Source organism: Bacillus sp. KICET-3 (assembly GCF_033261025.1).
Classification (GTDB): Bacteria; Bacillota; Bacilli; order Bacillales; family Bacillaceae; genus Bacillus; species Bacillus sonorensis.
This window is the reverse complement of record NZ_CP137345.1, coordinates 230,686-346,028: the sequence shown is the minus strand read 5'-3', so window position 1 is coordinate 346,028 and position 115,343 is coordinate 230,686. Positions and strand designations below refer to the sequence as shown.

Annotated in this window: 111 protein-coding genes, 8 pseudogenes and 1 other annotated feature (2 of these 120 only partly in view); of the genes and pseudogenes, 43 read left to right on the top strand and 76 right to left on the bottom strand. The window is 43.7% G+C overall.

Annotation, left to right across the window (positions count from 1 at the left end; translation table 11 throughout):
* The 3 genes from R5H20_RS01905 to R5H20_RS01895 form a co-directional block, all read right to left on the bottom strand.
* A protein-coding gene (locus tag R5H20_RS01905; RefSeq protein WP_254726482.1) for a class I SAM-dependent methyltransferase crosses the window boundary here: on the bottom strand, positions 1-1,343 show its 5' portion. 553 nt of this gene lie to the left of the window's left edge; only the first 1,343 of its 1,896 coding nucleotides appear in the window; the start codon lies at positions 1,341-1,343; the stop codon falls past the left edge of the window.
* A 264-nt stretch (positions 1,344-1,607) separates the two neighbouring features.
* On the bottom strand, positions 1,608-2,348 hold the full coding sequence (locus tag R5H20_RS01900; protein WP_006640095.1) for an SDR family NAD(P)-dependent oxidoreductase: 741 nt from the start codon (positions 2,346-2,348) through the stop codon (positions 1,608-1,610).
* Position 2,349: 1 nt separating this feature from the next.
* A complete protein-coding gene (locus tag R5H20_RS01895; protein ID WP_006640094.1) occupies positions 2,350-2,751 on the bottom strand; it encodes a tautomerase family protein in 402 nt (133 codons plus the stop codon).
* Between the two features lie 118 nt (positions 2,752-2,869).
* Between R5H20_RS01895 and R5H20_RS01890 the strand changes: the two genes are divergently transcribed.
* Positions 2,870-3,772 carry a LysR family transcriptional regulator gene (locus R5H20_RS01890; RefSeq protein ID WP_006640093.1) on the top strand — a complete coding sequence of 301 codons (903 nt, stop codon included), beginning with the start codon at positions 2,870-2,872 and terminating at the stop codon, positions 3,770-3,772.
* Between the two features lie 341 nt (positions 3,773-4,113).
* Here the strand turns inward: R5H20_RS01890 and R5H20_RS01885 are convergent, their stop codons facing one another.
* Entirely contained in the window at positions 4,114-5,178 is a 1,065-nt protein-coding gene (locus tag R5H20_RS01885) for a YecA family protein (protein WP_006640092.1), read from the bottom strand.
* Between the two features lie 241 nt (positions 5,179-5,419).
* On the opposite strand from R5H20_RS01885, the gene R5H20_RS01880 reads away from it, so the two are divergent.
* Positions 5,420-5,803, top strand: coding sequence for an RDD family protein (locus tag R5H20_RS01880; RefSeq protein WP_006640091.1), 384 nt, complete (start codon positions 5,420-5,422; stop codon positions 5,801-5,803).
* Positions 5,804-5,805: 2 nt separating this feature from the next.
* On the opposite strand, the gene R5H20_RS01875 is transcribed toward R5H20_RS01880, so the two are convergent.
* The 9 genes from R5H20_RS01875 to R5H20_RS01835 form a co-directional block, all read right to left on the bottom strand.
* The gene (locus tag R5H20_RS01875) at positions 5,806-6,753 is read right to left on the bottom strand and encodes a DMT family transporter (protein ID WP_006640090.1); all 948 of its coding nucleotides are present in this window, start codon (positions 6,751-6,753) and stop codon (positions 5,806-5,808) included.
* 16 nt (positions 6,754-6,769) lie between these two features.
* Positions 6,770-6,931, bottom strand: a complete 162-nt coding sequence (locus R5H20_RS01870; protein ID WP_006640089.1) for an RtpA protein — start codon at positions 6,929-6,931, stop codon at positions 6,770-6,772.
* Between the two features lie 100 nt (positions 6,932-7,031).
* Positions 7,032-7,290: a binding site (T-box leader), on the bottom strand.
* Between the two features lie 438 nt (positions 7,291-7,728).
* Positions 7,729-7,779, bottom strand: coding sequence for a hypothetical protein (locus R5H20_RS01865; protein WP_236836451.1), 51 nt, complete (start codon positions 7,777-7,779; stop codon positions 7,729-7,731).
* 263 nt (positions 7,780-8,042) lie between these two features.
* Positions 8,043-8,798: a MerR family transcriptional regulator gene (locus R5H20_RS01860; RefSeq protein ID WP_006640087.1), complete on the bottom strand. Its 756-nt coding sequence runs from the start codon at positions 8,796-8,798 to the stop codon at positions 8,043-8,045.
* Positions 8,799-8,908: 110 nt separating this feature from the next.
* Entirely contained in the window at positions 8,909-9,232 is a 324-nt protein-coding gene (locus tag R5H20_RS01855; protein WP_006640086.1) for a hypothetical protein, read from the bottom strand.
* Positions 9,225-10,046 carry a DUF4885 family protein gene (locus tag R5H20_RS01850; RefSeq protein ID WP_006640085.1) on the bottom strand — a complete coding sequence of 274 codons (822 nt, stop codon included), beginning with the start codon at positions 10,044-10,046 and terminating at the stop codon, positions 9,225-9,227. Before R5H20_RS01850 ends, R5H20_RS01855 begins: the two co-directional genes overlap by 8 nt.
* A gap of 55 nt (positions 10,047-10,101) precedes the next feature.
* Complete coding sequence (locus tag R5H20_RS01845; RefSeq protein ID WP_006640084.1) at positions 10,102-10,302, bottom strand: hypothetical protein; 201 nt, start codon at positions 10,300-10,302, stop codon at positions 10,102-10,104.
* A 219-nt stretch (positions 10,303-10,521) separates the two neighbouring features.
* Complete coding sequence (locus tag R5H20_RS01840; protein WP_006640083.1) at positions 10,522-11,763, bottom strand: serpin family protein; 1,242 nt, start codon at positions 11,761-11,763, stop codon at positions 10,522-10,524.
* Between the two features lie 106 nt (positions 11,764-11,869).
* A complete protein-coding gene (locus R5H20_RS01835; protein WP_006640082.1) occupies positions 11,870-13,381 on the bottom strand; it encodes a class I adenylate-forming enzyme family protein in 1,512 nt (503 codons plus the stop codon).
* A gap of 271 nt (positions 13,382-13,652) precedes the next feature.
* On the opposite strand from R5H20_RS01835, the gene R5H20_RS01830 reads away from it, so the two are divergent.
* Positions 13,653-14,090, top strand: a complete 438-nt coding sequence (locus tag R5H20_RS01830) for a MarR family winged helix-turn-helix transcriptional regulator (protein ID WP_006640081.1) — start codon at positions 13,653-13,655, stop codon at positions 14,088-14,090.
* Between the two features lie 139 nt (positions 14,091-14,229).
* On the opposite strand, the gene R5H20_RS01825 is transcribed toward R5H20_RS01830, so the two are convergent.
* On the bottom strand, positions 14,230-15,138 hold the full coding sequence (locus R5H20_RS01825; RefSeq protein ID WP_006640080.1) for a macrolide 2'-phosphotransferase: 909 nt from the start codon (positions 15,136-15,138) through the stop codon (positions 14,230-14,232).
* A 367-nt stretch (positions 15,139-15,505) separates the two neighbouring features.
* Between R5H20_RS01825 and R5H20_RS01820 the strand changes: the two genes are divergently transcribed.
* A complete protein-coding gene (locus tag R5H20_RS01820) occupies positions 15,506-16,162 on the top strand; it encodes a pentapeptide repeat-containing protein (protein ID WP_006640079.1) in 657 nt (218 codons plus the stop codon).
* Positions 16,163-16,306: 144 nt separating this feature from the next.
* Here R5H20_RS01820 and R5H20_RS01815 read toward each other — a convergent pair whose 3' ends face one another.
* The 19 genes from R5H20_RS01815 to R5H20_RS01725 all read right to left on the bottom strand — a co-directional run bounded on the left by R5H20_RS01815 (position 16,307) and on the right by R5H20_RS01725 (position 37,080).
* Positions 16,307-17,488 carry a DUF4885 family protein gene (locus tag R5H20_RS01815; RefSeq protein WP_006640078.1) on the bottom strand — a complete coding sequence of 394 codons (1,182 nt, stop codon included), beginning with the start codon at positions 17,486-17,488 and terminating at the stop codon, positions 16,307-16,309.
* Positions 17,489-17,617: 129 nt separating this feature from the next.
* Entirely contained in the window at positions 17,618-18,688 is a 1,071-nt protein-coding gene (locus tag R5H20_RS01810; protein WP_006640077.1) for a DUF3900 domain-containing protein, read from the bottom strand.
* A gap of 137 nt (positions 18,689-18,825) precedes the next feature.
* On the bottom strand, positions 18,826-19,524 hold the full coding sequence (locus R5H20_RS01805) for an ABC transporter permease (RefSeq protein ID WP_006640076.1): 699 nt from the start codon (positions 19,522-19,524) through the stop codon (positions 18,826-18,828).
* Positions 19,525-19,539: 15 nt separating this feature from the next.
* Entirely contained in the window at positions 19,540-20,223 is a 684-nt protein-coding gene (locus R5H20_RS01800) for an ABC transporter permease (RefSeq protein ID WP_006640075.1), read from the bottom strand.
* A gap of 14 nt (positions 20,224-20,237) precedes the next feature.
* Positions 20,238-21,161, bottom strand: a complete 924-nt coding sequence (locus R5H20_RS01795; protein ID WP_006640074.1) for an ABC transporter ATP-binding protein — start codon at positions 21,159-21,161, stop codon at positions 20,238-20,240.
* A 95-nt stretch (positions 21,162-21,256) separates the two neighbouring features.
* Positions 21,257-22,192 carry a HAMP domain-containing histidine kinase gene (locus tag R5H20_RS01790; protein ID WP_006640073.1) on the bottom strand — a complete coding sequence of 312 codons (936 nt, stop codon included), beginning with the start codon at positions 22,190-22,192 and terminating at the stop codon, positions 21,257-21,259.
* Between the two features lies 1 nt (position 22,193).
* Complete coding sequence (locus R5H20_RS01785) at positions 22,194-22,874, bottom strand: response regulator transcription factor (RefSeq protein WP_087962547.1); 681 nt, start codon at positions 22,872-22,874, stop codon at positions 22,194-22,196.
* Between the two features lie 254 nt (positions 22,875-23,128).
* Positions 23,129-23,479, bottom strand: a complete 351-nt coding sequence (locus R5H20_RS01780) for a hypothetical protein (RefSeq protein WP_006640071.1) — start codon at positions 23,477-23,479, stop codon at positions 23,129-23,131.
* A gap of 15 nt (positions 23,480-23,494) precedes the next feature.
* Positions 23,495-25,417 (bottom strand): DUF6792 domain-containing protein, encoded by a 1,923-nt coding sequence (locus tag R5H20_RS01775; protein ID WP_006640070.1) that lies wholly within the window; start codon positions 25,415-25,417, stop codon positions 23,495-23,497.
* 1 nt (position 25,418) lies between these two features.
* Positions 25,419-26,129 carry a hypothetical protein gene (locus tag R5H20_RS01770; RefSeq protein ID WP_034326570.1) on the bottom strand — a complete coding sequence of 237 codons (711 nt, stop codon included), beginning with the start codon at positions 26,127-26,129 and terminating at the stop codon, positions 25,419-25,421.
* Between the two features lie 312 nt (positions 26,130-26,441).
* Positions 26,442-27,968, bottom strand: a complete 1,527-nt coding sequence (garD, locus tag R5H20_RS01765) for a galactarate dehydratase (RefSeq protein ID WP_006640068.1) — start codon at positions 27,966-27,968, stop codon at positions 26,442-26,444.
* Between the two features lie 87 nt (positions 27,969-28,055).
* Positions 28,056-28,757 carry a FadR/GntR family transcriptional regulator gene (locus tag R5H20_RS01760; protein WP_269154408.1) on the bottom strand — a complete coding sequence of 234 codons (702 nt, stop codon included), beginning with the start codon at positions 28,755-28,757 and terminating at the stop codon, positions 28,056-28,058.
* A 106-nt stretch (positions 28,758-28,863) separates the two neighbouring features.
* Positions 28,864-30,231: a glucarate dehydratase gene (gudD, locus tag R5H20_RS01755; protein ID WP_006640066.1), complete on the bottom strand. Its 1,368-nt coding sequence runs from the start codon at positions 30,229-30,231 to the stop codon at positions 28,864-28,866.
* A gap of 37 nt (positions 30,232-30,268) precedes the next feature.
* The gene (locus tag R5H20_RS01750; RefSeq protein WP_006640065.1) at positions 30,269-31,645 is read right to left on the bottom strand and encodes an MFS transporter; all 1,377 of its coding nucleotides are present in this window, start codon (positions 31,643-31,645) and stop codon (positions 30,269-30,271) included.
* 40 nt (positions 31,646-31,685) lie between these two features.
* Complete coding sequence (gucD, locus tag R5H20_RS01745) at positions 31,686-33,152, bottom strand: alpha-ketoglutaric semialdehyde dehydrogenase GucD (protein WP_006640064.1); 1,467 nt, start codon at positions 33,150-33,152, stop codon at positions 31,686-31,688.
* Between the two features lie 20 nt (positions 33,153-33,172).
* The gene (gene kdgD / locus R5H20_RS01740) at positions 33,173-34,099 is read right to left on the bottom strand and encodes a 5-dehydro-4-deoxyglucarate dehydratase (protein ID WP_006640063.1); all 927 of its coding nucleotides are present in this window, start codon (positions 34,097-34,099) and stop codon (positions 33,173-33,175) included.
* Positions 34,100-34,289: 190 nt separating this feature from the next.
* The gene (gene tatC / locus R5H20_RS01735; protein ID WP_006640062.1) at positions 34,290-35,024 is read right to left on the bottom strand and encodes a twin-arginine translocase subunit TatC; all 735 of its coding nucleotides are present in this window, start codon (positions 35,022-35,024) and stop codon (positions 34,290-34,292) included.
* A gap of 70 nt (positions 35,025-35,094) precedes the next feature.
* Positions 35,095-35,307, bottom strand: a complete 213-nt coding sequence (locus R5H20_RS01730; RefSeq protein WP_006640061.1) for a twin-arginine translocase TatA/TatE family subunit — start codon at positions 35,305-35,307, stop codon at positions 35,095-35,097.
* A gap of 21 nt (positions 35,308-35,328) precedes the next feature.
* Positions 35,329-37,080 (bottom strand): alkaline phosphatase D family protein, encoded by a 1,752-nt coding sequence (locus R5H20_RS01725; RefSeq protein ID WP_006640060.1) that lies wholly within the window; start codon positions 37,078-37,080, stop codon positions 35,329-35,331.
* A gap of 374 nt (positions 37,081-37,454) precedes the next feature.
* Here R5H20_RS01725 and R5H20_RS01720 point away from each other — a divergent pair, with 374 nt between their 5' ends.
* Positions 37,455-37,982, top strand: coding sequence for a GNAT family N-acetyltransferase (locus R5H20_RS01720; protein ID WP_006640059.1), 528 nt, complete (start codon positions 37,455-37,457; stop codon positions 37,980-37,982).
* Between the two features lie 49 nt (positions 37,983-38,031).
* Here R5H20_RS01720 and R5H20_RS01715 read toward each other — a convergent pair whose 3' ends face one another.
* Positions 38,032-38,967, bottom strand: a complete 936-nt coding sequence (locus tag R5H20_RS01715; protein ID WP_006640058.1) for a response regulator — start codon at positions 38,965-38,967, stop codon at positions 38,032-38,034.
* 7 nt (positions 38,968-38,974) lie between these two features.
* A complete protein-coding gene (locus tag R5H20_RS01710; protein WP_040348742.1) occupies positions 38,975-40,306 on the bottom strand; it encodes an ATP-binding protein in 1,332 nt (443 codons plus the stop codon).
* A 355-nt stretch (positions 40,307-40,661) separates the two neighbouring features.
* Between R5H20_RS01710 and R5H20_RS01705 the strand changes: the two genes are divergently transcribed.
* Both R5H20_RS01705 and R5H20_RS01700 read left to right on the top strand, forming a co-directional pair.
* Positions 40,662-41,645, top strand: coding sequence for a glutaminase (locus R5H20_RS01705; RefSeq protein ID WP_006640056.1), 984 nt, complete (start codon positions 40,662-40,664; stop codon positions 41,643-41,645).
* Between the two features lie 25 nt (positions 41,646-41,670).
* Positions 41,671-43,107, top strand: coding sequence for an alanine/glycine:cation symporter family protein (locus tag R5H20_RS01700; protein WP_006640055.1), 1,437 nt, complete (start codon positions 41,671-41,673; stop codon positions 43,105-43,107).
* A 350-nt stretch (positions 43,108-43,457) separates the two neighbouring features.
* On the opposite strand, the gene R5H20_RS01695 is transcribed toward R5H20_RS01700, so the two are convergent.
* Both R5H20_RS01695 and R5H20_RS01690 read right to left on the bottom strand, forming a co-directional pair.
* The gene (locus tag R5H20_RS01695) at positions 43,458-43,850 is read right to left on the bottom strand and encodes a hypothetical protein (protein ID WP_006640054.1); all 393 of its coding nucleotides are present in this window, start codon (positions 43,848-43,850) and stop codon (positions 43,458-43,460) included.
* A 146-nt stretch (positions 43,851-43,996) separates the two neighbouring features.
* Positions 43,997-44,684, bottom strand: a pseudogene (locus R5H20_RS01690) (VWA domain-containing protein).
* A 75-nt stretch (positions 44,685-44,759) separates the two neighbouring features.
* On the opposite strand from R5H20_RS01690, the gene R5H20_RS01685 reads away from it, so the two are divergent.
* Positions 44,760-45,152 (top strand): ribosomal maturation YjgA family protein, encoded by a 393-nt coding sequence (locus R5H20_RS01685; protein ID WP_029419460.1) that lies wholly within the window; start codon positions 44,760-44,762, stop codon positions 45,150-45,152.
* Between the two features lie 85 nt (positions 45,153-45,237).
* Positions 45,238-45,582, top strand: coding sequence for a hypothetical protein (locus R5H20_RS01680; protein ID WP_141231098.1), 345 nt, complete (start codon positions 45,238-45,240; stop codon positions 45,580-45,582).
* On the opposite strand, the gene R5H20_RS01675 is transcribed toward R5H20_RS01680, so the two are convergent.
* The 6 genes from R5H20_RS01675 to R5H20_RS01650 form a co-directional block, all read right to left on the bottom strand.
* Positions 45,572-46,951, bottom strand: a complete 1,380-nt coding sequence (locus R5H20_RS01675) for an amino acid permease (protein ID WP_006640051.1) — start codon at positions 46,949-46,951, stop codon at positions 45,572-45,574. The genes R5H20_RS01680 and R5H20_RS01675 overlap by 11 nt on opposite strands.
* Positions 46,952-47,225: 274 nt before the next feature.
* Entirely contained in the window at positions 47,226-47,993 is a 768-nt protein-coding gene (locus R5H20_RS01670; protein WP_006640050.1) for a MerR family transcriptional regulator, read from the bottom strand.
* A 78-nt stretch (positions 47,994-48,071) separates the two neighbouring features.
* Positions 48,072-48,425 (bottom strand): VOC family protein, encoded by a 354-nt coding sequence (locus R5H20_RS01665; protein ID WP_224254510.1) that lies wholly within the window; start codon positions 48,423-48,425, stop codon positions 48,072-48,074.
* A gap of 88 nt (positions 48,426-48,513) precedes the next feature.
* Positions 48,514-49,914 (bottom strand): PTS transporter subunit EIIC, encoded by a 1,401-nt coding sequence (locus R5H20_RS01660; protein ID WP_006640048.1) that lies wholly within the window; start codon positions 49,912-49,914, stop codon positions 48,514-48,516.
* Between the two features lie 14 nt (positions 49,915-49,928).
* Positions 49,929-50,666 (bottom strand): chitin disaccharide deacetylase, encoded by a 738-nt coding sequence (chbG, locus tag R5H20_RS01655; protein WP_006640047.1) that lies wholly within the window; start codon positions 50,664-50,666, stop codon positions 49,929-49,931.
* A 161-nt stretch (positions 50,667-50,827) separates the two neighbouring features.
* Positions 50,828-51,553, bottom strand: a complete 726-nt coding sequence (locus tag R5H20_RS01650; RefSeq protein ID WP_006640046.1) for a transcriptional regulator GamR — start codon at positions 51,551-51,553, stop codon at positions 50,828-50,830.
* Positions 51,554-51,763: 210 nt separating this feature from the next.
* Between R5H20_RS01650 and nagB the strand changes: the two genes are divergently transcribed.
* The 3 genes and pseudogenes from nagB to R5H20_RS01635 all read left to right on the top strand — a co-directional run bounded on the left by nagB (position 51,764) and on the right by R5H20_RS01635 (position 53,321).
* The gene (nagB, locus tag R5H20_RS01645) at positions 51,764-52,507 is read left to right on the top strand and encodes a glucosamine-6-phosphate deaminase (protein WP_224254448.1); all 744 of its coding nucleotides are present in this window, start codon (positions 51,764-51,766) and stop codon (positions 52,505-52,507) included.
* Between the two features lie 60 nt (positions 52,508-52,567).
* Positions 52,568-52,818, top strand: a pseudogene (locus R5H20_RS01640) (PTS transporter subunit EIIC); the annotation flags it as partial.
* Between the two features lie 119 nt (positions 52,819-52,937).
* Positions 52,938-53,321: a DUF2512 family protein gene (locus R5H20_RS01635; protein ID WP_029419466.1), complete on the top strand. Its 384-nt coding sequence runs from the start codon at positions 52,938-52,940 to the stop codon at positions 53,319-53,321.
* Between the two features lie 51 nt (positions 53,322-53,372).
* Here R5H20_RS01635 and R5H20_RS01630 read toward each other — a convergent pair whose 3' ends face one another.
* Positions 53,373-54,266 (bottom strand): Vgb family protein, encoded by an 894-nt coding sequence (locus R5H20_RS01630; RefSeq protein ID WP_006640042.1) that lies wholly within the window; start codon positions 54,264-54,266, stop codon positions 53,373-53,375.
* A 331-nt stretch (positions 54,267-54,597) separates the two neighbouring features.
* Here R5H20_RS01630 and R5H20_RS01625 point away from each other — a divergent pair, with 331 nt between their 5' ends.
* Complete coding sequence (locus R5H20_RS01625) at positions 54,598-55,386, top strand: sulfotransferase family 2 domain-containing protein (protein ID WP_006640041.1); 789 nt, start codon at positions 54,598-54,600, stop codon at positions 55,384-55,386.
* Positions 55,387-55,540: 154 nt separating this feature from the next.
* Positions 55,541-56,296: a SurA N-terminal domain-containing protein gene (locus R5H20_RS01620; RefSeq protein WP_006640040.1), complete on the top strand. Its 756-nt coding sequence runs from the start codon at positions 55,541-55,543 to the stop codon at positions 56,294-56,296.
* A gap of 34 nt (positions 56,297-56,330) precedes the next feature.
* Here the strand turns inward: R5H20_RS01620 and R5H20_RS01615 are convergent, their stop codons facing one another.
* From R5H20_RS01615 to R5H20_RS01605, 3 genes are all read right to left on the bottom strand, one after another.
* On the bottom strand, positions 56,331-57,407 hold the full coding sequence (locus R5H20_RS01615; protein ID WP_006640039.1) for an iron-containing alcohol dehydrogenase family protein: 1,077 nt from the start codon (positions 57,405-57,407) through the stop codon (positions 56,331-56,333).
* Positions 57,408-57,471: 64 nt separating this feature from the next.
* Positions 57,472-58,542 (bottom strand): saccharopine dehydrogenase NADP-binding domain-containing protein, encoded by a 1,071-nt coding sequence (locus tag R5H20_RS01610; protein WP_006640038.1) that lies wholly within the window; start codon positions 58,540-58,542, stop codon positions 57,472-57,474.
* Positions 58,536-59,222, bottom strand: coding sequence for a class I SAM-dependent methyltransferase (locus tag R5H20_RS01605; protein WP_006640037.1), 687 nt, complete (start codon positions 59,220-59,222; stop codon positions 58,536-58,538). The genes R5H20_RS01610 and R5H20_RS01605 overlap by 7 nt, the downstream gene beginning before the upstream one ends.
* A gap of 109 nt (positions 59,223-59,331) precedes the next feature.
* Between R5H20_RS01605 and R5H20_RS01600 the strand changes: the two genes are divergently transcribed.
* The 7 genes and pseudogenes from R5H20_RS01600 (at position 59,332) to R5H20_RS01570 (ending at position 66,429) form a co-directional block, all read left to right on the top strand.
* The gene (locus R5H20_RS01600) at positions 59,332-60,378 is read left to right on the top strand and encodes a helix-turn-helix transcriptional regulator (RefSeq protein WP_006640036.1); all 1,047 of its coding nucleotides are present in this window, start codon (positions 59,332-59,334) and stop codon (positions 60,376-60,378) included.
* Positions 60,379-60,920: 542 nt separating this feature from the next.
* Positions 60,921-61,757 carry an AraC family ligand binding domain-containing protein gene (locus R5H20_RS01595; RefSeq protein WP_006640035.1) on the top strand — a complete coding sequence of 279 codons (837 nt, stop codon included), beginning with the start codon at positions 60,921-60,923 and terminating at the stop codon, positions 61,755-61,757.
* Positions 61,754-62,689, top strand: a complete 936-nt coding sequence (locus R5H20_RS01590) for a DMT family transporter (protein WP_006640034.1) — start codon at positions 61,754-61,756, stop codon at positions 62,687-62,689. The genes R5H20_RS01595 and R5H20_RS01590 overlap by 4 nt, the downstream gene beginning before the upstream one ends.
* A pseudogene (locus tag R5H20_RS01585) lies at positions 62,686-63,078 on the top strand (DUF2000 domain-containing protein). The gene R5H20_RS01590 and the pseudogene R5H20_RS01585 overlap by 4 nt, the downstream one beginning before the upstream one ends.
* A gap of 104 nt (positions 63,079-63,182) precedes the next feature.
* Positions 63,183-65,384 carry a glycoside hydrolase domain-containing protein gene (locus tag R5H20_RS01580; protein ID WP_006640032.1) on the top strand — a complete coding sequence of 734 codons (2,202 nt, stop codon included), beginning with the start codon at positions 63,183-63,185 and terminating at the stop codon, positions 65,382-65,384.
* A gap of 95 nt (positions 65,385-65,479) precedes the next feature.
* On the top strand, positions 65,480-65,947 hold the full coding sequence (locus R5H20_RS01575) for a hypothetical protein (protein ID WP_006640031.1): 468 nt from the start codon (positions 65,480-65,482) through the stop codon (positions 65,945-65,947).
* A 35-nt stretch (positions 65,948-65,982) separates the two neighbouring features.
* Positions 65,983-66,429, top strand: coding sequence for a hypothetical protein (locus tag R5H20_RS01570; protein WP_006640030.1), 447 nt, complete (start codon positions 65,983-65,985; stop codon positions 66,427-66,429).
* A gap of 470 nt (positions 66,430-66,899) precedes the next feature.
* Here the strand turns inward: R5H20_RS01570 and R5H20_RS01565 are convergent, their stop codons facing one another.
* Together R5H20_RS01565 and R5H20_RS01560 are read right to left on the bottom strand one after the other, a co-directional pair.
* Complete coding sequence (locus R5H20_RS01565; protein WP_006640028.1) at positions 66,900-67,160, bottom strand: YiaA/YiaB family inner membrane protein; 261 nt, start codon at positions 67,158-67,160, stop codon at positions 66,900-66,902.
* Between the two features lie 163 nt (positions 67,161-67,323).
* Positions 67,324-68,958 (bottom strand): Na/Pi cotransporter family protein, encoded by a 1,635-nt coding sequence (locus R5H20_RS01560; protein WP_006640027.1) that lies wholly within the window; start codon positions 68,956-68,958, stop codon positions 67,324-67,326.
* 314 nt (positions 68,959-69,272) lie between these two features.
* Between R5H20_RS01560 and R5H20_RS01555 the strand changes: the two genes are divergently transcribed.
* The 3 genes from R5H20_RS01555 (at position 69,273) to R5H20_RS01545 (ending at position 71,626) form a co-directional block, all read left to right on the top strand.
* Positions 69,273-69,776 carry a DUF1648 domain-containing protein gene (locus R5H20_RS01555; protein WP_006640026.1) on the top strand — a complete coding sequence of 168 codons (504 nt, stop codon included), beginning with the start codon at positions 69,273-69,275 and terminating at the stop codon, positions 69,774-69,776.
* Positions 69,777-70,122: 346 nt separating this feature from the next.
* Positions 70,123-70,860 (top strand): sulfite exporter TauE/SafE family protein, encoded by a 738-nt coding sequence (locus R5H20_RS01550; protein ID WP_006640025.1) that lies wholly within the window; start codon positions 70,123-70,125, stop codon positions 70,858-70,860.
* Between the two features lie 103 nt (positions 70,861-70,963).
* Entirely contained in the window at positions 70,964-71,626 is a 663-nt protein-coding gene (locus tag R5H20_RS01545) for a GntR family transcriptional regulator (RefSeq protein WP_006640024.1), read from the top strand.
* Between the two features lie 34 nt (positions 71,627-71,660).
* Here the strand turns inward: R5H20_RS01545 and R5H20_RS01540 are convergent, their stop codons facing one another.
* Complete coding sequence (locus tag R5H20_RS01540; RefSeq protein ID WP_006640023.1) at positions 71,661-72,278, bottom strand: nitroreductase family protein; 618 nt, start codon at positions 72,276-72,278, stop codon at positions 71,661-71,663.
* Between the two features lie 134 nt (positions 72,279-72,412).
* Between R5H20_RS01540 and R5H20_RS01535 the strand changes: the two genes are divergently transcribed.
* Together R5H20_RS01535 and R5H20_RS01530 are read left to right on the top strand one after the other, a co-directional pair.
* Positions 72,413-72,952, top strand: a complete 540-nt coding sequence (locus tag R5H20_RS01535) for a GNAT family N-acetyltransferase (protein ID WP_006640022.1) — start codon at positions 72,413-72,415, stop codon at positions 72,950-72,952.
* A 70-nt stretch (positions 72,953-73,022) separates the two neighbouring features.
* Positions 73,023-73,790, top strand: a complete 768-nt coding sequence (locus R5H20_RS01530; protein WP_155011495.1) for a class I SAM-dependent methyltransferase — start codon at positions 73,023-73,025, stop codon at positions 73,788-73,790.
* Between the two features lie 29 nt (positions 73,791-73,819).
* Here R5H20_RS01530 and R5H20_RS01525 read toward each other — a convergent pair whose 3' ends face one another.
* On the bottom strand, positions 73,820-73,975 hold the full coding sequence (locus tag R5H20_RS01525; protein ID WP_006640020.1) for a hypothetical protein: 156 nt from the start codon (positions 73,973-73,975) through the stop codon (positions 73,820-73,822).
* A gap of 46 nt (positions 73,976-74,021) precedes the next feature.
* Positions 74,022-74,549 (bottom strand): hypothetical protein, encoded by a 528-nt coding sequence (locus R5H20_RS01520; RefSeq protein WP_006640019.1) that lies wholly within the window; start codon positions 74,547-74,549, stop codon positions 74,022-74,024.
* A gap of 406 nt (positions 74,550-74,955) precedes the next feature.
* On the opposite strand from R5H20_RS01520, the gene R5H20_RS01515 reads away from it, so the two are divergent.
* Together R5H20_RS01515 and R5H20_RS01510 are read left to right on the top strand one after the other, a co-directional pair.
* A complete protein-coding gene (locus tag R5H20_RS01515) occupies positions 74,956-75,270 on the top strand; it encodes a DUF6944 family repetitive protein (RefSeq protein ID WP_006640018.1) in 315 nt (104 codons plus the stop codon).
* Positions 75,271-75,441: 171 nt separating this feature from the next.
* On the top strand, positions 75,442-76,455 hold the full coding sequence (locus tag R5H20_RS01510) for a zinc-dependent alcohol dehydrogenase family protein (RefSeq protein ID WP_051056706.1): 1,014 nt from the start codon (positions 75,442-75,444) through the stop codon (positions 76,453-76,455).
* 539 nt (positions 76,456-76,994) lie between these two features.
* Here R5H20_RS01510 and R5H20_RS01505 read toward each other — a convergent pair.
* Positions 76,995-78,218: an MFS transporter gene (locus R5H20_RS01505; protein WP_006640015.1), complete on the bottom strand. Its 1,224-nt coding sequence runs from the start codon at positions 78,216-78,218 to the stop codon at positions 76,995-76,997.
* 306 nt (positions 78,219-78,524) lie between these two features.
* On the opposite strand from R5H20_RS01505, the gene R5H20_RS01500 reads away from it, so the two are divergent.
* Positions 78,525-79,409 carry a carboxylesterase gene (locus R5H20_RS01500; RefSeq protein WP_006640014.1) on the top strand — a complete coding sequence of 295 codons (885 nt, stop codon included), beginning with the start codon at positions 78,525-78,527 and terminating at the stop codon, positions 79,407-79,409.
* Positions 79,410-79,504: 95 nt separating this feature from the next.
* Here R5H20_RS01500 and R5H20_RS01495 read toward each other — a convergent pair whose 3' ends face one another.
* Complete coding sequence (locus tag R5H20_RS01495) at positions 79,505-79,840, bottom strand: winged helix-turn-helix transcriptional regulator (protein WP_051056704.1); 336 nt, start codon at positions 79,838-79,840, stop codon at positions 79,505-79,507.
* Positions 79,841-80,162: 322 nt separating this feature from the next.
* Here R5H20_RS01495 and R5H20_RS01485 point away from each other — a divergent pair, with 322 nt between their 5' ends.
* A complete protein-coding gene (locus R5H20_RS01485; RefSeq protein WP_224254507.1) occupies positions 80,163-80,324 on the top strand; it encodes a DUF255 domain-containing protein in 162 nt (53 codons plus the stop codon).
* A 100-nt stretch (positions 80,325-80,424) separates the two neighbouring features.
* Here R5H20_RS01485 and R5H20_RS01480 read toward each other — a convergent pair.
* Positions 80,425-81,385 (bottom strand): annotated as a pseudogene (locus tag R5H20_RS01480) (DMT family transporter).
* A gap of 113 nt (positions 81,386-81,498) precedes the next feature.
* Here R5H20_RS01480 and R5H20_RS01475 point away from each other — a divergent pair.
* The gene (locus tag R5H20_RS01475; RefSeq protein WP_029419481.1) at positions 81,499-82,380 is read left to right on the top strand and encodes an AraC family transcriptional regulator; all 882 of its coding nucleotides are present in this window, start codon (positions 81,499-81,501) and stop codon (positions 82,378-82,380) included.
* 153 nt (positions 82,381-82,533) lie between these two features.
* Here R5H20_RS01475 and R5H20_RS01470 read toward each other — a convergent pair whose 3' ends face one another.
* Positions 82,534-82,842, bottom strand: coding sequence for a hypothetical protein (locus R5H20_RS01470; RefSeq protein WP_006640010.1), 309 nt, complete (start codon positions 82,840-82,842; stop codon positions 82,534-82,536).
* Positions 82,843-83,010: 168 nt separating this feature from the next.
* On the opposite strand from R5H20_RS01470, the pseudogene R5H20_RS01465 reads away from it, so the two are divergent.
* Positions 83,011-83,189, top strand: a pseudogene (locus R5H20_RS01465) (DUF255 domain-containing protein); the annotation flags it as partial.
* A gap of 296 nt (positions 83,190-83,485) precedes the next feature.
* Here the strand turns inward: R5H20_RS01465 and R5H20_RS01460 are convergent.
* On the bottom strand, positions 83,486-83,935 hold the full coding sequence (locus tag R5H20_RS01460) for an AraC family transcriptional regulator (protein WP_006640009.1): 450 nt from the start codon (positions 83,933-83,935) through the stop codon (positions 83,486-83,488).
* 229 nt (positions 83,936-84,164) lie between these two features.
* Here R5H20_RS01460 and R5H20_RS01455 point away from each other — a divergent pair.
* Both R5H20_RS01455 and R5H20_RS01450 read left to right on the top strand, forming a co-directional pair.
* Positions 84,165-84,341 (top strand): annotated as a pseudogene (locus tag R5H20_RS01455) (DUF255 domain-containing protein); the annotation flags it as partial.
* Between the two features lie 374 nt (positions 84,342-84,715).
* Entirely contained in the window at positions 84,716-86,143 is a 1,428-nt protein-coding gene (locus R5H20_RS01450) for a serine hydrolase domain-containing protein (protein WP_006640007.1), read from the top strand.
* A 1,107-nt stretch (positions 86,144-87,250) separates the two neighbouring features.
* On the opposite strand, the gene R5H20_RS01445 is transcribed toward R5H20_RS01450, so the two are convergent.
* A complete protein-coding gene (locus R5H20_RS01445) occupies positions 87,251-87,448 on the bottom strand; it encodes a hypothetical protein (protein ID WP_006640006.1) in 198 nt (65 codons plus the stop codon).
* 132 nt (positions 87,449-87,580) lie between these two features.
* On the opposite strand from R5H20_RS01445, the gene R5H20_RS01440 reads away from it, so the two are divergent.
* Entirely contained in the window at positions 87,581-89,464 is a 1,884-nt protein-coding gene (locus tag R5H20_RS01440) for a thioredoxin domain-containing protein (protein WP_006640005.1), read from the top strand.
* 64 nt (positions 89,465-89,528) lie between these two features.
* Positions 89,529-89,804, top strand: coding sequence for a hypothetical protein (locus R5H20_RS01435; protein WP_006640004.1), 276 nt, complete (start codon positions 89,529-89,531; stop codon positions 89,802-89,804).
* 36 nt (positions 89,805-89,840) lie between these two features.
* Here R5H20_RS01435 and R5H20_RS01430 read toward each other — a convergent pair.
* The 4 genes and pseudogenes from R5H20_RS01430 to R5H20_RS01415 all read right to left on the bottom strand — a co-directional run bounded on the left by R5H20_RS01430 (position 89,841) and on the right by R5H20_RS01415 (position 91,623).
* Positions 89,841-90,199, bottom strand: a pseudogene (locus tag R5H20_RS01430) (VOC family protein).
* 88 nt (positions 90,200-90,287) lie between these two features.
* The gene (locus tag R5H20_RS01425; RefSeq protein WP_006640002.1) at positions 90,288-90,479 is read right to left on the bottom strand and encodes a YbxH family protein; all 192 of its coding nucleotides are present in this window, start codon (positions 90,477-90,479) and stop codon (positions 90,288-90,290) included.
* Between the two features lie 17 nt (positions 90,480-90,496).
* Positions 90,497-90,745 carry a sigma-G-dependent sporulation-specific acid-soluble spore protein CsgA gene (locus R5H20_RS01420; protein ID WP_006640001.1) on the bottom strand — a complete coding sequence of 83 codons (249 nt, stop codon included), beginning with the start codon at positions 90,743-90,745 and terminating at the stop codon, positions 90,497-90,499.
* Positions 90,746-90,909: 164 nt separating this feature from the next.
* On the bottom strand, positions 90,910-91,623 hold the full coding sequence (locus R5H20_RS01415) for a TioE family transcriptional regulator (protein ID WP_006640000.1): 714 nt from the start codon (positions 91,621-91,623) through the stop codon (positions 90,910-90,912).
* Between the two features lie 197 nt (positions 91,624-91,820).
* Between R5H20_RS01415 and R5H20_RS01410 the strand changes: the two genes are divergently transcribed.
* Complete coding sequence (locus R5H20_RS01410) at positions 91,821-92,222, top strand: GNAT family N-acetyltransferase (RefSeq protein WP_006639999.1); 402 nt, start codon at positions 91,821-91,823, stop codon at positions 92,220-92,222.
* Between the two features lie 64 nt (positions 92,223-92,286).
* Here R5H20_RS01410 and R5H20_RS01405 read toward each other — a convergent pair whose 3' ends face one another.
* The 6 genes and pseudogenes from R5H20_RS01405 to R5H20_RS01380 all read right to left on the bottom strand — a co-directional run bounded on the left by R5H20_RS01405 (position 92,287) and on the right by R5H20_RS01380 (position 98,662).
* Entirely contained in the window at positions 92,287-93,657 is a 1,371-nt protein-coding gene (locus R5H20_RS01405; protein ID WP_006639998.1) for an amino acid permease, read from the bottom strand.
* Between the two features lie 295 nt (positions 93,658-93,952).
* Positions 93,953-94,675: a YjjG family noncanonical pyrimidine nucleotidase gene (locus tag R5H20_RS01400; RefSeq protein ID WP_006639997.1), complete on the bottom strand. Its 723-nt coding sequence runs from the start codon at positions 94,673-94,675 to the stop codon at positions 93,953-93,955.
* A 19-nt stretch (positions 94,676-94,694) separates the two neighbouring features.
* Positions 94,695-95,640: pseudogene (locus tag R5H20_RS01395) on the bottom strand (aminoglycoside phosphotransferase family protein).
* A gap of 72 nt (positions 95,641-95,712) precedes the next feature.
* Positions 95,713-96,582, bottom strand: a complete 870-nt coding sequence (locus R5H20_RS01390) for an aminoglycoside 6-adenylyltransferase (RefSeq protein ID WP_006639996.1) — start codon at positions 96,580-96,582, stop codon at positions 95,713-95,715.
* A gap of 109 nt (positions 96,583-96,691) precedes the next feature.
* Positions 96,692-97,213 (bottom strand): SRPBCC family protein, encoded by a 522-nt coding sequence (locus R5H20_RS01385; protein ID WP_006639995.1) that lies wholly within the window; start codon positions 97,211-97,213, stop codon positions 96,692-96,694.
* A 309-nt stretch (positions 97,214-97,522) separates the two neighbouring features.
* Positions 97,523-98,662, bottom strand: coding sequence for an erythromycin esterase family protein (locus R5H20_RS01380; protein WP_006639994.1), 1,140 nt, complete (start codon positions 98,660-98,662; stop codon positions 97,523-97,525).
* Between the two features lie 802 nt (positions 98,663-99,464).
* On the opposite strand from R5H20_RS01380, the gene R5H20_RS01375 reads away from it, so the two are divergent.
* Positions 99,465-100,334 (top strand): hypothetical protein, encoded by an 870-nt coding sequence (locus R5H20_RS01375; RefSeq protein WP_006639993.1) that lies wholly within the window; start codon positions 99,465-99,467, stop codon positions 100,332-100,334.
* Positions 100,335-100,581: 247 nt separating this feature from the next.
* On the opposite strand, the gene R5H20_RS01370 is transcribed toward R5H20_RS01375, so the two are convergent.
* A complete protein-coding gene (locus R5H20_RS01370) occupies positions 100,582-101,229 on the bottom strand; it encodes a DsbA family oxidoreductase (RefSeq protein ID WP_006639992.1) in 648 nt (215 codons plus the stop codon).
* Positions 101,230-101,372: 143 nt separating this feature from the next.
* Here R5H20_RS01370 and R5H20_RS01365 point away from each other — a divergent pair, with 143 nt between their 5' ends.
* From R5H20_RS01365 to R5H20_RS01345, 5 genes are all read left to right on the top strand, one after another.
* A complete protein-coding gene (locus R5H20_RS01365; protein ID WP_006639991.1) occupies positions 101,373-101,936 on the top strand; it encodes a MarR family winged helix-turn-helix transcriptional regulator in 564 nt (187 codons plus the stop codon).
* Positions 101,933-102,871, top strand: a complete 939-nt coding sequence (locus R5H20_RS01360; protein ID WP_006639990.1) for an ABC transporter ATP-binding protein — start codon at positions 101,933-101,935, stop codon at positions 102,869-102,871. The genes R5H20_RS01365 and R5H20_RS01360 overlap by 4 nt, the downstream gene beginning before the upstream one ends.
* Before the next feature lie 11 nt (positions 102,872-102,882).
* The gene (locus tag R5H20_RS01355; RefSeq protein ID WP_006639989.1) at positions 102,883-103,629 is read left to right on the top strand and encodes an ABC transporter permease; all 747 of its coding nucleotides are present in this window, start codon (positions 102,883-102,885) and stop codon (positions 103,627-103,629) included.
* Complete coding sequence (locus tag R5H20_RS01350; protein ID WP_006639988.1) at positions 103,623-104,609, top strand: ABC transporter permease; 987 nt, start codon at positions 103,623-103,625, stop codon at positions 104,607-104,609. The genes R5H20_RS01355 and R5H20_RS01350 overlap by 7 nt, the downstream gene beginning before the upstream one ends.
* Before the next feature lie 187 nt (positions 104,610-104,796).
* Positions 104,797-106,536: an ABC transporter ATP-binding protein gene (locus R5H20_RS01345; RefSeq protein ID WP_006639987.1), complete on the top strand. Its 1,740-nt coding sequence runs from the start codon at positions 104,797-104,799 to the stop codon at positions 106,534-106,536.
* A gap of 117 nt (positions 106,537-106,653) precedes the next feature.
* On the opposite strand, the gene R5H20_RS01340 is transcribed toward R5H20_RS01345, so the two are convergent.
* The 7 genes from R5H20_RS01340 to R5H20_RS01310 form a co-directional block, all read right to left on the bottom strand.
* Complete coding sequence (locus tag R5H20_RS01340; RefSeq protein WP_006639986.1) at positions 106,654-108,009, bottom strand: sensor histidine kinase; 1,356 nt, start codon at positions 108,007-108,009, stop codon at positions 106,654-106,656.
* Positions 108,000-108,668, bottom strand: a complete 669-nt coding sequence (locus R5H20_RS01335; RefSeq protein ID WP_006639985.1) for a response regulator transcription factor — start codon at positions 108,666-108,668, stop codon at positions 108,000-108,002. Before R5H20_RS01335 ends, R5H20_RS01340 begins: the two co-directional genes overlap by 10 nt.
* A gap of 13 nt (positions 108,669-108,681) precedes the next feature.
* Positions 108,682-109,449 carry a lantibiotic immunity ABC transporter MutG family permease subunit gene (locus R5H20_RS01330; RefSeq protein WP_006639984.1) on the bottom strand — a complete coding sequence of 256 codons (768 nt, stop codon included), beginning with the start codon at positions 109,447-109,449 and terminating at the stop codon, positions 108,682-108,684.
* Positions 109,449-110,207 (bottom strand): lantibiotic immunity ABC transporter MutE/EpiE family permease subunit, encoded by a 759-nt coding sequence (locus R5H20_RS01325; RefSeq protein WP_006639983.1) that lies wholly within the window; start codon positions 110,205-110,207, stop codon positions 109,449-109,451. Before R5H20_RS01325 ends, R5H20_RS01330 begins: the two co-directional genes overlap by 1 nt.
* 11 nt (positions 110,208-110,218) lie before the next feature.
* Complete coding sequence (locus R5H20_RS01320; RefSeq protein WP_006639982.1) at positions 110,219-110,923, bottom strand: lantibiotic protection ABC transporter ATP-binding protein; 705 nt, start codon at positions 110,921-110,923, stop codon at positions 110,219-110,221.
* A gap of 125 nt (positions 110,924-111,048) precedes the next feature.
* Entirely contained in the window at positions 111,049-114,126 is a 3,078-nt protein-coding gene (locus R5H20_RS01315) for a lantibiotic dehydratase (protein WP_006639981.1), read from the bottom strand.
* A gap of 22 nt (positions 114,127-114,148) precedes the next feature.
* Positions 114,149-115,343: the 3' portion of a lanthionine synthetase C family protein gene (locus R5H20_RS01310; RefSeq protein WP_006639980.1), read on the bottom strand. 119 nt of this gene lie beyond the right edge of the window; 1,195 of the gene's 1,314 nt are visible here — the last part of the coding sequence; its start codon lies beyond the right edge, outside the window; the stop codon is at positions 114,149-114,151.

The following is a 115,343-nucleotide window of genomic DNA, read 5'->3' as shown; positions in this document are numbered from 1 at the left end:
GAAAACACGATCGTATCGACGCTTTCTTTCTCAATGTACTCCGGCAGGTCCAAAGCATCGGCCTGCTTGACCTTCCATGGTTTATGCTCCCGCACCTTCCTTTTTTGAAGCTCTTCAATGACATTGACAGACAGATCAATCCCGATGACTTCCGCTTCAGGATGATGCTCCGTCAGCAAATCCAGCATCACGCCCCCGCCCGCGCCGATATCAAGCATGTTCTTCCCGACGGCATATTCGGCAATTTTCTTTTTATAGTCTTCCGCGCCATTCATATCTGTCAAATAGGCCTGTTCATTTTGAAGGCGGTCAAATGAATCTTTCCGAAACTCAAAAAAGTCGTAAAGCAGAACGATCGCCCTTTCATATAACGGCGATTTCTCCGCTTCCTGACAAAACTCGATCAGCTTCAGCCCGGCCTTTGAAAACGAAAAGGTGACTCCTATGATTTCCGAAGCCGCATCAAACGGCTGAACGGACAGGGATACATGTTCATTAACAGCTGCTCCGTCATGAAGCAAATCTGTGATCGATACTTCTTTTAAATAGGCTTCAATAATCCGTTTCTTATAGATATTCGTATGCCGCACACCTTGATAATCTCGGTACATATCCCTCATCAGCGGTTCGAAGCTGATGTGTCTGACGGATAAAGGATTGACAGAGCGCCGGATCAGCAAAAAGATTTTGACAAACTCTTCAAAGCTGAAGGAGGAAAGCGCAGACTCCACATACCAAAAGTCTGCCTTGCCAAAGAAACGCACGAGCTCTTCTTCTGCTGAATGTTCCTTGAGATACCGGTCATAAAGTCTGCTGTCTTCCCCCATTTCAATGGCTTGCCGCCGCAGCTTTTTCAGTCTTTCTGCAAACGGCCATTCTTGTTGGCGCTCACCTTCGGAAATCTGTTTCACGACCTGCTTGACGTCCTGTTCGACCGATTCCCAAAGCCCGGCCGATACGCCTGCTATAATACATTTATTCAGCTGGTACAGCACCCGCTTGATATCGATGTCAACCGCATTGGCTGCCTCTATCCAATCCATCAGGGGCGCGAATTGCCGGTATCTCGACTCCCCGCGAATATACTGACCGACGAGGCCATGCGTTGCAATCAGCAGATAGATGAGTTCCTCGGTATCCTGCCGTTCGGCCATAAACGTCCGGCTGCGATTGGCGTAAATTTGGGCGGAGCCGATATTATGGATCGCCAGCTGAAACCCTTTCTCACGCCATTCCCGCCTTTTATGAGGCTGTCCGCATTTTGCTGTCTCACTCCAAATAAGGACTTCCTCAATGATATCTTGTTCCTTCTCAGGGATATCGGCTTGCTCCAATATGCGCAAAGTGTTTTCAACATAGATTTGAAGGCATTTTTTCCAGTGAAGGAATACGCTCCAAATTTACATTTCACTCCTCAGTCAAAAACAGGTATCTTAGCCATTCCGCATGCCGCAAAACATGCCGATCCCCATTTTTCAGCTTCTCGATTGTCTCTAAAGATTGCAGACGTCTCATGTACCCTTCCCTCTTTTTCTATATGTATATGAACCATCATAAGGCAAATCGAATCATATAGAAATAGGACAAAATACACGATAAAAGGATATTTATAACGTTTGTCCGCAGTCTGCCGTTATGATCTGCCCTGTAACCGCCTCCTGCTCCAAAACCGCGCAGATCAGGCTGGCGATATCTTCAGGGGTTGCGATCCTCTCCAAAGGCAGATGACGGCTGAGCTGCTTCATTTTGTCTTCCTTGCCTTCCCACCATCTCGTCGCAACCGCGCCGGGCGCGATACTTGAAACCGTAATATCGGGAGCAAGCGCATGCGCCAACGATTTCGTCAGACCGTGCACCGCCGCTTTAGATACAGCATATGGAAGTGAAGACCCGGAACCCGTCAGTCCGGCGATACTGCCGACGTTCACGATCGCACCCCGTCCGCTCTTCTTCATCAAAGGAGCAGCCGCCCTGGCACAGTAGAACATCCCTTTGACATTCACGGCATAAAGCTCATCCCAGGCCTCATCGTCCGCGGCCTCCAAGTCGTCAAGCGGAATGTGCCGGGTGATGCTCGCATTATTTACAAGCAAATCGACGGTTCCGAACTCCCGTACCGCTGTTTCAAACATGTTCTCAACTTCGTTCGCCCGGGAAACGTCGGCTTTAATGGCGATTGCCCGTCCTCCGGTTTGCTGAATCATGCGCACCGTTTCCTCAGCTTCCGCTTCCGAACGTGAATAGTTCACCGCAACCGCCGCCCCGCGCTTTGCCAATTCAAGCGATACTGCCCGTCCGATTCCGGTGCCTCCCCCTGTTACGAGAGCCGCTTTATGTTGAATGTCCATTTTACTCCGCCCCTTCTCCAGTTGTTGATGCAAGCTGTGCTATGCCATTTCCAAACGACCAGTTTTCTTCCGTATTCTCGGTCACAATGATCATGACGTCCTCCATTCGAACGCCTGACCCGCGGTGCAGGCGTTCTGCGATGCGTCGATACAATGCTGTTTTTTCTTGGGTCCGCCTTTGTTTCATTGTGATTTGAATATAAATCAGATCTTTCGTTCGATTGATGTTCATATAGCCCGGATCGAAGAGAAATTCTTCTTCATCGTGCTGTGTAATGACTTGGAAGTAGTCGTCTTCCGGCACATCGATCGTCTCTGTCATCGCCTGATGAACAGAGCGGCTGATCGTTCGAAGCTCTTCCTTTGTTCTGCCCTTCAGAAGATCAATTCGGACATACGGCATGTGATCATCCCTCCTTTTGTTTGATTTATAGTATATATTGCTTTTGTGGTTTAGTATAATTGAATCATTTGAACGATTTGTTCAATTTTATTGAACCTCATATCGGAGGGATTTGAACATGGATCTGAAAGCAGTAAAGACGTTTCATAAAATCGTAACTTGCAAAAGCTTCAATCGTGCGGCGGAAGAGCTGAATTATGCGCAGTCCACCGTCACGATGCAAATTCAAAAACTTGAAGCAGACCTTGGAATCCGCCTGCTGGAAAGGGGAAAAACATTCAGGCTGACCGAAGCCGGAAGACTGTTTTATGAACAAAGCAAACATATTGTCAAAGATATCGAACACCTGCAAAACAATATGTCGGACCTCCTGCTCGGCGAAGCCGGAAATATTCGCTTAGGGGCCTTAGAACCAATCGCAAGCCGCCGATTGCCCGAAATTTTGGGAGAATTTTTAGCAGAACATCCAAAGATCCGGATATCCGTCGAAATCGGAAACTCGGCGCCGCTCGCCGAACGGCTTTTGCAAGGGGAGCTCGACCTCGCCATCTGCTCGACGCCGGCAATCGGAACAGACCTTTATTTTGAACCGCTTTTTGCGGAAGAGCTGACAGTGCTCATGCCCGAAGGACACCCTGCGGCAGAATATGAGCGCGTCAGCTTGAAGGATCTCAGAGAGCATCGCCTGCTCATCACGGCTCACAACTGTACCTATCGGAAAAAAATCGAAATCGCCTTTCAGGAATTGCCCGGGAACCAAATGAACACAATGGAAATCGGCAGCATGACCGCATTGAAGAGCTATGTAGCCGCAGGACTCGGAATCGCCCTCGTTCCAAAAAGCATTGCCTCCTCGCTCCCTTCCGGAACAATAGTCCGCGACCTGAGCGACAGTCCGATCTCCATCAGTTTCGGCATCATCTGCAAAACGTCGGCATTTCCTCTGAAACACGCGGCGGCCAAGCTCTATCATTGTTTAAAGGAAAAACTTCAAGGACAAAGAAAGGACCTTCCGAATTGATCCGGAAGGCCCTTCCCAAACTTACGCTTTATTTAGCGGAATCGTCATGTGCACTTGTCCGCCCCCCGTTTCCGCATTCCTGATGGCCAGATCGCCTTGATGCAGTTTTGCGACATTCAGAGCAAACGTAAGACCGATTCCTAATGTCCGTTGGATGTCCTGCTTTTATCCTCCATGTTTCCAACAGGATGCTTCCCATGCCTTTTTCTCTCCCCGTTTTTGATGTTCCACCGATTCGGAGCGGCGGTGTCGTTTGATATTGTAAGATGCTTTTATCAAGATTTCATCAAGACGGGAAAACGCAAAAAACCTTCCGAAACATCTCGGAAGGTTTTTTGGTGTCATGAAGGCATCAGTTCAAGATGATGGTCAAGGTCATCTTTTAATGCGGCTTCGATATCTTTAAACCGGTTCGATACCGTTGAAGCGCTGACGCCGTATTTTTTCGCAAGCTTCGCCTGGGAGACCGCTTTTTCAGATTTGGATATCGTGTTGATGAAATACTCCAATGCGGCGGCGAATGCTTCGGTTTTTTTGATGCTCGGGGCCTTTTTGGCGCAATACGATTTCCAAACGCCGAGCGCCCAAGAAACAAATGTTTCCGGATGTCCCGCATCAAGCATTCCTTTCTCAAGGACGCGTGCGGTTTCTCTTTCCATATCATTGGCCCATTCGATCTCTACGGAAGTGTTTGCAGAAGAGGCTTCATCTTTTTGGCAGAGCTTCATTAAAAGATGATGGAAATCTTCCCTCATCAGCCTTTCTGCCGTTCCGCCCTCGCTTGTAAAGCGTTCGAGCGCTTCCGCTACCTTGCTTTTGATGGTGTCCGCCATCTTCTTCGGATAGATCGTAAATTGCAGAAAGAATTCCGTATGTCCGCCGACTTGAATCGGAAAGCCGAGCACATATTCGCCGATAAACGGTCCTTCTCTCTTCACATTCATGTTGATGGTGATGTCTTCGTTTGCAACCGCATCTTCAAAACGAACCGATCCATTTGCAATATCTTTGACCTGCAGCAAGGCCGGCGCCATATTGTTCCATGATTGAACGGCTTCTTTCGTTTGGGATCTGAGGATGGAGCCGCCCTTTTTGCGCAGATAATCCTCAAAAATCGTCAATCCGCCGTCTGCCAGCGGTTGGGTAAATACGCCCCACACGCCTAAATTAAAGACGCATATTTTTTGCGCAGACTCCTCTAAATCTGATAGAAAAGAATATTGATTGAGAAATTGATCGATCGTTTGTTTATGTTCTGTAAACGCAAATTCCATGACATCTTTTTGAATCTGTTTCAGCTCTTGCACCACAACGGACGGAACATCCGCCTTCGGATTGCCGCAGCACTTTTTATATTTAAGCCCGCTGCCGCAAGGGCAAGGCATGTTTCTCTTTACTTTTCCCACGATTAAACCTCCGTATCATATACTACAACTTTATTATTTTATCAAAACTTTGAAGAGGGGGGAAATCGATAATGAAAATGGGTATGAATTAGCGTAATAGTAAAATTTTTCAACGAACATGAACATCCGTTGAAAAATAGGATAAACATCCCATTTAAAAGCAGAAAAAATAACTATAAAATGGTTTATGTTGTTTGTTTCCCACCCCTTTATACTATACATGGAAAGGACGTTAAACACATTGCAATATGCAGGTTTTTGGGTCCGGGCAGGGGCGCTGCTGACCGACTGTGTGATTACGGTTGGTTTACATCTCTCATCTGCCCTGATATTTGGAGGGGGCTCCCCAGGTGTTCTATGTACAGCGGTGCTCGTTTACCTTTTCTATCCGCTGTTCATGCCGTTGACAAATCTTCAAGGCACGATTGGAAAAGCCGTTTTCAGAATTCGCATTGTTTCTAGTGAGAATGGCCAGCCGATAACTTTTCGACAGGCTGTCATCCGCTACTTCGCCGCATGGGTGCATATCATTTCAAGGCTGTTTTACCTGACAGTCGCTTTTTCAGAAAAGAAACAAGCCGTACATGACTTCGCAGCCAAGACGTATGTCATCAAAAAAACGTAGATTTACCGCTTACGCTTTCGATATTCTAATAGACTGATGACAAACAGCACAAGAAAACATCCCAGCCACTGAACAAGGCTTAAACGTTCGTTTAAAAACAATACCCCCAAGAAAATGGTGATCACCGGCCCGGCTATTGAAATCAAAGCCCCTCGTTCCGCTCCTATGCGCTTGATGCCTTCAAGCATAAATATAAAAGGAACAACCGTCGTTGCCACCGCAATGATGATAAATAAACCGTACATCTGGGCATCGTAGGAAAAAAGGTTAACCGGCTGCTCTCCGGCTGCTTGAATCGCCGTATACACGGCGATTGCCAAGCTTGCCGCCGACAGTCCATATGCATTCATTCGGATGCTGCCGATTTCGTGGACAAGCCGTCCTGATACGACCAAATAAACGGCATAAAAAATGGCAGACAGGATAATCAACACAGCTCCCGTCATATTCGCTTTTACCGCATGTAAATCCCAGCCGCCAACGGCCAAAAACAGCCCGCCGCCCACAAGGAAAACGGCGCCAAGATGTCGGATCGGCATCCTCTTTCTGTTCAACAAAGCAGACAGGATCAGCACGAAAATCGGATAGCTCATCACCAGCATCCGCTCGACAATCGCCGAGACATAATGAAGGCCGATGAAATCAAACAAGGGTGACAGGAAAAAGCAGAGCAGCCCCGCAGTGCAGGCTTTGATGACATCCTTATGTTTCGGTTTGGGCTTTGAACGATAGATCATAAAAATCCCCCAAAACATTGGCGCCGCAATCAATTGCCGATACAATAAAACCGCCTCCGGAGCCGCCCCTTGTTCATAAGCCCATTTCACAAGAATGGATTTTGACGCAAAAGACATCGTTCCACATACGATAAAACATATGCCGGCAGCCGCCTGAAGGCTGCCACGCAAATCCCCGCTCTGCTCAACTGTACTCTTCTCAGCTCGTTTCATATCCCACAATCATCCTTTATTCATCAATATGCTTTTTGATAAAATGAAGCAATGTATTTCCCTGCGCCGTCAAAATGACGCCTTTCCCCGAACATTTTGGACAATGAAGCCCGTCTTCTTTGCCGCTGCCTTTGCAATGCGGACAAGGAATTTCCAAGTCGTCTGTTGCAATCACCATCTGGTCCACCTCCATTCATACTATCATCTCTATCGGCCGCACCGGCCAGCCTTCCTCCATGGCCGTCACCTCCTTAAAGAATGCAAAAAAACCCTCGCCACAAAAGGACGAGGGTCTCGCGGTACCACCTTTTTTAATCGCAAATACGATTCGCTCACAAACATACGGAAAGGGATCACCCTTTCGATATGTTTCTCTTGATAACGGAGAGAACATCCCGGCGCCGCCTACTGACGGAATCCGTTCAGCGGAGCGATTCAGAAGCCCATTCGGCATCAGGGGGTCATCGGTTCACACCAGCCACCGACTCTCTTAAAACCCCTCGCTGACACGTACTTGCTCTTCCTCCATATCGTTTGACCGTTCATAATTTGTAAAATATATTACTCTGAAAATGGATTTGTGTCAATCAGCGTTTTCTGTTCGTTTTTTGACGGACTGCAAATCGGCTCGTAATTTAACTTGAATGCCGGCTCCGCCAAAATTGCGGGACTTGAACGTTGGAAGTGGCGTACCTTTATTGAATGAGCTCATCATGCATGATGAGTTGCTTTTGCTGGCTCAAATTAGTAATATAAATGTATGGAATAACATATTTTCATCAGTCGACATAGAAAGAAATACAGTATCGCTGCCACATGTAAAAGTATTTCTTCTTTAAGAAATGCATACAATAAAAAAGACCCGACTGCGCCAACAGTCGAGTCATCATACACAAAGCGGCCCGTCAAGGGGCTTGCTCAGATAGCTCTAACGCAGACACTATCCCTTTCACTTGCCAAGGCTTAAGGGAGTGTCTATTTTTCTTTCTTAGACAACACGGCAATCAGCATGCCGAAAGCCATCATTATAGAGATTGTTTCATATGTTGTCATGATGCATCACCCCCTTTCAAATGGGGATGAGCAAGAAACTCCCTCAAGCGAGCATATAGCTTTGTGTACAAAGAATATTTTACCATAACACTTCAAATGCCGAGAGACCTTTCCATCTCCAAAAACAAAATATTGAGGCTGAATGCAGGAACTAAAAAAACCTTATCGCTGCGCAAAAAAGTCGCCCCAAAGGAGAGCGACTTTTTTGGTCATGCTTTTTGAAAAAGCACCAGCCGTTATGATTTCTTATTCCGGTCTGCAAACACCGTCATGGCGTCGCACATGAACTTCGCCAAGCCGGTGCCGTATTGATCGATGTTTTTCGTAAAGCGTTCGTCATCGACATACATTTGCCCGATGCATTTGAAAGCCTCAAGCGAAAAGTGGTGGCCTGAATTTTGGTTTAAAAAATCATACCATTCTTGAATGGCCGCCTGTGCCTCATCTGAGTCAGGCTCGCCTTTTCGCAGGGCGGCGATTTTTCTGTAAATGTTGTTAAATTGCTGTTCCACCGCTTTTCTTTCATCTTCAGACATGGCGGCGTAATGAGCCTTCGTTTTGTCGATGGCCTCATCTCCCCAGCGTTCACGCGCTTCCTCCTCGTAAGGGTTTTGGCTGAAATCGAAGCCTGCAAATTTTTCTTCATTCGTCATGTCGATTTCTCCTTTCGTAAATTGTATCGTCTTATCGATTGTCTCGATCATTTGATCCAGCCTTCTGCGTTTTTCCAGCAGCATTTTTCTGTGCATCTGCAACGCTTCATTACGGTCAAATGAAGGGCTCTCGAGAATGTTCCTAATTTTTTTCAAAGGGAAGTCGAGCTCTCTAAAAAATAAGATCTGCTGCAGCTTTTCCAGATCGTCATCTGAATATAGCCGATAGCCTGATTCGGTCGTCTCCGATGGAGTCAAAAGTCCGATATCATCATAATGATGCAGTGTGCGCACACTGATGCCGACCAAATCGGCAACTTCTTTCACCTTCATTTTCATGAATGTCGCCTCCCTTTGATATTGACTATAAAGTATCACGCAACGTGAGAGTCAATGCGGATTTTTAAATTTTTTTGCACAAAAAAAGCAAGCCTCGGCCTGCTTTACGTTTAATCCCTTATACTTGCTACTTGAAGCTTCTGTTTTATTTTTTCCATCATTTCAAAATAATTTTCCTTCAAGCTGCCGTTCGGACGGGAAAGAAAGTGCATCTCATCTTCATCCCGGTATGTTCTGGCGGTAAATAGCTCGGTCCCTTTTTCATCAAAGCAAGTGAGAATGATAAAATCGTAATAATACTCGAACAAACCTGTAGCCCCATCGTATTCACCACAGTCAATTTGCCGGTATTTTTTCAGCAAATACGTGTCATCATGAATCTGCCATACCCATTCCTCACATTCAAATGGCTCGTTATAGATGACGTTAGACATTTTGGATGGCATTCCTTAAAAACGGATCATCCAGCCATTCGTCTATCTGGCCTGTTGAAAATCCTTTCGAGACATTCAGGTCAATCAGCGTCCCGCCTGAATAGCCGAACGAAGCGGATCTATCCGCGATTGTATCAGGTCCTTTTTTCAAGACGTTCTTTAATTTGACCAGCATATTGCCAAAGCTTTTCTCCAAATCGCTTTTCGGGTCGGCGGCCGCTTGAATGACTTGTTCAAGTTTCTCATTTCCGCCGATGATGTCACCCGCTTCATTCAAACTGACATCCGCCAGCGTCAGCCCGGCCATCGTTTTTAAAAACTCATTGACATGCCATTTTTCGTAAGCGACTTTGTCTATTGGCTTTCCATTCTGTTCACCGACATAATCCGAATGGCTTAACAGCCGCGCTCCCAGCTGTTCTACCCCATTCAGCGCCTTTTCTATTTGTGCTCTTTTTTGATCGTCAAAAGTCCCTTCAACTGTAATGTGATTTTTGCCATCGACATGAATCTGCATGCTTTCATTTTCCGCAAGGGTAATGCCGTTTTCTCTGAGGGCTTTTTCGATCCGGCTGTTTAAACGCTGTCTGTTTACATATAGATGATAAATTTCAAACTGTACGCCATTCATCTGCGATTTTAAAGATGGTCCGTTTTTTTGCGCTTGTTCAGCCTGCTTGCTGATGGTCAGCGTGTCTTTTTTTGCGGCGGCTTGGGTCTCAGACCTATTAGTTTTTGCCGGCTGTTTGTGTGAAACTGCATCCATCAGCTTTTCAGTATAAAGCGCAAGTTTTACCTTGTCTCTAATATTCATGGGAGCTCCTTTCGTCGATTATGCGCTTTTATTTTTTATATCGGTCAACACGAATCTAAATTTTACCACCCATATGTTTGATCATACCGGCAGCTGTCTTCAACCGCGGTGATTTCCAAGTTGAACTGCCCCAAGCGAGGGAGTAGCATCTGACATTCCATGTCGTTTTGACCGGGAGCGCCAGTTCCGGTTTGAGATCCGGAAACAATGTCCCGCCCGAAACCGTTTTATGCCAGACTCCCTCTTCTTTGTTCAACACCTCTCTAAAGGTATGGCCGAGACGTTTGCCAGTTTCACCGCAGCCGTTGGAGAAACGGTTTCTTTTCCAGGGCTGGATATCGATGATGGAGACAGATTAGCCGTATACGTGCCGCTTTTCATTCTGTCGATGAACTCAAAGGCTGTAATCCCCGGCCATCAAATGAACCGTTGTTAGAAAGCACAGCCGCAATGTACTTTCCTGTTTCCGCACTGCTTATCCTTCCACAGGCTTCGCCACACTGCCTAAAAACAAAATCATTCCGGTTTTTTCATCAAACACCGCGAAATAAAACGGATGATCGACGGTCATTGTCACATCGGGAACGGCGCCTGATTCAACAATCTCGACCTTCGTAGCCGCGGCAGCTTCAGTGCCTGCCTCATCCACTTTGATAAACGTATGATGCTTGACCTCCTTTATGTATCCGGCCGGATCACCGGCAAACATATTTGAAAAATCCGCCTGGTGAAATACCGTTTTCAGCCCGAGCTGCTTCAGGGGATCGTTAAGCACATATTCCGCATCAATAGAGAAACGGGGAAGCTTCAATTCCACCTGTTTCATTTCCCAGCGCGCTTGCGATTCGCGCCAATTTTCATATGTCCATTCCTTCAGCAATGATTGAAGGTTTTCTGTTTTTTTCGGAAGAAACACAGCCAGGGCCAGGCCGTCGTCTTTGTACGGCAGCTTCACAGCTTGGAATCGCTTTGTTTCCTGATAAGAAAAGCGGTTTGTCTGCGTCATCATGGGATGGTCTTTTTTGGAGCCGTCCGCCGCATAAAACGGGTGAGGAGCGGTCAATTTTTCGTCAAACGGTTGCTTCCAGTATTCTTTAAAAAAGACGGCATTGATGATGTAAGCGATAGTATCAGGTGGTACTCTGTCGATGATTTGATCGATATGCCCTCCAGTCTTTTTCGCCGTCCAGGCGTTTACCTCATCTGCCGCCAGTTGGGGATCTTTGTTCAGCTGATAAGCGTCTCCAAGGCCTGCGATCTTGTCTGTAAAACCTTTCTTGAGCTCCGGCTTCGACCATATGGAGTTGGCGGCGGAAAATTCGCCGTGCGGCAGCGTTTTGTACGATTGGATCAAGGATCTTGACGATTGGTTTATCGACGTGATGTCCATCTGCTCGATAGATAAAGCATGGAGAATCTCTTTCCGGCTGTCCCCGGCAGCTCCATTGGCCGTCATGAGCAAAGCCTGCTGCACGCTGTATGGAGAGATGAACATATTTTGAGAACCCCCGGCTTTTTTCATCATTTCATGAAACAAATCAAGAGCGAATTGCTGTTCAGCCGCGGCAAAAGACGGTTCAACATCCGGCGATGACCGCTGTTCGGGTGATTCTTTTGATTGTTGAAGAGACGGCTCCGGCTCTGTTTCCCCTCCGCAGCCCGCCATGATGAAAAGCACGCTCATAACGATTGCCAGAGTTTTCGGTTTACCTATCATGTTTTCCGCACCTCCTATTGTGTTAGTGGGTTCGCCGATTGAAAACGTTACACAAAAAAGCGACCGGCTCTCAACGCCGATCGCTTTATTTTTTCGTGACATGAGATCACTGCTCTTTCAGAGCCAGCTCCCGCAATTCCTTTTTGACGATTTTGCCGAGTCTGTTTTTTGGAAGGCTGCCGGCAAACACGATTTCCGGGATTTTATAATCTGCTAGACGCTCTTTGCAGAAATCGATGATATCCTGTTCAGACAGAGAGGAGCTCTCGTTTTTCACGACATATGCCCGCGGCGCCTCCCCGTACGTCTCATCGGGAACGCCGATAACGGCCGACTCCACTACGCCAGGGACCTGATCGATAATCTCTTCCACCTGGTCAGGGTATATATTATCCCCGCCGTATACAATCACATCTTTATAACGGCCTGTAATATATAAAAAGCCGTCTTCATCAAGCTTGCCCGAGTCGCCCATGTTAAACCAGCCATCCTTCAGCACCTTTTCCGTGGCCGACGGATTTTGATAATACCCTTCAAACACATACGGGCTCTTGATGACGACTTCTCCGATTTCACCCGCCGGCAGCTCTTGACGCGTGTCCGGATCTACGATTTTGACGCTGACGTGCGGAATCGGTTTACCGGCGGAATTGACTTTATCCCAGCCCATGTCCGGCCGCCAGACGCTGACGGTCCAGGCTTCTGTGCTTCCGTAGCCCTGCACCATTTGGATGCCGTGTTCTTTATACTCTTTTATCAGCCGCGCCGGAACCTTCGTCCCGCCTGAAACAAGGCTGATGATCGATGACAGGTCAAACGGCCGCCTCTTCATTTCCTCCAGCATATAGGTGTATACAGACGGAAACGCCATCATCATGTGAATCTGTTTTGCTTCGATTTCCCGCAAAATCTCAACCGGCTCCGGATCCCATAAGAAGTAGAGTGCGACCCCTTCAAATGCGCCTTGAAATACATGATTCAGCGAGCTCATATGATACAGCGGATGACTTGCGAGAAAACGGGTTCCTTTCAGCCGTTTCCCTTTTACCTTCATATCTGTCAAATAAGCAGCCAGACTGCCGTGGTTGACCATGCAGCCTTTCGGATTTCCGGTCGTACCGGAGGTGAACAGCATCAAAGCCAAGTCGTGTTCTGTCACCTGCTTTGCCTCAACCTCTGAAGGCCTGTCTTTCAGGAGGCTTTCAAACTGTTCGGTCGTGTCCATTCCGGCGCCTGCTTCAATCAGGCGGCAAAGTGCGAGGTGTTGACGAAGGGGCGACAATATATCGGCAAACTCCCGGTCATAAAACATCACCTTAGGCTGGGATTTGTTTAAAATCCCTTTCAACTCATAGGACGTCAGCTGCCAGCTTAGCGGAACGGCAGTCGCGCCGATCGTTAATGATGCCAGCAAAATAACGGGGAAATGGTGGGTGTTTTTACATAAGATCGCAATATGATCTCCCTTTTGAACACCCTCTTCCAGCAGATAATGCGCCAATTGGTTCACCCGGTCACGATATTCCTTAAACGTAAACGTTCGGTTTCCTCCTGATAATGCTTCCAATTCATCAGAGCTTTCCATATAATCATGGATTAATTGCTGAAGTGTACCCAAAATATTCATCTCCACATTTTCATTGTTTCTCACAAAACCCGGTTAGATTATGTGACGTACAAACAATTCTAAAACAAAAAATATCCATTGTAAAACCATTTCAATATGGAATTATTCTGTTTATGAATTGATAACAAAAGTAAGTATTTTGGATGATCAAAACGTTTTTTGAAGCGCTCTGACTTATGATAAAATTGACCTATGTTTTTATCGATCAGTGAAATTTGATTCTGATCCCCTTTCACATGATGTCGGAAATGAGGAAACCTTCATGAAGCACCATAGGCTCGAAGCGAATCTATTGGATCATGCCCTGACAAAATATTTGCGTTATTCAAAGAAATTGGACGAAGAAACACTTCCCATGAACGTCACAAGCGTTAAAGGGTTTATTTTGCGTATCATTTACAGACATGAAACATGTACGGTCAAGGACATTCTGCAGGAAGTATCTCTATCTCCATCAGCAACAACAAATGCACTGAATCATTTGGAAGAAGAAGGACTTGTCATCAGGTCAAGAAACAATGACGACCGCCGCACCGTCTGGCTTGAGCTTTCACAGGATGGGAAGCGGATCGCTGCGCAAATGGTAGAAAACCGCCAGTCATTGATTGACAAGATGTTCGACAAACTGCCAAAAGAGGAAAAAGCGGCTTTTTTCTCTTTAATTGAAAAGGTTTTTCTGTCATCCTTTCAGCGTGATTGAAAACTCTTGCAGTCTAGGAAGGCCGAGCATCGGAGCGGAGCGAATGTTGAATTCGTGAGCACCGACGCGCAGGCCTGACAACGAATGCGAGGGTTTGCCGACACGCTGAGCTGTCGATTAGATCGACAGCTCTTTTTTATTATTTCAATCCGAGCGCTTCCAGCGCCATGTCCATATGCTCTTTTTGCTTTGTTGTAAGGGCAAACAAGGCGATCTCTATCCCGTAGGCGGCCTGCATTTCGGTTATATGCTTTTTCATTCCCGGCCAGACGCGTCCGCCCGCCTCTTCATAGCAGCCGATGAGCCGCGCTGTTTCAGCTTCACCTAAAATCGTCTGAAACAGGAGGAAATCTTTAGCCGGGTCGGCGACCTTTGCTTCCGTCCAATCGAGCAGACCTGTAACCTGATGATCTGAATCAATCAAAATGTGGGGCGGATGAAGATCGCCATGAATAAACGCGGTATGCTCCGGCCAGCACGAATCATCCGCCAGCCATTTTTGCCACCTCTCCCACAGTGTGTCGCTAATCCCCAGCTCCTCTTTGATCCGCTTCATCTCCTCCGCTTTTGTTTGGCGCAGGTCCTGCGGTCTCATCACCTGCACACCGGCTTCCTCCGCCGCGTCATGATCGATTCCGTGGAGAGCCGCCAGTGTTTGAGCAAGCGAGCGGACAAATGCTTCTGACGGCGGCTGATGATTCATATTCCATACATAATTTCTGATCTCCATATCGATGACGGCGGCCGGAACACCGGCGAGCTTTGGATACGCAATCAATTCCGGTTCATTGATCCGCCAATCCGGCACAGCGGCCTGAAGTCGGGTTTGAAGCAGCTTCAGCACCCTTCCCTCGGCCGCTGCCCTTTTGATGACATCGCTGCGCCTCGGCCTTCTCAGCACCCAGCACCTTCCAGTTTCGTCATCTGCAAAAACGACTTGAAAATCCATGCCGGACTCATCGAGCTCGGCTCTGGCAGGGTTCAGGCGAAGGCCGTGCTTCTCCGCCAGGTTCAGCACCTTTTTCACGCGCTCATTTGCATTTGTCATATTTGATGTTCTCCTTTCCATTAAAAAACACAGGTCATCTGCCTGTGCTGTTTTACTAAACGGAAAAGAGACATTTCATTTTTAAAGACGCCAAAAAGAGGCGTCCGAATTGCGCCTCTCCCTTCTTTTATTGCATATAAGGGTTCCCTGAAAACAGGCGGACCAATCCCGATTACTCTGCGCACAGGCAGAGACTTTGTTCACTATTTAATTAGCGGTGACAAAGTTCAATCGGAATCTGATGTATGCCATAAAGGAATCCCTCCGTTCTGTAAAGTTAGGTTTATTTTAACAGGTCGGCTCACCCTGCACAACCAAAAATGTTAATATATAATGGAAAACCACCCGTAAAAAGGAGGGTGTTGAAATGAAAGCCGAGAAAATGCCTCATATCAAGCCTCCCAAAATCCCGGACGGGCTTGAGCCGCTCCTGGTGCACGATGAAATCACCGATGACAAGCATTTTTATGGAGGCATAGCAACAAATGCCGCCGTTTGCGGCCAATCTTTTGAAAAGCTTGAATTTGAGAAAGTCATCTTCAAAAACACAACATTCCAGCAAGCCGCATTCCGCAATTTGCAATTGACAGACGTGATTTTCGATTCATGCGATCTGTCCAATGCCGATTTCAGCGGCGCCATTATTCACCGGACAGAAATGAGAAACTGCAAGCTGCTTGGCATCAATCTCTCAGACTCCGCCCTTCGACACGTTTTAATTGCCGAATGCCTCGCCAATTACGCTTCATTCGGCTTTTCAAACGTCAAACACGTTCATTTTCAGCATTGTTCTCTGCAGAATGCCGATTTTTACGAGATTCAGCTGAAGGATTTATACTTCTCGACATGCGATCTGAATGAGTCTAATTTTTCAGGCGCCGAATTAAACGGGCTGGATGTAAGCAGCTGCTCTTTTGGCCATCTCACGGTTTCACTGGAAAAGCTCGGCGGCTGCATCGTCTCAACCGAACAGGCCATCGGCTTCGCCAAAGCGCTCGGTCTGGTTGTGAAGGATGGGAACTAGGAGACTGCAATCTGCGTCAAGAAGAAATGCGGGAAATTCCCGCGGGTTCGTCTCAAACAAGAACTGCTCCTTTGATTTGAGCGATTGCGGGCATCCACAAACGCTACAACAAGAAAATAAGCCGTCCGATCAGGAACAGCTTATCTAATAATTGATGCCTGCTTGACGCTTCCATTTTTCAATCCACTCTGTATCTCCTGTCCCGTAACTCTTCTTCTGGCCTATATCCCTCAAAGACCCATTGCTGTAATCAATGGATAAAATGAATTCCGAAACGGAATCATAGCCGGCTTTCGCAAGCCTGCCAAGCTCTGAACCAAAATGGGCAAGCGCATCATGAGCTGTCTTTTGCTGCACAGGATCCTTCTCCAGCTCTTCTTTATAGACCTCTAATAAATCACGGCCGTCAGGCGTGACAAACCGGCCGTCGACGACTTCCAAATCCTTGAGGTGGTACCCTGTCACTTCATACATCTCACGGACTGTCTGATATTTTTGATACGCATCTTTTGAATATTGGGCCGAATCACTGCTCAAGCTTTTCATGATATGCAAAAACAGTTCTTTGCTGTTTTCGCCCGATTCCAGCAAACTCTCGAGTTGATGGATAAGCTCCTTATCGTCCGTTCCGCTCACTTTTACCTTGTAATCAATCGGTGTTATCGTGAACGTAAGCGTCGTATTCTCGGGAATTTTAATTTGATGGCGGTTCAACAAGACTTGAAGCTGCTGGTTGACCTGATTCCGTTGAAATACCTTTTCATTCTCCGATTCTATGTCTCCATTAAAAGTCGTATCGCGAAACGCGGCATCCTGCATGTTATAGTTTTGCGCTTTTCCTTTGAACAGCCATTCTGTTTCATTGTCGTATGCGGCTTGTCTTTCTGCCGCCGTTAAATCGCTTCTAAAATAAGGGGATTTTGAATTTTTATATTTATCTTTTATATAACCTAAAGGGTCGGATTTCGTTTTATTGATCGCGTTGATCCTGCTGTATTTTTCATCAAGGATTTTTTTTCTGATATCGCTCTCTGATTCATACGGATTTTTTGCATGAATCATTGTTTCTTCCCCTGTATCGATTACAGTCTGATGATTCGCCTGGTGGTATGCACTGCTGAAGCTCGCGGCATTTTTAGCGATGCTTTCTTTTGAATAGTTCAGCTGATTCAGCCTTTCATCAGATGATTTCTCCAGTCGGCTGTATGCCTTCTCCAACACTGCGGCTGTATCAGAAAGACGGTTATTCCTCGCATTGGACGAATATGATTTCAGCATGTTCTGGACCATCAGTTGTGTGCGGATGGATTGGCTATGAAGACGCATCAGATACCTCCCTCATTCATTCTGTCTATTATTATATATCGGCTAGTTTTTGTTTATTTCAACCTTTTACACTAAGAAAATCCAATAGAAAAACCACCTCGCTTTCTACCAGCAAAGTGGTTTTTTTATCTACTCTTCAACACTCTTCCTACTGATCCGCTCAATCACCTCATCCAGCCCTTCCGGCTTGTAAAACTCCACCGGCGAGCTGCCCTTTTCAAAGGAAATCGTCTCGGCTTCTATCAGCGCGACGTAGCGGCCGTTTACTTTTGCTAAGTGAATCGTGTTTCCGAAGTCAGCAAGCAATCCTTTAATCTCGGTTTCTCCCAGCTTCATTTTCAGCTCTGCCTCAGGCATGTGCTCAACGATCTGTGCGGAGGCTTCGATGACTTGATGGGTGTCGAGACGCTCCTGAATCTCCCGCTTTTCGCTCGCTTCCCAGATTTCAAGGTCGTGTTCGAACTGCTGAAGCTCTTCACTCTTGTCCTCAAAAGCTTCATACACATGCTCCTGCACCATATTCATGACCTGTGACTTCATGATCTCGGGCATCGACTCGCCGTATTCGACATACTTTAAGAAATCTTCAAAATAGCGCGCGTGCGAGGCCTGGTGGATTTTCACTTCGCTTTCCTCTGTCATGCCCTCTTCAGGCATATGCGGATACTGAATCGATTTCATGTTTTTCGTCGTGATCGCCATTTCGACCTTGCGGATCAGCGATGATTCATCAGCGATTGAAGCGACCTTCGGTTCAAAATCGCACTTCATGACAAAGACAAATGTATCATCGAAGTATTTGCGCGGTACGGCTGTCGCCACTAAAAAAACGCCTCCCCTGACGGCGCTCGTGTCGAGGTATGTGCGCACAAACTGTTCGCTCAGTTCGTTGAAGTCTTCCTTTGTCTCCGCCAGTTTTGTTTTGTGAAACAGATTGTAGTTTGGATTGGAGTCAAGCTTATGTCCCGGCTCTGTGATGAAGCGGCCGATTTTCGTCGGCACCTGCTCGGACTTCGGATGGCGGTCCGCTTTCCGTTTGACGATTTTCTTTAATTCCCCGTCTAAGAAATCTTTCAGCTCGCTGTGTTCGAACTCTTCGGTATCAAGGGTCTGAAAGTGTTTAAACTGTTTGTTGACCTGCTCGTCCTTGCCGTCGACTTGTATGACATAAAATGAAATAAAACGAATTTCAAATTCCATGATGTTGTTCACCCGGTTTCCTAGTTGTTTCAGTTCTTCAAGTATAGGTAAATGCCGGTATTCCGTCAATTTGGCAATTATGGCACTTCATATGTTTTGAGCGATCATATTTCAAGCACCTATTCAAATAGCAGATATTATAATACATCTTCCCGGTCAATTTTTCGAATCGACCAAAACGCAATGGCAATCCCGACTACAGCCAATGAAATAGGAATATAAATAATAGAAGCAATTGAAAATCCAGGACTTTGCTGACCGATCAGCGCAATCAAAATGCAGGATGTCACAATGGTGGCAGGAACTGATTGTTTGCGCATCCCAAAGTATAATGGAATAAAACTCAACCCTGTCGAGGAAGCAGCGTAGATGAGCATACTGCCAATCTCATTTCCTATGGCTTGCAGCGTCAGTTTTTCCGGGCTGAATTGATAGACATCATTGAGCTGCGAGAAAATAAACGCAAGAATCAGTTCGGACACGATCATTGTCAAAAAGGTCAATCCGCCGGTGAGCAGCAGTTTTGCGGCCATCAGTTTTTTTCGGCTGACCGGATATGTAAACATCACCGTGATGGTTCTGTTTTTATACTCCCCGATGATCAGTTTGGCAATCAGCACGCCTGCAAAGACAATAAACACAGACCTTACAAAAGTTCCGAGAAGCAGCAGCGTGGATCCCGCGTCAGCCATCGACATTTGGCCTTGAGTAAGATTTTTTTCCTCTGACCCGATCAGGCACAACATGCCGAGAATGCATAGATTTGCAATCACCGCACCTTTGTAATACCACCCTAGTTTTGTTTTTTTAAACTCCAATTTAATTAAATTCAGCATTGAACTTCAACTCCGTTAACATACATCTATTTTTTCGATCCGCCTTACAGCCAAAAAGGAAAAAAACAGACCGACAGCGGCCAGAGATAAGGGAATATAAACAATTGAAGAAATAGAAAAGCCCGGACTTGTGGAACTGATCAGCATACTGATCACGACAGACGAAATGATCGTTGCCGCAGCGGAGTGCTTCCGCATTCCGAAAAAGATGGGCACTAAACTCGTTCCTGCGGCGCCAAAAGCAAAAACGATCATTTTCAGAGCCTGCTGAGAAACCATAGAAGTTGTTAATTCGCCGGGGATGACCCCATAGATTGAGTTCAGCAGAAAAAAACCAGCTGCAACGCATGTATTTGATAGCAATATCGTGATGAAGGTCAGCCCGCCTGCGATCAGCAGTTTAGCGGCCAGCAGTTTTTTTCGGTTGATCGGGTACGTAAACATCACAAGTATTGTCTTGTTTTTAAACTCTGAAATCACTAATTTTGAGATCAGCACAGCGCCGAACACGATAAAAACTGCTCTGACGAAAGTGCCGGTCACAAGAAATGTTTCATCAATCGTTTGGAACGTATCCTTGCCTTCTGTGAAGGTCACCATCCACAGAAAACCGAGAATGATGAAAGTGGCAAAGACGGCTCCGCGTACATACCAGCCCAGCTTCAGCTTTTTCATTTCGATTCTCATCAAATTCAGCAAATTTCTCCGCCTCCTTATGCGTTGACCGCATTGCCGTTGATTAAGCTGAGGAAGTAGTCCTCAAGCGAAGTATGCTTTTTATTCATCGATTCAATTTCTACATCATTCAAAATCAGAGCTTTAGAAATGGCTGTTTGAGAAGCTTCGGCATCATAAATTCGGATCGTTTTATCATTTAGTATTTTAAAATTAGCAATCTGCAGCTCATGTTCAAGCACAAAGCAAGCATGCAATTGGTTCGGCGTCACGAGTTCAATATACTCTGTGTTCCGTCCCCTTACGCTTTCCATCGATACTTCTTCAACAAGCCTGCCGTCCCGAATCACTCCGATTGTATCTGCGATCTGCTCTACTTCGTTCAGGATATGGCTTGAGATGAGCAATGTCATTCCATACTCTTTGCTCAATACTTGAAATAAGTTTCTGATTTCTTTAATCCCGATGGGATCAAGGCCATTAATCGGTTCATCCAATATGAGCAAGTCGGGTTTGGTGAGAATGGCCCGCGCGATTCCAAGACGCTGCTTCATACCAAGCGAGAATGTTTTGACAGGCTTGCTATCGATATTTTTTAAATTCACCATGTCCAGCACTTCCTGAATCTTGGCTTTATTGTGATATCCCATATACTCACAATGCAGATTTAAATTTTCTACAGCTGTCAGATTTTCATAAAAAATCGGGTATTCGATCATGCTGCCTATTTTGCCGAGAATCTCGTATGATTGATTTGTCAGCTTATGCCCAAGGATATTGATTTCGCCGCTTGTCGGTTTTACGAGGCTCGTCAGCATCTTCATGATGGTCGTTTTCCCGGCTCCGTTCGGGCCGAGAAAACCGTATATTTCTCCCTTTCGTATATGCATGCTTACATTTGAAACAACTTCTTGACCTTTGAATGTTTTGGTAAGCCCGCTTGTTTGGACGATGTAAGTCAACTCTGTTTCTCCTTTCCTGTCTCTGTTCATGTGTCTATTGTAGCGATGGAAGCTGTCTTTTTTATTTCTTGTTTCTTAAGAAATTCTTACGTTTGCTAATAGGTCATTCGTTTTAACGTGATGGAAAACGCTGTCCGTTCATACGGCTTGCTTTGGAGGGAGATGTCCCCTCCCATTTTCTCAATGAGCCTTTTTGTAATTGTTAAACCGAGCCCGCTTCCCTGGAACGCTTTATTTCTCGATTCCTCAAGGGTGTACAGCCTTTCAAACACCCTCTGCTGATCATGCTCACTAATCCCTTTCCCACGGTCCCATACCGTAATGACAATCCGCGTGTCATCATATGTAAGGGACAATCCGATCAGCTTTCCGTCTGCGCCATATTGAATCGCATTTGATAAAAGGTTTTGCAGAATCCGGCCAAGCGCTTCTTCATTTCCAAGTGCATATACCGGGGTATCCGGGATGTCGATAACTGCTTTAAAGCCTTTTGACTGAACAGCATCATAGTGTTGGAGAATGTTTTTTCTGCATATTTCGTTGATATGTATTTTAGTGAGCAGTATTTGCTTATCTTCCGATTCCAGCTTGGCCAAGTCAAAGAAAGAATTCATCAGCTGAATGATTTCACCTGTTTTTTGATAAAGCTTCTCCAGCAGTCTTTCACGCTCTTCTTCCGCCATGTCTGAATCATTTTGGATCGCCTCGATATACCCGAGCACGACGGTCAGCGGAGTTTTCAGATCATGGGACATATTGGTCAGCATTCGTTTCATTGACTGCTCCGTTTTTGCAAAACGGGCTGTTATGTGCTGATGCTCCTCAACAAACAGGTTAATTTGCACGAGCAGAGCCCGCAGTACTTTATCATCCGTTCCTAATAAAATTTGATCTGCCGCATGCTCATTTAGCATCACACTGAGCTTTTCCGTGATGTACTTCAAGTTTCGATCCCGTTGCCCTTTCATTTTATATTGAACGAGATTGAGAGACGCCAAAATTATCAGAATGCCAATCCATAACATTGTCATGCTAAAACTCTCCTAATTTATAGCCGATGCCCCAAAGCGTTTTAATATATTGCGGGGAGGAAGGATCATCCTCTATCTTTTCTCTCAGGCGCCTCATATGGACGTTAATAATATTTTGATCGCCAAAATAATCATCATTCCAAACCGAACGATAGATTTGTTCTTTTGTAAACACTTTTTTAGGGTTTGTCACAAACAAAGTCAGCATCTTCCATTCCGTCGATGTCAGCTGAAGCGGTTCACCATTTTTTTGTACGGATACATTTTCTATATCAACCGTAAGCTTGTGAACACGCAATATTTTTTGATTTGCCGGCTCACTGACGGAATATTGCGTTGCCCGCCGAATGGCGGCTTTTATTCTTGCGGTCAATTCGATCATCGAAAACGGCTTGGCAATATAATCATCCGCACCAAAGCCCAGCCCCAGCGCTTTATCCACATCCCCGTCTTTTGCGGAAATCATTAAAACCGGGACCTTGCTCTGTTCACGGATCATTTTCAGAAAATCCATTCCATTCAGCTTAGGAAGCATGATGTCGAGTAGAATCACATCATAATTACCCTGCTGAAACAAGCGAACGCCCTCTTCTCCGTCAAAAGCAAGCACGACCTCAAATCCTTCTTTTGTTAAATAATGATCGACCATTTCACTGATCGAATGATCATCTTCAATAAGCAATATGCGCTGCATCTTTTTCCCCCGTCCTTTTCAACATAAAAACACACGTGCAATTACACCCATTGTAATTGAAAAACGTGTGTTTTTTACAAAAATTATTTATTTTTCTAGGTGAAACCTCTCGACTCTCCGCATCCTTTGAGCGATATCAATCTATCTTCTCGACTAATTCGGATCAAGTCACAGGCGCCGGGTTGAACAAACCAAGTCAAAGGAATGAAAAGATGACCTCTGATATCAGGGGTCATCTTTTATTAATCAAGAGGCTTATTCTTTTTATAGTAAAGTGTTACGTTTTGCTTTCGCAAAGTTTCAATCATGTCATGATAACTGTTTGCAAACTGCTCGTTGTCTGATTTCATCCGGGTGATGACGGTTTTTCGGTTTTCACTTTTGTGATCCAATTCTTTTTTAATTTTCGTGATAATCATGCCTTTTTGCCCCTCGATTTCGCTTTTTAACACTTTATCAAATTCATTCAGTTCTTTTAAAACGCTTTTCAGCGGAGCATTCAGCCGGGCCGCTTTATCCTTTGCTGAAATACTGCTTAAAAACATATATGTCGCTGAAACTGTTTCAGTTTCCTCCAATAAAGGTTTTACCATCTTAATATCCCTCCCCTATGTCTTAAAATCAAACAGCTCCGAAATTTGCTCATCCTCATCGAACAATTTTTCAATGCTGGTGCGAATGCTTTTTACAAATTTCTTTTTGCTGGAGGTTTGTTTTTTTAATTCGCTGACGACGCCGTCGCACTGAGGAAGCGGAGCCGTGTGGTACGAGTCGTGGACAACGATTTTATTCAACTTTCCGGTCGATCCGGCGAAGCCTGAGGCAAGCTTGAACTGAATGTCGAATTGGTAGCGGGAAGGATTGGCTTCCATGTCATGAATGGCTTTTGTCAACTCAGCTTTTTTAGTTGCGAAATGATCGTGGATTTCATGGTGGAAAACACGTTGGTAGCGGTCAATTTCATCCTCAATCTTCGAAATGGCGGCCATCCCCGCCTGATAAATCCTGACGGCAGATGACAGGTTGACCTTTATCTCTTTTCCATCCTTGCCTTTCTTTGAAAAATAGATGTCTCCGCCTTTGTAGCTGATGCCTTTCTTTTTGGATAAAGCGTCTAGAAGCGGGGTGATGCTGTGGCCTTCGCCAATGAGATTGAGAAGGTCTTTTGTGTCTTGATCCAGTTTGCCCAAAGCTTCTTCCAATGCTTTATAAGTTAAATAAAATTCGATTAAATTTTTCATGAGTGATTGAGAAAGTTGACCATTATTTAGAGTGAATACGACAGTCTTCCAGTCGACAAGAAATTTGATCTTTTCATATAAAACGTCCAGTCTTCCAGTCAGCCGCTCTACTTCGGCAATGTCTTTTTGAATGGTCTTCTTTTTTGCTTCATCAATATAACCGTTTGCTTCAAGCTGATTGAGAACTGGACCGCTGTAGGCCTTGACTTTCGCAAGAAATTCTTTGAACTCCGGCAGCTTTTTATCAAGTGCACCCACCATATTCGAAAGGCGGACCGGATGTTTCAAGCAATATGCTATTTGCTGAGCTGTACCCTCTTCATTGATTATTCCGTTTAAAAAATCCATATCTGCGCCGATTGCTTCCATAGCAAAACCTTGAATGCCGCCCTTTCGATAATCAGCAGCATATTTCTGAAAGTACCCTTTCAGTTTCCTCACATCTTCATCAGGAATATGATCAATGACACTTCGGAATCCTTTTATATTCGGGTGTGTGTTCGTCATCTTCACATCGCCGAACGTAATAAAATCAGCCTTCCCGCTGACACCGTAGAGCGGATCGTCACTGGAAATGCGCTGGGTGATGTTAGCTGTGACGCCTTTGTCGTTGTAGTATTTGGTGATGGCTTTTTTGAGTTTGTCTTTGGGGATGGTCGATAGATCGTTTACTTGATACTTCTTCCTTAATTCCCGTGCCATTTTTTTATCAACCAACAATAAATGATCTACACTTATCTGGGCTCCATTTACCCCATAAACCTCATCAAATCCACCATTTACCAACTGTACTAGAACTTGGTTATTGTTCGCGAGAGAATGGCCCATAGCATAAATTTTTAACTCTTTAGAGTTACCGGCTTTTTTCTTGGAAGCCCTTGAAAACTCCCTTGTCGCCTTATATTGTCTATTATCCATTCCCAAAAACAATCCAAAGAAATTATATTTCCAATCTTCATTATCTGCGCTGCCTTCGGAAATAACGTGGAGCTGATCAATATGTTTTGTCTTATCCTTTATATGAATAGCTGTACCGTCATAGCCTGATTGACTGATTGTTTTATCCTTACTATGCTCTAGAATTTCTTTTGATGTAAAAATCTCAATATTTTCTGGCAGTTCATGATTTGTTTCCTCTTTATAAATTCTGCGAACGTCTGCCTCAAAATCGTCTTTAGCTTTTTTCACTTCATTTTGATTATTTGAAGCAAACCTATTCTTATAACTATATTCAAGGTTTATTATACGAAGCTTAACATTTTCATTTTCAAATATATTTTTAGTTGCCATCCTATTTCTCCTTAACAGTTAAAAATATGATGGATTTGACTAACTTCTTAGCTTTCTTTTCAGCAGAATCAACATCAAGTGAACAAGGTTCTGAACTCTTTAGGCAAGTAAAATCAAATGTAAACTGTACACCAACATAATCTTCTTTATTTATATAACCAATATAGGAATGTGTCTCATTGTTTTTTTGATTTGTATCGTCGTGAACAGTTTTCATATATGCAAAATAAATATCCTTATCTTTTTCCTCGAACTTTTCAAATTGTCCTTTATATCCATTTTCCTCTCTCACTTGTTCTAACATTTCATTTGGATTATTAATGAAAGATTGATTTCGGTAATATTCTACAGAAGCATTAAGAGCAACATTTGTTTTTTCATCATAGCTATAGAAAGATATTATCTCTTCATCTTTCCCGAGAGAGGATAAATTGTCATCATACTTCCCATCTTCCGGAAACAACATCGTAAACCCTTTCAGCTTAGACTCTAGCAAATAGTACCCGGGCTCGACTTCCTTTGTTGATGCCATGTATTCTCTTGTTTTCTCATCCTGGAACGCAGGGACCTGCGGGAGGTCTTTCGGGTCCACGTCTTTCGGTTTGACCGCTTCTTCTTGATTGCCGTTCTTGCCGTTTTGGCTGTCGTTCATACTGCATCCTCCTGTAAAAGCTAGTATTATAGCAAAACACAATATCATCATCTTTTTCATTTTATTAAACCTCCAAGGGCTCTTAAGTTAAGCTGCAAGCGCTTCGTTTTGATGCGAATGACCTGCTTGAAAATAATACTTTTTTATGTTACATCATGGAATAAATTAGATAAATAGGAAATAGGAATCACCATCGTTGAAAATCGCGTGTTCCCCCTCTTAAAAAACAGGCAGTTTGGTTGATGCATCAAGGTTTTGAGAGGTATTGCGGTTTAGTTCATCAAAGAGGAAATATGAAAAAAGCACCACTTTATAATTTTTGTCAAAAGTGAGTTCAAATTAAAAAAGCACCTATATTAAGGTGCTTTCCAATCAAGTCACAGGCGCCGGGTTGAACAAACACAAGTCATTGGAGAGTCCCCAATGTTCCGCCCATGTTTTCCTTCCGCTTGCGACGTCAAGTATCGTCCGGAAGATCTCCCAGCCGATTTCCTCTATTGAAGCTTCGCCTGTTGCGATCCGTCCGGCATTGACGTCGATCAAATCGTGCCAATCTTCTGATAACGATTGTCGGGTCGCCACTTTCAACACCGGAGCCATTTCAAGGCCGTACGGCGTTCCCCTTCCGGTTGTAAACACCTGCAAATGCATGCCCGAAGCCAATTGCAAGGTGCCGCATATAAAATCGCTTGCAGGTGTCGCCGCAAAAATGAGTCCTTTCTGTACCGCTCTTTCACCAGGCGCCAGTACGGCACTGATCGGGCTGCTTCCCGATTTCGCGATCGATCCGAGCGACTTTTCGACCACGTTTGCCAGTCCGCCCTTTTTGTTCCCCGGCGACGGATTGGCGCTTCGGTCTGTCTCGCCTCTTTCAAGATAGCGGTCATACCAAGCCATTTCCCGAATCAGGGCGCGGCCTACTTCTTCATTGACGGCGCGCGGCGTTAGGAGATGAACGGCATCGCGGACTTCGGTGACTTCTGAAAATAAAACCGTGGCCCCTGCCCGAACCAGTAAGTCGGCCGCATATCCCGCCGCGGGGTTTGCGGTCACCCCTGAGAAAGCGTCGCTGCCCCCGCACTGAAGGCCGATCACCAGGTCTGAAACGGGACATGTCGTCCGCTTCCGTTCATTCAGCCTTCTTAAGCGCTCTTCGGCCATTTCCATAATCGATTGTATCATTTGCTGAAACCCCTGCCGTTCCTGCAATGAAAGGATGTTTTCAGCGTCTCCTTCCGGCTCTATCCTCGTCGGAAGAAGCTTCTCGCAGCCGAGTCCGATCACCATCGCTTCGCCGCCGAAATTGGGGTGCCTGGCGATATTTTGAATCGTTCGGATCGGGATCCTGGCTTCCGGCGCGTTAATCGCCACGCCGCAGCCGTACTGATGATTTAATGCAGCTACGCCGTCAACATTCGGATATTTTGGGAGCAGTTCCTCTTTAATTCGTTTAACAGCGTAATCGAGAACACCTGCCACGCATTGCACACTTGTCATGATGCCCAGCACGTTCCTCGTGCCGACGCTTCCGTCTTCATTCCGGTATCCTTCAAATGTGTACCCTTCGAGAGAGGGAGCGGGTTTTGGAACTTTGGTGGCGATGGGCAGTTCATTGAGCGGCGGGGCTTCCGGAAGCATGATATGCGACTCGGAAATCCACACGCCTTTTTCTATTGGTTTGACGGCATAGCCGATAATTTCACCATAGCGAATAACGGCTCCGCCTTGTGTGATGTCTGTTAAAGCCACTTTATGACCTTGGGGGATGCGCTCTTGCAGTTTAAGCCCGCAAGGAAACACCGTCCCTTTCGGCAGTCCGCCGGCATTGGCGATGATTGCGGCATTGTCTTTTGCGTTCACCTTAATGTACAGCGGGGCTTCAGTTTGATTGACACGCATAGTTTTGATCAACTCCCCTTTTCGATCAGCGCCTGTCCGCGGCCCTTCTCCCGCCGCGGCACATGTTAGAAAGCGCTGTCAAACAACTTAATGAATGTTTTTTTCATCACGAAGACCATTCAGTATTTTGTCGCGTACAAATTTTAAATGCTCATACATATGGTGATAGGCTTGATATGGATCCCTTTGTTGAAGGGCTTTCAAAATATTCGTATGATATTCGACAGTCCGGTCCCTTTCCCTGTATGGAATCTGGCTGTCGATTTTGGCGTGTGTGATCAAGAGTGATTGAATCATGCCTTCGAGCACCGGGTTGTTTGCGCTTAAAGCGATAATCCGATGAAATTCCTTATCCGCTTCTCCATAATGATTATCCGTGCTGTTTGCAATGATATCGATCGTTTCCTGCAGCCTTTCAAGCTGACTGTCATTGATCTTTTCTGCGGCGATCGTGACAAGCCCGAGTTCCAGCGCCATCCTCGCTTCAATAATGGCCGGCAAATTATCGACCGCCAAAGCCAGCATGACAGAAAACGGCTGGATGCCGATTTTATCATTAAAATACGTGCCGTCTCGGGTTTTTCTTTTGATAATTCCGAGCGTTTCGAGTGATATTAAAGCTTCACGGAGAACGGGTCTGCTGACATTCAGCTTTTCCATGAGCTCGATCTCCGTCGGCAGTTTGTCCCCCGGTTTCAACTGGCCGCTTGATAATAAATGGACGATTCGTTCAACAACCTGTTTTGCCAAAGTCTTGCGATTGACTGATTCGACCTGCAATGTTTCCATATCTTCTTCCACGACTGTGGGCCCCCTTTCAGTTGTTCATATTGTAAGACAAAATATCGCGTATGACAATGTCGGCTAGGGGCCTCTCAAACCGAAGTTTCCGCAATTATCGAACAAGACACGGACGTTTAGAGTCGAAACGCCAATTTTCAATCAAAAACTGCATGGCAACGGCATCGTTCCGCTCGCCTGCTTTCATTTTCTCATAGAGTTCATTTGCTTTTTCCACCTGTTCCATATCGATTTCAACGCCGAGCCCCGGCTGATCAGGAACTTGGATATATCCGTCAGCGATTGAAAAAGGCTGTTTTGTCAGACGCTGGCCATCCTGCCAAATCCAATGCGTATCAATCGCCGTAATGTCGCCCGGAGCTGCTGCGGCAACGTGGGTGAACATCGCCAGAGAAACGTCAAAATGGTTATTGGAGTGAGAGCCCCATGTCAGCCCCCATTCACGGCACATTTGAGCAACGCGGACGGATCCCTGCATCGTCCAAAAATGCGGATCTGCCAGCGGTATATCAACGGCGTGCAATTGTATCGCATGCCCCATTTGCCGCCAGTCTGTCGCAATCATATTCGTCGCTGTCGGAATGCCTGTCGCACGGCGGAATTCGGCCATGATTTCCCGGCCCGAGTATCCGGCTTCCGCTCCGCAAGGGTCTTCCGCGTAGGCGAGCACATCCCGTTTTCCCTTACAAAGCGCAATCGCTTCCTCCAATGGCCACGCGCCATTCGGGTCAAGGGTGATTCTCGCCTCAGGAAACCGCTTCGCTAAAGCGGATGCCGCCTCGATTTCTTCTTCCCCCGAAAGAACGCCGCCTTTTAATTTAAAATCGTGAAAACCGTAGCGCTCTTGAGCTGCTTCTGCAAGACGGACGATCGCCCCGGGTGTCAACGCTGCTTCACGGCGGAGGCGGAACCAGTCGTCATTTGCCTCTGGTTCGCTGATATAGGGAAGTGTGGTGCGCTTTCGGTCGCCGATGTAAAACAAATAGCCGAGCATCTTCACTTTTTCCCGCTGCTGTCCTTCCCCCAAGAGCGCAGCCACAGGGACGCCGAGAAATTTTCCGAGCAGATCGAGCAAAGCTGCTTCCAATGCGGTCACTGCGTGTATGGTCGTCCTCTGGTCAAAGGTCTGCACCCCGCGCCCTCCGGCATCACGGTCTTTAAACCGGCGCCTGACGGACTGTAAAATCGATTGAAACGCGCCGAGCGGCTGATCGATGACAAGCGGTTTCGCCTGTTCCAGCGTCTGGCGGATCCGCTCGCCGCCCGGCACTTCGCCGACGCCGAGAGCGCCTGATGAATCTTTTAAAATCACAATATTCCGTGTGAAAAAGGGGCCGTGGGCTCCGCTCAAATTCAGAAGCATGCTGTCGCGTCCTGCCACGGGAATGACCCGCATGTCTGCAATAGACGGTGTTTGTGATGTATTCTCCTCTTTTACCTGCTGATGGATGGGTGTATTCATATCGATTTAGCCTCCCTCTTTTTAAAGCGCTTACATTTCACATGGATAAAGGGGTGTCTGTCGGGCCTTCCCCTTTCTGAAGCTCGATGCGCTTGATCGGCCCGACCAGAAACAGATAGCTTAATACCGCGGCAATCGCGTTGGCGCCGACAAACACAAGCGCTCCGTTAAATGAGCCTGTCGCACTCACGATATATCCGATGATAATGGGCGTCGTGATGGACGCAATATTTCCAAAGGTGTTAAAGATGCCGCCGCTCAAGCCGGCGCACTCCTTTGGCGAGGTATCTGATACGACCGCCCAGCCCAGCGCGCCGAATCCTTTTCCGAAAAAGGCAAGCGACATGATGGAGACGACCAGCCAAGCCGAATCTGCATAGTTGCATATGATCATCGAGCAGGACATTAACATGCCGAGGATGATCGGCGTTTTTCTGGCAACCGTAATCGAACAGCCCTTTTTCAGAAGATAGTCTGACGCGAACCCGCCCAGCAATCCTCCTAAAAATCCGCAGATTGCAGGAAGCGATGCAACGAAACCCGCTTCAAGGATCGACATGCCGCGCGCCTGAACCAAATAAACCGGAAACCACGTCAGAAAGAAATAGGTCAACGTTGTGATGCAGTATTGGGCGATATACACCCCGAGCAGCATCCGGCTTCTTAAAAGCTGCTTAATGTAAGGCCATTGCGACTCCTTTTCTTTCTTTTCCGCGTTCTTTCCCTCATCCATCGAGACAAGCGCGCCGCCTTCTTCGATGTACGCCAGTTCGGCGGCATTGATTCTCGGATGTTTTTTTGGTTCATAAATCGTTTTCAGCCAAATAAACGACATCGCGATCCCCAGTGCACCCATAATGACAAAAACCGTATGCCAGCTGAAAGAGTGGGCGAGCCACCCCATCAGCGGTGAAAAAATGACGAGTGCAAAGTACTGCGCCGAGTTGAAGATCGCCGACGCCGTTCCGCGTTCAGAACTTGGAAACCAGGAAGCCACCACCCGGCCGTTGCCGGGGAAGGACGGCGCTTCTGACAGACCGACGAGAAACCGGAGCGCAAATAAGAGGATAACGGCCGTTCCCGCGGCGAAAAAGCCAAGCGTTCCCTGCAAAAAGGTAAACAATGACCAAAAGAAGATGCTGGCGGCGATGACGATTTTCGACCCAAAGCGGTCGAGCAGCCAGCCTCCGGGAATTTGGCCGACAACATACGCCCAGCCAAATGCGGAAAAGACATACCCCATCGCCACCGAACTCAGCCCAAGCTCATGCTGCACAGAATCGCCGACGATCGAGAGCGTCGCACGGTCGGCATAATTAATGGATGTGACGAGAAACAGCATAGACACGACAAACCAGCGGACAGAACTTCTTTTCCCCGCGGTATGGGGGGAGGCTGCACGATCTTTTTTCATAGCATCTTCTCCTTTATTCATTTGTACCGAGACGGTTGATTTACGGTTTGACAAATACGGTTTTCACGGCTGTAAAAAATTCTTTGGCTGCCTCCCCCTGTTCCCGTGAATGCGAGCTCGATTGTTTAACGCCTCCGAATGGCGCCTGCAGTTCGACACCGGCGCTTTCGGCGTTGACGCGAATGAGCCCCGCTTCGATTTCATCTATGAATGACAGCATCCGGCCGATGTTTTGCGTGAAAATGGAGGCGCTCAAGCCAAATTTGACGTCATTGGCCGTCTTCAAAGCTTCCTCAAGTGTATCCGCCTTGATTAAAGCGATGACCGGGCCGAAAATCTCTTCTTGGGCAATCGTCATGCCGGAAGTGACGTTGTCAAAAATAGCCGGCCTGATATAATAGCCTTTTTCGTATTTCCCATCTGCCAGCCTCTCACCGCCAAAAATGAGGTCAGCGCCTTCTTGCTTTCCTTTGTCAATATAGGACAGGCAGTTGTCAAGCTGCTGTTTGTTCGCAATCGGTCCCATCCAGACATCTTCTTTTAAGCTGTCGCCGATTGTAATCTCTTTTGTCTGTTGAAGCAGCTTTTCTTTAAACCGGTCATAAACACCGGTTAAGACGATGACGCGGCTTGTCGCCGTACACTTTTGGCCTGTCGACCGGAACGCTCCGCTGATGACCGCTTCAACCGCAATATCAAGGTCGGCGTCATCTGCTACGATCACCGGGTTTTTGCCGCCCATCTCAAGCTGGTACTTCGCCCCTCTTTCAAACGCCGTCCGGCCGATGATTTTTCCTGTTTGGTTCGACCCTGTAAACGTAATCCCGTTCACATCGGGGTGCTCGGCAAGCCTTTGGCCGGCCGATGATCCCGGTCCTGTCACCGCATTGACCACGCCTGACGGAATCCCAGCTTCCTCAAAGCACGAGATGACCTTAAGACAGGTGACTGCAGTTTCCGTAGCCGGTTTGATGACGACCGTGTTGCCATAGATGAGGGCCGGCGCCATTTTCCAAATCGGGATGGCAACTGGAAAATTCCACGGCGAGATGACGCCGACGACGCCGAGCGGCACCCTGTCGGTGTACATGAAAGCGGATGTATCGGTCGACGGAATCACATCGCCCGTTTTCCGCATCCCCTCTCCGGCATAGTATCTGAGAATCGCGATTCCCCGCGCTGTTTCTCCTTTTGCTTCAGGCAGTGTTTTGCCCATTTCACGCGTCGCGCACTCGGCAATTTCATCGAGGCGCTGTTCCATGATGTCAGCGGCCTTGTAAAGAAATTGACCGCGCTCCGCCCCCGACAGCTTTCTCCAAGCCTTTTTGGCCTGCTTGGCCGCTTCAACCGCCCTGTCTACGTCCTCAATCGAAGATTTTTGCACAAGCCCGACGATATCCCGTGTATCAGCCGGGTTCAAGCTCTGTTCCATCCCGCCCGATTCAGCCTTCACCCAGCGGCCGTTGATAAAGTTGAAATACGTTTTATTTTCAGCTGCAACAGACATCTTCAAGTTCCTCCTTTTGTTTATAGGGCAGCGGTCTTTTTCGGATAACGCGCCATCGCGTTTTTCAGAATTGTTTCGAGCTGCCGGCAATGTTCTTTTTCCACCGGAACAATCGGCGGTCTCGCCGTGTTTTTCACCTGAAGGCCCATGATTTCCATGCCGGCTTTGATCAAGGATACCGCATAACCTTTCCGAAGTTTGCGAATCTCGTTAATCGGCATGATGACATGCTCATAAATCTGTTTGACAAGCCGGTCGTTGCCGTTTAATAATGCCTCATAAAACATTCTTGAAATATGGGGAATATAATTGGATATCGCCGAAGAATACGACGTAAAGCCAATCGGAGCATAGGCCGGCATCGTGACTTCAGCCATCGGCATTCCGTTGAGCCAGCCCAGCCTGTCTCCTATCGTATATGACAAACTGATATTCAAAGCCATATCCCCAATGCCGTCTTTGAGTCCGACAAGCTGCTCGAGACCGGTCAGCCGCTGAATCTGTTCAAGCGTCAAAACCGCATTGTCGCGCTGGTATATAATGGCATTTAAATCCGTGCTTTCAATGATTGTTTTTGTGTACTGATAGAGGCCTTCCTGCTCTCCGTGTATCAAGTACGGCGGGAGAATCAGATAGCCGTCGGCCCCTTTTTCTTCGGAAATCCGCGCCCATTCCAAAGCGGTGCTTAAATTGCCGCCCACTCCTGTGTATACAGGCACCTTCCCGCCCGCCGCCGAAACGGCAATTTCGACCATTTGCTCATATTCCTTTTCGCTGAGAGATTGAAATTCTCCTGAGCCGCAAGCGATGAAAACCGCCTCAAGCCCTTCAGCCAATAAAAAGCGGATGTTTTCGTAAAGTGCTTCTTCCTCCAGTTTTCCTTGCCCGTTGAAGGGCGCCACCGGGAAACCCAATATGCCTTCCGGCGCCTTCCGTAATTGACTCATCTCCGTCATCCCCCTGTCGTTCATATCCTGAGAAAGCGTTGTCATTCACTAAGATACAATGTCTCTGTTTTAGAAAATCCCCCCATTCATCTTTTCGTTTAATTGTAAGACAAATAAACAAATTGTCAATATCATTATTTTCTGATTTTTTCATTTCAAGCAAAAAAGAGACTGAAGACACAGTCCGTCTTCAGCCTTGAGCCTCAGCCCCTGGTTGTGCAGCGGTTTTTTTCCGGTAAATAAACGCTGATAAAGAGATGCTTAATTCGTATAATACAAGCAGCGGGACGATCACCAACACATCTGAGATAAAATCGGGCGGCGTGATCACAACCGATACGACGATCAGCGCAAAATAAGAAATTTTTCTCATTTTACTGAGCTTGGCCGGATTTAAAATCCCGAGGCTCGTTAAAAACATCACGATGAGAGGCATTTCAAACAAAAACCCGAATGGCAGTGTGAGGTTCATCATAAAGCGAAAATAATGCTCCGCCGTAAACATCGTTTGAAAATGGCCGGCGGACAAGCCGATCAAAAACTGAAGAACGAGCGGAAAGAGCACAAAATAACCGAACACAATCCCCAAAATAAAAAAAATGAACAGTCCCGGAATATAAAATAATGCCGTCCTCCGTTCGCGGTCGGTCAGCGCAGGCGCCACAAACCGCCATGTCTGAAAAGCAGCCACCGGTATGGTGGCAGCGATCGCCAGCACCCCCGCAATCATCATATAAACCCAAAGAATATCCCCCGGCCCCAATACAGCAAGCTTTTCATCAAGGTCTCTGATCAGCCAGTCATAGATGTCCTGAACAAACAAAAAGCCGGTGATGAGAAACAGAATAAACGTAAGAAGCGTTTTAATGATTCGCTGTCGCAGCTCTTCAAGATGGGCAATCAAATGTGTTTCCCTTTTTTTCACCTTCGCCTTCCTCCCCTTCGCATGTTAAACAGAAAAAAGAACAGACGGGTTCACCCGCCCGCTCTATTGATCATCGCGCCGATGGATCGCTTTGCTTTTTCGCATCAGACTCCTGTCCGATCTCATTGTCATCGGCAGATACTAAAGATTTTGTCGCGCTTTTGAATTCGGTCAGCGTTTTGCCGAAAGCCCGCCCGATCTCAGGAAGCTTCGAAGGCCCGAAAATAATCAAGGCAATCACAAGGACCAAAATGAGACCGGGAATACCGATATTGGATAGCATCTTCCGTCATCCTTTCGCTGGTTACTGGGTTACTTTTTTCTGCTTTTGTTTCATTTGTTTTTGGTGCGCTCTTGTATGTGCAATAAACCGGTCTTCTTCGACTTCGTTCGATTTCTTCACGCCTCCAGGCACGAGATTTGAGGCTGTCCGTTTCAGTCCTGTCTGATCTTTATGATAAACATATGAAGCCCTTGTCGAAATGGCGGCTCCCGGTTCTGACACATATGGAACGACCCGGTAGTCAGTCCGCCATTCTTCAGGAGTGACCGTACAGCGGACATAGCCGCGGTAATCGTTAAAAAACTTGATGTGCGGGTTTGCCGCCAGGATCTGATCGGTATCCGCCCTTTTATCCGCGCCGTTTCCTCCGGACGTGATCGACGTTCCGACAAATTCCGCGCCGAAAATCGCTGATTTCGGATTGTCAAAATCGATGAGCAGATTTGAAGCCCAGCTTGCATGCACGTCTCCCGTAAGGACGACAATATTGTTCAGGTTTTTCCCTTTGATAAAGTCGATAATCCGTTTGCGCTGGGCCGGATAGCCGTCCCACGAATCCATGCTGTAAACCGGTGCGGAGCTTGTCCCGAAGTTCCATCTTGCAAAGAAAATCTGCTGCGCCAAGATATTCCAGTGAGCTTCAGACCTGTCCAGGTTGTCAAGCAGCCAGGCCTCTTGTTCGGCGCCAAGGAGCGTTCGCTTCGGATCATTCGATTCATCAGAAGGCGGCTTATTGCCGTCGCCATTCGCCTGATCATCGCGATACTGCCGTGTATCAAGAACATTGATATCGGCCAAATTGCCGTATTGAAAATTCCGGTACAACTGCATATCAGGACCGTTCGGCAGCGATCTGCGGCGGAGCGGCATATGCTCATAATAAGCCTGATAGGCGGCGGCCCGGCGCTTGATAAACGCTTCAACAGACTGGCCTTTTTCCGGAATCGTATTCGCGTAGTTGTTTTCGACTTCATGGTCATCCCATGTGACGACCCACGGAAAGGCGGCGTGGGCGGCTTTCAGATTCGCATCTGAGCGGTATTGGGCATGACGGTTGCGGTAATCAAGAAGCGAGGTGATTTCCGGACCGCTGTGGGTTCTGACGTTTCCTGTTTTCGATACATATTCATTTGGACCATATTCATAAATATAGTCTCCGAGATGAAAGACGAGATCGAGCTTTTCTTTCGCCATATGCTGATAGGCCGTATAGTAGCCGTGTTCGTACTGCTGGCAGGAGGCAAAAGCGAATGTGAATTTAGAAACGTCCGCCCCCGGTTCTGGAAGGGTTTTTGTTCTTCCCACCGGGCTCAGCTGATTGCCGCATTTAAAACGGTAATAGTACACATGGTCAGGCTTCAATCCGTCGACTTCGACATGTACGGAATGGGCAAGGTGAGGTGTCGCCTTCTCTTTTCCGCGCTTGACGATGTGCCGGAAATGTTCATCCTTTGCCATCTCCCATTTCACAGTAACGGCTTCATTTGGCATGCCTCCTCCATTGAGCGGATCAGGCGCCAGCCTTGTCCACAAAACGACGCTGTCTGAAAGCGGATCACCGGATGCAACGCCAAGTGTAAAAGGATATTCGGAGAATTTCGGCGCTGCATTCACTTCCATTGCCCCCATCGATTGTGCAATCGCAAGCCCCAGGGAAAGCCCGGCAATTTTTCCAGCCCCCTGAATAAAACGGCGGCGGTCAAACGCATTGCCTTTCAAGCTTTCCTCATTCAGTTTTTTCATCCATTCCTCGAGCGGCCCTTCATGTGTCATTCGCAATACCCCTCTCTATACAAATGATTGATCGGGTTCTATTATAGGAGCCATTTGTTAACACACAGTAAACTTTTGTAAAACGAAAAACATGGCGGCACCTGCTTGATTAAAGCGTCTTTTTAAGATTTATGTCGAAATTTGTCCTAAACCAATCCATTCACCTATGAATTCGACAAGCTGCCAGCCCATCCGTCAGAACTTTTCTCCTGTTTTTCTTCACATTTTTTTTAAAAAAGGGAAACATAGCGTCTCCATCCATGGTAAAATTAAGAAACATTCACATAGAAAGGAATGAACGATGCGCAGATAGTCAAATGGTCTTCTCATTGTAATGAAAACAAGCCAAAGCAAACATATGTAGGAGGCAGACCATGGAAACTGAAAGATTGATATTAAGAGAAATGGAATTGCAGGATGCGGAGACTCTCTATCATTATTGGTCAGATCCGCTCGTCACGAAATATATGAACATCGCGCCCTTCACCAGCGCGAAACAAGCGGAAGACATGATACAACTGATCAGTGATCTTAGCCTTAAAGGCCAGGCAAACCGTTATTCAATCGTGTTAAAAGAGTCAAATGACGTCATCGGGACATGCGGCTTCAATATGATTGACGAGGAAAACAGCCGCGCTGAAATCGGCTATGACCTGGGGAGTCCCCATTGGGGGAAAGGCTTTGCTGCTGAAGCCGTCAAAAAGCTGATCAGCCATGGCTTCACAGACATGGGGCTAAACCGGATTGAAGCAAAGGTCGAACCTGAAAACAAAGGATCCATCAAGCTCCTTGAACGGCTCTCTTTTCAAAAGGAAGGCCTTTTAAGAGAATATGAGAAATCAAAAGGCGTGTTCATCGATGTCTACATGTTTTCCCTGCTGAAAAGAGAGTTTCTTAAATAAGCATAAAAAAAGATTGATCCATCGTTTGGATCAATCTTTTTTATTTCAACTAGATCTTTTTCCCCGCACTCTCATTCAAGCGCTTGGCTTCCAAAAAGAACACTTGAATGAACTTTTTCGTGTTCACACGGGTGGACGTCAGTCCGGCAGACGAATCCTTCTGCAGCTCTTTCATTTTTTTGCTGATCACCGTAAAGTCGAAAAACCTTGAGGCATAGCTTTCAAACTTCGGATTTGAAAAATCTGTTAAACCAAGTGATGCAAAATGGTTTAATGAATGGGTGACCGCCCTTCGTATCCGCTGTTCTGACGCTTTGGCCTCACGGTTGATGTCAATGGGCGAAGCAGCCTGTCCGAGCTTTTGCTCTGCCACCCGGATAAAGATTTGTTTCAGCGGGGGAAAGTTTTTTTCATATAATGATGTTTGCTCATCATCAAACAAATATTGAAGGATGGCGATCAGATCTTTAGAGCCGCTTTCTCCGACGATTCCCAATTCAGAAAGGAGAAACTCGCCCGTTTCCTGGATGTTTTTGTCTCTCAGCACGTTTCTTCCGCTGCCGTTTACGTTCACCAGGCGGCTTAAAGAAGATTGGATATCCTGAATTGACCTTTCTAATTCGATCCGTTCTTTGACTTTTTGGATGACGTTTAATATTTCGATTCGGTTAATCGGCTTATGAATATAATATTCAATTCCGAGAGAGTGGGCTTCTGCAACCATTTCCTTTGATTCCACCTGGGAAATCATGATGATTTTCCCCATGAAAGACCCTTGCAGATGGCGAATCGTCTCAATTCCGTCGCGGCCCGGCATCAGGAGATCGATCAATAAAACATCAATCTGTTTTAAATGCAAAACATGTCCTTCTAATTGACTGCCATCCTCCGCTTCTCCCGCCGCCTCTCCCAAATCCTCATCTTCAATGATCTGCTTTAAAATAGAGCGCACGGCGCGGTCATCGTCAACGATAAAAAAGCGCATAGGCCATTCATCCTTTCTGAATCAATTGTTGAACAGGAAGCTTGATCGAAAAAACGACTCCCCTCGGTTTATTGCAAAACGCAATTCCGCCTCCAAACTCTTCGACGATTCCCTTAACAAAGGATAGGCCGATTCCTGTTGAAGGTGTGCCAAGTTCATCATACTTTGAAGTGTATCCCGGCTCAAACACAACATCCCCGATTTTTTCCGGAATGCCGGGTCCATTGTCCTCCACCTGAAATTCTACCATTCCTTCTTCCCCTTTCAAAAGGTGGAGGCGGACAGAACCCCTGTCCCCAATGGCTTCCACAGCATTGGCCATCAAATTGTTGAGTATCGACAGCACGAGATAGACGCGGTATTTCGGATGCTCGCCTATGATTGAATATTGAAAGTCAATGTCCTTCTCAAGCGATTCAGCATATTTTCGGTTGATTCCAACCACAAGGCGAACCAAATCCTCCGCCTTCATATAATCCCTGAAATTTTCATTCGAAATCAATTTTGAAAGCCCGGCAAAAATCCGCTGATTATCCTTTTTGACCTCATGAATCTCGCCGGCCAGCTTCAGGACCTTCAGACTGAGCTTCTGCTCGAAAGGGTCTTCAAGGCTCCGCTTATGCAAAAGACGGTATAGCTGGTAGGACTCGTTTGTAATCTGCTCCGTATTTTTTAAGGTTTTTTTCAAATGGATGGTTTCCTCATATAAATTTGAAATGATCATGAGCATATGCTCATTTTGCTCGCGGACTTGCCGTTCCCTCGACTGCGTCTCGTACAGCTTCATGACATTAAAAAAGCTGAGCACGATAAAGCTGTGGGAAAACGCAATTGTCATCATATCGCGCAGCTCCTCCGGCGTAACCGTAGATGAGAACATCATATATTGCACGGATAATTCCGCACAATCGGCGATGATTTCGATGATGAAACCGAGACATCCGATAACTAGCGGTCTGTACTGAAAAAAACGTCTGAGCTTGGCCAAATAAAAAACGAAAGCATATGTAAAATAAAAGAAAAAGGTGGGGACGTGCGTGTAAAAAGCTGCCGTCCAATCGAGATGCTCCTCTGTGCAAAGGTCAAGCGCCATCCGGAAGAAAACAACCGCTGCACCTGTTAAAAGCCCGGGCAAAATAGCCGGGACATTTCGAAGCAATAATAAAAAAAAGAAAAACGTCGGCACGCCAAAACTGACCCGAAAGGTCTCATTCAGGGGATAAAACTTCAATTCTCCGGCCAGCGGCACGGTTAAAAGCATCAGCAGTAAAATGTAGCCGTCTTTTTTGGCAAGCTGGCCAAACATCTTTATAGTCTCGTCCCAATTTCTCCTAAGCATATTGTGCCCCCGTTAAACAGCGTTGTCTTATTTTGTATTGAATCGATCTTGATCCGCAACTCCCATTGTACCCACAGTCGGTTTGATTTTTAAATCAATCGGCTTATTTTTTGAGCGTTCTTGTCGTTTTTTGTATGATCATGTAGGTTCTCCTTTAAATTGAAATTATATTTCCTTAGTTTGAAAGCGCTGTACTTTCCCGCAATTCACTCCCTATCCATACCCCTTTTTTCAGGATAGAACAAGCTCTGTACCAATCACCGCTGCGGCCTACGGAATCCGGGCTGCAGCCGTCATATCCATACCACCGCACGTGTATTTCTAGAAATCTACAGGTCAGATTGGAGGAATTTCGATGAAAGAAATTGTGAAAGAACGCTATGACACCCATTTCTGGCAAGCCCGCCTTAACGATTTGGTCGAACATTACCGTCCCTTCTCTGCCAATGGACGCAATGCCGACTATATCCCGGCATTGGGAGAAGTCGATTCAAAACAGCTCGGCATTTGTGTAGCGGGACCTGACCGAACCGTGATCAAATCGGGCGACTGGGATATCCCTTTCACACTGCAAAGCATCTCAAAGGTGATTAGTTTTGTTGCCGCCTGTGTAACGAAAGGGATTCCTTACGTTTTGGATCGCGTCGATGTAGAGCCGACAGGCGATGCATTTAATTCAATCATCCGCCTTGAGATGCATAAACCGGGAAAACCGTTTAACCCGATGATTAACGCGGGCGCTCTAACCGTCGCTTCAATCCTGCCCGGAGAATCGGCTCAACAAAAAATCGAAACGATTTACGCCATTATTGAGAAAATGATCGGAAAACGCCCTGTTATCAATGAAGACGTGTTCCGGTCAGAATGGCAGACGGCCCATCGAAACAGAGCACTGGCGCATTACTTAAAGGAAACCGGCTTTTTGGAAGCCGAAGTCGAAGAAACGCTTGGGGTTTACCTGAAGCAATGCTCCATAGAAGGAAACACAGAAGATATCGCCCTGATCGGCTTGATTCTCGCGAACGACGGTTACCATCCTTTCCGCGGAGAGCAAGTGATCCCAAAAGACGTCGCAAAGCTGACAAAAGCCTTGATGCTGACATGCGGGATGTACAACGCTTCCGGAAAATTCGCCGCCTTTGTCGGCATTCCCGCCAAAAGCGGCGTATCCGGCGGAATCATGTGCGCCGTGCCGGCCAGCCTCAAAAGGAATGAGCCTTTTCAGCACGGATGCGGGATCGGCATCTACGGACCGGCGATCGACGAATACGGCAACAGCCTGACAGGCGGTATGCTTTTGAAACAATTGGCACAGGAGTGGGATTTGAGTATTTTTTGAAAATAATGAATCAAGAGGTGAGAACATGCAGGAAGTCCTTCAGTATGTCATTGGAATCATAAACGATTTTTTTTGGTCAAAACTATTAATCGTGCTGCTTCTGTCGTTGGGAGTATATTTTACGTTCAGATTGAAATTTTTGCAGGTTCGGATGCTGAAAGAGATGGTCCGCGTTTTAAAGGAAGGCGCTGCAAACCGTTCCAAAAACGATATATCGCCTTTCCAGGCGTTTTGCATCAGCATGGCAGCCCGGGTCGGCACCGGAAATATTACGGGAATCGCGATCGCGATTGCACTCGGCGGCCCCGGAGCGATCTTCTGGATGTGGATCATTGCCATTATCGGCTCAGCTTCAAGCTTTGTCGAAAGCACGCTGGCGCAAATTTATAAAGTGAAAGATGTAAATGGATTCCGCGGCGGCCCCGCCTATTACATGGAAAAAGGGCTGAAAAAACGCTGGATGGGCGCCCTGTTTGCGGTTTTAATCACCCTGTCATTCGGAATCGTGTTCAACTCCGTTCAATCGAATACGATCAGCGTCGCGTTCAATAACGCATTTGGGACGGACCGCTTCACCCTCGGCGTCATTTTGATCGCCGTTTTCGGGACGATCATTTTCGGCGGCGTGAAACGGATTGCGAAGCTTTCCGAATATATCGTCATGTTTTTAGCCGTGCTCTATATCGGTGTCGCTTTTTTCGTCATTCTGACCAACATTTCTCAGCTGCCGGATGTTTTTGCGCTGATCGTGAAAAATGCGTTCGGATTTGAGCAGGCGGCGGGCGGAGCATTAGGCGCGGCACTGATGCACGGGATCAAACGCGGAATTTTCTCAAACGAAGCGGGAATGGGAAGCGCGCCAAATGCAGCCGCAACGGCAACGACAAGCCATCCCGTCAAACAGGGGCTGATTCAGGCGTTCGGCGTCTTAACGGACACATTAATCATTTGTACAAGCACCGCCCTGATCATTTTGTTCTCTGATGCCTATAAGCAGCCTGGACTGAGCGGAATCCCGCTGACGCAAGCCGCTCTAAGCGAACACGTCGGACCGTGGGCGTCGGGATTTTTGGCGATTTTGATATTGTTATTCGGTTTCTGCGCGCTCATCGGAAACTATTACTACGGAGAGACCAACATCGGCTTCTTAAACAAAAGCAAAGCAGTCTTATTGCTATACAGAATCGGTGTACTCGGAATGGTGATCTTCGGCTGTGTTGCAAAAGTCCAGCTCGTCTGGGATATGGCCGACCTGTTCATGGGATTGATGGTCATCGTTAATTTAATCGCGATCTTCCTGTTATCGAAAAACGCCTTTGCTGCTTTGAACGACTATGTGAAGCAAAGAAAAGCCGGAAAAGATCCCGTCTTTTACAAGGATGTGATCGAAAATCACGAAAACATCGAGTGCTGGGAGCACTCAGGAACCGCGCAAGTGTCAAAAAGTGAACATGCGGGATAAACATGAAGCCGCCTTGGGCGGCTTTTTGATGTTTACTTATCAAAAGGTGCACGGACAGAAAAAACGGAAACTTAGTCAAACATATGGGGAACTTCGGATAAATGAATCATACTGTGCAATGATGAAACGTACAGAATGTCTAACCAAAACTTTGAAGCAATCGGTTCTACTTTCTATCAGTAAAGGTTTTGGCTTATTCTGTTGCAGAGGCCCCTTCCACAGCTTGTTTTAAATAAAAGAGGATGCTTCACGGAAAGTCCAAAAGACTTTCAGAAACATCCTCATTTATGGTCTTTTATAACAAAATATCATGTTTTAAGATTTAAATTGTTATATTTAAGATATCAATTTTAGTGTTGTACTGTAATATAGTGTTTTAGTTCTCCATGCCAATTTTTCCATGCCCAGCTTTGCGCTACAATCACATCATATTTGCCTGCTGGAATATTTTTCGTCGAAAAGACTGCCCTAAAACTGCGTGTACCAATACTGTGATCCACATCTATCATTTTCACTGGAGCAGTTTTTCCTTTTTTATAAAGAAATACGGTATAACCATTGTCCAGATCCCGTGCCAAAGTACCTGTTACGACAATAGAAGTGGCATGTTTTGAATATGTATTGGCATCTGTTTTAAATTGAATCGCTCCTTTTGAAGTCATGGCAAATGCTTCTGAACTGCCGGCAAAACATGCGACTGCCAAAAGGACAGCTGTAAACAGCATCATTACAATTTTTTTCATTTTAAACTCCCTTTCTTTGCTAATTTAGCAACTATGACATAATAACATATTTGCTAAAATAATCAATAAAAATAGAAAAATTACACAACATCAATTACTAGAATAATTAAGAACAATGATTTTTAAAGCGCTACTAGACGGGAGCACTATATTACTCTAATATTCCCCAACCCTCTTGGGCCGTATTGGAGGGCGGTCTGAACAGTTTGCGGAATATCCCCTTTCTCGCATTCCGGCAAAATGCCTTTTTGTTTCGCCTCTTCGAGCCAGACAGGACATTCATGAAGAAGCGAAACATATCATTCATCATCTGACCACTCTTATATCGTTAATATGAAAAAGATTAGGGTTGTCGACCATGCGGGCTTCCGAGCTTTTTTAAAAAATCAAAGTTTCCCTCTTCAATTCCGACAAATTGCCAGAATAATGGCTTATTAGAGGACGCTTCAATCATCGACTTGATCGTCTTTTTCAGTCTCCATCATTCATAAAGACAGGATTTGAACTTGGTTCTTCAGCCATATATGTTTTTAATGCGTCTTTCATGACAGGCGGTTCATCATTGTTTCCAAACTTGTGAAACCGGTCATTATCGATGATTTCCCGGTCGACATATCCCGTAAATTCTTTTTTCAGTTAGCGGTTAATACGTTGTCATATACCAGCAATATTCAATACCCCGTCATCGGCAATCTGCCGGCAACAGGCAGCACTCTTTCAACTGTTTGTTGAACGGTCCCATTTTTATAAAGAGATCCCGATCCTGTGATAGTGAACATCAGGCCGACCCGGGCCGTAATCCAAGCTTTTCTTCTGCAGATTGATCGTGGCCATTTGCAAATCCCCTTTTTGTTTCATACGATATAAGGATATAAAAGTTTTATTACCTAACATGAAACGGGGCTACACATGATGATGAAACGCAGCCTTATATGGCAAGCCGCGCTTATTTTCATGGCCATGGCGGCAGGATTAAGCACACGGAAAATGGCAGCGGCGCTGCCGGATGCAGTCAATATGTATGCGGGGGATGCTCTTTGGGCACTGATGATCTTTTTTGGATTCGGCTTTTTATTGAGGAAGGCGGACACAAAGACCGTTGGACTTATAGCGCTGATATGTTGCTATATAATCGAATGCAGCCAGCTGTATCATGCCGCTTGGATCGATCACATACGCGCCACGGCGCTTGGCGGCCTTGTACTCGGATATGGATTTTTATGGAGCGATTTACTGGCCTATCTGCTGGGCATTGGAGCGGGCATTCTGTTTGAGGGCATCATATATAAACGAAAACTTTAGGGGAAAATTTACATAATTTTATTTTGTGACTTTGTGCTGTTTAAAATGAGCCGGACAAGTCCGATAATAAAAAAGGATGGGTTCAATGCGTAAAGCACAAGCAGGCTGTCATTTCCTGCAGCCGGCAGAGGATTTCCTCCTGTTTTTTTCGACATGTCCAGTGTCTCTATCCTTTTTGGCAGGAGGAACTACATTATTATCTCTTCCCTATAATTCTCTGCCGCATGCTTTACGATTTGCCCATCTATTCTTGAAAACTCATTCAATCCTCTCACAAAATCATTCCTATTATTTTTCAAATTCCTATTGGCATTTTAGCATGTTGGCTCACCTTAACCCGGTTGAAAGATATACTGCGTCTTTTCCAGGCAGACAAAAAAGCTCCGTTAAGTGGAGCTTTTCTGAAGAAGCGCAGCCTGCTAACGCTTAAGCGCGCTGTGTTTATAAGAATATCCGAAATAAACCGCCGCTCCGGCCAGCAGCCAAACGGAAAAATAGAGCCATGTTTCCGCCGGCAGGTTTGCGATAAGAAACAGGCAGAAGCCTATGGAAAGAATCGGGATGACCGGCACGAACGGAACTTTAAAGCCGCGCGGCAGGTCTTTATGGGTTTTGCGCAAAATGAGCACAGATAGACTCACCATCAAAAAAGTGAGCAGCGCACCCATATTGGCTAAATTGGACAGATTTTTCAAATCGACAAATCCGGCGACCAGAGCCGTTATCAGTCCTGTTATCCAAGTATTCCATACAGGGGCTCCCGAGCGTTTCCCCGTGATTGAAAACACTTTAGGCAGCAGCCCGTCTCTGCTCATGGCAAACGAAATTCTCGTCGCCGCAAAGGTGTTCGCAAAAATCACCGCCATCAGCCCGATCACGGCGCCGACAGATATAATTTCCGCCACCGTGTTTTGCTGGACGACCTGCAGCACATAGGACATGGCTTCAGGGACATTCAGCTGGCTGTACGGCACCATACCCGTCATGACAAGGCAGACGAGGATATAAATCAACGTACAAATCAATAATGATCCGATGATGCCGATCGGCAAATTACGCTGCGGATTTTTCACATCTTCAGCAGAAGCGGAAATGGCATCAAACCCTAAATACGCGAAAAACACAGCAGCCGCTCCGGTAATGACGCCTTCTGTCCCAAACGGCATAAAAGGATGCCAGTTTTCAGGCTTCACATAAAAGCTGCCCGCGATAATAAAGAGCGCGACAATGAGTATCTTCACGATGACCATCGCATTGTTAAACTTTTTGCTCTCTTTTGTTCCCTTTGACAAAATCCATGTCATGATAAATGTAATCGCGATGGCAGGAAGATTCATGACCCCGCCGTGTTCGGGAGTGGTCAGCAGCTGTTTGGGGATGGACAGACCGAATCCCGCCAGCAAATTATTGAAATAGCTCGACCATCCGCTCGCGACCGCGGAAGAAGTCAGCATGTAAACCGACAATAGCGTCCAGCCCATCAGGTGGCCGACGATTTCTCCCATTGTTGTGTATGAGTAAATATAGGCGCTCCCGTAAACAGGCAGCGCAGATGAAATTTCGGCATAGCAAAGAGCGGCCAAACTACAGACAACGGCAGCCAGGATAAACGAAAAAATCACAGCCGGTCCAGCATTCTGCGCGGCCGTTATCCCCGTCAGCACCATGACGCCCGTTCCGATAACGGCCCCAATTCCCAATAATGTTAAATCAAATGCCCCCATGGAAGGGTTGTTTTTCCGTTTTTGATGCTGTGCCAAAAGTTGTGCTACATCTTTTTTCTGAAATAAGTTTCGCAAGGCTTTTTCCTCCAAAAAAATACAAAGCGAGAGAAGACAGATTCTCTTGACTCTGCACGTTCTGCGTATCAAATCAAGCTTGTCACTTCAAGGTTGCCTGGAACTGATATGTATGCCGATATACACCCCTCGCACAAATGAAGAATTCCCTAAAATATGGACAATATCTATAGTAAATGAAAAAGGTTTCAAAGTAAAATAATCTCCTGCCCATACCCGCAAAAAAAACAGCGCCCGGCAAAGCCGGCCGCATTCATATCGGTTTTACTCTTCCTTACTGAAAGGATATCTCATTATGAACCATATAATATTCAAACACGCGTTCAAGCCATTCTTCCTCTTGTCTCGTATAAGGCGAAGGGATCTGATCCACAAACTTCTCCGTTTCAGCTTCGTTAATACTGCCGAAAGCCGACAGTGCATCCGCTCCGACAAACTGGAGGCTCACCTTCATATGCCGGTCTGCCATCTCCTGCACCTCGGGATCATCCACAGGCTTTCCCGCCAGCCTTTTAACCTCTTTGGCCAACTGAATAAAGGCCTGATCCAATGCCGCCATCTCCTCTTCCGGTTTGTCAAATAACCGGTCGGCAAGCTCTTTTGTCATGTTCTGCTCGATCCATAGCCGCTGATCTTTTTCTGTTTGGATGCTGTTGATAAGACTCATAAAAACGGCTCCGTCTATTTCTTCCTCTTCCTTCAGCAGCCCGATCATCCGGCTGATCGCTTTCAACGCGGTCCCAATCTCCTCCTGTTTCCTTTCAAGCTCATGTTTTTGCTTCTGCAATGTTTCAATCAGACTGGCATCAAAGCTGGACTCTTTTATGATCGCCCGGATTTGCTCAAGGCTGTATCCCAGAGACTTCAAACACGTGATCTTCTGCAAGGCCATCTCGTCCCGTTCGGTATAGAGGCGATGTCCTGAGCCTGGATGCTTCTCAGGTTTGAGCAGCCCGATTTCATCATAATAGTGTAAAGTCCGCACCGATACGCCGGTTTTTTTAGAGAAAACCCCGATTGAATAATATTGATCTTTTTCCACTCTTACCATCCTCCTCAAGTTCCTTCGCCGCGAGGCTTTCTTCGATGATAAAGCCTCACGTTGCGGGAGGTGCAAGTGTTATTGATTGAAGAATTGCACATATTCGATGGTGGAACCGTCGGGATGCTTCATCGTCATGTTTTTCCCTGTCGGCACTTCCTTAATGTCCCGCACCACCTCAGATCCATTCTCAAGGAGCCGTTCTTTAAACTCCTCAACAGAATCAACGATCAAGGTTGCTTTTGTTTCCAGAAAGGGCTCTAAGGCCTTTGGCGATCCTTCCAGTATGAGAAAATGGCCGACGGCCGCAATTTCCAAATCCATTTCCCGGTATCGAAACCTGAATTCAGTTTTACAGTCCAAGAGATTTTCATAAAATGACATCGCGGAGTCTAAATCGTCCGTGTACAGACGAATATATGACTTAATCACTTGCAAAAAAAATCCCCCAGTATCTTTTCATCATGCATACTCGTCTTCATCATAACACTTGCTGTCCGAAGCGAGAATAGATACAGCCTTAATACGATTCGCGCTCTATGAGAGTTTGCAATTCCCGCTTCACATTCGCCGCATCCGGACCGACCACAATCTGAATATCATGCCGGCCAATCTTGATGACGCCGTGTGCCCCGGCACGCTTTAGTTTTGCTTCGTCAGCCAGGGAGTTATCGGCCAGCCTGAGTCTCAGACGCGTCATACAGTTTTCACACGACATCACATTTTCTTTTCCTCCGATATGCTGAAGAATGTCTGCGGCGATTGTTTGATATTTTGAATGTTTTTCAGCCGTCCCCCCTCCATTTTCCTGCAAAGAGGCGGCACCCTGCTCCCTGCCGACTACCGGAACATTCCGCTTTGTGATGATAAAATAAAAGGTGGCATAATAGAGGATGAAGAATGCCAAACCGACCGGTATCACCAGCAGTCCGCGATCAGATAGATTCAGGTTCAGCACATAGTCGATCACCCCCGCTCCCCATGAAAAGCCGTGCCGAATCCCGAGCAAATAAAGCGTCATGCCGGCCAGACCCGTATACACGGAATGAAGAACATACAATAATGGCGATGTAAATAAAAACGTAAATTCAATCGGCTCTGTAATGCCGGTAATAAACGATGTTGCAGCTCCTGAAGACATCAGCGCTTTCGTTTCTTTCTTCTTTGTTCTGGCGGCTCGCGAAATCGCCAATGCGATCGCGGGAATGCCAAACATCATCGTGATGAAAAATCCTCCGAGAAAATACCCGGCATGCGGATCGCCATTCAAAAAGCGTGTAATTTCGCCTGTGATCGCCTGCCCCGAAGCCGTCTCAAAACGTCCGAGACCAAAATATACATACGTATTCATAACATGATGAAGTCCAAACGGCAGCAAAAACCGATTGAAAAATCCGAATACAAATATTCCGAAAGCCCCCATCCCTACAAGCATCTGGCTAAAAGCATCGATGCCCGCCTGCGCGTAAGGCCATACAACGGAAAACAGGCCCGCAATCGGGATCATCACCAAAATGATCATCGTAATCGGAAATTTCTCTCCGCCAAAAAAAGCGAACATGCTTGGAAGCCGGGTGTGCTGAAATTGATTATAAATATAGGCAGCCATTAAACCTGCGATAACTCCGCCAAAAACGCTCATGTCAAGATCCTGGTTTAGAATGCCGAGCCCTTCATTGAGGACGGAAATGGCCAAATAACCCGTCAATGCAGGTATCCCTTTATCCTTTGTCTTGGCAAGCCCCATGGCGATGCCGATCGCAATCAATATATCCATATTGTTCAGAATGACGCCTGAAGCTTGAAAAAGCGGGATATTGAGCATGTCTTCGGCAGACAGCCGAAGCAATAATCCCGCTGCCGGAAGAGCCGCTATCGGAATAAGCATTGATTTGCCCAGCTTTTGAAGAAAGTGTTTCATCAGTCTCCCCCCTGCTACAGATCTCCGAATGTTGAAAGGCGTACATCAGGCAGCGACTTCACCCGTCTTGCGGTCTCTGCGTCGGTTAAAAACTCCAGTTCATCCACCCGCGGATACGTAAACGAGGAATTCGCCAAGAGAGTCTTATCCAGATAAGCCGGATGCGTCATCACTTCGACTGATTCAGAGTCTTTGAAAAGCCCGCTGACGGCTTGTTCATCCTTTAAAGCAGTTTCAAGAACCGTCGAAAACCCATCGGTTGTTTTGATGTTCGCTTCATTCAATGCCGCATCATCCATATTGTTTCTGACAGGCAGCCCGAATTCTTGCGCAAGCCTTAAAAACACCTCCGGCATTCCGGCATAAGAGTTAATGTGATGATGACTGTCCAGATGTGTGGGCTCCAGGCCAAACGCATATAGCCGTTCTATCTGCGCTTTCCACTCGGCATATACCTCTTCAAAATCGACTGTGAACGCTCCCCTGTAGAACGAAAGTTGGCGAAAATCCCCCTTTGCATCAACAATTGTCCGATGATCCGTAAGAAGAGGTCTTCCGCATGTCAGCACCAAATGCACGCCGACCCCCAAACCTGGATGCGTTTTGGCGAGGCGGGCGGCATGCCCGGCGCCCGGCATATTGGCCATTAAAGTCGCTGATGTTAAAATTCCCAGTCTGTGGGCATCGATAATCCCATAATTGACGCCTCTTGAATAACCAAAATCATCGGCATTGATAATCAATTTTTTCATCGGCAATATCCCCTTCATCATGTTCTGATTACAAAATATGCTCCGTCCGGCGGTTTTATCATGACGGCATCTTTCATCCATTTTGCAGGACCCGCCGGCCATGCTTTCTTGGCCAAAAGAAAAAACCTGTTACTGAACAATGCCAGTTAACAGGTTGATTTCTATGTGCTATATTGCTGTTCGACGATAAATTTCGTTCTGTCCCCTCTCGTAATGATTTGAGCGTATTCCACGACTCCCCCCTGATCATCATAGGTGATGGACTCAGACAGGAACACCGGAGCGCCGACATTGATTAACAAATGTTCGCTGATTGTTTCATCGGTCAAAATCGGTTCGATCCATTCAGTTCCCCGCTCGATGCGAATGTTGTATTTTGACCTCAGCAAAGCAAACAATGAACCAGTACACTCTTCTTGAACAAGGGCGGGGGCAATTTTCCAAGGAATATATGAAGTATGGTATTGCAGCGGTTCATCCTCGGCATATCTGATCCTGACAAGCTTATTGACAGGATCGTTCTCATTGATTTGCAAAAGCTCTGCGATTGATTGATCTGCGGGAATCACAACAAGCTCAAGCACTTTTGATTCAGATCTCAAGCCCTTCATCTGCTCTGCAAAGCTCGTAATTTTATGGGGAATGGGCGCTTGAATTTTTGCCGCGGAAACAAAAGTGCCTTTTCCTTGAATTCTCTTAATATATCCTTCAAGCTCGAGCTGCTGCAATGCCAGCCTGACCGTCGTTCTGCTGACATGATACTGCTCGCAAAATTCGCTCTCTGTCGGCAGCTGGTCATTTGCTTTATATTTACCTGATTTAATCAGCTCGATGATTTTAAACTTGATGACGGAATATAAAGCGACATTCCTTTTTTCCTCAGTCATAACAGTCCCTCCGCTTTTCATCTTCAGTACATGGGAATGGTTTTATAATACCATTTAACATCCAATCGCGAAAGATTTGTATCATACCTCAAAAATGAACGTTCAATATTGCATTGACAAAAAGATTTTATCGGTGCTAAATTTGCAGTAACAATTCAAAAATGATAGTAACAAATTTTCGTGTGAAAATCACCAGGGAGGAATGGCCACATGAACATCATCATAGCCGATCATTACGACGATCTTTGCCGAATAAGCGCTGATATTGTCAAAGACTGTGTAAAAGCGAAACCGGACGCTGTCTTGGGGCTTGCCACAGGCAGCACTCCAATTGGGCTGTACAAACAACTCGTCCATCAATACAAATCAGGTGAACTTGATTTCTCTAAGGTTACAACATTTAATTTAGACGAATATATCGGATTATCACCTGAACATCCACAAAGTTATAACAAATTCATGTATGATCATTTATTTCGTCATATCAATGTACCTGAGGAACAAATACATATTCCAAAGGGAGACAATCCGCAGCTTGAAGACGAGTGTTCAGCTTATGAAAATCTGATCAGACGTATAGGGGGAATCGATATTCAGATTCTCGGGATCGGCGCAAACGGACATATCGGTTTTAATGAACCGGGGTCCGATCCTGAAGCAAGGACTCGGATCGTCCGCCTGTCGGAAAGCACAATTAAGGCCAATGCGCGCTTTTTCGGCGATCAGTCGCTCGTTCCGCGGCTCGCCATTTCGATGGGAATCCAAACCATTATGGAGTTTATTCGGCACATTGTTTTATTGGCCAGCGGAGAAGAAAAGGCCGAAGCTGTCCAAAAGATGGCGGAGGGCATCATGACCAAAAATGTACCCGCTTCCATTTTGCAGTCTCATCCCAATGTGACAGTAATTGCAGATCAGCATGCGGCTCAACAGTTAAAAAAACAATCATCATAAAGGAGACTGTTATGTTTAAAAAAAGCGTTCCAAATTTTACGACAGCTTGGGCGGGCATTGATGGCCCTGGCTGCCGTTTTGCCGGCGGCCGGCCTGCTGCTTCGTTTTGGCGATCAAGATGTACTCAATATTTCGATCATCAAAGACGCGGGCGGTGTCGTCTTTGACAATCTTCCGCTCATTCTTGCCGGCGGCGTTGCCATCGGTTTAGCGGGAGGAGAAGAAGCCGCCGGGCTGGGGCTGTCATCGGCTATCTCATATTGACTGTCACCCTTGATAATATGGGAAAGCTTCTCGGTTTAAAACCTCCTGATGTGGCAAAAACCGTCCGAAGGTCCGTAAACATGTGGAGGATGCAGGCGAACATGTTTGGATTCCTGAATACGAGGAAAAAATAAACTAAAACCTCGTATGAAGGAGTGAATGGGAAATGGATCATGCCAAAGCCCTGTCCATCAAGGGAATCATGACCATTGTGGTCTTGTATCTTGTACTCGGTCTCGGATTCGGCTTTACTTTTGGGAATATCCTTTTGATTACAGTGGTGTTGGGCGCAGTCTCCTATCTGCTTGGAGATTTGTTCATTTTGCCTAAAACGAACAACATCACCGCGACACTGGCGGATGTAGGGGTCGCTTTTCTCACCGTTTGGCTGATGGCGCTTGCCATGGGCGCCGCGGCAGACACCGCCGTCTCAGCCGCATTTTTTGCAGCGGTCGCCATGGCGGTGGGAGAATACATGTTCCATTTTTACATGATGAATAAAAACCTCGGCTTTTTCAATCACCGCCGAATGGAAACAAGAACAGACTGATCATCCTTTGAAAAAAAGAACGTCCCGGCAGCGGGACGTTCTTTTGATTAGCTATTCGTTTGATAAAATCATGAATTGGCCGATTTGGCCGCACTCTTCCGCAAACCAGACCGATTGATCGCCGCCCGCTGCAATACCGTGCGGTTCAGCATCGGCCGCCGGAATGGAATATTCGGCGATATCCCCCGCCGCCGTGATTCTGCCGATTTTATTGCTCCCCCATTCCGTAAACCACATGGCACCGTCAGGGCCAGCTGCAATGGCGTGGGGACGGGCATTTACGGAAGGAATCGGGTATTCACGAAACATTCCCGACACGGTGATTCTCCCGATTTGATTGCCGTTTATTTCTGCAAACCACAGCGCACCATCGGGGCCGGCGGCAATGCCGACAGGTCCGGAGTCCTTTGTAGGGATCGAAAACTCCCGGATGTCTCCCCCAGGTGTAATCCTGCCGATGGCATTGCTTTGGTTTTCTGTAAACCATAGGGCACCATCGGGGCCTGCTGTTATAAATGAAGGAAATGATCCTGGCTTGGGCAGTTCATATTCCGACACTTCCCCCGCTCCGGACATCCTGCCAATTTTATGACCTGCCATATCCGTATACCACACGGCACCGTCAGGGCCTTCCGTAATACCGAACGGCGCCGCTCCAGACGGCAGCGGATATTCCGTTATCTCGCCATCGACTGTGATTCTGCCGATTTTTCCGGCTTTATATTCTGTAAACCATAAATCCCCGTTGATTCCGGAGGTGATAATCGAAACACCTGCATTCTCCGTCGGAACGGCGTATTCGGTCATCCGGCCGCCGGCGGTGATCCTGCCGATCCGATTCCCTTTTTGTTCTGTAAACCAAAGCGCACCATCCGCGCCTCTGACAATTCCGTATGGGCCTGATTCAAGATCAGGCAGCGGATATTCATTTATTTTGAACTGCATGGCTATCCCTCCTGTATATTGAAAAACCCGGCAAATGTTCTGAATAGGAGGCATGAAGCCGCACAGCAAGTATTTCTTTTACGATTAAAGCACATGACAAATCCTATTCAGAAAAAAAGACGCTACATCAGTCAAAATCGGAATAGACGAATCCGATGAAATGCCTGTAACGAGATTTTCTAAAAAGGATTATAAAATCATGTGTGTTTTCACCCTTCCGCTTTTTTTCAGTATATCACACGCCAGGGATTCTGACGTATGACTTTCTGAAAACATCTATTTTCAAAAGATATTCAAATTTCCGCCCTCTCCTTTCATTCGGAGCGGCATAATGTGTTTGTATAGCTGTTCCGGAGAAAGCGCGGCAACAATGGAAACGGATGTGTTCAAAATGGATGACTATAATGACATAAAAGGTTTGCTAGAGCCATATCCCCCGCTTTACGCAAAAGACTTCCCGCTCATTCTTTTTTGGGTTCCCAAAAGCGGAAGTACAACTCTGCATCGCTGGTTCTTGTTCCAAAACGGATCGCCTGAAGACGTCTGCCTCATGTCAGACGAAGAGGTTCATCATTACCGAAACACGATGTATACGGAAAAGCCCGGATATACGAAAGAACTTGCCGAACATCTGCTGAAGCAAAAAAAGGATGCTTACAAGCTTGTGAGAAACCCGTTCCGAAGAGCCGTCAGTTTGTTTTTAACCGCTGTTTCCGCCGGCGATATCCTCGATGGGATGTCTTTTAAACAATTTTTATATCAATTGCAGAAGGCGGGTGCATTTGACCGGCACCTCGCTCCCCAGTATATAAATGGGGAAGAAGAGGTTGTAGAACATTATATTTATCTTGAGGACTTTAAGGCGCACATAAGAGAAATTGAAAACAAATACAGGTTAATCAAAGCGCCGCTTTCAAAACTGTCGAAGTCCCCGCATCATTTTTCGAATTTTATGGTAAAAAAAGAAAAATCCGCAGACGCGGCGGTGACAAAAACCACTTTTGACTGGGTCATTCCCACATATGAAAGCTTTTATGATAAAGAAGCAACACAATTAGTGGCAGACATCTTTAAAAAGGACTTTGAAGTGTACGGCTTTGATCCGAATCATGTAACATGACTTCCCGTTCTCATTATTACGAGCTCCTTTCAATTTGATTACAATTTGGAAAATCGGTTCCAAATGGTTTCTTTTTTAGCAAATATCATTTAGAATGCGCACTAGATCATTTTTTACGATCTGACTTCTTGTTCAAGAAAGGAGACACATGATAATGAAGAAACTGATTTCGTCTCTTATGATTGGATTCATGTCTATCGCTCTCGCCGCCTGCGGTTCCAATGATGAAGGCCAAAAATCAACAGCAGATGCTCAATCAAAAACAACTCAGCAAGATCAAGAAAAACAAATGAAAGCGATCCAGAAGAAGCTTGATAAGCAAAAGATCGATGAGAAGAAAACGGTTGCCGTCGTGAACGACAAAAAAATCAACGGCAGCGAATATAACAATTTATTATCAACCGCGCAAATGCAATATCAGCAAGCGGGACAAGACCCGACGACAGCTGACGCGGCTAAACAAATCAAACAGCAAACACTCGACAGCCTCATCGGACAAACCCTGCTTCTAGAAGAGGCGGATAAAAAAGGCTACAAAGCGTCTGATCAGGAGATTAATAAACAGCTCGACGAAAGCAAAAAGCAGTATAAAAGCGATCAAGAATTCAACACCGCTTTAAAAAAAGCCGGCTTAAACCTGTCTGAACTCAAATCAGATATTGCCGCCAACATCAAAGCGGAAAAATATATCAAGAAAGAAGTCCCGCAGGATAAAGTAACGAACGAAGAAATTAAATCATACTACGATCAATACGCCGCACAGCAAAAAGATAGCAAGCAAAAAACGCCGAAGCTTGAGGACGTAAAATCGCAAATCAAGCAAATGCTCGAACAGCAAAAACGTCAGGAAAAACTCGGGCAGCAAGTTGAAAAATTGAAAAAAAGCGCGGAGATAGACATCAAAATATAAAAAAAGGACCGCCGGGTTTGCCCGGCGGCCTTTTTTATGGCTGCTTCACGCTTTCGAATTCCAATGACTCTATCGCGGCAACGACATCCGCTTCGCTGAACGATCCCATTAAACAAAGCGACTCTTCCGGTTTGCAGGCATGGGCTGCGATTGTCTGTTTCGCCTGCGCAAGGTTTTCTGCAATGCCCAAATCGCTTAATCTTTTCGGAAAGCCGAGCGCCTCATAAAGCGGAAGCAGCTCCCGGATATCGTTTGTCCTTCCTTCCAGTGCAAGCTGCACCAATATGCCATAAGCGACTTTTTGGCCGTGCAGCACATGGTGGGTTTCCGCAATAAATGTCAAGCCGTTGTGAATCGCATGAGCGCCGGCCATTCTGCCGTAGCGGCCCGCATAGCCTCCTACCGTTCCCGCGAGCACGATGACCGCTTCCAGCACATTTGTTAAAGCTGGAGATGGTTCGCCTTTTTCGATGCTTTCGACAGCCTTCAGACTCTCCTGTAAAAGGATGTCCCGAATATAGACAGATTGCCTGAGCCCCGCCTGAACCATAATGGAAAGCGAATCAGCCGTATTTCTGATGATCGCTTCCGCCTCATACCATTTCGCCAGCGTATCGCCGATTCCGCTTTTCACATAAGCAATCGGAGAAGAAAGGAGCAGTAAAGGGTCGACCAGCGTCAAGTAGCTGGAGCGCTTATGGTATTGCACCCTTTCAAAGTTGCCCTCGTCATCGTAAATCACGCTGAGCGGCGTGGCTGCGGCGCATGTCCCCGGAATTGTCGGAATCGTCATCACTTCAATGTTCAACAGGGCAGCGGCGGCCTTCGCTGTATCTAACACGGTTCCTCCGCCAATTCCAATGATGATATCCGCCGAGCCTGCTTCCTCGGCAGCTTTGCGAATCGCCTGAAGCGAGCTGTAGCCTCTATGCTGAATCACCTTCCAATCAGCGGGAAGCTCCGCATGTTTGGCAAAAGCCGCAAATGACTTGACTCCGGTGATGATGACAGGACGCTTGAATCCGTCCAAAAACGACGGGATCTCCCGGGTGATCCCTTCTTTGCAAATATATTGGTTCGGTCCGCTTCTGACGATTTCTTCAGGCTGCATGACACCATCTCCTTCTATTATTTTCTAAATCTTATCATCTCACTTCCTTCGAAAATAAGTCAAATTATATAACAAATCGTTCATCTCTTTCTTTTATCTTTAAAAAAAGCGATTCTCCCTCCCGCTCAAGCTCAAACAGCTGCTCTATATGAAACACTCCTTGGGGAAAACTGCCATTATACAAAGCATGAGCGGCTGCAGCGGCGACCTTCGCCGTGATCAGGGATTCGCGTTCTCCGTGCAAAGAAAGACCGATTTCCCGGCTCCTTCCGTCTTTCACTTCTGCAGCATCGACTTTCACCGCATACTTGGCAGATCCGATCTGCAGAGAACCAAGACTTTTGACAGCGGCTGAACGGATCACCGCATGTTTTAAAAGCCGCGCAGCCCCACTTTTCTTAAGCCCGGCGATGACAAACGTTGCAACCCGAGAATCAAAACAAAGCCTTGTAGCGATTGAAGGCACACCTAAAGTGTTCGGAAGGGTCATCTGGTCTGAAAAGGGAAATCGATAGGCCATGCGCCGGCCCATACACCCAAGGTCTGCCGGCCTCCCGCCGGTAAAACTGCCGACTTTCTTCACTCGTCCCCGGTCTGTTATGTCAAACACTGAATGGAGCTGGTCTACCGTCCACTCAATTGCCGCCTTCCCATGGCTGTCTCCTAAACCGAGCATGATCGTGATATCGATACGGTTTGTTTCATCAAAGGCTTTCTTTGCCTCTTGCGCCAGTAAATTGGTTAGTCCCGGGGCCAACCCGACACTCAACACCCCCGTTCCTCTGCAAGCGCCGGCATTCAGCCGTTCGATCCGGGCTAAAAATGGCCCGTTTGCAGAAATGTCGATATAATCCGTCCCGTTCGCCAAACAAGCCTCGGCTAAATCCGTGTCCTCCTGATCTATACATACGATGACAAGCTTCGTCTGTTCAAGCCAAGCCCAATCATCAGCCGCATCTCTATTGAAGCGCATCGGCTTCACTTTACCTCCCGTTTCCCGGCAAAGTCGCTGAGCTCTGTCCAGATTTCTCCCTGCGGCATACACAAGCCCCGGGTATTTCTCCCCGAGCATCCGGCAGATGTGACCGCCGACATAACCGTATCCGCCAATCACGACAATATGCTGTTTCAACATTTGCCGCCCCCTTTTACAGCGAACCAGCCATCAATTAAATAAGCGCTGAAAAACCGCGTCACATTCGTAAAACCTGATTCCTCCAGCAAAGCTTCCACCTCTAGCGCCGGAATCGGATGAGAATGCTTGCCGATAGAATCCGCGAAACGCCCCCACTCCTGTTCAGAAATTCCGTTTGCCAGCATATGTTCCTTCCAGGCTTTCATCTGCCACGAAAATGTTTCAGAATAAATATCGCCATTGATCGACGCGATCGAAAACGGTGCCCCCTGAGGTAAACGGGCCGCGATATCCTGCAAAAACTTCCGCTTATCGCGGACAAAATGGAGGACAAGCATGCAAGTCGCCGCATCATATTGATGCTCCAGCTGTCCCACTTCTCCTTCAATGAAGTCGGCTTTGAGCTGAATACCGGCGAACTTCAGCCTTTGCTGCGCCAAATTGAGCATATGGGCAGATGTATCGACCCCTCTAAACGACCAATTCGGATGTCTCTTGCCCAATGTCAGCAATTCCTGTCCGCCTCCTGCCCCGACAACCGCCACATTGGCCTCATCCATATTAAGCCGAACGGTCAGCAGGCGATCCATCATATCGTATAACATGCGGTAGCAGGGGATTTTCAAAGCGATCTTTTCTCTATATTGATACACATCAAGGTGATTCCAATCCATGTTCATGACAAGGCGCACTCCTTTTAGTAAAATAATTAAGAATTGTTCTCAATTATAAGGAAGTTTTTCAAATGCACCATCCCACAAACATGGGATTTTTAATGGAGGGAATCCAATGGACCGGCCGTTAAAAGACCAATTCAATGAGCTTGGACAAACATCACAAACATCACCGCAATACATGGAAGCCGTCATATCCGCGCTGCGAAGCGCGATCTCATTTGATGCTTCATGCTGTACAGCCGTCGATCCGAAAACCCTCCTGTCCATCGGAGCGATCACAGATGAGCCAATTGAAAGGATGCATGCGCGGTTATTTGAGCTTGAATACATGGATGATGATGTCAATCAATACGAAACATTAATCAAAACAAAGCAGACAGCGGCGATTTTAAGCGGGGCCTTGAATGGGAATCTTCACAAGAGCAAACGATACCGCATGATTCTTGAACCGGCAGGCTTTGGGGACGAAATGCGGGCCGTTCTTTTAAGCAAGGGGGAATGCTGGGGCTATCTTACACTATGGCGAAAAAGCGGACGGCCGCCATTTCATAAGAAGGAACGCTCCCTTCTCGCTTCACTTGCACCGGTTATCGGCCGGCACTTGCAGCGATTGCGACATCAAGCGCCAAAAAAAGACTTGTTTCACATGAAACATGCCGGCGGCATTCTGATTTTGTCGGAGAATGTCAGACCGATATCATGCAATGAAGCGGCGCTTCATTGGCTGAGCGTCTTCCGCGGATGGGAAAAGATCGGCGGCGCGTCAATACCGAGGCCGATCAGAGCCGTCTGCTCTCGAGCCGCAGCAGAGACGGATGATCCGGCAAAAACCGTCATTTCGATTCCGGGCCAGCCCCTTCTGTCCATTAAAGCGAGCCGCTTGGACGGTTTCGGCCCGTCAGGACAAATCGCCGTTTCATTCGAGCCGGCTTCACCCGCAGAAGCGATACCGCTCATTGCAGACGCGTACGGCCTGTCTGAACGGGAAAAGGACATCGCATACCGGATCATCCGCGGGCTTTCCACAAAAGACATCGCTGAAGCCTTGCACATTTCGGCTTATACCATCCAAGACCATTTAAAGTCGATTTTTTTGAAGACTGGGTCGGAAAATCGGCGGGAGCTGATGTGGAAGCTGCTTGATGATGTTCTGAAATAAAAAGGGGAAATATCTTGGACTAAAACAGATAATAAAGGGCTTTCGCGGTTCATACCCTTTTAACTATATTTAAGATATTTTAGTAGAGTTGCGAACTAATTCATAAAGCTAGAAGGTTTAATTATTGCCCTCTTTTACACCTAGCCTTTGATAATTCCACCCGTTACATCCATTGCTATCCAAAATATCAAAGGCTTTTTATATCAGTTTTATTATAAATTCCAAATAGATGCTGGCATCTCGAGTTTTTAGGAATAATTTGGGCCTCCATTTTTTTATAATTGATTCCAAATTTGCATTTTGTATTCCTCACCAGATTCTCACACCCGACAGCTTTGCCCCGCCATAATCCATTCCACGGTCCAGTATCGAATTTTTGTTCTTATTTATTGGCCCCCTATAATTGTCTAATCTTTAACGTGTTAAGCGAAAACGCTGTTTTTTCTTCTTGGTTTTTAAGAAAGAAAACAGCAACATCATACAAGAAATCCCCTAAAAACATGCTAAACTAAAAAAATCATCAAACCCACAGGAGGTCCGCCATGCGAAACGAAACCCGCACGCTTTTTCTCGATCCCGATCTGCAAGTTGAAGCCTACCGCTTTAAAGGCATCATGCAGAAGTTCCCGAATCACTTCCACGACTATTATGTGGTCGGTTTTATCGAAAAGGGGCAGCGCTGTTTGCTTTGCAAGGGACAGGAATACATCATCAATCCCGGTGACCTCGTGCTTTTTAATCCGCATGACACCCACAGCTGCGAGCAGATTGACGGGAAAGCGCTCGACTACCGCTGTATCAATATTACGCCTGATGTAATGATGAAAGCCGTTAAGGAACTGACGGGCGCGGAAAACCTGCCATACTTCACGCAAAACGTCTTGTACCGCCATGAACTGACCTCCAGCTTGAAGGAACTGCACATCTATATTTTGCAGAAAGAAAACACGCTGAAGAAAGAGGAATTGTTTCTCTATCTGCTTGAAGAGCTGATCCGGACATATTCTGATGTCGCGTTTTTGGAAAATGCGCCTGAGCCGTCCGATGAAGTCAAAGCGGTCTGCGATTATTTAGAAGCGTATTACACGGAAAATATTACGCTGGACGATCTCAGCCGGCTGACGGGCTGGAGCAAATACCATTTGCTGCGGTCGTTTACGAAGCAAAAAGGGATTTCCCCTTACAGCTACTTGGAAACCGTTCGCATCAACCATGCGAAAAAGCTGCTGGAACAAGGGGTTAAACCGATTGAAACCGCGTTTCAGACCGGCTTCAGCGATCAGAGCCACTTGACCAAATTTTTTAAGCGTCAGGTCGGACTGACACCGAGGCAATATATGAAGATTTTTGAATGTGACAGACAGGAGATAAAAGAATGAATACTCGACGTGAAACCACCGGACATCTTGCGGCTGTTTTAACCATTCTTATTTGGGGCACGACTTTTGTTTCGACAAAGGTGCTGCTTGAGGATTTTTCACCAATGGAGATTTTGTTTTATCGTTTTCTGCTCGGTTTTTTCGTGCTGATCATCGTCCATCCGCACGTTCTAAAAGTGAAAAGCTGGCGGGAGGAAGCGCTTTTTGCCGGAGCGGGGCTGTGTGGCGTAACGCTGTATTTTTTGCTGGAAAACATCGCGCTCACCCTTACCTATGCCTCAAACGTCGGCATGATTGTAGCGGTCGTTCCGATGATCACCGCGGTTCTGGCCCACTTTCTACTGACCGGCGAGAGGCTCAAACCGCATTTTTTTATGGGATTTGCCGCCGCTTTTACCGGCCTCGCACTCATTTTTTTCAATGGAAACGCGGTGCTTAAACTGAATCCGCTCGGTGATATACTTGCGTGTGCCGCGGCCCTTGTCTGGGCGATATACTCGATCTTCATGAAAAAAATCAGCGCATTTCGCTATCACACGATTCAATGTACACAGCGGGTGTTCTTTTACGGACTGATCTTCATGATCCCGCACCTTTTCCTGTTTGACTTCCGCTTCACGCTCAGCCCATTCGCTTCCCACGTCAACCTGTTGAACATGCTATTCCTCGGGGCTGGCGCATCAGCGCTTTGCTTTGTAACGTGGAACTGGTCGGTCGGTGTGCTGGGAGCCGTGAAAACGAGCGCATACATATACATGGTGCCCGTGATTACGATTGCTGCATCCATTCTCATTTTGCATGAAAACATGACATGGATGGCGCTCATTGGAGGAGTCCTGACATTGACAGGCCTTTATATTTCAGAAATAAAGCCAAAACCGCGGCTGAAGGAGGAACAAATCTCAGGAATGAAACAAAATGCGCACTTGTGATCGATGAAAGCCTGCTGCTCGGACTGATCGCCAATACAGCGGCGATCCTGGGGGCAGCCCTCGGCAAAAACAGCCCTAGCCTCCTCGGCGGAAATGTAACAGACGGCTCCGGAATCGAACACTTGGGATCGTCAAAGTCCCCATTCCCATATTAAAAGGGAATGCCGAGCACCTCCATGAATAAAAACGCAGGCTTTTGACCGATGATTTCGACGATTTACTGTCAGTTGATTTCACCGATGTCGCTCAAGAGCATTCACACATATGAAGCCTATACTGAGAAATTCCAAAACACTGCTGCTTCCGATTACCGCTATTTTGGAATTGGCATATGCGGGGATAAGAAGAAGGTCATCCGATTGACCGGGAGTTTGGGGCTGTTGAGATAAACAAAAAACGGGCATTGACTTTGCTGAGTGAGTCAATGTCCGTTTTTTGTCATACGTTTGCCACCTAATAGTGAAAGCACAAATAAAGAAAAGAGGGACCTTCTATGGATCAAATGGTATTAAAAACTCAGGAATGGCTAAACAAAACCTATAGCGGGAAACACGGCTTCAACAAGGTGAAAGAGAACGGAAAACCAAGCTGGGAAACGATTTACGGTTTAACGAGAGCATTGCAGATCGAACTCGGTATCGCAGAGCCTGCTGATAATTTCGGGCCGGCGACAGAGAGTAAGTTTGTTCCGCTAAAAAAGCAGAAGAAAACTGAAAAACCGACAAACCTAAATTACATTCTGCAAGGCGCTTTTTGGGTTAAAGGAAAGGGATTTAATCCCGGCGGATTAACAGGTAACTTTTTTGAAAGTACAGAGGATGCCGTGAAAAGATTTCAGAGGGCCGCAGGTCTAGCCAAACAAGATGGTGTTGTCACCGCACAGATCATGAAGGCACTGCTCAACATGAGTGCTTTTACATTGGTACGAAACGGTGATACGAAAATTCGTCAAATTCAGCAAAATTTAAATCGGGATTACAATGCTTATTTCGGATTAATGCCTTGTGACGGCGTTTATTCCCGAGAGACAAACAAGGCGCTGATTTATGCTTTGCAAAAGGAAGAAGGCATGAGTACAAGTGTGGCAAACGGCTTTTTTGGACCAGGTACAACAAGCAAATGTCCGACACTTAAACCCGGTGATTCCAGAACCAAATTCGTGCTGATTCTTCAATACGCATTATATTGCAATGGCTATTCTTCGGGTGAATTTGACGGCGTTTATGATGCGGAAGTCGAATCTGCCGTCTCCCGCTTTCAAAGCTTCATGTGTTTGCCTGTAACGGGTATTGCCAATATGGCAACGATCAAGGCATTATTGTCAAGCTCCGGCGATACTTCACGTGCCGCGGCGGCCTGTGACACTGCCACGATCCTAACAGCCGCTACAGCAAAAACTTTACGGAGCAACGGATATAAAGTGGTCGGCAGATATTTGACAGGCAATGTGCGGACAAGCAGCGGCCTTAAATCAAAGGCGATGACTCCGGCTGAACTTTCAATCATTTTTAATGAAGGTTTGAGAGTGTTCCCGATTTATCAGGACGGCGGCTACGAATCCTCGTATTTCGTACCAAACCAAGGAACAACAGATGCGTATGCCGCTGTCAACGCAGCGCAGGGATTAGGCTTCCCATCTGGCACAACCATTTATTTTGCCGTTGATTTCGACGCGTATGATTATGAAGTAACAGACAAAATCATCCCTTATTTTAATGAAATCAGAGCAGCGTTTGACAAAATGGAAAGCATACCGAATTCGCCAAAATATAAGATCGGCGTATACGGGCCTAGAAACATCTGTATCAGAACAGCCGACGCCGGATTGACGGAGTACAGCTTCGTTGCCGACATGTCGACCGGCTTCAGCGGCAACCTCGGCTACACGATGCCAAAAAACTGGGCCTTTGATCAATTCTACGAACATTCAATCGGCACGGGCAGCGGAGCCATCGGCATTGATAAAGACGCTTATTCAGGCAGGGACAAAGGAACAGCAAGCGTCACCCCGTCGTCAGATCCGGTGTATGACGCACGAGTCAGAACGTTGAGAAATATTTTAGCAAACATCCCGGCACTGAGCAGTATTTCTGAACTATTTACAACAATGTTTATTTTTGATAAAACAGAGACAGTTTACGAGTCTCTATACTTGGATATTACGTTGTCTACTTCACTAATATTTAAAAAGCCAAGTGAAACATCACCGGGTACATTACAAGTTAAAAACGGAAAGGTCGGAGCGTCGATTACAGAAGTATTAGGGAACTCAAAAACATCATTGAGTTCTTCACAAATTCATTCGTATGATGAGCTTTTAAAGAATATCGGCTTGTCGGTGCGTAACGGATATATCATGGTAAACGTTTCACCTTCTGTTGAATCTTTAGATCTTTCATTAACGATATTCAGCAATGAAATTCCGGTAGTCGATGATACAAAAACTGAAATGTCAGCTACAATTACCTTTAAAATTAAGAAATTATATGTCTCACCCAGCAAACCAGTTGTAGCTCCTGAAGAAGCGTTACCAATCGATTGGGGAACAATTGGGGTTGCAGTTGGAGGAATTATAGCAGCTGCTGTTGGTGTAGCAGCTGTCGTAATAGTGGGAACTGCAGCACCGGAAATCGCTATTGGCACGGCAGTGTCTGCTGTGTTATTTGCGATATTTGGTTCACAAACAGCTGATTAATTTGTTTATTTAATGAAAGCTGCATAAATACATAATATAATGTATTTATGCAGCTTTTCCAAATCTTTGATATAAGTATCGTGGAGGTATTAACATTGTACACAGACAAACAAGTATTCATTGAAACGCAAAAAACAGCCAAAACTCTTAAAACTTACCGCGATAAGAGCGACGAAGAGTTATTAGCCTTTCTCGCTAAACAAGATTCACTAACCTTAAATCAGCTGAAAGTCTATTACTCAGATCCTTCATTTGCGCTTCATTATTTCATCAGTGCAGCATTTTTCAGTATCATATTGGCTTCGTTCATAACTGCAATTCTTTCTGGTCAAGCAGATTCGATATTCCCTTTCGTTTCCGGCATCTCCATTATAATATTGGCTGTCATATTTGTGGGGTGTATCTTCTGGGTGCTTAAACAGCTTGTCACCTTGAAAAAAAAGCCGATTCAATTCATTACACACTTTTCCAAGAAAGCAGAGTTTGCACGTATCGTAAAAATGATTGATTATGTTTTACAACAAAAATACAAAAAGGCATTGAAAAATATACCGCACCAATAAAATCTCATGTTTTTTTGAATAGGAGTGACAATCCAATGAGAAACGAAAAACAATTATTTCAAAAAACTGAACATACAGCCAAACTCCTTGAGTCTCACAAAAGTGACGAAGAGCGGCTTACATACCTTGCAAATCAAGATTCTGTTACATTAAATCAGCTAAAAATCTATTTTTCAAATCCCAGTTTTACATTAACATATTTTATTAAAGGCATTTTTTTCAGCAGTATTACTGCTGTAATTATGGCTGCCTTTTTATCTGGTCAAGTCTCCTCTTTCACCCATGATCTTTCAAGGCTATTTTCATTCTTCTTCATATTCTATCTGATCTTCTCTTTTCTTTGGATCGCCAAGATGCTGCTCTCCTCGCGAAAAGGACCAATGCAAACAATCCTGCACTTCCAAAAAAGAGCGGAATATTCCAGAATCACGGGTATGATTGATTTTATTTTAGATGAACGTTTTAAAAAAGAATTTGATTAAAAAGCAGAGGAACATCACCTCTGCTTTGGTTCGTCTATCAATCAAACAAAAAAGAAGGACAAAAGACATGCAAACAGACCAACAATTATTCGAAGAAACAAAACAAACGGCTGAAGCTATATTGTTTTCGAAAGCTGAAAACGATGAAGAGTGATGGCATACCTCGAAAAACAAGATTTATCCACGCTAAAAATCAGCCACGTGATAAAAGCTTCTCTTTACAGCTCCATCACCGCCTGCATTATAACTGCTATATTTTCTGGGCAAGTCGTTTCCATTTCATATGACATCGGGCATACTTTTTCCCATTATTTTAACGATATTACTTTTAGCCAGCTCCATCTGGGTGTTCGTTACAATCACTAAATCGCAAAGAAACAAAGACCAAAACTTTTTACACTTTAGAAAAAAATCCAGCCATACAAAAACATTTTAAAAGAAGGCATCCTCCGATGCCTTCCCTCGTCATATCACTCACCACTAGACATATTCTGTCGTCTCTCCTGCTCGGCGATGATTTCGTTGTCTTCGGCATTATCCCGTGTCACTTTCTGCGTCAGAATCGCGCCCACCGCCACTAAAATCATCACAGCGATATAATAGCCTTTTTCATTGAGCTGCAGGTTGTCGGCATTGTAAAGGCCGATACAAAATAAAAATACGCCTGCAAAGAATGTGAAATATGCCATGACCGTAAAAGCCGTTGTGTTTCTCCGTCTATACTTCTGCATCTTAATACCTCCTAAAAAACTAAAACTATTATACTTGATTTATCCACCCAAAAGAAGAATGATATTCCTTTTTACACACAATTTAGTAAATATGTCACAGCATAATCACATAGACCTATTCAACATGAAAAAGCCGGGGTTTTTCCCCCGGCTTTCTGATGGATTAATGCTTTTCTATTCCTAAAACAGCTTCAGCGATATTGACGGCATGGTCTCCGATTCTTTCGAGGTTGCTGGTGATGTCGACGAACACAACGCCGGCTTGTCCGGTGCATAACCCCTCATTCAAGCGAAGAATATGCTTTTTGCGCAGCTTGCGCTCCATTTTGTCAATTTGATTCTCTTTCTCGATCACGCGTCTTGCTGCTTCTTCATTCTTTTCTCCCAAGGCGTCAATGGATTCCTTGACGGTCGAAATCGTCAAATCAAGCATTTCCATTAAATCGGCCATCGCCTCTTCTGAAAGCTTGACCCTGTTTGATTGCTGATACTCGCCAAGCTCCACCAGGTTTTCAAAGTGATCGCCGATCCTTTCGATATCCCTGACGGTGTCCATGAACATATGATGCTCTTCAGATTCCTGCTCAGAAAGCGTCGTACCTGACAGCTCAATCAAATAATCCGTAATCTTGCGGTCAAGATTGTTAATGGCATCTTCAATCTGAAAAGCGCTTTGCGCATGCTTCGGCTGTTTTGTGCTGTAAAATTGTTTTGTCTCCTCAAGTCCTTTTACCGCAAACTCTCCCATGCGCAAAATTTCTTCTTTCGCCTGGCCGAGGGCGATTGAAGGAGACTGCTGGATGAAGAGCGGATCAAGATGTGTCGCTTTATAGTCCAATACCGAATCCTTGCCCGGAATCAGCTTTGTGACAATTAAAGCCAGCAGCCCGACAAACGGAAGCTGAATCAGCGTATTTGTCGTGTTGAAAATGCCGTGGGCAAACGCAATCACCATCTTAGGATCAAGCCCAAGCGAAGATTGAAGCATTAAAATGAATGACGTGAACGGCTTAAGCAAAATTAAGAAAATCGCCGTCCCGATAATATTAAATAATACGTGTACAGCCGCCGCCCGTTTTGCGGCGACAGATGCGCCGAGAGACGCCAATACAGCGGTGATCGTCGTGCCGATATTATCGCCAAACAATACTGGCAGCGCCCCATTTAAATCGATTAATGAATCGGCAAACAATCCTTGCAGAATACCGATGGTTGCACTTGAACTTTGGACGAGAACCGTGAAAAGAGTACCGACAAGCACGCCAAGAATAGGATTTGTGCTCATGCTGACGGTTAAATCATGAAAGGCTTCAACCGTCCTGAGGGGCTTCATCCCGCTGCTCATCAATTCCAAACCGTAGAAGAGCGCACCGAAACCAAACAGCACTTGTCCGAGATTCTGCAATTTTTTGTTTTTAAAGAAAAACAGCATAAATGCTCCGATGGCGATAATCGGCAAAGCATATGCACCAACGTCAAAACCGATGATAAACGCGGTAATCGTCGTTCCGATATTCGCGCCCATGATCACTCCGATCGCCTGACGAAGAGTCATAAATCCGGCGCTGACGAGACCCACGGTAATTACGGTCGTTCCTGAACTGCTTTGAATTAAAGCTGTCACGATAATCCCCGCCAAAACACCCATCAGAGGGTTGCTTGTAAACCGATCCAAAATATCTCTCAGTTTATCTCCGGCGGATTTCTGAAGACCGTCTCCCATGAACTTAATCCCAAGCAAGAAAATACCGAGTCCACCGATAAATTCAAACAGCAATTGCTGTACATCTATTTCCAAGGTTTTGCCCTCCTATATCGACAAAAATCTACAAACACCTTACGATTATGATGGAGGATAAAGCTTATGTAAACGATTCAAATTGAACATTTACAATAACTTAACATTGGCGGCTTCGGATTTACAATTCCTTAACATTACCGATTAAATTGATCATTTGTTCTTGCTTTTTGTCAGGGAAGAAGCTGATTTTGGCCTATCAATCCCCTTGGCTGTGAATAAGATTCTGAAAGGTGCGTCAATCTTCCATGCGCTTGAAAACAGACCGAACTTTTTCAAGATTGATCCGTATAAAAAAGGAAGGAGGGAGCAAGATGTCATATTCATCAGGCGAAAATGCAAAAATTAAGAAGACAACAAGCGAAAAGGTCTGGAACACGCTGGGCTATCTATTTTACTTCGGGTCGATTATCTTTTTAGTCTCGATGTGGAGCAAGCTTCCCGAAAAAGTGCCCGTCCATTCTAATGTACTCGGTGAAACAGACCGCTGGGGATCAAAATGGGAACTCATCATCCTGCCCGGTATTGGAATACTCATCATCTTATTCATGTCGCTGTTGGAAAAGCATCCTGAAATATACAATTATCCTAAACGGTTCAATGAGGCAAACGCTGAACGCTTTTATTTACATAGCCGAAAACTGGTCAATCAGCTTAAAAACCTCTGTCTCATTATATTCGCTCTTATTTTATTCGAATCTGTATCGATTGCTCTTGGCTGGGGAAACGGTTTTGGCAAATGGTTTCTGCCGATTGCGGTATGTGCCGCGGGCTTTCTTGTTGTGTCCAGCCTGATCAAACAAAAAAAGATACATTAGTTTGAAATAGGCCCGTTTAGACAGGGCCTTTGAGGCTTCGGCTATATGTTCTGTGCTTTTATTTTACATATCGGCTTTCCTTCAATATTTATGTTGTCCCCTGTTTTCAGCCCGTTTGGCAAATCCGCCGCCCGGGGTTCGTTCAAAGTTGATTTCCACCTGTATCGCCGTTTCCCGACATCTCGAAGACAATGCCCGATATGTAAACACCGGGTATTCTGGCGTGGAAACGGACCTTCTTGTCAATTTCACCATGATAGAGTAAGATGTACTTGTTTATAAACAGTCGACCGAATACCGTCGACTATTTGACAATTTGAAAAACAGGTATTCATGGAGGAGTCGTATGTCTATTATTTTCGTTATGTTTTTGCTTGGCCTTTTGCTCGGCTTTGTCGGCGCGGGCGGGGCCGGGTTTGTCATCGCACTGTTAACCATGCTGTTTCACATTCCGATTCATACAGCTTTGGGGACATCGCTGGCCGGAATGGCCTTTACCAGTTTATCAGGCACGTTCAGCCACTTTCGGGAAGGCAATATCAAACTGAAAATCGGCTTAACTGTCGGCTGTTTCGCGGCGGCGGGGTCCTTTTTCGGAGCCAAGCTGACCTCCCTGATCCCTGCAAGCTCATTGCATTACATGACCGCGGGTATGTTATTTTTATCAGCCATTTTGATTTTAATCAGGTTATTCTTTTTAAAAGAAAATGCAAAGGATCAAGACATGAACCTGCGCTTTTGGATAAAAGCCAGTGTATTGGGAATCGTGGCCGGCATTCTGTCCGGAACGTTCGGAATCGGCTCCGCCCCTTTCATTCAAATTGGTTTGATGATGTTTTTGAACTTATCGATCCGCCATTCAGTCGGGACGACCATGCTCGTCATTATCCCCCTCTCATTGGGCGGCGGGATCGGCTATATTTCAGAAGGATTTGTCGATTATCTTCTATTAATCAAAATCCTGATCGGCACGATGTGCGGAGCTTATGTCGGGGCGAAATTCACCAATATCCTGCCGAAAGTCGTATTGAAAGCGGGGTTATTTTTAACTCCTGCTGTTTCCGGCTTTATTCTTTTGTTTTAAATGAACGTAAGGCGCCCGGCATGTTGGCCGGGCATTTTTAGCGGGTATGGCCGCTCCTGTGTTAAAATAAACGATATGAGAATGAATACGAGGATGAGAAAGCGTGATTGAAAAACCAAAACCGTTTTATGAACAATCCTACCATGCGATAAAGCGAATGATTTTTGAAGGAACATTAAAGCCTGGAGAACGAATCGCTGAAGCAAAATTAGCCAAGGAGCTCGGCGTCAGTAAAAGTCCTTTAAGAGAAGCCATTCGAGTTTTGGAAAAAGAAGGGCTTGTCGTCATTGACTCAAGAGTGAAAGTCTACAAACCGACAATAAAAGATGTTGAAGAAATCTATTTTTGCCGGATGGCGCTTGAATCATTTGCTGCGGGATTGACGGCAAGAATTGCAACGGCGGAGGAACTGAAAACGATCGAAGACGTTTTGCGGAAAACAGAAGAAGCCATCCTTCAATCAAAGGATCAAAGCACCATCATAGAATTAAATGATACATTTCACGACTTAATTATCCAATATACACAAAACAGTCTATTGCGGAAACAGCTCAATGATTTGGAAGGGTTAATCTATTATTTCCGTATTTTGAATTTTGAAGGAGAAAAACGGGCTGAAGCCATTTTGGAGCAGCATCGGGAAATCTTTCACCATATGAAACAAAGAGATGACGAGCAGGCATCAAAAGCGATGGTGAACCACCTTCAGCTTGATCTCGATCACTTAGTCGGAGTGTTGTCTCATCGATGTGAAGATAACTCATAACAAGGGCGGCCTTTCTTACGGCCGCCCCCCATTTTTAATAGAAAGAAACAAATTCATTCACCGGCTTGCGATATCCTCTCAAGCGGCGGCTGCTTTCTTTTTCTTTGCCGATTGTCATCATGAGGACGATTTCATGTGTATCCGGAATCTTCAGCAGATCGCGAACTTGATCGCTGTCAAATCCTATCATCGGGCATGTGTCCCATCCCCGGTTCTTGGCGGCGAGCATAAACATCATCGCGGAAAGAGAAGCATTGCGAATCGCCTCTTCCTTCATGAATTGTTCCCCGCGAGACTCATAAAAATGGGTATTGTTTTCGATCATTTCCTGCAGCTCAAAGTCCTTAATGATTCCCAAATCCCTCATGCCTTCGTTGATTTTTTCCGTTTGCCGGTAGGCGTAGCGGTCTCCCGTCACTAAAATCACGGCAGAAGCTGAATGCACTTTATATTGGCCGTATGCAGCTTCCCTTACCTTTTCTTTTAAATCCTTATCCAATACCACTTTATACTCTGCGTGCTGTAAATTGAACGCCGAAGGCGCAAGCTTGATATCTTCAAAGATAAGCTCCAAATCTTTCACCGTTATTTGAACATCTTCCAGAAAATTATTTGCGGAGTGACGCGTTTCAATAAGCTCGTTAAATTCCATTCTCAAAACTCCATTCATCTATACTTTTCCAATCGGTTTCCTTACTTATATGATCGGCGACAGGCTCCTTATTGTTTAGAGGCGCCCACTTCGCTCTTATGATACGATGATGGAAGATGAGGTGAACTCCGAACATGGACATAACAATTAGGAAAATGACATGCGAAGATCTAGGCCGGCTGCCCGAAATCGATGACAGTTTTATCGTAGACTCGATTCTTCTTCTAACGCTTGAGGGAAATAGAATCCGCTATTCTGTGAAGCCGATCCAAAGCTGCGAAAAAAGCTACACGGATGAGTCAGAGCCCGCCGATTACTCCGCATATCTCGACAACCCCGATCAAGCCGTTTATTTAGCGTTTTTCGACAATCAGCCCGCAGGACAAGTCGCGGTCAGGCGCTATTGGAATGAATATGCCTATATTGAGGACATCAAGGTCGATCCAAAGTTTAGACGGCATGGAATCGGGCGGAAATTAATTGAACAAGTCAAACGCTGGGCGCAGGAAAAGGGCCTTGCTGGGATCACGCTGGAAACGCAAAACAACAATGTGAAGGCGTGCCGATTTTATGAAAGCTGCGGATTTGAAATCGGCGGATTTGATCTATTCTTGTATAAAGGCATTGATCAGCACAAAGATGAAATTGCACTTTACTGGTATTTAACGTTTTGAGTCTAAAAAGGAGTGATGAACACTTATTGTCCATCACTCTCATGCTATGTGTGAAAGGAGGAAGAAAAAGATGAAAAAGAATGCAGGGACAGAAGAAGCGATAAAAAGATGGGATCGATTTGCCGATGCATATGCCGCAAACCATACCGAGCAAGGAGACATTCATAAAGAAGTGTTCTTAAACCCCGCTATATTTTCTCTCATTGATTCGGTAAAGAATAAAAAAGTCTTAGATGCAGGTTGCGGCGAAGGGTATTTAAGCAGAATGCTGGCCAAGTCCGGGGCATCTGTGACAGCAGTCGATTATTTGCCAAGAATGATAGAAATCGCCATGGACAGAACCCCACACGACTTATCCATTCATTATAGACAGGGCAATTGTGAGGACTTGCATTTTTTAGAAGATAACAGCTTTGAATTGATCGTGTCCAACATGGTGATTCAAGACCTCGCCGATTATGAACAAGCCTTTCAAGAAATGCATCGCTTACTCGCGGCTGGGGGCTGTTTTATTTTTTCGATTTTACACCCTTGTTTTGTGACTCCTGAAAGCGGCTGGGAGAAAACACACGACGGCAAAAAGCTGCATTGGAATGTAGATCAGTATTTTTATGAAGGGGTGTACGAACAAAAGCTTGGCGATCAGGAAAACATGCTGTTCTTCCATCGAACATTGACAAGCTACATTAATACGATCAACAAAACAGGCTTCCATATAGAAAGCGTCTTGGAACCAAAGCCCTCAAAAGAAATGCTAAAAAAATACCCTTCATTTGAAGAGGATCTGAGATGCCCTGATTTTATTGTTTTTAAATTAAGAAACCTAACAAACTTTTAAAGCAGGCGGCTTCGCCTGCTTCATGAACGTTATTTTTCTTTTACCAACTTGATAAACAGGAATAATACGACGATTACAATGCAATAGTTTAAAGGATTTTCAAAAATATTCAGATTCAAAGCGATTTGCAATAAAATCCACAAAATGAAAATGACAATTATAGAAGGCAATATTAATCTATTCATCTGACATCACCTTTTAACATACTAGATTAAACTGTACTTCCCCTTGTTAAAAACAAGATGCTGCAGCACCCGTTAGTCCTCCGCCAACACCGCCAACAATGGTACCGACAAGACCAGCACTAACCGTTCCGACAACAGGAATTGTTACTGTTCCAACAGCTGCTCCTGCTAATCCTCCTGTACCGGCACCCGTAACCACTCCCCCGGATGTGCCAAGGATACATTTTGCAACTGATTGAGTGTGAAACATATTGCCGCTGTTCTTTTTAATCACCTTTACTAATAGGCCATTGCCGGTTTTTTCATAATCTAAATCCACCGGATGATGATGTTTATCTACAGTACTCGTCGGCAAAGTCTCTCTTTCTCCAGTAACACTATCAATTATTGTTGCTTCTCCTTTTGGATTTATCATAGCCTCAGCATGATCTAATGTTAATTTAAGTTCACTGTCATTAATCTTTTCAATCGTTCCTACACGTTTGGATTCTTCAGCTTGAGCCGCAGCAGTTGCATTCATAAATAGAGTCAATAACAAAGCGAAAGATACAATCAATACGATCTGCTTTTTCATGGATAGGCTCCTTTCTAATATAGAAACACAATTTAACATAAACGATACATTGTTTCCATAGAATCCCGGAAGAAAAATGGAAAAACAAATAAAATAAGCCTATTTTAGTAGAGAGAGTTTCCATTTTAACAAAACTTTTGTGCTGTTTTTATGTAAAAATTTATTGTTTTGAAGTATAATGGCCTATCATCCTATGAGGCAAAGATGGCTTAAAATGCATTCGAAAAAGCAACGCGCGAAAAACAAGCCCGTCCTTATCAACATCGGCTGCTTGGACAACATGACAAGAAAAACCAGAATACATACCTAGCGGTAAATGCGGAAAAAGAAAAAGACGACTTAAACACCTAGTCCAAAATATCAATTGTCGATTATATTGAATTAAACTGAAAAAAGGGGGGATCAAATGAAAAAACAAGAATTAGAAGAATTAATTGATGAACTAAATGCAATAAGCTCATGGATACAAGCTTACGGGTCCTATCTTCAAGCCATTGGGCAAACGAAATATTTATCGAAAGAAGAAAAAGACAAAAAAGAAGGAATTGAATTACAGAATTCGGGCAATATGATCCAAGCCATAGCGAATTCAATTCAGGCTGCTTTGGCCGAAATACAAGGCAAGATTGCAAAAGATAAAAAAGGAGTCAATTTAGAAGCCTTAGGTCCGCTCATCCAATCAATTGGAAATGTGATTGAAGTTGTTGCCGAAAACGATTGAGCATCTTTGTATCTCATTCACGATACCTGATTCCGTTCACCCTGAATACCTCTGATATCCCCCGCCTGCACAATTTAAGGACATGTTGATTGCCTCATTCGCAAGATTCCGGAGATTACTATACAGCAGCAGTCAGCACATGTATGTTTGTTAAAACAACCGAGTGATATAATGAAAAAAATACGACTGAAGGAGATAAAAGCTTTGGATGCAAAGTGTGTTACATGCTATGAGTTTGGCAACCCGAAAGATGTTCTAACCGTCGAACATAAAACGATTGAACCCCCTAAACACGATGAAGTGCTCGTGCGGATGATAGCAAGGCCCATAAACCCTTCTGATTTAATACCCATTACAGGAGCTTATGCTCATCGAGTCTCTTTGCCAATGATTCCAGGTTATGAAGGTGTCGGTATCGTAGAAGATGCAGGTTCTTCCGTTTCACAGGACTTCATCGGCAAACGTGTGTTGCCTTTGCGCGGAGAAGGCACTTGGCAAGAATATGTTAAGACATCTGCTGATCTTGCAATAACTATACCGGACCATATTGATGATCTAACAGCATCCCAGCTATATATTAATCCGGTTACTGCTTGGATTGTTTGTACTGAAGTCTTAAAGCTGAAACCTCATGATATTTTGTTGGTTAATGCATGCGGCTCTTCGATCGGACGTATTTTTGCACAATTATCAAAGGTTTTCGGTTTCCGATTGATTGCGGTTACTAGAAACAATAAACATACTGAAGATTTGCTCATGCTTGGAGCATCCGATGTTGTAGATACCTCTACAAGTCCGCTCTATGATGCTGTTATGGATATAACAAATGGAAAAGGTGCGGATGCGGCGATAGATTCGATCGGAGGGGCATCAGGAAACGGCTTAGCTTTTTGCGTGCGTCCAAATGGCCATTTTTTAACCATTGGCCTATTATCAGGGATTCAGGTGAATTGGGCGGATATTATAAAAAAAGCAAAGGTCAACGCCAATATATTTCATTTAAGACATTGGAATAGCAACGTCCCAATCGAAAAATGGCAAAATACCTTTGATCAATTGATTCATCTCATAAATGATAAAAAACTATCTTTGCTGAAGGAGCATTCTCTATATGACTTGTCAAACATAAAACAGGCTCTCGAAAGCTCTGCAATCATAAAAGGTAAAGTGTTTTTAACAAGCTGAAACTTTTTTAAATAGAAAAGCACAGCCTAAATGAATGCTATTACTTATCCTCTGATAGCAGCACCATATATAAAAGTGGAACTTAAATCCCAATGAAGAATCAGCTATACAGTCGGAAACGTACCAAATAAAGCAGCCAATGGAATTGCTCAAGGGTTATCTGATTTCTTCAGTTCTTAATATGACCATGTTTCCTATCAATGCAATTTATCGTTTGAAAAAGTTAAGTAATCAGGAGGATTTTAGGGGAAGCGGCATGCAAACAATGAAAAAATCGGGAATTTATGTAAACTCTCTAAAAAGGCGTTGGGAATATTGGGTTGTACATGAAAATAGCATCCCTGTTCTCGTATCATGGTTAAGTTGGGGCGCCTCTCAACTATTTATAAAAATTGGGAGTCCAGTTGCGAAGCGATAGACGAATAGATGCACATCAGGATACGAACAAAAAACCTAACTGCTTGGTTAGGTTTTTGCATACAATTTTCTTCTCATCCTTTTACAACAAGTCTCGATTGATCTGGCCGTCTAGGAATTCGTTAAACACTGCTCTGTTTATTGTAATTGAATTTTTTCTTGAATAGTAATTGCGAAAATCCATATAAAGCCGACGCCAGCAAAAGAATACCTGCTGACATATAAACGAATCGTACGCCAGCCAAATCTGAAATAACCCCGATACCCAGAATGGAAAACATAAAAATCAACTGCACGAGAGCTGATCTGGCAGACATGATGTTTACCCGTGTTTCCTCGGTTGTGATGTTCTGAATAAATGTTTCCTGTGTCAAATCTCTCAGGATATATGCCGGACCCATAAAGATAACCAGTAAAAGAGCTACGTATGCGCTGCTTATAAAACCATATATTAAAGTTAGCACTCCATATGAGATAGCACCAATTAACATCAAATTTATTAACTGATGTTGGAATCTGCCCGAAAGTTTATAAATGACAAATCCTCCGATCATCGATCCTAAATAATATGCTCCATTAATATAGCCCCACCACGATTCGCCTTTATGTAATGCTTCGTTTACAAAAGCTAACGAGACAGACCCTATCCAAATCATTCCCGCCCATGACTCGATGACATCCATTATGATGATTGTTCTTAGCTTCTTTTGTTTAAATAAGTATTTCCAACCGCTTATTACACTTTTATAGGGAGTCCTTTTTTCGATTATAGCAGCAGGTTGTTTTGTTCTCAGGCAAAACATAATAAAAAAAAGCGAAACCACCAACAAAAGGATCGTGATGATCATCGTGTATCCTTCTCCTAAAAAGGCGATGATAAGACCTCCCAGCGACCAACCTGCAAACTGAAAAGTCTGATCCACTGCAGATAATAATCCATTTGCTTTCACCCTTTCATCAAGAGGGATGATTTCGCCAATCAACGCACCTTTTAAAGGCGCAAACCACCCATTAAAAAAAGAAATGCCGCCAATCATCATGAAAACCAAAACCATCATTTCAAAAGAATAGGTCTGTAAAAGAAAATAAATTAGACATACTAACAAAACAATTTGTATAAGTTGAGAAATCATTAATATAAGACGAAGATTGAATCGAGTTGTTGCCAACGGCAATGCAGTGCTTCCAATAATACGAAACATAATGCTGATGAATGTCACGAGAGAGGCGATTGTTGTAGAGTTCGTCATGTTGTACAAAAATGAAATGACTGCCATCGTATATAGAGAAAATCCTAAATTTGTAGTGGTCTGGCTAAATAAAATAGAATAATAGCCTTTTTTCATAAATATCCCTTCCCCTCAAAGGAATATAACATATTAAAACATCTAAAAGCAAAAAAGGGAAAGAAAGGACTCGATCCTTAAAGAATAGGATAAGAGAGCTGGTTTAATATGGTGAAAAACGAAACCGTCAAAATATCTGTTGTATTAATTTTAACAATTCTGTTTTAATAAAATAATCCCTTTGATGTATTAATGTTTTACATTAAATAAAATCTGTATTACATTATAAATAAAGTCTGTTATACAGAATAACAGACTCGCCTGCACGTAACGACACATTTAAAGAGGATTGGGAGGGAAATTTTTATGTCAAACCATTCACCGATTACCCCTAATTTAAGTGACAGCGGCATTCGCTATTTTCAAGCTTATGAAGAAAGCCTTGGTCTCTGGCCAGTTCACTACAAAGCTTTCTACGTATCTACCCGTTTCGGCCAAACGCATATTATTGCAAGCGGACCTGAGGATGCCCCGCCGCTAGTGCTGCTTCACGGCGCATTATTCAGCTCTACTATGTGGTATCCCAATATCACAGATTGGAGCAGCAAATACCGAACATATGCAATCGATATCATAGGTGACATGAACAAAAGCATCCCTGCAGATTTATGTGGCACGAGAGCGGGTTACGCCGAGTGGCTTCTTGATGTGTTTGACGCTCTAGAGATCGAAAAGTCGCACATGATTGGACTTTCGCTTGGCGGGCTTCACACCATGAACTTCATTTTACGTGCATCAGAGAGAGTAGAAAGCGCAGCAATCCTTAGTCCCGCGGAAACGTTTTTCCCATTTCATCACGATTTCTATCAATACGCCCTTAGCCTTGCAGAACCTGATGGAGTAGAAAATTTCTTAAAGTGGATGATGGCAGATCGTAATCTGTTACACCCCATTTTTGTAGAGCAGTTTCATACAGGCGTGATGTGGCAGGATAGATCTAGACAGCCAAAGCCTAAAGCCGACGGATTTCCGTATGTTTTCACTGACGACGAATTAAGGTCCGTAAAAGTGCCTATTCTATTATTGCTGGGTGAACATGAAGTCATTTACGACCCGCAATCTGCCTTACATCGTGCTTCTGCACTCGTTCCTGGTATGGAAGCGGAAATCATAAAACAAGCCGGCCACGTTCTATCAATGGAACAGCCTCAATACGTAAACGAACGTGTATTGGATTTTTTTAGTAAATGAACCGCTGTCTTGTTGTCAAAGAGCCCTCAATGGCAATTCGTATTCTGGATATTAAAAGAATTTTTATAATATAGAAATAGAGTCTCTTATAGGCTCTATTTTTTATCGCGGGAATAATTTTTAGATTCAGCCTGTTCCGCATAGGAGGCTCCCCAATCAGACAAAGTGCTTAAAATGGGCAAAAGGCTTTGGCCGATTTCAGAAAGAGAGTATTCTACTTTAGGCGGTGCCTGATGATAAACAAATCGATTGACTATACCGTCCTCTTCTAATTCCCTAAGCTGCTTTGTTAACATTTTTTGCGTAATTTGCGGTAAAGCTCTTTTTAATTCTCCAAAGCGCATATTTCTTTGGCCCAAATACCACAAAATAAGGCATTTTATCTCCAAGAAACCTTGAGCTGGGAAGGACGGCGCCAACAGTTCTTGGATGAACTATATATTGGAATAAGAATGACAGACGTTTCATATTTAAATCTCCCCATTGCTTTGAATTTATAATCATACTACCTGAAGAAAAAGGGGCGAAAAATCTTAAGAATACTTAAGATTTGACGAAGCTCTTGTAATAACAGTTTGTTCTGAGGATGGAAAGCCATAGTAAGGTACAAACAATTGGATCTGCTTCTCTTTCCATAAGATAAAATAGAAGAAGTTAACCTTAATAGACGTCTTTTTTTGATATTTGGTATATTACATCATGTAAAGACAATACTGAATAAAAATTAGCATCCAAAGAAGGTAAACCCAATAGATTAATCGCCGAGAAGTCTCCGTACTTGCTCCAACCCTCAACCCTGTCGACTGGTTCTCCCTGGGGCGAAGAAGCCTTCGAAAAAGCGAAACGCGAAACAAGCCGGTTCTTGTGAGCATCGGTTATTCGACTTGCCACTGGGTGGCATGTCTGCTAGAGTAACCATAAATTGTTTACAAAAAAAGCCCTCTTTAAGGGCGGCAAAACGTTAATACCACAGGTTCGTTTTTCCTTTTAATCTTTGGCGTTTAAATTAATCCTTTTATATATTCTTATTTGCATTATTCCCCGATCTTCAATATAGATTTTTCACTCTGCATAGAAGGCTCTTTATTTAAAACCAATATTAAAGTTATACCTATAATGCAGAAAGCACCCACCCATTGAAAAAAACCAAATGGTTCTTTTAACCAAACGACAGTTGTCACAACTGCTGATAGCGGTTCTAAACTGCCTAACAGGCTTGTTTCTTTGGGTGAAAGGCTTTGCAAACTTTTTATGAAGAACCAGAACGCAATCATTGTTCCAAATACTATAACAAATATAATATATACATATGCATCCGTGGATAAACTTTTAAAATCCATTTGCCATGGCGGATGGATAAAACTTAATGCAAAACCGCCAATAATCATAGCCCAACCTACAACAACAAGAGAATCAAATTTATTTAATAAACCAACGGCATATAAAGTATAAAAAGCTGCTGCGAATCCTGATAAAACTCCCCATGCTACTGCAATTTCCGGTACTGAAAGTTGAGAGATTGAACCGTTTGTTAGTAAAAAAAAGCATCCCGCCAGAGCAAGTAAAACTGTTATGACATCTTGTTTTGTAAGAACAGTTAGTTTTCGTAACAGCGAGTAAAGAATAACCATTACAGGGGATAAATATTGTAATAATGTAGCAACAGCAGCATTCCCATGTTGAATGGATGCCATATATGTGTACTGCACAGCAAGCATTCCGAACAACCCAAAAATAATAAGCTGACAAGCTGACGCTTTGTTTTTCCAAACCTCAATAATCTGAGACCGGTCCTTTCTGAATAATTGGAGCATCAACAGTAAAATGCCGGCAATAAGCAAGCGTATCGTGACAAACCAATTCACATCAACTTGATCATCTTGAAAAAGTTTTTTTGCTACTGTACCCCCAATTCCCCAACATGTCGCCCCTGTTATAACATAGAACAATCCCATTCTTCTTTTGGAAGTATTCATACATGACTCCTCACTAATAAATATAATAATAGTGTTATAATAAATGCATATTCTCATAAAAAATACTCAAATCGAATGAAAAAATATAAATATATTGAGGTGAGAAAGTGCAAATAAAAAATTTTATGATTGATCAAAACTTAAAAGAATTAACAGAGCATCGAACAGTAGAATTACCAGTTGCATGTTACGAGACAAGGATCAATCAAAATATAAATGGCTATATACCGCTACATTGGCATGACGAAATTCAATTTGTTTTGATACTAAAAGGGGTAGCTGTCTTTCAAATAAATGAAGAAAAAATAGGGGTTCAAGAAGGGGATGGATTATTTATCAATAGTGGCTGCCTGCACATGGCAGAAGAAAAGGATGGCTCGGATTGTACGTATATTTGCTTAAATGTTTCACCCCATTTCGTTTTAGCTGAAGAACTGTATTCAAGCTATGTTCAGCCCTATATGTTTTCAACCAATTTATCCTATTTATTTTTGGATGGAAATCAAATTTGGGCTAACAATATTCTAAAAGCTGTAAAAAAAATAAACCAATTGGTTAAACAAAAAACACCGCTATATGAAATCGACATTACCACTCAATTAACTTTGATATGGAAAAACCTAATCGTTAATGGATTTCAATTAGAGTACGATCAATCAGAAAGAATAAAAAGTAATCGAATGAAACAAATGTTAAATTGGATACACCTCCATTATGCTGAAAAAATTACATTAGAGGACATTGCAAAAGCTGGCCAATTGAGCCGTTCTGAGTGCTGCCGTTATTTTAGACGAATGCTGAATAAGACGCCGTTACGTTATGTAATGGATTATAGAATCCAAAAAAGCTTATTGTTACTGCAGCACCCGGAAACCAATGTTACAGAAGTGTCCTATCAAGTTGGATTTAACAGCACCAGTTATTTCATAAGTAAATTTCAACAAGCTATGAATATGACACCTTTATCATACAAAAAAATTCATATGAAGCATTAATTGAAAAGGTTTATTCTACGATTTGAAAATAAAGGGAGTCCCTGTTTATGGTACTCCCTTCTAATTTTTTTAATAGGCTGTTCAACTAGCCCTTGGTGGCATTTTTCTCCTTTTATATTAAATGCACTCAACTACTTCACCCAAATACAAAAACTATTTTTTAGGTCTGTTATTCATTCTTTGATCTCTATCCCCACTATCAATATCACCTGAAACGGCATCAATAAAATTATCGATGGTCTTACCGATCTTTCTTGTCTTTCCATTCCCATTACTCATATTTTTGCTCGTATTTTTCTGATTTGGATTGTAGTATTTAATAAAACCTCCACACAAAGCACCTACAAATACAATCCAATATGGAATCTCTTCTAACCCTCTTGGCTCCAGGTATAACCAATTGATTCCAAATACTATAAAACTAATGAGTATAAGCGCCGTTCCAATAATATTTTTAATCATTCTTACGTATCTACCTCCCGAAATCAGATATATAAATTACGTCTTGGATATTCAAATGTTTCATTTATTTATTCAACATGAATATAACTTTTTTGTACAGTTTATATATTATTTTTTGTGGTAAGCTAACTAAATAAACTTTACTTTATCCAGAAAGAAGGTGATCCCATGCCAAATAAAAGCAAACCCAACAGATTAATCGCTGAGAAGTCTCCGTACTTACTTCAACACGCCACAACCCTGTGGACTGGTACCCGTGGGGAGTAGAAGCATTTGAAAAAGCGAAACGCGAAAACAAGCCGGTTCTTGTGAGCATCGGCTATTCGACATGTCACTGGTGCCATGTCTCTTAAAATAACCACAAAAAGCAACCAGTTTCGGCTGCCTTTTAATAAATTTAATGCAAATTTTTAGAAACCTTAGTTTGAAAACTTTTTTCTAACCTATGACCCTTAATATCTTCCTCAGACATGTCGAAACCCACGCTCAGGATAACGTTCAAGTGGGACCACTGCTTAAACTTCAAACATCATATATGTGTCATTCACTTGTGGTGTTTCAATTGCGGTTAGATCTGAAATACATAGTAGGTCTAATGTTGTCCGCTTTAAATAGAAGGTGGGAAAGAAATGTCCCTGCTTCCTTACTGTATAGGAATTAATATTTCACACAAATGATTATCAATCATTTGTGGAGTATATCTTTCTATAATTGGTTGTTCTCTTATTGATAGATTATTTCTTTCTATCTCAGAAGAAATATTGCCCCAAAAGTCTCTGACTGCCTCTTTTGTATGGTCAAGCAAGAAAACAGCATATTTCCCACCAGAAAATTCTCCAACATGAGCTGGTTTTTTCACATTCAAATCTTTATTTATAACAACACAAACATCATAACGACATTCCTCTTTAGGAGTAATCTCTGGGTTATCTTGCGGTATGCCTAAAATTGTAGAATTATCAAATACATCATTCAATTTTGCCCACTTTTTAAAAGTCTCCATTAATTCTTTGTTTTGCTTTTCACCGTACTCCCCAACATTTCTGAAATAAGCAATCCTTGATTCAGGTAATTCTTCAATAGTTATTTTCAAATTTTAGTCCTCCTTTCTTAGATAAGGTAATTCGATTTAAAATGTTTTTCAAGTTATTTTTTAAAAATATTCTGATTATAATATAGTTTAATTAAGCCATTAGCCACTGTATATTCCGAAGATCCATAAAAAAAAGAAGAGATTACCTCAAAAGCTTCTTGTTTTTTGGTATATTAAATAATGTATAGACAATACTGAATAAAAATTTGTATAGAAAGAAGGTGATTCCATGCCAACTAACAACAAACCCAATAGACTAATCGCTGAGAAGTCTCCTTACTTACTTCAACACGCTCACAATCCTGTTGACTGGCACCCGTGGGGAGAAGAAGCCTTCAACAAAGCAAAAAAAGAAAACAAACCGATATTGGTAAGTATTGGATACAGCTGTTGTCATTGGTGCCATGACTCTTAAAATAACCAATAAACAATTCATGTTAAATCATTTCATTTTAATCTTACATATCATAGCAAACTAAAAAATTATATCCCCTGATTTACATTATCAATACCTAAAACGCAAAAAGTCATAAAAAATAAAGGGTGATACATATTAGTCATGTGTAATATGTATCACCCTTGTAATTCTTTTCAACAATCGCGCCCGATTGTTGAAGATCGTTTTTCTTATTGAACTAACGCATCTGTTCGTTAAGTGTAACTCTTCCCAATTAATTGATATTATATAGGTTAATAGAAATATAAAACAAATTTAGTTTAGTATTTGTAAAAGTAGGTTATTTATATTATTCTATTATAATTTTTCGGAAAGGAGAGTTTATGAAAAAGATTATTGTTTTTGTATTAACGATATTTATATTATTCTCAGGATTCGCAACACAAAGTTATGCGTTGTCTGATTCGAAATCTGCGGCAATACAAGCGTTGCTAGATGATGCCTCTCGTATATCAGGTGTGCCGGGAATGTCAATCTCAATACTTGCTGATGATGAAGTGTTCTACTTTTCTTCAGGGTATGCTGACCGTGAAAAGGGGTTGTCTGCAAGTGAAAATACACTCTATGAGTTAGCCTCGGTCAGTAAAGCTTTTACCGGTATGGGTATTATGCTGTTGGAAGAGCAAGGGCTGCTCTCAATGACTGACCCTGTCCAAAAATATTTACCTTGGTTTACGTTAAAGTATCAAGGGAAACCTGTTGATATGCAAAGCCTTACACTAAATAACTTTCTTCACCATACCAGTGGTCTAACAAATATTAGGCATACTCAAAGTATTCCACAAGGCAATACACCGGATATGTTGCAAAAGACTGTGGAAATGCTCGTAGATGCTGAATTGGCGTTCCCTCCCGGTGAACAGTATAACTATGGAACCGTTAATTATGACGTATTGGGCTTGGTTATTGAGATTGTGTCGCGACAAAGCTATGAAGACTTTATGAGGGAACAGGTATTTCAGCGGTTAGGTCTTCACCAGACGTATGTTTATAAAGAAGATGCTCAAGCCACTGGACAGTTGGCACAGGGCTACCGTTCTTCCTTTTTTATGACAACTCCATTTAAAGCTCCGGATTATGCTGGGAATAAGCCCGCAGGCTACATCATTTCTAATACAAAAGATATGGCGCGTTGGATGGGCATACAGATGGGTATTGTGCAGGACATACCCGAAATATTTCACACGGTTATCGAAAAATCACATAGGGGTGATAGGTCTGTTTCGGCTGTCAACGATATGTATTATGCGGCAGGCTGGTCGGTAAACGCCGACCAAACGATTATAGAACACACTGGGGGCAATCCAAATTTCAGAACCGAAGTAGTCATACTGCTAAATGAACAAACAGCCGTCTGCTTGCTGAGCAACGGAGCAAATACCAATATAAACCTGGTACTAAAAATTAAAGATATATTAGACGGTAATCTAACTCAGTCATATGAAATAAGCGGCACACAGCTTTTGGATATCATTTTGTCGTCTATCACTATTATTCTTTGCCTATTGGCCGTTCTCCTATTTCTCTTAGGATTACACAGAAGGAAAACGAATGAGCGGCAGCCAATGACAAAAAAGAGAATAATCGTAACAGTTATTTTCCTGATCGCTACGATTGCCCTAGGTATACTGTGCTGTGCTTTCGATTGGTCAACGATACTTATTTGGCAAACATATAGTGTTCTTACAGCTTTGATTTCGTCAGCATTATTAACAGCAAGCATTACATGGTTTGTATACACTCACCGATAAAATACCTCGCTCCCATGATAAGCATAATGTTAAGTAATTAAATTTCAATTTATCGGTATGCTTAATTTGAAAAACATAAGACACTTCGGTGTCTTTTTTAATATCATCGACAATTTTCCCAGTCAAACCTAAATTACTATTGCTTCCACTAACCTGCTCCGTTCGTGGAATAAGGATTTTTAAACAACTAATATTATTTTTTAAATGACTTTATTGTAAATTAAACAACAATATTATTTTTGCACAAGCGTCGTTAGATAACATTTCTTAAAAGACCCGTTTGCTGAACAATTAGGACTCTTCGACTAAACACAGAAAACGCTTGTACGTTCAATGGTTCTCCCCCCGATGATATAGGTATTCATCTATTATAAGCGTGTAAATTGCAAAAGATACAGGTTAGTTGAAAAGGTTTAAAAGTTAGTCCTTAAAAGGTCTAACTTTACTAAAACAATTGAAATATGACATATATTGCAACTTCAGCTACAAACAAATAAATCATATATCTAGCATAACTAAAAACAACATCATCATTATCACTTTTTTGCCTTTTAAAAGTACATGAAAATAACCCCAATACTGTTATCACACTAAGATAATTTCAATTATTGTAATAAAAGACATTCTTACCCCCTTACCATTTACCTTCGACATTGCCACCCATAAAAACCTAACTCGATTGCAATAGATGCCGCGTAACTTAATTCATCTCTTAACTAAATAACACGGCAATTACTTACTTTGTCCTGTTTGTATTCTTTTGTTTTTTTATTGCTAAAATTGAGGAAAAAATAACAAATATGATCTGTAAGATGATTCCAATCACCAATGAATAATCAAGGACATTCTCTAATGCAAAACCTGCTATAAAGAACCCTTCAGATTACATAATGAATAATACTACATAGTTTATTCTTAACTTCATAATTTATATTACCTTCCTTTTCATTATTGTTCTATTGACAACACTCACCTTAAAATTAACTACAGAACAAAGATGAGGAAAGTCGTTAAAAATAAAAAAATTCATTTGCAACGCAATTATATTCTTATGATGTGCGAGTAAAATTTTCAAACCGAATTATTATCATTATCTGTCTCTCCTATTTATTTTTTAATATCCTGATACACTTTCTCAAAAGTCTCAATTGGTAGCGAAAACTTAGTTGTTTTCTCGTTACGATAATTGATTACTATATCAATTTGATTACCTTTTTCCTCAAATTCAATAAGAGCATTCTCCCATTTATCTCTGATTGATATTATACGATTGCCATTTTTCTTTTCCTTATAGATGTAATCCATTTTAATTCTCCTTCCAGAATCAATAACAAAACCTTATGTTATTAAAAGTCTACGTTATCGACCGAAAAAGGGTTTCAAAATAAGGAATCCTCAAAATAAGAAGTAAATTATACCTGCGTTTGGTGCCATGTCATGGCCCATGAAAGCTTTGAAGACGAAGAAGTTGCGCAGCTTTTAAATGAGAAATTCGTTTCCATCAAAGTCGATCGCGAAGAGCGGCCTGATGTCGACTCGATTTATATGACGATCTGCCAAATGATGACCGGGCAGGGCGGCTGGCCGTTGAATGTATTTTTGACGCCTGAGCAAAAGCCTTTTTATGCAGGCACTTACTTTCCGAAGACGAGCCGCTACAACCGGCCGGGGTTTGTCGAGGTGCTGAAGCAGCTGTCGGCTACGTTTGCGAAGAATCGCGACCATGTTGAAGACATCGCTGAAAAGGCGGCCAACAATCTGAGAATCAAAGCGAAAAGCAATGCCGGCGAAGCGTTGGGCGAGGATATACTGAAGCGCACATATCAGCAGCTGATCAACAGCTTTGATACGGCGTACGGCGGTTTCGGCAGCGCGCCGAAGTTCCCCATTCCCCACATGCTGACCTTTCTGCTCCGCTATCATCAATACAGCGGCGAGGAAAATGCCTTGTACAGCGTGACGAAAACACTCGACAGCATGGCGAACGGGGGTATCTACGACCATATCGGCTACGGTTTCGCCCGCTATTCGACTGATCAAGAATGGCTCGTCCCCCATTTTGAAAAAATGCTTTATGACAATGCGCTGTTGTTAATGGCTTATACAGAGGCCTACCAGGTGACAAAGCGCGAACGGTATAAACGGATTTCCGAGCAGATCATTGCCTTTATCCGCCGGGAAATGACGGACGAAAGAGGCGCTTTCTTCTCTGCGCTTGACGCTGATACGGAGGGCGTGGAAGGAAAATATTACATATGGTCAAAAGACGAGATCACAGAGACGCTCGGAGATGAGCTCGGCAGTCTGTACTGTGCCGTCTACGACATCACCGATGAAGGCAATTTCGAAGGATTCAATATTCCCAACTTGATCTATACCAGCTTTGAACAGGTAAGAGATGAATTCTCGCTGACAGAAACCGAGCTGCAAAATAAGCTGGAAGCAGCGAGACAAAAGCTTTTTGAAAAACGCCGGGGCCGAATCTATCCCCATGTTGACGATAAGGTGCTGACATCGTGGAATGCCTTGATGATCGCCGGACTTGCCAAAGCGTCCAAAGTGTTCGAAGCCCCTGAATATTTGGAAATGGCGCGGACGGCGCTTTCATTTATCGAGGACGAACTCATCAAGGACGGCCGCGTCATGGTGAGATACCGCGATGGTGAAGTGAAAAACAAAGGGTTTATTGATGATTACGCATTTTTGCTGTGGTCCTATCTTGAATTGTATGAAGCATCGCTGAACCTGCCGGATCTGAGAAAAGCGAAAGAATTGGCGGGAGACATGATCGATCTGTTCTGGGATGAGGACCACGGCGGTTTTTACTTTACAGGTAAAGACGCCGAGGCGTTAATCGTGCGCGATAAGGAAGTATATGACGGCGCTTTGCCTTCCGGAAACGGAGTGGCCGCTGTACAGCTGTTCCGCCTTGGACGCTTGACAGGCGATTTGTCATTGATCGACAGGGTATCGGACATGTTTTCGGCCTTCCATGGGGACGTCTCCGCCTATCCGAGCGGACATACAAACTTTCTGCAAAGTCTGTTAAGCCAGATGATGCCGCAAAAAGAAATCGTTATCCTCGGAAAACGCGATGATCCGAACCGGCAAAACATCATCAGAGCGCTGCAGCAAGCCTTTCAGCCGAACTATGCCGTCCTGGCCGCTGAATCTCCGGACGATTTTAAAGGAATCGCAGACTTTGCGGCGGACTACAAAGCCATCGATGACAAAACAACCGTCTATATTTGCGAAAACTTCGCCTGCCAAAAACCGACGGCAAATATTGATGAAGCGCTCAAACGGCTGTTGTCCGTTTAATGCGCGACGATAGTGGGAATAACATCTGAAACTTCATCAAACTTTTCAGAAAGGGGTTATCATCATGAAGCAAAAGAATGTGATGTCAACGCTCGCCGTTTCCACTGTCGTCGCCGGAGTCGTTTCTTATATGCTGAAAGACCAAGCCAACAGACAAAAGCTGAAGGAATGCATGCAAAACATGAAATCAAAGCTTCCGTCATTGCCGCAAAAACAAAATACAGCGTCATTCCCGGTCGATAAAGCGGGGAATCCGTCTCCGCACGATATCGAAGACAACAAAATGGTCTCGGAAGGGTCCATGTATCCTGTCCAATATTATGATGAAAAGAAAAAATAACGGTTCACATAGCTGCCGGCCATCCGCGGCAGCTTTTTAATGCCTCTGCAAAAATTCGAGCCGGTTGCCAAACGGATCATGGATATAAAATCTATCGGCTCCTTCTAAGGGTTCACCGTCTATAATGTTGATATCGAATTCTCTTAATCTTTCTTTCGCTTATCGATATTGTCGACGCTGAACGCCGGATGCGCTTTTACTGCGGGCTTGAAAGGGTCTTGAACACCGACATGCAGTTCATGAGCGCCGCACTGAAACCAAACCCCGCCGCGCTTTCTCAAGTTTTCGGGTTTTGGAATTTCCCGCATCCCCAATATTTCTGAAAAAAATTCTCTGCATGTATTCTCGCTGCCTTTAGGAGCCGCAATTTGCACATGGTCAATACCTGTATACATCCGATTCCCTCCTTCATATGCTGGAATCACCGTTAGGATCACATATTTTTCCGCAAAGATTAGAAAAAGCTGCCCTAGATATGGCAGCTTAAATATTATGCTCATAACAATAATGATTGACCAGTTCTTCAATCAGATCATGCTCAGGAAACTCGCCGGAAAATTCAAAGCGGATTTCCTCGACGAACCGGCCGCGCCGGTACACATGAATCGCCCCGTTCTGTCTTGTCACGCTGAACTCCGGTTCAAATGTATAGCCGTTCCGCTCGATTGCGCCCATCTAGCCTCGCCCGCCTTTCAAAACAGCAGTTCATACACTTCATTTAATTCCCTCGTCCGCTGATGATCCTGTTCATTCAAGGCATATTTCATCTCATGTTCCAGCACCGCGTTCAGAAATGCGGCTTCCCGCTCATCCAAGTGTCTGACAAATTCTTCTTCATTGTCGTATCTCTGAGAGGTGATTTTTTTGTAGATCCTCTGTCCCATGTCATGCTCAAGATGATTTGACAGCGATTCCCGCAGGTAGCCTAATGTTGTATCCATGCTTCGATCTCCTTTTTTACCCTATAGCTTGGGTGAAATCGATAGCATTCATGCACTTTTTCCTGAATTTTTTTATCCTGCCCGGTTTAGTGGATGTAAATCGGCCACCACCTTGGGGTATACTTCTATAAATGACGCAGTCACCGCTTCTCAAGGCCTCGAATTCATTCATGCTCCATCAGCCCGGCTTCTTTGCAAAGCTCAACCAGCTGATAAACGCCGGAAAACTGCCGGCGATTGCGCTGATGGATGCTTTTCAGCGCATGTTCCGTAACCTGTTTTGCCTTTTCAATGCTCTGATGTTCAACAGCCTGAACGATTTCCTTCATATGCTCCAAAAAATAAACGGTTCTTCTCAAGGTGCGGATTAATAAAATTTGCCTGATATGCACCGGAGTGAAAAGGCGATAGCCATTTTCAGGATCTCTTTCAGGGGAGATCAGGCCTTCTTTTTCCCAATGGCGGATGGCTGATGCCTGTACATTTGCGAGAGCCGCCGCTTCCCCTATCGTCATAAGCTGTTTCAGCTTATGGCCGGGGATGATCGGAAGCTCGGGATCCCGCAGTACGGCAAGCGTTTGATCGGCAGCGGCTTTTTCCTCCTGCAAATCGGCTTGCGCTTTGTTTACAAGCCAAAAGGCGGCATCCATGTCACCATTTTGAATATGACGAAGCACCATGCAGGTCAGCCCTACGCCAAATGCCGGAAACATGGCCCGAAGACAGCGGAAATAGGCCAGATGCAGCTTTGTATACAGCCGGTATCCATTCTCGGCACGTTCAGGCGCCGGAACGACGCCCCATGATTCATAATGGCGCAAAGCACTCGTACTGATGCCCAGTTCCCTTGCAATCTCAATAGGCTTGAAATACCTCATTACCCATCCTCCCCACTGATGATCGTACTTCACTATACCAAACCGGAGTACTGCCGTACAAACATTAGAGAAAATGATTAAAGTGCAAAGATAATCTTTGTTTAATAAACATGATACATGTTCATACAAACCTTATCACTTGCATCAATCTTGTAAAATTGGTTGTGAAGGATCAAATTGAAGAGAGGGAGGACAATATGAAGGTTTCCCATGAAGTACCGACTCCGCATGAGTATCTTGAACTTAGAAAGGCGGCGGGTTTGCGCGCCATTGATGAGGATGCCGCCAAAACGGCGCTGAACCGCTCGATTTTTTCAACTGTCGTTAGGGGAGAGCAGTCAGAGCTCATCGGCATGGGCAGAATCATCGGTGATGGCGGATGCTTTTTTCAGATCGTTGATATTGCCGTCAAGCCGGCTGGCCAAAATGAGGAATTAAAAAAAATGATTATGAACGAAATCACGGATTATCTCCGCCGGCACGCTCCCGCAGGCGCAGAGGTAATCATAATGGCAGATGTTCCTTCTATCGGTTTATATCAGACATACGGTTTTGATTACACCTATCCCTCATCAATCAGCTTGCGGAAAACATGTTAGACTCGAAAAAGCCCAATTTCTCGTAAAGAGCAATTGGGCTTTCGCGATTTTCTCGATAGTTTTTTTATTTTTGTGTATCGGTATTCATCCGCTTGCCGATTCTAAACACATAATAGCTGACGGCAACGACTGCGAGGAAAACAACCCCGACAATCAGAGACACGCGCGTGTCATCGTTGAACCACATGCCGACCAGCACCATCAGCAGAAATGCAATCGTCAAATAGTTTGTCACAGGGGCAAAAGGCATTTTGAACGGATGCTTGTCGATTTCAGCCCCTTTTGCTTTTCTGAATCCGATATGGCTCAGCAGGATGACGAACCACGGAATCATCCCCGGGAGCACACTCGCACTGTATACATACACAAAGATATTAGGCGGTGCGACATAATTTAAAACGACGCCGATGGCCAAGCCGATCAAAACGGCAATCGTGCCGTACAGTGGCACGCCATTTCGGGAAATCTTCGTAAAGAATTTCGGCGCTTGTCCGTTCACTCCCAATGTGTAAAGCATGCGGCCAGCGCTGAAAATACCGCTGTTGCAGCCGGACATGGCCGCCGTAATGACGACGAAGTTAATAATCCCGGCAGCCGCCGTAATTCCAACTTTCGCGAAAGTCGATACAAACGGACTTCCGATTGCATTCAGCTCATCCCAAGGATAAACGGTGACAATGACGAAAATGGCGCCGATGTAGAAAATTAAAATACGCCAAATAATGCTTTGAATCGCGTGTCTCAGCGTATTCTGCGGATCTTTTGCCTCCCCCGCCGTAATCCCGATCAGTTCGACCCCTTGATAAGCGGCGATGACGAGAGACAGCGCAAAGAAGAATCCTGAAAACCCGCCTGTAAAGAAGCCGCCGTGCGACCAAAGGTTTGAGAAGCCGATCGCATGTCCGCCGTTGCCGAACCCGAAGAAAATAATTCCGAACCCGGCCACGATCATTAATACAATCGTAACGATTTTAATCATCGCAAACCAAAATTCAAATTCCCCAAACGATTTGACAGAGATGAGGTTTGCCCCTCCAAGAATCGCCATTGCGATAATGCCCGGTATCCAGGCCGGCAGATCCGGAAACCAATACTGCATGTACTCGCCGACGGCGATGATCTCGGACATCCCGACGATCACCCACTGGAACCAGTTGCTCCAGGCGGTCATATAACCGGCCAGCGGATGGATATATTGATGGCCGAATGTCGCAAATGAGCCGGTGCTTGGCTCAACATACAACATTTCTCCCATTGCGCGCATGATAAAAAAGATAAAAATTCCGCAGATTGCATAAGCAAGCAGGACGGACGGTCCTGTCCACTTGATCGTGCTGGAAGACCCCATAAATAAACCGACCCCGATGGTGCCGCCCAGCGCGATCATTTGAATATGGCGCGCCCCCAGGCCTCTCTTCAGTTCCTTATTCGCCACTGTATTTCCTCCTCTTACACGGCTGATGTCAACCAAAATATGTGATAACGAAGCATATCTTCATCATGTCGGATGAAGTAGTAATAACAATCTGATAATTCCAAATGCTATATACCTCAAAATTTACTTATTCCATCATAATAAATTTCTCTCATAAATACAATTGTTTTTTTCAGAAGAACACATTATTTATAGCCGAAAAATTATTCCAACATAGAGAATATTTTGATAATTTAAGCGATAAAGAGAAAGCGGAACGCAGCTTGAAACAGCAATCAAAATGCGCTCCTTCTCCCTATGAAAAACAACGGCCGGCTGCCGATTCTTTTTCAACATGTAAAATATGATACAGCTCATCTAGCTTTTGTATTTGATAGGTTGGTACAATGCCAGTGTCATTGGGTTTCATTCCTGGATTCAGCCAGCATGTGTCAAGCCCGGCGATTCCGCCGCCTTTGATATCCGCGGTCAGGGAATCCCCGATGATCAATCCGGCTTCTTTAGAGAAATGAGGAATTCTTGCGAAAACATAGTCGAAGTATTCCTTCATCGGCTTCTGATAGCCGGTGTCCTCCGAAACAAAAATTCCTTTAAACAACGGATACAATCCTGAATCACGCAGCCGCTTATACTGCGTCTTTGACACACCGTTCGTCACAATGTATAAGTCATAGCGGCGCTGCAGCCTTGTGATTAATTCCAGGGCCCCGTCGATCAGCTGATGCCCTTCTTCAAGATAGCCGCGGTACTTCTTCTCCAGCAAGGCCCCATCGACCGTTCGGCCGTATTTTTTGAACAAAAGGGAAAAGCGGGTATTGACCACTTCATCACGGTCGATTTTTCCTTCTTCAAACGCCCTCCACAAGCCTTGATTCATTCTTTTATAATCGGCTTCGATTTCCTGTGTCAGCGGGATATTCTGCTCTTCAAAAAGAAGGCGCAGCGCTAAGCTTTCCGCCGCCTGAAAATCCAAAAGTGTATCATCTACATCAAAAAATAACGTACGGTATGTTTTCACAAGTCTGCCTCCGCTCTTACTAATCAAATTTGGTTGCCTTGATGCCTTTCAGCTCTTTTTCAATCGCGGTCACCGTTTCAGCTCTCTCCTGCTCCGTCTGGCAGTCGAAGACAAGCTGCTCGGCAAATTCCCACACATCTTCCAATCTGCGCCTCAGCTGATAAAACCGCAATGCCTGCTGATCCAATTGAAAACCTTTGTGCACTTGCCGATAGATCGTCATAAACTCGTGAAAGTACGGCTGATCCGCAAAAAACATCAGATCAGCTTCTACTGGTGCCAACTTCAATCCTTCCCAGTCGATCAATATGAATTCCCGTCCGGAAGTCATCAGATTCCAATTGTGAATATCAGTATGGCACAACGCAAGCCTCAAGCTGCCGCTTTTCAATTGATCAGACAGCTCCTCGGCCTTCTCCATCATATGATAGACGGAGTCTACATAAGGATCAAACAGTTCTGTGGTATTGCCGGGAAGTGCGCCGCCCAGCCATTCTCTCATTTGCCGCAAAAACGGTACAGCGAAGCTTTCTTTTATCCTGTCTGTTTTAACAGGTATGCCTTCTCCATATGTGTGAAGCTCTGCCGTGATTTCCGCAAGCTTTCGGATGTCTCCGCTGTGCAGCGGGCGGTCTCCAATCGTTTCTCCGTCAATATATTCATAAAGAAGGTAGATGCCATGGTCATCCTCACTTATAGGCGCCGCTCTTCGTTAAGACCGGCACAGGAAGGCTCCCCCTCAGCTGAGTATGATCGTTGAGCCACTGGACGATGGGAGCGTAGTCGTCGATCAGTGCCGTCCATTTCGCAGTGGAAGCTCTTTTTTTATCATACACCTTTAGAAAATAATCGGCATCACTGCCGGCCACTTTATAAGCGAGAGCCGACCATCCGCCTTTCTGCGGGGAAATGTTGACGCTGTCTATGCCGTAATAAACGTTCAATATGTTCTTGATGTCAAACATCACGTTCACCTCTTTTCAGGTCCGCGGCAAGAAAAGTGCACCCCCCAGAAAGCCGGGGGTGCAGCAAATGTATTAATAAATCTCTTTTGCGGCAGGTCTCAGCCGCTGAACATGCTTCAAGTATTGCTTGACATTGCCGGCGTCCACGAAGGGGTACTGATAACCCAATCGTTCTGCCGCTGCAATCGCAGTCTCTTCAAATAAATCGGTCGTCTTGAATAAAGCGCTCCACACTTCGCCATAGTCTCCGCCGGGATATGTTGCCAGAAGTCTTTTCCATGTCTCTTCATCAACATAGCGCTTCAGAAACTTGGCGTTTTTTCCAATGCTAAGCGAAAAATCGGTTTCGATTCCGACTTTCCATTCGAGCATCTTTAACAGCATCGCCCTGACCAGATTCAAATGATCAAGCGCATAAAGAATTTCCCGCCTCCACAAGCCTTTGGCCACATATGTCGCAGTCCACCAGCACTCATTGCAGCAGTCTGCAAAAGATTGTGCTGACGGCTTTTTCACCCAATACTCCTCATCTGTCGGCGGCGGAATGGCAGGCAAAGCATCATCCTTATCAAGCAAGATGGCGGTCAGACCGTCTTCACGGCAATATTCATCCTTTTCTGCTAAAGGAATGAGCATCAAGTCAATCCGGTTGCCGTCCGTAAACAGCATCATATAGGTAAAACGGCCGCCAAGCTCATTCGGAAACAGCTCCATGTCTTCCGGCGTCTGCATGATGATCCTTTCTCCGAACACATCGATCCAATCCGGATCATCGAGAAAAGACTGCACATCTGTCACCAGATACGCAATATCATAATCCCGAAAAGGGTCCTTGGGGACATTCGGATTCGTCCGTGAACCGTTCATGCCAACCGCTCTGACCCTGTCGTCCTCCTTGGCGACTTTTAACACCAGCTCCATCATTTCTTGTTCTGTACGCATATTCTGAACCTCCTATTATGTGGTTGTTTTTCAAACACAAAGGTATCAGGAGGTCCCCGAATGCAACGTTATGTAAAATGCTCCAAGAATGTCATGGGACGCCCTCCTTTTAATATGCCTGCTTCAGATGATTGTCGAGGCGTTCAAACTGCGAAGAAACACCCTGGATTATGCCCATATCGATGACCTGCTGCAACGCCTCTTCTGATGCAAATTCAGAGCGCATCACGAGCTTCGTTCTATGTTCTCCCTCAATGAACTCCACCTTCACCAACGTCTCCGGCATTCCGGAAACTGCATTCCCTTCCGCATCTGCAAACATATCAATGAACACAATCTTCTCAGGCGCCGAGATGTCTTGATAGACAGCCTTGCCCCAGGATTCCTGCCCGAAATACTCCCCCTGGTTCTCATCTGTACATCGCATGCAATAATGCCAAACGCCATTCGGTTTAAACGCAAACGAACGAACTTCGGTTTGCCAGCCCTTTGGCCCCCACCAGCTTTCCAACTGCCCAGCTTCCGAAAAAGCTTTAAACACCCGATCTCGCGGCGCATCGAAAAGCCGCTCCATGACAAGGGTTCTTCCTTCCGCTTTCACTTTCAAGCTGTTTGCTGTTTTGTCCGACATCATCATTTCCTCCTGAAATGGAATATTTGTAAAACAGTAAACCAGGCAAAAAAAACGTGAAGAAAAACATGTAAGCGCTTTCTCGAAGAAGTGTCAGCTTTTCTTCATAAATTAAATATAACGAAAAAGGTTATTTTCGCCAACATAAAAATCCCTATAGATGATTTTCATCTATAGGGATTATGCTTAACATGTGTTTCCATCGACATTACTTTGCAAAACTTCAATGAGAACTGTTTTTTCGGCTGCTCATCCCTCCGGCACTGAAAAAACATCAAGAGGGTTACAATACCTTTAACCAGGAACATTCTAATCGAAATTAAAATTTGCGGGAGTTACCTTTTTAAAGAACAAAACCCCATCATATTGCTGAACTGGTTTAAAAGAAATACGCAAGCCTCCCCCCTCCAAAGCCTTCCACTTATTTCCTCCCCACCTTGAGGTGCATGGTATAAAAAAATTTTGGTAAGGTGAGTTACTAAGCAACCATTCCAAATGCTTCTTGTTGACTTTTTTTATAGGATGATCGCCCCCTTGGTGATTCCCCATTCTTCCCTCCCCTGCATAAAAACCAATAACAAAGCTGTCCTCTTTCATGGATGATGGAAGATTTTCCACAAATGATCGATAAGGGGAAAAACGATTCGCACTGCTCTGTTTTTTGATGTGAAGATTGTGTGCCCATATGATAAATTTTTCATCAGGATATACATGCTGAGATAAAAATTCAAGATTCTTTGCCATTAATTCATCTCGATACTCAAACAATTTGGAAAAACCTTTTGTAAAATTCGCCTTAAAATAATTTATTCTGTTTTTCATCGTTTGTAACACGACATCACGTAGCATGGCAGAGGGAAAAGTCTGTTTCTCAAGCCCCTTCATCAGTTCTTGGCCCATGCCTTCAATCTCTTCTACTGTTTTCCTAAAACGTCTTTTCAATATGTAATCTTTATCCAGCATCTCATTTGTGCGCGTATCAAATTCTACATACATCTTCCTCAGGTCCCCTGTCAAATGCGAACGCATGTAGGAAGAAAAGTGCTTATCCATGCTCTGCTGAACATCAACTCCTGTTAAATGCAATGGCTGCCGCTGTTGAGTTTCCTTCATATACTCAAACAAATCGAGCATAAATTCGTTTTGCCAAACTCTCCCGATGGAACCGGACATATATTCTTTGGAACTGAGTTCTTCTGAAAGGTAATTTCCTATGGCGCAATCCCCCAATTCACTTTCAAAAGCAAGAATATGAAATCCTAATTCCTGATGCAGAAATTTAATTAAGCTTACCTTCGCTTCGCTGTATTCTTTGACACAATGGCTGCTTTCACCAAGAAACACAAATCTTTTATTTCCCAATATCTCTTTAAAGAAGTCAAATTTATAACCATTATCCTCTCCAATATTAATAGATTCATCTCTTATTTCATCAAATAAATCGTTCAATGGATTAGCACCCCCAATTAGATTGCTTGCTCATTGTTTGAATTGTACAGCTTAGTGTAAAAATCCTTTATTTCGAATCAATTGCAAATGGTTGCCCATCGCTTGAATCTCTCCGTCTTTTAGTACTAAATAAAAGATCCGCATCCTTAATAGTACTTAGCTTGTGAGCTATTACTATCGAGTGCACTTTAATTCATTTAAATGTTGTTCTATGACTTTTTCATTTAAGTTATCCAGAGAACTTGCTGCCTCATCCAGCAATAATATTGAAGGTCTTTGCAATGAAGCCCGCGCAAGCATGATTCTCTGTTTTTTAACCGCCGGAAATATTCATTGACATTTCTGACACAGGAGTGTGGTAACCCATTGGCATTTCCAATATCTCGTCGTGTATTTATGCAAGTTTTGCTGCCTTAAAAACTTTATCCATGGAAGGATTCTTAATCATTGCCTATGATAAGAATCGGTACGGCGGTAATCCGGCTTCTTCATAGACGGTCCGAAACTTGCATCTCCCACATTGATGCAAGTCAAGCGCAATTATCTCTTGAACAACACAAGTACCGTGCCCCCTGATCCCAAACAACAGCAGACACGATTTTAATACTAATTGTTCACATTCCACCCACCAAACCAGACCAAATGTCATAGTTCTAACCTCTCTATTTCGACATAAAACGACAAAATATAACAAGATTGTCAGAATAAAATAGTTTATTTGATGGATGTCAATTTTTATCACAAGAACTATTATTGAAAAAGAGTGAAATTTGATCTAAACAAAGATAGGAGGAAGTTCACTTTGAAAGGTAAATTCATCAAACTTTTGTTGGTTTTAGCAGTCGCAATCGGGAGCTTCGCATCACTTGGTTTTATCGGCTCCGACACTGCGCAAGCAAAAGATCGTACGATAAAATCGACATCCAGTGTATCCGTTTTCCGAGAAGGAAAATTACACTATAAAAAAGCAACATACTCCAACACCTTCGGTTATAGCTGGGCTGGGCATCCATTTACAACACTAGATACATATCGTTCAGGCAAAGTAAAAGCCACATTGCAATATAAAACAAAAAAAGGCTGGAAAAATTACAAAACTTTTTATGTTAATAAAAAAGGCCATACGACCTTTAAAGTGAGCAGTTACCTCGACTTGTACACGAAGTTCAGATACAAATTTGAGAATATTGGTTCAAAAAAGCCTATTCCTTACAAATTCTATTCTCATACAACGCTTAAGTTCAGCCGCGCTGAAGCGATTGCATTTGCTAATTCAAATCCTGCAAAAACAACGGAACAGATTCGAAAAAACAAATACGGTGTAAATGTGGCCCGAAAAGGAAGCCTATTTTATAAAAAACCAACATACACAAACACATTCGGTTATTCGTATGCGTACAAATTGAATGGAGTCATCACCGGATTTTGTGGTACATCAATTGATACAGATCGTTCAGGCAAAGTAAAGGCCACATTGCAATATAAAACAAAAAAAGGCTGGAAAAATTACAAAACTTTATATGTCACAAAGAAAGGCTATACATACCTTAAAGTCGACGTTCGCAACCTTGGCTTCCACACGACATACAGATACAAATTTGAGAATGTCGGTTCTAAAAAGCCTATTCCATACAGATTTTATTCAAGTACACCCTATAAATATATAAAATAAAGCGTGTCTTTTCTCATATCCAGTTAAACAAAGGCTCCTGTTTCTACAGGAGCCTTGTTATACTCTCTTCCTTGAATAATGCCGCCACTTAAACGGCAAATATGGCAGTTTGCCGCCTAATCAATGCTTTCACAAATGATTCCCTGGATGCCGCTGCAAAGGGGAATGACAATTCAAAATCAGCGGTGGAAACCCATAACGAAACAGAGGCTAGATCATCCCCTTGACCTCTTTTAGGAGTCATTGTTTAGCAGGATCTCCCGTCAACATCGCATTGCAAAGCATCTGCCGATTGTATTTTCCCGCTTTCCTCTTCTATCACCTGTTCAAACACTTCTTTAGCCGCAGCCCCGGCGATTCGCTCATTGCCGATGATAAAAGTCGGCACGGCGGTAATGCCGACTTCTTCATAGGCATGCTGAAGCGCCTGCTGCTGGGTTTTTTGGTATGTTCTCGCTGCCAGCGCTTCTTTAAAAGCCTTCTCGTCCAAGCCTGCTTCTTTTGCAAGCTTTGTCAGCACCTCGATGTCACCGATGTTTTGCTCTTCCTGGAAAAATGCACGGTAAACCCTGTCATTGTATTCTTTCGCTTTGCCGTGCTCTTTCGCAAAGTGAAAGCCTTCATGGGCCAAATCTGTATAAGGATGCGGCGAGACGTCCGGCAGCTTCATGTCGATCCCCCACGCTTCTATTCTCGGCGCGATGGCGTTTTCCCACATCGCCAATTTCTGCGGATCATTCAACGGATCCAATGGTTCGGCAGGACGCGGGCGCAATTCAAACGGAAGCCATTCCACCTCCACATCCTTTCCGTCAATCGCTTTCTCAAACTGGTCTTTCCCAAGAAAACAGAATGGGCAGACATAATCAGAATATACTTTTACTTTTATTGTCATGTGTTTTTTCCTCTCTTCCATCCATTTGTAACTATAATAGTTACAAATGGATCGCCTGTCAAGAATCCTTTCATATGATCTTGACATGTCCCGGAAAATCACTATACTAAAAAAGACAACATGTTGTCTAAAGGAGTGGAAAAATGGATTTTTCAAAAGAACTAAAAGATTTGTTCTTGATGCAGCAAGCTTACGCTACGTTGTTCTCGGTTTTAAACAAAATTCAAATTCGCGGTGATGAATATTTTGAAGAATTGACATCTAGGCAATTTATGACGATTGTCGCTATCCTTCACTTGCCCGAGGATGAAACAACAATCAATAATATTGCCAAAAAGCTGGGCACATCAAAGCAGAATGTGAACAGACTCATCAACAGCATCGAAAAAAAAGGATATGTGCTCACAGAACCAAGCAAACGCGACAGACGTGCGGTCAATGTAAAAATCACTGATTCAGGAAAAAAGGTCATGGAGGAATGCGGGGAAAAAGCGATTTATTTTATGGCCGATATTTTTAAAGAATTTTCGATGGAAGAGATCGAAACGCTGTGGAACTTGTTGAAAAAGCTGTATCGCTATGACGGGGAAAAGCAGGATGGTTTTGAAGAAACAGCGCCTGAATTTGAACTCGAACAAAACCGGGAAGAGCTACAAGCCAGGGTATTGCAGGAATTTTCAAGACGAAGAAAAGGGGATGTCCAGTGACCAGTGTTGTCGAAGTTGAAAATCTACGCAAAAATTATAACGAAAAAGTTGCCATAAACGGAATGAGCTTTGAAGTAAAAAAGGGAGAAATTCTCGGCCTTTTAGGCCCGAACGGAGCTGGCAAAAGTACAATGATCAATATTTTAGCCACCGTTTTATCTCCTACAAGCGGAAACGTAAAAATGTTCGGGCGCGACTTGAAAAAAGGTGCCAAGCACGTGAAGCAAGGGATTGGAATCGTTCCTCAAGACCTTGCTATTTTTGAGGAAATCTCTGCCGAGAAAAACGTACGGTTCTTTGCCGGCCTCTACAACCTGAAAGGAAACGTTTTGGACAAGCGGGTCGAGGAAGCATTGAAATTAGTACGGCTATATGAACGAAAAGACGATAAACCGAAGACCTTCTCAGGGGGCATGAAAAGAAGGCTGAATATTGCCTGTGGAATCGCCCACCGTCCGGAGCTCGTCATCATGGATGAACCTTCTGTAGGGATTGACCCCCAGTCCCGAAATCACATTTTGGAATCGATAAAAACGCTGAAGAACAACGGAGCGACTATTATCTATTCCACGCACTATATGGAAGAGGCCGAAGCCATTTCAGACCGTATCATGATCATGAATGAAGGTCAAATCATCGCGCAAGGGACAAAAGAAGATTTACACCAAAAAGTAAAAAATCAAACAGCATATGCCTTCCAATTAACGCAATCGGAACGGGTAAACGTTGGTCTGATTTATCAAATTGAAGGGGTAAAAAGCGTTCAGATGACTGAGGATACCTTTGAAATTACCGTTGACCAATCAAATGACCATGTTGGCGACATCATCGCAGCGCTGACGAAAGAAGGCTGCCAAATCATAAACATGGCAAGCAAAAAAGCTTCTTTAGAAACTGTCTTCCTAGAGCTCACAGGAAGATCCTTGCGGGACTAGGAGTGATCGAGATGAAGTTTTTAAGAATGATCAAGTTTGACATGTTAAATATCGTCAGAAATCCAACGCTGCTTTTCGCCAATACCATCTTTCCTTTCATCTTGATTGCGATGATGGGGTTTGTGACAAAAAACAATTTCGGCGGAAATACCGTCAGCTCATACGACTACTACGGGGTCAACATGACAATTTTTTCCGCCATGCTGATTACGATGACAGCTGCAAACACGTTTATGGAAGAAAAGGTGAAGAAGGGAAATATCCGCATGGTATATGCTCCGGTTTCCAGAGCTTCAATTTATCTATCGAAATTGCTCTCCACGTATATCTTCGGAACCGTTTGCTACTGCAGTGTCTTATTTTTAGGCCAAACACTTTTTCATTTGAATCTCGGTGGACGGTATCTCCCGTATTTGATGTTGTTAATTGATGCCCTGGTTTTGTTTGGCTGCTGTTTTGGCACGATGTTTTGCTGCATATTCAAAAATGAAGAGCGAGCAAACGGCATCATGCAAATCCCCGTCGCCTTTTTCGTCTTTTTTGGAGGTGTGTTTTTCGGAATTCACCGACTTGGAGAAATGATCAATTCAATTTCTATATTTTCGCCGGTGTATTGGGTTTCTGAATGTGCATTCCGGCTCATCTATGATCACGATTTCAGCATCTTCCTGCCGGTGACCTTATGTCTGTTGCTTGCCTCGATAGTCTGTACAGCTGTTTGCCATATTGCGTTTAAACCGGAGGAATATGTATGTTGAATGTATTTAGAAACAGGCTGGACCGGATGTTAACAAAAAAAGCGGTCCTGATCATTGCAGTTGTGGTTGTTCCGCTTATGATCGCAGCGGCCATCTTCTTCTCCAACCAAACAATTGTAAAAGATAAGATCGCCTTTATAACCGCTGGCTCACAACATATCCCAAGCGACCCGAAAGCAGACGTCTTACAAGTGGATACGAAACCTCCTCTTTCCTCACTTGTATTAGGACAGTACAACTTTTTGGTCGAAGAAAAAGGAAGCGGCTATAAGGTCACCACGTTGAGAAATCAAACCGATCAAAAAAGAATTGAACAATTTTTCAAAACAGGACACCTGCCGGAAAGCTACCGGGGAGATGATCAAATCCACAATGACCGGGGGATCGGAACGAATATTTTAGGATTTATTGTGATGCTGGTGTTCATGCAAGGTGTGGCACTGACCGCTCTTTACCCGGAGGATCGCATGCTCGGTGCATTCAGGCGAATGCTTGCATCGCCTTTAAGCGTCGGTAAGTATTTGTTCGTGCAGTCGATTTTCACGTTTTTATGTTTGTATATTCCATCCTATCTGGCCATTGTCATCACCTGTCAGCTTTTCGGCGCAGAAATTGGCTACAGTTTCGGAATGCTGGCTGTATTGCTCTCAATCCTGACGGCAATGGCAACGGGTTTTTCGATCTGTATGACCTCTGTCATGAAGCGGAATATCAATTTAGCGGCGAGCGGAATCAGTGTCGTTACCTGTGTGCTTGCCGGCTGTTTCATTTCGTTTACGGGCAGCAACCCCATTCTGGACGCCATCTGTTCGATTCTGCCGCAAAATGCGTTCATGGCGTTCATTCATGGCGTAGAAGTCGGGCGGAGCGTGCTGGAATATAAAGGCCAGATTGTCTATTTGTTTATTTGGACGATCATGCTTTGGCTTATTGGATTTTTTGTCACAAAACGGAGAATAGGGAAAGGAATTTATGAATAGCGTTCTAAAGTCAGTTTACGCTGACTTTAGAAGCTTATTTTTTTATTAAAAACTTTTTTCCTTGGAACTTTATGAGATATATAGCGTAATATTATGCGTTATGGTGTACGCTTATTTTGGAAGAAGGGGGCATTCCATTATCACACGATGTTTAGCTCATAAAAACTAAATAAAGGAGTTTAGCAATATGAAAACAGAGAACAAACCCGCCAGCTTAAAACCGTTCTTCTCATTGATTCTCTCGACAGGCATTCCTAGACTCGCTCTAACCATCGGCTTAATCGCAAGCCTTGTCACCACATTGGTCGGACTATCAATTCCGCTGCTTACACGGGAATTGGTCGACGGCTTTTCCGCCAGTTCGATCAGCATGGCTTTGGCGGGCATCCTTGCGCTCGTTTTTATCATTCAAGCGGTCTGCGATGGATTTTCCACCTATTTTCTTTCCTATGCCGGACAAAAAGTGGTCGCTTCATTGAGGGAGCGGATGTGGTTTAAATTGCTGCGCCTGCCCGTCCGGTATTTTGATGAAAAGACGAGCGGCGAAACCGTCAGCCGTGTCGTCAATGATACCGGCATCGTCAAAAGCTTGATTTCCGAGCATTTTCCGCAGTTTGTTTCGGGCATGATCACGATTATTGGAGCCGTTGTCATTTTGCTGATTATGGATTGGAAAATGACACTCCTCATGCTCATCTCTGTTCCGATTACGACCGTCATCATGATCCCGCTCGGCATGAAAATGCACACAATCTCTAAAACACTACAGGATGAAACCGCTTCGTTTACCGGGAATGTCCAGCAAACGTTAAGCGAAATCAGATTAATGAAAGCATCCAACGCGGAGCATACAGAAAAAATGAAAGGGTTATCAGGCATTTCGAAGCTCTTTCAATACGGCCTCAAGGAAGCCCGTATATTTGCACTCGTCTCCCCGTTTATGCACCTTGTCATTATGATTGTGATCGTCGCCATCATCGGCTACGGCGGCATCCGCGTCTCTGAGGGGACGATGTCGGCAGGCTCGCTGATCGCCTTTTTGCTTTATCTGTTTCAAATCATCTTCCCGATCACATCGTTCACAATGTTTTTCACTCAGCTGCAAAAAGCAAAAGGGGCAACAGAGCGAATCATCGAGATTTTGCATACTGAAGAGGAAGAGGGCCAGGAAGGGCTTGAGATGGATATCTCCAATCTGCCGATACGTGTCGAGAATGTATCTTTCTCTTACGGCGATGACGAGCCTGTCTTGCGGGAGGTATCTTTCGACGTCGATCCCGGGCAGATGATTGCATTTGTCGGTCCGAGCGGCGGCGGAAAAACGACGATGTTCGGCCTCTTGGAACAATTTTACGAACCGGACTCAGGGGTCATTAATATCGGGGAAACACCGATCAACAAGCTGTCGATGAAGTCGTGGCGCAGCCAGATCGGCTACGTATCTCAAGACAGCCCGATGATGTCCGGCACCATCCGTGAGAACTTGTGCTACGGCTTGGACCACGCTGACAGCATTGACGATCAAAAACTGTGGAAAGTCGCGGAAATGGCTTATGCGGACGCATTTATTAAACAATTTCCTGAGCAGCTTGATACGGAAGTCGGCGAACGCGGTGTCAAGCTGTCCGGCGGACAGAGACAGCGGATCGCCATCGCCCGCGCCTTTCTGCGCGACCCGAAAATTTTAATGATGGACGAAGCGACAGCCAGCCTCGACAGCCAGTCGGAAAGCATTGTCCAGCAGGCCCTCTCACGCCTCATGAAAGGACGGACAACCTTCGTCATCGCCCACCGGCTCTCAACGATCGTAAATGCCGATCAAATTATGTTTATCGAAAAAGGCAAGATTACCGGAATGGGACGGCATCATGAGCTGGTTGCTTCGCACGCGCTGTATCGGGAGTTTGCGGAGCGGCAGTTGACATAGTCTCAGAAATATAAAAGGTGTCCCGAATGAGGATTCGGGACACTTTAAAAATTAAAATTTCACACAAAAGCGGTCAAGTATTCTCTTTTAGTCATTAAAATGAACTTATCTTTTGTATTATCCCTTTCTCAATAGAATCGGTAATTCTACCAGCACCTCCCCAGAGTTGTTGGCATTATTTCTAAGCTTCATTCTTCCATTATGCTGCTTGATTACCTTTTCGGTAAACGTTAATCCTAATCCATAATGGCTGTTATTCGTCCGTCCAAAGTTTTCGGTGTAAAAAAGTTCAGTGCCTTTTTGTAGAGCTTCCTCCGAAAAACCGGGTCCTTGATCGATGATAACAAATTGAATACGGTCTTTATCCTGCTTGACGATCATTTGCACTTTTTCATGCGGCGGCGTTCTTTCTATTCCGTTTAATACAATATTATTTATTGCTCGACTAAGCAGGATTACGTCTATATAAAGGCTAGCCTCTTTATGTGTCCAATCTTCGACAATGATATTATTACCCAAGCTTTTAACTTCGGCTTCCAGCTTGCACAAGAAATCGGTTACAGATACTTCTTCCATATTCGTATTGTCTTGTTTGTTGTCCAGGTTGATATCGATAACTTCCTGAATGTATCCTTCAATCTGCTGTATAGCATTCATAACGTCGCGGAAACTTTCCTTCTCATCCTCATCTGCCATAGCTTCCAAAAGCTCTATATTCCCTTTTATAACGGTCAACGGAATCTTTATATCATGTATCAAATAACTGATCTGTTCTGACTTTGAATTGGTAATCTCAATTTCCTTCTGAATGGATTTAACAAGTGCTTCCGATAAACTCTCCATTGCGCCCATTACATCTTTGTACTCATTAAATCGAACTCGCGGAAATTCGATATTTAAGTCTCTTTCTTTTATTTTACGGGCTACTTGGATAAGCTTTTGGTTTTCTTGGACAATAATTCGAGAAAAACTTCTTATATTCCAAACTAAATAAACACAATAAATTAAGATTGAAAAAACTGATATCCATACGCCAGGATTCGGAAATACCTTTCTTAATTCAATATTTGCAAACTGGATTTTCAAGCTATAATGAATCAAAATGCTTTCATATCGACTGTCATATCTTATAAAAGAGCTCATTCTATCCTTACTAGGATGCAGATAAGCTTCTATTGATCTTTGTTTATTTCTGGAACTCATATTACTCTTTACAATTTTGTTTGTTTGCTTATTAAAAATAGTATAATCCAGTTCTGGAGGAATGATGCTGGGATCAATATAATTGGCACTTTCAACTTTACTCTGTATTTTTTCCGCTTTTTTTATCGGTTCATTTGCCGGAAGGAAAAAATGATGATTGATTCCCCAAGTCACGAATCCAATATTCAGGGTCAAAATAAACAAACCTGCAAAACCTAATTTTGTAATCCATTTAACAAAATAAACCGATAACGTATTCTTTATTCCCATATATACCCTACACCCCAAACCGTACTGATAGGGGCTAAATTGAACTGGGCAATTTTTTTCCTTATCACTCTGATATGTTCAACCACGGTTGAAATTTGAGAATCGCTTTCAATTGAATAGACAGATTCATAAATATCTTCTTTAGAAAAGATTTTCCCCTTGTGTAATGCGAGCAGTTCACAAATTTTGTATTGAGTCTTAGTAAAGCTTACTTCCTCCCCTTTGATCATTACTTTTTTTGCTTCTAAATCAATCAGGATGTCACCATCGATAAATACACTTTTGGTGCCCTTTTTCGGCCTTGCTTCCCGCCTTAAATGAGCCTCGATACGCGCATTCACTTCATGGATACTGAACGGCTTTACAATATAATCATCTCCTCCAATTGATAAACCTTTAATTATTGAAGATTCATCACTTTTGGCAGTCATAAAAATGATCGGTATATCAATTAAAGATCTAATCTTCTCACAAATTTTAAATCCATCTTCATCTGGCATCATGACATCTAATAAAATGAGATTATATTTATTTAATTCCTCTATCGTGATATCTTTAATACTTTGCAAAGTTGTAACCTCATGTTTTTTTATACTCAACATTTTCCTGACCAGTCTTAGAATTGCAGCGTCATCATCAACCGCCAAGATTTTGGCCAAATTGAACCACCCTTTAATCGTTTGTTTTTTTTCCGGACCACCTATTTATCCAAACGATACTTAGAAGAATTATTCCTGTTGTCATAATTAAAAAAGAATAACCTCCCATTACAAGTGTAGAATTTCCAACCGGTTTTACACCTGTCATTTTCAAATAATCCATTACATATTCACCGAATCGGTTTGCCCAAGCCCAAGGCAGGAGCCACCAGATTTTATCTCCTATTGTGGTCAAGCACAGAGCTGCGATAATCACTCCTCCAAACCCACATATACTGCACATTCCTATCCCATAATTATAACCAACGAATTGATAGAAGAAATATTGAAAGATGGAAGTTCCTGCAAAAATTATACCTGTTAAATAGTAGAGAGTAAAGTTAACTTCACCTACTCCGATCAGGTGCTTCAGAGCTAGGGTATAGATTGATATCGTTAAAAATATCGCAGCAAAATAAGAGAATATCATCATTGTTGTTTGACTTGTGAATGAAACGGTTCTGCTCTGAATTAATCCAAGTATATTTTGAAAATGGCCTGCCTCGTTTTCAGAATCGGCCACCAGCCCACAAATAATCGAAATGATGACCGGTGTACCTACTCCAATTAATTCGAAAAAAATGATATAGCTCGCTTCCGCACCTACGGGTACATTCCTAAATAAGAAGTACATCACCAAAACACCAGATAAAACGAGCGGAATGCTTATGTGTAATAATGAAAATATACTTCGCTTTCTTTTTTTACATTCGCCAAGAAAACATCTATAAAATTGCAGCATTATTTCACCTCAAGTTTATTAAAAGACCTAACAGTAATCAATGTCAGTATGAAAAAAAATGTAAGGCTTAAAACAAGAGCAGTCGGAATAACTGAATAGCTCAGAAGTTCATCATTTTGCGGCAAAGGGATTCCATTAGAGTGTAGCTTCGTTAAAGGCATTTGCACTCTTAAATGCCAGCTGTATGGAACAAACCACCAATCTCCCGTAGGAGCAAAAACTGAACCTAAATTTAAATTAAGCATGCTATTCAACAGTAAGGTGATAAAAAGATTCGTTTTTCTAGAAAGCCACAAGCAAAACGGGATCTGCCATAGTGAAGCTATAAACATTAAGATAACCGCTAAAATACAAGAAGAAAGTGAAACCAAATATGGACTCGTCTTAACCAGCAAACTCGTTAGGATTATAAAAATTATTAACAGAAGAGACCCTAGCCCCATTAATCCAGTTGTAAATAAAACTCTGCTTATTTCCTTTTTTTGAAGATCTATTGGTAAGCCTATAATCGTTTTAAAATTCGTCGATTTTTTTTCAAGATTATTTAAAAGCCCAGTGGAAAGGGCTACGAACACGGATAGCCATAATATTCCCCAATGATTAATGATCGTTTCTGCACTCAGCCTTACTATCTCCGGGCCGCCTAGAAAATTAAAACCTAGTGCAAGAATGGAGCATATTAGGGGTATCACCAACAACATTTTTCTAATCATTGTTCTTTTTGTTTTTATCATTTCTGATTTTAAATATAAATACATTCGGTAACCTCCTATTGGGCTCTATGCTTTCGTACAACATCTGTAAATAGATTTTCTAAGTTATCATATGAATGATATTTACCTTCATAACCGAGTATTCCATTGCTGATAATGCCGATATCATCAGCTAAATGTTCAACTTCCGATAACAAGTGGCTGGATAAAAGAACGGTCATTCCCTGCTTCGGAAATGAAGCGATCAATTCTCTTAATTCTTGAATCCCAATAGGATCCAATCCATTAGTAGGCTCATCTAAAATTAATAGCTTGGGACGATTCAAAATGGCAAGGGCAATGCCAAGTCGTTGTTTCATTCCCATAGAAAAATTCATCACTTTTTTACTTCCCGTATTTGTTAACCCAACAACTTGAAGAACCTCCTGAATTCGCTCTTTTGGCAGGCCGAGAATCGTATTTATCACCTCAAGATTTTCTATAGCAGTTAAATTCCCATAAAGCGGAGCATTTTCAATTAAAGATCCGATATAAATCAAATCTTTCCTTGTCCACTGATTTCCATTGAAAATTACCTCTCCTGATGTTTGTTTGAGCAAACCGGATATTATTTTTAGCGTCGTTGACTTACCTGCCCCGTTGGGACCCAAAAGGCCGTAAACAGTGTTCTTTCTTACATTAATTGATACACCGTTTAAAATGGTCGATTTTTTGTATTTTTTGGTTAAGTGCCTCGTTTGCAAGATATACTCATTATTCATCTTCAAATAACTCCTTTTCGTCTTTATAAATGGAGTTTAGCAATAAAAAATCAAGACTCCATCAATATCGAAAAAAACAGATGATTGATCAGTTAATCTGTTCAACCATCTGTTTAAGATGTTTTTTAAAGTTCCTGTAAATGAAGCATCTTTCTTCGAACTCTCTGGCCATATAATGTTTGGTATGCGTAAACATATAGTTTATTTTCGAAATCGCGGTCAATCTCAAACAACCTATTAAAATGCAAGTGAATGATGCTCCCTATAATGTTAATGAAATCACTCGTATGTTTATTGCTTCTGTTAATATGTTCTCTATAGACGTTAATACTTTTGCTTCTATATTCTAGGATATCAATAATTTGTTTTAGGTCTTCTCTTTTTTTAGCCTTTTCCCAATTGTTATAAGAATCTAGTTCATTGATGAAATCAAACTTTTCTTTTTTGAATTCCTTTTTATGAATGTCACTGTTTTTTAAGTTTAGCTGCAAGTAATTTAATTGATTTTCAAAAGATAATCCAAAGTCAATCAAGTAGTGAAGTAAGGAGATCACTCCAACTTGTTCTTGGCTCAGACTATTTTGTTTCATGACTTTAAGAATTTCCATCACAACTAAGCTATCATGGTAGAATAAATTTTCAGCATCCTTTATCAGCACCGACCCACCATACCTGTTGATTTCAGGGAAATAAGTATTGATGGTTACTTCATAAATGATGCTCATTTTTTGTAATTCAATTATGTACTCACTCAGCTTGTCGTAAATAATCTGAAGATTGTTTGGTTCTATTGAACGAAACCTCAATCTTATATGAGGTTTTGGGTCATTGTATCGCATATAAAAAAACTTATCATAAACACTCCTATCCAGTTGTGTTGAAATGAAGTATTTCATGTATTCTATTAATTCATCTTGGCGGTCTTCAGGGCCATAGAGTTTTAAAAACAGCCATTCTTTAAAAGGAGGATAGCTAACCTGCTGATATATACTTCCATTAAAGAATTCTTTCTTACTCTTATTGTCTCTGTATTCCTCTTTTAGAACAAAAGGAATTACCGCCTCTGCTGAGAAATATTCCTCACCTAAGGTAATAGCGGGGTTTCCAGCCTCTGCTTTCTCTAAAAAAGTACTTGGAAACTTGAATAAATTCTTATACAACAAGTTGAGGTTAGTTTTTCTTGATAAATCCAATAAAATTCGATTATCAGCAAATTGAAAATAAACATTATCCGGGACTGAATAAACTCTTCTGAACTTTTGGAATTCCGCCATAAATTCTTCAATTTTTGGGGCTCTTTCAAACTGCCCTCGCAGATTTTGTAAACTCCATTTCTCATTTGAGAGAATAATATTTTCATATCGAATTTCTGGTATATGAATAAATTCTTTATAATATGCACCCCATGGAGTATTACTCCATTCTAAATCCTGATTTAAGGAGATATCGCTCAATAATCGAATGATATTGCTTGAAGAGCTCAGATTTAGCATATTCATTCCTGATATATTCAGCAATCTTCCATTCCGTTTATTTTTCAAATAAAACTTTTCATTGTCACATCCAACAAGAATATCAGCTAATGTTAATTCATTGTTCGGATTATATGAATTAGTAAACATTGAAAGGTTATACTCTCTTGGTGTATTGATACGGGTAACATTCGCCATTCTAATGTTTGATGGAACAAAACACAGCTCCACTTGATCGATTTCACTTTCTTTTAACTCTCTGCCTACTTCGTCCAACACTTCAGAAAATCCATCGCTCAAATAACTAAATCTTCCAAATGTTTTCCCTGCAGCAGATGAACCTATATTGGGTCCCAAAAAAAGAAGATTTTCTCCGTTATTATTTTTTCTTATGATAAAATTTAATTCGAGAGAACTCGGTAACCTTTTCTCGTCTACCTTCATATTTAACTTGTTAATTTCTTCATCTGTTATGATAATAGGATGCTTATTTTCAACAGCAGCTAAATACTTATTCATAAAATATCTTTTCAAAAGGTTATGTTCTTCAGTTGTTACCGGAGTATCTTGAGTAAATCTATTTTTAGGCCTACTATAAGATTTTAAAGCACCAATTCCATTAACTTCATCTAAAACATCCGCTATTGGTACTTCAACGTAAGTTCCAAACTTCTCAATAAACTTTAAGCGATATTCTTCAAAAATATTTTTATAGCTTTTAGAGTCGTCAATTTCAGAAGCAAATTTCATTAATAATGTAATACATTTATTGATATTCTTGATATCTCTCTCATTTATATAAATTCCATCAACATCTAATTTTGTATCTACTTGTAAATATTTTTCATTTGTAAAAGAATGGATTCGCCTTAATTTTTCTTGGATTGTTAAATAATTTTTAGTTCCCTGGCCGATAGGAGCATCATTATACTTTCCAATCAGCACATCCACTTCATTGAGTGGTTTACCATATTTCTCGTATAAAAAGGGTATTTTTGACAATTCATTAATTGTGTAAGTTAGAAGATTCGTATTACAAAGGGGAGGTCTTATTTCAGAAATAATAAATTCTTTTTCAATCAAGGTTTTTACATAGGCTACAAGATCGTCAACATCCCTTTTCGGATATCTTTCTTGTAATGCCCGAACCATTTTTTTGAAACTTACATGTTCTTTTATACATAGCTTCTCAATAAGCATTAAGGGCTTACTGTAATTAACATTGATTTCTACTGTCTTTCCATCCAAGTTATAAGGAATATGTAGGCGATTACCTTTACGATAAGATGCTGTGTTCATTTTAAACTTTAAGTCATAAAAATGCTCTACTTCTATCTTTTTGATAAGTTTAAATAACCATTCTGCATCAATACGACTTTTCTTTTTAATATTGATTTTTGAAGGCTTGGACGCCTCAGTCTTCTTTAGATCGAGTATTCCAACTCCTGTAAATAAACCAAAAGGAGTGGTTCTAGTCGCAGCTCTATTAATATAGTTTCCCAGGGAAGCAATCAGGTTTCTCTTCTTTTTCTTAGATAATGTAGAGAAATCTTTATTTACTAACGTTTTATAAATATTTTCGCTTGCTACCAAAAGCTGTTCGCATAAAAATGTATCGTTCTTTATCGCCTCTATACTTTTTTCGATGTCATAAAATCTTTCCATTAATGAGTTTGGATGTAACGGTACTCTAAGCATATATTTACTTATAGGTTTAAAATAACTTGTCATAATAGTCTTTCCTTTCTCCAAATTAGTCATCTAATAAAAAGGCAACATTCCATATCGAAGGACTGTTCTCTTCAAAAGATAGAAGGGATAGCAATATTCCCACCACACCTTGTAAAAGCCCTATTGAATTAAGTTTCAATTTATAGTTATCCTTAATTTCAATATCGCAATAACCGAAGGGATTTATAAAATCAAAAAATTCTTGGGTCTTTGATTTTAAGCGCTTTGATTCATTATCAAACTCCTGCACACCCGTTTTTTCATAAAATCTTTTATAAAGATACGATATACCAGCATAACCATGACAAAAGGAAGGCGAAAAGATTTTCTGTTCATTTCCGATTAGATCCTTCATGGCTTGTTTTGCAATCTCGGAAAGTTCCCTATCATTTAATGCTTCAGCGGCAGTCAATAACGAAAAAGCTGTTCCAGGTGTTCCATAGCACCAAGCTGAACGTGTCGGTAGACGAAGTGGACATTCTTGGTTAAAATATTGTTTTACGTCTATCATCCCCCCCCAATTATTGTCATACTGATTTTTGAGTTTTACTAAATCATAGGCTATTCTTTTTATAGCTTCGAAATGCCCTTTTACAAGAATCCCTCTTTTATAAGCCTTACTTAAAATAATTAAAGGGCCAGGAATTCCATGTGACAAACCTACATTCAATATTCCGTTCTTATAGGTTTCTTTTTCACTATCTGAAAATAAAAACTCATTTATTATGTGCCAATTGGGTATTTTTTCACCTGAAAATTCCTTATAACCAGATAAAGAAACAAAATAGGTCAAGATTTTTTTTAAATACTTTTCACTTGTCGGATCATTTTCTATGATGAAAAGATAATTTGCGATTCCTGCTAATCCTTCCATGACATCATAGTCAAACATCTCATAGTTCGTCTTAAAGTTTAAATTGGTTAGTATTTCATCTAATTGGTCGTACAAAAAACGATCTAAAGACTTTTGTAATTTAGAATAGTAAAGCCCCCGCATACTAGCTATTCTTATCGAAAATGCAATTCCCGCAGTCCCTGAAAATAATGAAGCTCCAAATATTCCTCTCTCATTTATTAAATTAACAATCTGCTGGACATACCTATTGGAATACTCTATCCAGCAATTCTCATTATCAGTAACTCCCAAATTACTAAACAATATGCATAAAGAAGGATAACCATGACTAAGAGTCATTGGAGAAAGTGTTTGTGTAATC

Bases quoted from the DNA above. Each gene is read 5' to 3' on its own strand.
- R5H20_RS01695 (WP_006640054.1), bottom strand. From the start codon at position 43,850: ATGAAAAAAATTGTAATGATGCTGTTTACAGCTGTCCTTTTGGCAGTC.
- R5H20_RS01470 (WP_006640010.1), bottom strand. From the start codon at position 82,842: ATGATTAAAAATATTATTGGAACGGCGCTTATACTCATTAGTTTTATA.
- R5H20_RS01330 (WP_006639984.1), bottom strand. From the start codon at position 109,449: ATGCTGCAATTTTATAGATGTTTTCTTGGCGAATGTAAAAAAAGAAAG.
- R5H20_RS01805 (WP_006640076.1), bottom strand. From the start codon at position 19,524: ATGCTGAATTTAATTAAATTGGAGTTTAAAAAAACAAAACTAGGGTGG.
- R5H20_RS01350 (WP_006639988.1), top strand. From the start codon at position 103,623: ATGTTGAATGTATTTAGAAACAGGCTGGACCGGATGTTAACAAAAAAA.
- R5H20_RS01620 (WP_006640040.1), top strand. From the start codon at position 55,541: ATGAAGAAACTGATTTCGTCTCTTATGATTGGATTCATGTCTATCGCT.
- R5H20_RS01840 (WP_006640083.1), bottom strand. From the start codon at position 11,763: ATGATAGGTAAACCGAAAACTCTGGCAATCGTTATGAGCGTGCTTTTC.
- R5H20_RS01415 (WP_006640000.1), bottom strand. From the start codon at position 91,623: ATGAGGTATTTCAAGCCTATTGAGATTGCAAGGGAACTGGGCATCAGT.
- R5H20_RS01315 (WP_006639981.1), bottom strand. From the start codon at position 114,126: ATGACAAGTTATTTTAAACCTATAAGTAAATATATGCTTAGAGTACCG.
- R5H20_RS01660 (WP_006640048.1), bottom strand. From the start codon at position 49,914: ATGAAACACTTTCTTCAAAAGCTGGGCAAATCAATGCTTATTCCGATA.
- R5H20_RS01820 (WP_006640079.1), top strand. From the start codon at position 15,506: ATGAAAGCCGAGAAAATGCCTCATATCAAGCCTCCCAAAATCCCGGAC.
- R5H20_RS01870 (WP_006640089.1), bottom strand. From the start codon at position 6,931: ATGGTGATTGCAACAGACGACTTGGAAATTCCTTGTCCGCATTGCAAA.
- nagB (WP_224254448.1), top strand. From the start codon at position 51,764: ATGAACATCATCATAGCCGATCATTACGACGATCTTTGCCGAATAAGC.
- R5H20_RS01580 (WP_006640032.1), top strand. From the start codon at position 63,183: ATGGATCAAATGGTATTAAAAACTCAGGAATGGCTAAACAAAACCTAT.
- R5H20_RS01625 (WP_006640041.1), top strand. From the start codon at position 54,598: ATGTGTTTGTATAGCTGTTCCGGAGAAAGCGCGGCAACAATGGAAACG.
- R5H20_RS01425 (WP_006640002.1), bottom strand. From the start codon at position 90,479: ATGGGCGCAATCGAGCGGAACGGCTATACATTTGAACCGGAGTTCAGC.
- R5H20_RS01530 (WP_155011495.1), top strand. From the start codon at position 73,023: ATGAAAAAGAATGCAGGGACAGAAGAAGCGATAAAAAGATGGGATCGA.
- R5H20_RS01715 (WP_006640058.1), bottom strand. From the start codon at position 38,967: ATGCGCTTTTTTATCGTTGACGATGACCGCGCCGTGCGCTCTATTTTA.
- R5H20_RS01815 (WP_006640078.1), bottom strand. From the start codon at position 17,488: ATGCGTCTTCATAGCCAATCCATCCGCACACAACTGATGGTCCAGAAC.
- R5H20_RS01605 (WP_006640037.1), bottom strand. From the start codon at position 59,222: ATGAACATGGATTGGAATCACCTTGATGTGTATCAATATAGAGAAAAG.
- R5H20_RS01520 (WP_006640019.1), bottom strand. From the start codon at position 74,549: ATGAAAAAGCAGATCGTATTGATTGTATCTTTCGCTTTGTTATTGACT.
- R5H20_RS01390 (WP_006639996.1), bottom strand. From the start codon at position 96,582: ATGCGTACAGAACAAGAAATGATGGAGCTGGTGTTAAAAGTCGCCAAG.
- R5H20_RS01510 (WP_051056706.1), top strand. From the start codon at position 75,442: ATGAAAAAAATACGACTGAAGGAGATAAAAGCTTTGGATGCAAAGTGT.
- R5H20_RS01855 (WP_006640086.1), bottom strand. From the start codon at position 9,232: ATGTCTAACGTCATCTATAACGAGCCATTTGAATGTGAGGAATGGGTA.
- R5H20_RS01730 (WP_006640061.1), bottom strand. From the start codon at position 35,307: ATGCTATCCAATATCGGTATTCCCGGTCTCATTTTGGTCCTTGTGATT.
- R5H20_RS01410 (WP_006639999.1), top strand. From the start codon at position 91,821: ATGAAGGTTTCCCATGAAGTACCGACTCCGCATGAGTATCTTGAACTT.
- R5H20_RS01860 (WP_006640087.1), bottom strand. From the start codon at position 8,798: ATGAAAATGAAGGTGAAAGAAGTTGCCGATTTGGTCGGCATCAGTGTG.
- R5H20_RS01320 (WP_006639982.1), bottom strand. From the start codon at position 110,923: ATGAATAATGAGTATATCTTGCAAACGAGGCACTTAACCAAAAAATAC.
- R5H20_RS01895 (WP_006640094.1), bottom strand. From the start codon at position 2,751: ATGCCGTATGTCCGAATTGATCTTCTGAAGGGCAGAACAAAGGAAGAG.
- R5H20_RS01355 (WP_006639989.1), top strand. From the start codon at position 102,883: ATGAAGTTTTTAAGAATGATCAAGTTTGACATGTTAAATATCGTCAGA.
- R5H20_RS01700 (WP_006640055.1), top strand. From the start codon at position 41,671: ATGCAGGAAGTCCTTCAGTATGTCATTGGAATCATAAACGATTTTTTT.
- R5H20_RS01570 (WP_006640030.1), top strand. From the start codon at position 65,983: ATGAGAAACGAAAAACAATTATTTCAAAAAACTGAACATACAGCCAAA.
- R5H20_RS01340 (WP_006639986.1), bottom strand. From the start codon at position 108,009: ATGGGAATAAAGAATACGTTATCGGTTTATTTTGTTAAATGGATTACA.
- R5H20_RS01850 (WP_006640085.1), bottom strand. From the start codon at position 10,046: ATGAATATTAGAGACAAGGTAAAACTTGCGCTTTATACTGAAAAGCTG.
- R5H20_RS01825 (WP_006640080.1), bottom strand. From the start codon at position 15,138: ATGACAAATGCAAATGAGCGCGTGAAAAAGGTGCTGAACCTGGCGGAG.
- R5H20_RS01635 (WP_029419466.1), top strand. From the start codon at position 52,938: ATGGATCATGCCAAAGCCCTGTCCATCAAGGGAATCATGACCATTGTG.
- R5H20_RS01610 (WP_006640038.1), bottom strand. From the start codon at position 58,542: ATGTTGAAACAGCATATTGTCGTGATTGGCGGATACGGTTATGTCGGC.
- R5H20_RS01370 (WP_006639992.1), bottom strand. From the start codon at position 101,229: ATGACAATAAAAGTAAAAGTATATTCTGATTATGTCTGCCCATTCTGT.
- R5H20_RS01595 (WP_006640035.1), top strand. From the start codon at position 60,921: ATGCGAAACGAAACCCGCACGCTTTTTCTCGATCCCGATCTGCAAGTT.
- R5H20_RS01505 (WP_006640015.1), bottom strand. From the start codon at position 78,218: ATGAAAAAAGGCTATTATTCTATTTTATTTAGCCAGACCACTACAAAT.
- R5H20_RS01435 (WP_006640004.1), top strand. From the start codon at position 89,529: ATGAAGCAAAAGAATGTGATGTCAACGCTCGCCGTTTCCACTGTCGTC.
- R5H20_RS01770 (WP_034326570.1), bottom strand. From the start codon at position 26,129: ATGAAAAAGATGATGATATTGTGTTTTGCTATAATACTAGCTTTTACA.
- R5H20_RS01705 (WP_006640056.1), top strand. From the start codon at position 40,662: ATGAAAGAAATTGTGAAAGAACGCTATGACACCCATTTCTGGCAAGCC.
- R5H20_RS01440 (WP_006640005.1), top strand. From the start codon at position 87,581: ATGGCCCATGAAAGCTTTGAAGACGAAGAAGTTGCGCAGCTTTTAAAT.
- R5H20_RS01760 (WP_269154408.1), bottom strand. From the start codon at position 28,757: ATGGAAACATTGCAGGTCGAATCAGTCAATCGCAAGACTTTGGCAAAA.
- R5H20_RS01875 (WP_006640090.1), bottom strand. From the start codon at position 6,753: ATGAAACGAGCTGAGAAGAGTACAGTTGAGCAGAGCGGGGATTTGCGT.
- R5H20_RS01565 (WP_006640028.1), bottom strand. From the start codon at position 67,160: ATGCAGAAGTATAGACGGAGAAACACAACGGCTTTTACGGTCATGGCA.
- R5H20_RS01810 (WP_006640077.1), bottom strand. From the start codon at position 18,688: ATGGAATTTGAAATTCGTTTTATTTCATTTTATGTCATACAAGTCGAC.
- R5H20_RS01420 (WP_006640001.1), bottom strand. From the start codon at position 90,745: ATGGATACAACATTAGGCTACCTGCGGGAATCGCTGTCAAATCATCTT.
- R5H20_RS01365 (WP_006639991.1), top strand. From the start codon at position 101,373: ATGGATTTTTCAAAAGAACTAAAAGATTTGTTCTTGATGCAGCAAGCT.
- R5H20_RS01680 (WP_141231098.1), top strand. From the start codon at position 45,238: ATGCGTAAAGCACAAGCAGGCTGTCATTTCCTGCAGCCGGCAGAGGAT.
- gucD (WP_006640064.1), bottom strand. From the start codon at position 33,152: ATGTCTGTTGCAGCTGAAAATAAAACGTATTTCAACTTTATCAACGGC.
- R5H20_RS01890 (WP_006640093.1), top strand. From the start codon at position 2,870: ATGGATCTGAAAGCAGTAAAGACGTTTCATAAAATCGTAACTTGCAAA.
- R5H20_RS01535 (WP_006640022.1), top strand. From the start codon at position 72,413: ATGGACATAACAATTAGGAAAATGACATGCGAAGATCTAGGCCGGCTG.
- R5H20_RS01385 (WP_006639995.1), bottom strand. From the start codon at position 97,213: ATGTCGGACAAAACAGCAAACAGCTTGAAAGTGAAAGCGGAAGGAAGA.
- R5H20_RS01720 (WP_006640059.1), top strand. From the start codon at position 37,455: ATGGAAACTGAAAGATTGATATTAAGAGAAATGGAATTGCAGGATGCG.
- R5H20_RS01450 (WP_006640007.1), top strand. From the start codon at position 84,716: ATGAAAAAGATTATTGTTTTTGTATTAACGATATTTATATTATTCTCA.
- R5H20_RS01790 (WP_006640073.1), bottom strand. From the start codon at position 22,192: ATGACAATGTTATGGATTGGCATTCTGATAATTTTGGCGTCTCTCAAT.
- gudD (WP_006640066.1), bottom strand. From the start codon at position 30,231: ATGAATACACCCATCCATCAGCAGGTAAAAGAGGAGAATACATCACAA.
- R5H20_RS01600 (WP_006640036.1), top strand. From the start codon at position 59,332: ATGGACCGGCCGTTAAAAGACCAATTCAATGAGCTTGGACAAACATCA.
- R5H20_RS01555 (WP_006640026.1), top strand. From the start codon at position 69,273: ATGTCATATTCATCAGGCGAAAATGCAAAAATTAAGAAGACAACAAGC.
- R5H20_RS01325 (WP_006639983.1), bottom strand. From the start codon at position 110,207: ATGTATTTATATTTAAAATCAGAAATGATAAAAACAAAAAGAACAATG.
- R5H20_RS01775 (WP_006640070.1), bottom strand. From the start codon at position 25,417: ATGGCAACTAAAAATATATTTGAAAATGAAAATGTTAAGCTTCGTATA.
- R5H20_RS01710 (WP_040348742.1), bottom strand. From the start codon at position 40,306: ATGCTTAGGAGAAATTGGGACGAGACTATAAAGATGTTTGGCCAGCTT.
- R5H20_RS01525 (WP_006640020.1), bottom strand. From the start codon at position 73,975: ATGAATAGATTAATATTGCCTTCTATAATTGTCATTTTCATTTTGTGG.
- R5H20_RS01345 (WP_006639987.1), top strand. From the start codon at position 104,797: ATGAAAACAGAGAACAAACCCGCCAGCTTAAAACCGTTCTTCTCATTG.
- R5H20_RS01445 (WP_006640006.1), bottom strand. From the start codon at position 87,448: ATGGATTACATCTATAAGGAAAAGAAAAATGGCAATCGTATAATATCA.
- chbG (WP_006640047.1), bottom strand. From the start codon at position 50,666: ATGAAAAAATTGATTATCAATGCCGATGATTTTGGTTATTCAAGAGGC.
- R5H20_RS01685 (WP_029419460.1), top strand. From the start codon at position 44,760: ATGATGATGAAACGCAGCCTTATATGGCAAGCCGCGCTTATTTTCATG.
- kdgD (WP_006640063.1), bottom strand. From the start codon at position 34,099: ATGAGTCAATTACGGAAGGCGCCGGAAGGCATATTGGGTTTCCCGGTG.
- R5H20_RS01750 (WP_006640065.1), bottom strand. From the start codon at position 31,645: ATGAAAAAAGATCGTGCAGCCTCCCCCCATACCGCGGGGAAAAGAAGT.
- R5H20_RS01515 (WP_006640018.1), top strand. From the start codon at position 74,956: ATGAAAAAACAAGAATTAGAAGAATTAATTGATGAACTAAATGCAATA.
- R5H20_RS01830 (WP_006640081.1), top strand. From the start codon at position 13,653: ATGAAGCACCATAGGCTCGAAGCGAATCTATTGGATCATGCCCTGACA.
- R5H20_RS01590 (WP_006640034.1), top strand. From the start codon at position 61,754: ATGAATACTCGACGTGAAACCACCGGACATCTTGCGGCTGTTTTAACC.
- R5H20_RS01725 (WP_006640060.1), bottom strand. From the start codon at position 37,080: ATGACACATGAAGGGCCGCTCGAGGAATGGATGAAAAAACTGAATGAG.
- R5H20_RS01540 (WP_006640023.1), bottom strand. From the start codon at position 72,278: ATGGAATTTAACGAGCTTATTGAAACGCGTCACTCCGCAAATAATTTT.
- R5H20_RS01615 (WP_006640039.1), bottom strand. From the start codon at position 57,407: ATGCAGCCTGAAGAAATCGTCAGAAGCGGACCGAACCAATATATTTGC.
- R5H20_RS01650 (WP_006640046.1), bottom strand. From the start codon at position 51,553: ATGACTGAGGAAAAAAGGAATGTCGCTTTATATTCCGTCATCAAGTTT.
- R5H20_RS01550 (WP_006640025.1), top strand. From the start codon at position 70,123: ATGTCTATTATTTTCGTTATGTTTTTGCTTGGCCTTTTGCTCGGCTTT.
- garD (WP_006640068.1), bottom strand. From the start codon at position 27,968: ATGCGTGTCAATCAAACTGAAGCCCCGCTGTACATTAAGGTGAACGCA.
- R5H20_RS01630 (WP_006640042.1), bottom strand. From the start codon at position 54,266: ATGCAGTTCAAAATAAATGAATATCCGCTGCCTGATCTTGAATCAGGC.
- R5H20_RS01500 (WP_006640014.1), top strand. From the start codon at position 78,525: ATGTCAAACCATTCACCGATTACCCCTAATTTAAGTGACAGCGGCATT.
- R5H20_RS01780 (WP_006640071.1), bottom strand. From the start codon at position 23,479: ATGGTAAAACCTTTATTGGAGGAAACTGAAACAGTTTCAGCGACATAT.
- R5H20_RS01900 (WP_006640095.1), bottom strand. From the start codon at position 2,348: ATGGACATTCAACATAAAGCGGCTCTCGTAACAGGGGGAGGCACCGGA.